Raw genomic sequence first — 109,187 nt, forward strand, 5'->3', positions numbered from 1 at the left:
ACAGTTGTGCTGGCGACCATAGCAAGAGTGAACCACCTGATCCCTTCCCGAACTCAGAAGTGAAACCTCTTAGCGCTGATGGTAGTGTGGGGTTACCCATGTGAGAGTAAGTCATCGCCAGCTCATTATTCCAAAACACCCCCGACCATAAGGCCAGGGGTGTTTTTTTTATGCGTGGGTTTTGGTCAAATAGCTCTTGGAATTGTTGAATATTGATTAAAAACTAGACTCATGGGTTTAGATTTTTAAGGAATAAGTAAGACTTTAGTCGGATATTGCATGAAAAGTAGCTGTGTTGAACTAAGTTGTTGCGAAGACATGGCGATAAGAATCATTAAAAATAATAAATAAGAGTTAGGGTCATGTGTCGTGCTGAAAACAACGAAAAAAACTCACAGGAGGTGAGTAAAAATGGCAGAAAACATGAAGCGAGTAGCAAACACTGTAAGTGTGAATGATGTGATTGATCAGGCAAAATTCACTAAATTTCACTTAAGCATTGTATTATGGTGTTTGTTTATTGTCCTATTTGACGGATATGATTTAGCAATTAACGGTGTCGTTCTGCCTCTACTTATGCAAGAGTGGGGCATGAGTGCTGTTCAAGCAGGCATGCTTGCAAGTACAGCACTCGCTGGCATGATGTTTGGTGCCATGCTGTTTGGGATGCTTGCAGACAAAATCGGTCGTAAAAAAGTGATTTTAATTTGTGTCACTTTATTTAGTGCTTTTACATTTTTGGGTGGATTTACCACCACTCCAACAGAGTTTGGTATTTTACGTTTTATTGCTGGTTTAGGGATTGGTGGTGTATTACCAAACTTAGTCGCTCTAACGTCTGAATATGCACCTAAACGTTTAAAAAGTACACTGGTAACCACCATGTTTAGTGGTTATGCCGTAGGTGGGATTATGGCTGCATTATGTGGTACATGGTTTACCCCAAGTTTTGGTTGGGAAATTATGTTCTTCATTGCAGGTATTCCCTTACTTTTTGTTCCATTGTTTTGGAAGTTCTTACCTGAGTCTTTAACTTTCCTCGTTAAAGAACAAAAAGTGAATGAAGCACGTCGTTTTATAAAGCAAGTCGAGCCAACTGCAGACATACAAGCAGATACTGAATTGGTTCTAGCTAGCGCTGATCAGACCCAAAGTGCATCAGTAAAAGCTTTATTTACAGAAAATCGTGCCACAGGAACATTCTTATTTTGGATTGCTTTCTTTATGTGCTTACTCATGCTTTACGCACTTGGAAGCTGGCTACCAAAACTGATGATGGCAGCGGGATATTCTTTAGGCAGCAGTTTAATATTCTTATTAGCACTGAATATTGGTGCCGTGATCGGAACCATTAGCGGTGGTATTTTGGCAGACCGTTTTGACTTTAAGCCTGTTCTTATGAGTATGTTAACTGTCGGTGTACTATCTTTGGTTGGTTTGGGCTTTAATTCTCCAACCCCTGTTATTTATTTACTTGTGAGTTTAGCAGGTGCCTCATCTATTGGTACCAGTATCTTGCTATATAGCTATGTTGCTCAATACTATCCTGTTGCAGTACGTTCTACTGGTATTGGTTGGGCTTCTGCTGTAGGGCGTACAGGTGCAATCGTTGGTCCAATCGTGATTGGTATGCTACTTGGTATGGAGTTACCACATAAATGGAACTTTATCGCGGTGGCAATGCCAGGTATTATTGGCATCATCGCTATTTCAATGATTCGTAAGCCACAACCGGGTCGCGTTATGGTGAAAAAATTAAAAACAGCCAAAATTTAAACTCTCGTAATTGACCTACTCAGTTAAAAAGCTCCTTACTTAAAGGGGCTTTTTCATATCTTTAGTATGAAATTAAATCAATATTCAATTGGTCAAAAGAATAAGCGGATTAAAAGAGCTTAAATATTGGACGAATTAAAAAATAAACATCAATTATTCAAAAGTTTATACTAATAATAGTGTGACATATCACGCAAATAAATGACATTTCCGAGAGCATAGCAGAATATCAATTAGTCTTATTGTGCCTTAAATCCCGCTTGCGTATATTGCCTGACATTGAAGATTGCCTTCAATCTTCAACAAAGATGTTATGGACAAGTACTCATGGGAGATGAGAACGATGACAACGGAAAAAATAGATGTAAATTCTGTAGTCGATAATGCGAAATTCACGCCTTTCCACTTCAATGTAGTTGCTTGGTGTTTACTCATTATCTTATTTGATGGCTACGATTTAGCAATCAATGGTGTGGTTTTACCCTTACTGATGCAAGACTGGGGCTTAAGTGCAGTGCAAGCGGGCATGCTTGCAAGTACCGCACTGGCTGGCATGATGTTTGGTGCGATGATCTTCGGTTCCCTCGCGGACAAGATCGGTCGTAAGAAAGTGATCATGATCTGTATTGTATTATTCAGTGGTTTAACTTTTGCGGGTGGCTTTGCCTCAAATCCAACCGAATTCGGTATTTTACGTTTTCTTGCCGGTCTGGGTATTGGTGGGGTCATGCCGAATCTGGTGGCATTGACTTCGGAATATGCTCCACAAAAAATGCGTAGTACGCTGGTGACCACCATGTTTAGTGGTTATGCAGTCGGTGGCGTAATGGCTGCATTATTGGGTTCATGGTTCACGCCAAGTTTTGGTTGGCAAATCATGTTCTTTATCGCGGGTATTCCACTGTTTTTATTACCAGTGATCTGGAAATTCCTGCCTGAGTCGCTCGCATTTATTGTGAAGCAGAACAAGCAGCCTGAAGCTCGTCGTATTGTACGTCGCTTGGCGCCAAATCTGACAGTTACCGAGAATACAACTTTCACTTTGCCACAGGAAAATGTGCCTGAAGCCGCTAACGTGGTGAGTTTGTTCCGTCGTGGTCGTGCGGTCAATACTTTACTGTTCTGGGTCGCGTTCTTTACTTGTCTGTTAACCATGTATGCACTGAGCAGCTGGTTACCGAAATTAATGATGGCAGCAGGCTACTCGATGGACAACAGCTTGATGTTCATGATGGTGATGAACGTTGGTGCGGTTGTGGGTATTGTCGGTGGTGGTATTCTCGCGGATCGTTTCCACCTGAAACCGGTACTGATGTTCCTCGGTATGATGGGTGCGATTGTGATGAGCTCAATGGGCTTTGCATCTAACCAATTCTTACTTTACATCCTGGTATTCCTGGCGGGTGCAGCGTCGATTGGTTCACAAATGTTGCTATATAGCTATGTTGCGCAGTTCTACCCACTTGCAGTACGTTCGACAGGTATTGGCTGGTCTTCTGCGATCGGTCGTATGGGCGCGATTGTAGGGCCGATCCTGATTGGTGGCTTACTGGGAATGAACCTGCCTGCTTACTTCAACTTTATGGCAGTCGGTTTGCCGGTTCTGATTACTGCAATTGCGGTTGCGTTGATCATGCATGACAATGAGTCTGAAAAAATTGGTTCAATTGAACCCGCAGTGTCTAAAGCTTAAAGCTAAGTTTTTAAATAAGAAGCCTCCGAAAGGGGGCTTTTATTTATATACTTAATTTAAGTATTTTCTAAGTTATTGATATATTAAAAAATAAATTATATATTTATAGAAAATTATTGTAAAAAAGAGATAAAAGTGGCTGATTACATTGATAAAAATATTTTGAGTCAAGCATATATACATGTTGAACCAAAAGGTTTGGATTCTAAGCAAGATTTATTAGTATTTAAAGAACATATTCAAAAATTTGTTGAAACTAGAACTGCATTCTATCTTCATCCAGATATGTCAATAAAAGTTGAATTTGAAGAAGGATCTTTAAAAGCTAGGATCACTGTTTTTGGTGCAATCGGTATACTATTACAGGCAGTTTCTAATTATCCAGATTTACGACAAGGTGTAGCCCTCATCTATAGTGATTCAAAAAGATTAGCAGAATATATTGTTTCTGAAGTTCAATTTTCTACAAAAGCAAAACATGAAGATGTGATTAGATTAGAGGCCAGAACCGGGATAATAGGCTCATTACATAAAATATTATCTCAATTAGAAAGTACTAAAAGAAGTGCTGAGTTAGGAGTGCCTGTAACTGAAATCACTCCAAAGATAGAGCAAGTACATGAGGAAATTGAAGAATTAATTAGAAATATAAATATAAATGATGCGAGTTTAATAAAAAATGGAATCCATGATTTATCTAAGAAAATACCCCTCACTCCAAAAGAACCTAAAGATAAAGTTAACTTACAACAAGATATTGCTTTATATAGAGATCGAAGAAGAAAATTGGTAGGATTATTTGAAAAAGCAAAATGAATATAAGATTCATTATTTAAGTGAGTAAACTATTTATGAAACTCAACTCATTCTCCCCAATCCCTGAAGATGATGACGAATTACATCTTCCTGAACTGGTGTACTGGGCATCTTTAGGCGATGTTGAACAGGTCGAAGAGGGCTTACAGGAAGGTCTGGACGTCAACTCAGCCGATGAAGAAGGCTATAGCGCCCTACAAGCCGCTGCTGAAAATGATCATCTGGACGTGGTCAAACTTCTGGTCAGCAAGGGTGCAGATATTGCACATCGCAGTCCACATACAGCTTTAGAGCTGGCTGAAATGGCAGGCAATAAAGAGGTGGTGGCTTATCTGAAAAGTCTGGCCGGAGGTGTCTGAATATAAAAAAAGAACCTCAATGCTGAGGTTCTTTTTTTAGTGTAGGAGCTTAGGCAGCTTCGCCTTCAAGCTCTTTTAAGATCGCTTCATTGAAAGCCGGTAAATCGTCCGGATTGCGTGAAGTAATCAGTACCCAGTCACCTGTATTGCAGCGGTGGACTTCTTCGTCGACCCATTTCCCGCCGGCATTTTCCAGATCTAGCTTGATGCTCTTATATGAGGTCAGATTCTTGTCTTTGATGCGCTGTGCATCAATCAGGGTCCATGGCCCATGACAGATTGCGGCAATCGGTTTGTGATTGTCGGCAAAATGCTGAATGATTTTTTGCGCATCCTGATTGATTCTCAAGGTATCCGCATTGACTGTACCGCCGGGAATCACCAAAAGATCATAATCATTCAGATCGACGTGTTCAAGACTGGTATCCGGCGTATATTGGGTGGCAGCTTTGGTATCACCTTTGACCGTCGCGACATCTTCATTTTTTTCTGCAGCATGAATGACTTCAAAACCTTTGGACTTTAGAAAATTTAAAGGCTCAGTGAGTTCATCATGTTCAATGCCTTGATTGGATGTAATAAAGAGGACCTTTTTTACCATGATTGCTGTTCCCAAAAAATGTGAGGATTTTTAGCTTAACAACAAGGCGATTCTTACAATGTTGGAGTTTTAGCTCGGAACTGTTAAGCAATGATAAATAAAATAATAGGCAGAAAAAAAGCCCCGACATCCTGTCGGGGCTTTTTCGTATCTTGTGATTTAGGTATAACTCCTGTCGTACCTCACGTCCTGGTGTTGCGATGTTATTCTTGTTTTTAGGTCTTCTGGAGCATCCTGCTCTCTATGTTTATAAAGTAATACACATCCCGGTGGCGCACTAGCAGCAGATTGCGGTTATTGCTGTACGCTTTGGCTTACATCAGCGCAGAGAAATTGAGCTGTGCAAGCTTAACCAGTTGTATTGCATTAAAAATGCACATCTAGACCGATATAAGGGCCTTTAAATTCCAGCTGTAAATCTGGACGTTGATCCTGTTCAAAATCCACTTGCATGATGCGATAACCGATTTTGGCACCGACATCGACCAGCAGATTATCAATGAAATCATATTGCAGTTCGGCTTGTACATCGGTCTTTCGGGTATCACTGCCGTGACTGTAAACCGCTTCTGCTTGGGCACTCAGTCCGGTAAAGGGTAATTTAACCCCGGCTGTTGCATAGAGCAGTGGGCTGTATTCATCCAGATCGTATTGAGTGAAAACTCCGGTCGTCAGGTTTTTCACAGTACCATCCAGATTGGTTAAACCTGCGCCTATATCCGCATGCACAATAGTATCTAGCAATTCATAATACAGAATATAGTCAATATTGTTCAGCTCAATTTCTGAGGCATTGATAAGAGAACTCTGTTCGCTATTGCTGTCCAGATTGACGTATTTAATCTTGGCATTTGGTAACAATGGCACAGGATGTTCTACAGCGACAGATAGCTGCGCTGTACCTTGTCGATCTAGCTCATGCTTGAAATTGTTATCCTGACTATAGCCGTCAAAATCCCAGTAACTGAGATCTGCTTTCACGCCGATTACATCTGCATGACTGAGCGCACTGAGTCCAAAACCGAAGAATAAGGTGGTGAGTATTTTTGCGCGCATGGCTCTATTCCCTAAAGCTTTATTAAAATTGGAGGTGTCTGGTTACTTAAAAACATCTTCTTAATATGGAGTAGCAAGTGCATGATATAGAGAATTTCAAAAATGTATATCCTTGGATTTTGCAGGACAATAAGATGGTAGCGAGAAGCACACAACAAACGAAAGAGTATGCATTATATGTCGCCGGTCAGGCCGTTCAGACGGGTGAATGGTTAGAGGTCAAACATAAATATAACCACGAACTGTATGCCCGTGTCGCCTTGGCTGATGCCAATACACTGGAACAGGCGATTCAGTCTGCCGTAGATGCTGAAGCCGAAATGGCTGCCTTGGAGCCGTTTCAGAAACAGAAAATTCTGCTGCATTGCGTACGCCGTTTTCGTGAGATTCATGAAGAACTGACTGAAATTCTGATTGCAGAAGGGGGCAAGCCGCGTAAAGCAGCCGAAGCCGAAGTTGAACGTCTGATTAATACTTTCCAGATTGCCGCAGATGCCGTGACCCAAGTTGATCAGGGACGTATGCTGCCTTTGGCCGTGACTGCGGCAGCATCCGGTTATCGGGGCATTGTAAAACAGGTGCCGATTGGTGCAGTGTCTTTGATTAGTCCGTTTAATTTTCCTTTAAACCTGACCGCGCATAAAATTGCTCCTGCGATTGCAGCCGGTTGTCCCTTTGTGCTGAAACCACCTAGCCTGACCCCGATTTCTGCCTTAAAAATTGCTGAAATTCTGGCGGAAACCGATTTACCGCGAGGTGCGTTTTCGGTATTGCCCTGTCCGCGAGAGCTGGCTGATCTACTGGTCACCGATGAGCGTTTTAAATTACTCAGTTTTACCGGTTCCGATGCTGTAGGCTGGGATATGAAAGCGCGTGCCGGTCGTAAAAAAGTGGTCTTGGAGCTGGGTGGCAATGCTGCTGTCATGATTGAGCCAGATACCGAAATTAACGATGCCTTGATTAACCGTCTAATTGGCGGGGCGTATAACCATGCCGGACAGGTGTGTATCAGTGTGCAACGCATTTTGGTGCATCAGCAGATTTATACTGAAGTGAAGGACAAACTGCTGGCGAAACTGAAAACGATTAAAGCCGCTGATCCGAATCTGAGCACAACCTTGGTTGGTCCGATGATCAAGGAAGATGAAGCCAAACGCCTGAAAAAATGGCTGGATAAAGCCGTGAAAAAAGACGCGAAAATCCTGATTGGAGGCGAATTGAATGGTGTGATGTTCGCACCGACCTTGCTGGAAAATGTAGACCACAGTCTGGAAATCTACCGTGATGAAGCCTTTGGCCCGGTGGCAATTCTGGAAGCGTATGCTGATTTCGAATCCGGTATTGCCTGTATCAACCGCAGCCGTTTTGGCTTGCAAGCTGGAGTGTATACTCAGAATCTGAACAAGATGCTGTATGCCTGGGATCATCTGCATGTCGGCGGTGTCATTATCAATGATATTCCGTCTTTCCGGGTCGATAACATGCCTTATGGCGGGGTCAAAGATTCAGGTCTGGGTCGTGAAGGAATTCAGTCAGCCATTCGCGACATGCGGGAAGAGCGCATGCTGGTGATTAAAGCCTAAGTTTAGAATACTCATCGCTTCGATATCACAGGCAGCTTGTTTTAAATCTGCTTGTGATATTTAAACCGGTTTTTAAAGAGGTCAAAATTCCATGAGAGAATTTGATTTCCCATATCACGGCTTGGTCATGTGCCTTAGTATGAGCCGTTTCATCTTCAAATAATGATCTAAAAACAGATGCTGGATCAGAGTCTTGGAATACATTTTTTGAAACAGCGACCCTGTAGTAAAACTTAAGAAAAATATATTCCAAAAAGTTTGTCAATATATAACTTGTTTAATCTGCCTTATTTTGCAGAATTATTGAACGCTTAATTCGAATAGATTATAAATAACGAATATTTTAAGCAGAATTTACAGAAAAAATTTAAAAAAGTCAGTATTGTTAAATCATCTACAAGGTCAGTTTTTCGATCAGACTTTAAGCAAGATGTAAGACCTGCTGACCTGTTTGTACATTAGAATTCGACGCCCACAAGGTGCCCTCTAATTCAAACACCCAAAATTATTGAAAATCCTTCTTTTTTTGCTTGCGCCATAACCATAACAAGCAGCATCTAAAGGGGTTAAAAGTTTAGGTGTTCTATGACAGAAACTCGTGAGAATTGGTCCGCACGATCAGGATTCATTATTGCAGCGATTGGTTCCGCCGTTGGCTTGGGGAATATCTGGCGTTTCCCTTATGTTGCCTATGAAAATGGTGGCGGGGCATTCCTGATCCCCTATCTGATTGCGATTTTCGCAGCAGGTTTACCTTTATTGTTTTTAGACTATGCGGTCGGACACAAGTTCCGTAAAGCACCGCCTATGGCCTATAAAAAACTCATGAATGCCGAATCCTTGGGTTGGTGGCAGGTCATGGTCACTCTGGTGATCGGGATTTACTATGCCAGCGTCTTGTCCTGGGCTGGCAGCTATATGTTCTATTCCTTTGGACAGCAGTGGGGCACAGATACCCAAGGCTTCTTCTTCAATACTTACCTGCAAAATGGTGAGGGTCTGACGCTCGGTTTTGTACCTGTGCTGTTCTTTGGTCTGGTGGTCGTTTGGGCAGCAGTCATGCTGATTCTTTACGGTGGAGTACGCCGTGGGGTGGAACTGGCGAATAAAATCTTTATGCCATTGCTGGTGATTTTATTCACGATCCTAGTGATTCAGGCAGTACGTTTACCTGGTGCAGTCGATGGCTTAAATGCTTTCTTCACGCCGAACTGGGAAGCGATGGCCAACTATAAAGTCTGGTTAGCCGCTTTTGGTCATATCTTTTTCTCACTATCAGTGGGCTTCGGGATCATGTTGACCTATGCATCTTACCTGAAACGCAAAACCAACCTGACTGGTTCCGGGATTGTGGTGGCACTGGCCAACTCGTCTTTTGAAATTCTGGCGGGTATTGGTGTCTTTGCCGCGCTTGGTTTTATGGCGTTCAGCTCAGGTGCGAAAGTTGAAGATGTGGTGTCTGGCGGTATCGGTCTGGCCTTTATTGCGTTTCCGAAAATCATTTCCAGTTTAGGCGCAGGCGGTGACCTGTTTGGCTTCCTGTTCTTCGCTTCATTGACGGTTGCCGGTATTACCTCGATGGTGAGCATCCTGCAAGTTCCGATTGCTGCGTTCCAAGACAAACTGGGCTGGTCAAAGAATAAGTCAGTAACGATTATTGCTGGTGGTTCAGCGGTGATTTCTACCCTGATGTTCTCGACACATAGTGCCATTACCTTTGTCGATATCATCGACTACTTTGCTAATAACATCGGTATTGTCGGTGGTGGTCTGTTATCGATTATTCTGTTGTCTTGGTTCCGTCGCCCATTAATGAAACAACTGGAAGGCCATGTGAATGAGTTTGCCAGCGTGAAACTGGGTGCGAGCTGGAACTTCATGCTAACGGTGATCACGCCTTTGTCATTATTGCTGGCATTGGGCCTGACCCTGAAATCGATCATGGCAGAAGGTTATGGTGGCTATGCTGCCAGTACCCTATGGATGGTAGGTGGAGGAGTGATGGCATTCTTTATTCTGGGTGCCATTCTGTTCAGCCTGATCAAAGACCGTCACAGCTAGGAGAGCGACTATGAATACATCTGCACTAATTATGATGATCATCTCTATCGTTTTATTATGGGGTGGTCTGGTACTGGCTGTGATTCATCTGGCAAAAAATCCGGAAGAACCAGAAGACTAAAAATCTTCACATAAACCTACTGTTACCAGAAATAGAAGTCATTATCATCCTTGATGATAATGACTTTTTTAATGGCTGATGCTTTGACATGATTTCCGTTTCAGATGGACAAGTCTATACAGCCTTTGCCGTGACTTTATTTGCCGGGCTAGCCACCGTAGTGGGTGGGGGACTGGTATTATTCTTAAAAAAACCTAATTTCCGTTTGCTGGCCTTTGGTCTGGCCTTTGCTGCCGGTGCCATGATTTATGTCTCTTTAACCGAAATTCTGAACAAATCGATCGCGTCCTTTAGCCTGGATTTTGATGAAAAAACCGGTTTTGCCTTTGGCACTTTTGCTTTTTTACTGGGCGTGGTTTTGGTGTTATTGCTGGATCGCTTTGTGCCGAATCCGCATGACACGATTGAAACCCATTCTGCCAAGGGCGTCAGTTCCCCCCAATTACTGCGTACCGGTATGCTGACCCTGTTTGCGATTAGCGCACATAACCTGCCAGAAGGACTGGCGACGTTTTTTGCCACACTAGAAAGCCCAGCTTTAGGTGCGCCGTTGGCGGTGGCAATTGCGATTCATAATGTGCCAGAAGGTGTGGCGATAGCCTTGCCGGTATATATGGCCACCGGCCGTAAAGATTATGCGCTCTGGGCCAGTCTGGTCTCGGGCCTGGCCGAACCATTGGGGGCAGCGCTCGGTTATTTTATTCTGGCACCTTATATGAGTGAAACCGTCTATGGTCTGATCTTTGGGGTGATTGGCGGCGTGATGGTTTATCTGGCACTGGATGAATTATTGCCGACGGCAAAACGCTATGCCAAAGGACATGAAACGGTATATGGGCTGGTCAGTGGCATGGCTGCATTGGCCAGCAGTCTGGTGATTTTTAAGTTTATTCAATAAACCTCATATTCACTAAATCACGAGATATAAAAAAGGCAGCTTAGGCTGCCTTTCATTTTAAACGCATGATTTATGCCGTTTTTTCAATACGGCAATAGAAGAAGCCGTCGCCTTGATCCGCTTTCGGTAACAATTGACGGCCATGAATCTGTTCGATGCCCCAATCGGCTTCGATTTTGATTTCTTTGGCATCGGCATGTTGAGCAAAGAACTCGACCATCTGTTGTTCATTTTCGGCTTTCAGAATTGAACAGGTGATGTACAGCAACGTACCACCAACTTTCAGTTGCTGCCACATATTTTCCAGAATCTGCTTTTGCAGATGTACCGTTTGCGGAATATCTGTAGAGTGACGTAGCAAGCGAATATCCGGATGACGACGGATCACACCAATTGCGGAACATGGTGCATCCAGCACGATACAATCCACCGACTCAGGTGCTGTCCAAGTGATCGCATCAGCCGCGATAATTTCAACTTCCGCATATTCAGTTAATAGTAAACGTTCCAGATTTTCTGCCACACGGACTAAACGTTTGGCATCCTGATCAATCGCATAAAGCTTTTTCGGGCTATATTTTTCCAGAATGTGCGCGGTCTTACCCCCTGGAGCGGCGCAGGCATCTACCACGACTTTGCCTTCAAGGTCAGGAACTAAGGTCGCACATAGCTGGGCATGTTCATCCTGAACCGAGAAACCACCGGCTTCATAGCCTGGCAGATTCGGAATATGGACATTCTGTTCCAGAACGATGCCAACTTCGGAAAGAGTGCAGGCACGCGCCTCATAACCTTCTTCTTCCAGAATTTCCAGATATTCATCGCGGCTGACCTGGTTGACATTGACACGCAAGGTGAGCGGCGCAATCTGTTTCAAGTCATGCGACAGTTCGGCAAGCTGTTCTGGCCAGTCTTTCTTTAAACGCTTGTAGAGCCAGCTTGGCAGACCATGCGCCTGATTTAAAGCCAGGTCAAATTCTTCTGTTTCACGTGAAACACGACGCAGAACGGCATTGACCAGACCGCTTAAAGGTTCAAAGCCCAGCTGTTTGGCTGCAGTCACGGTTTCTGAAATCGCAGCATGCGCCGGAATACGGGTACATAGAATCTGATACAAACCCAGATATAAGCAGCTTTCTAAAGCTTGGTTATCAAGAGGTTTGGTTAATAAAGGTAAAGTAATGGCTTTCAGGCCATGCCACTGACGTAAACAGCCCAAAGTTAACTCGTGATACAGACCACGGTCACGCTCAGACACGATGTTGATATGTTGATTGAGTACAGAAGCAAGTGATTGGCCGTTTTGTACAGCCAATAGGGTTTTTACAACTTGCGCGCGCAAATTCAAGTTTTTAGCTGATGATTGAATTTGGCTCATGCGAATTTATATCCTACCGATAGTTTTTGAGTTTGATTAATTTGAACAGCATTCAGGGCTTTGCCACCTGGCCATTGCAGATTGGTGATGCAAATAGCATGTTGATCACCACACATCACATGCACGCCATCTTTATCCAGGGCAATCACTTCACTAGGCAGGGCATTGCTTGCCTTTTGTGTGGAAAGTGATGAATTCCAGATGCGTAAATTGTTGCCGTCATCTAGCGGGGTGAATGCCACTGGCCAGGGATTAAAGGCACGAATATTACGGTCAATATCTGCTGCAGGCTGGGTCCAGTCAATTTGTGCTTCGGCTTTTGTCAGTTTATGCGCGTAGACAGTCAGATTTTCATCCTGAACTTCACGGGTCTCAAGATAGTGCTGTAAAGTCTGTTCCGATTCGAGCACGGCCACAATCGCCTCAGCACCTTGCAGCGCCAGTTTGTCATGCAGGCTGGCAGATGTATCTTCGGCGCTAATCGGGCACAGTGTTTTATACATCATGTCCCCGGTATCCAGACCGGCTGCCATTTTCATAATGGTCACACCTGTTTCGATATCGCCGGTAGCAATCGCGCGCTGAATCGGGGCTGCACCGCGCCAGCGTGGCAACAGCGAACCATGAATATTCAGGCAACCATATTTTGGCGTATCCAGAACCACTTGTGGCAGGATCAGGCCATAAGCTGCCACCACCATCACATCTGCATTTAAGGCTTTAAGTTCCGCTTGCGCCGCCAGACCTTCTTCAGTCGATGACTTGAAATGTAAAGGCTGATAGACCGAAAGATGATGTTCAAGCGCTAACTGCTTCACCGCAGATGCCGTGAGCTTTTGTCCACGTCCGGCCTTGCGGTCCGGTTGAGTATAGACCGCCACAATTTCATGTTCGGTTCTAAGCAACGCAGCCAATGCAGTCGCTGCAAATTCTGGTGTGCCTGCAAATATGATCTTCACACATGAAATTCCAAATAAACTTAAAAGCTATTATAAGCCAAAAGCCAAATTTCAGCCTAATCGTTGCAAAAACTTATCCGAGAAGCTTGGTGAGTGCTTGAATTTCAGTGGAATTTTTATATAAAAAAAACTCATGCAAATTGTAAAAATTATTCATGAAAGTTTTGTATTGTCCTGATGATGATGGCGGTATAGTAGATTTCATTAAGAAATTTTTATCGTCAGATCATCCAAATCTCTCTATAGACATTTTTGCCTGTATCTACACCCAAAAGGCCATCTTGTAAATCAAGGGCTTGTAGTATGATAGGTTTAAAATTCAACTGATTTAAGCTCCTTGTCAGTATGATTTAGCCAGAGTGGATCTGCCCGATTCATTGCAAGCTCAAACTTTGTTGGAAATATAAAATGCCTGACTATCGTTCAAAAACATCGACACACGGAAGAAATATGGCTGGCGCACGCGGTTTATGGCGTGCCACCGGCATGAAAGATGAAGATTTCGGTAAGCCGATTATTGCGGTGGTGAACTCGTTCACCCAGTTTGTACCGGGTCATGTGCATCTTAAAGACCTGGGTCAGCTGGTGGCACGTCAAATTGAAGCGTCAGGCGGCGTGGCCAAAGAATTCAATACTATTGCGGTCGATGACGGCATCGCGATGGGTCATGATGGCATGTTGTATTCATTGCCTTCGCGTGACCTGATTGCAGACTCGGTCGAGTACATGGTCAATGCCCATTGTGCCGATGCGATGGTATGTATCTCGAACTGTGACAAGATCACCCCAGGCATGTTAATGGCCGCGATGCGTCTGAACATTCCAGTAGTATTTGTCTCTGGCGGTCCAATGGAAGCGGGCAAGGTCAAAATCCGTGGCAATGAAAAAGCCATTGATCTGGTTGATGCCATGATTGTTGCAGCAGATGACAGCTTCACTGATGAAGAAGTTGCTGAATATGAACGTTCAGCTTGCCCAACCTGTGGTTCATGTTCAGGCATGTTTACCGCAAACTCGATGAACTGTTTGACTGAAGCACTTGGTTTATCGCTTCCGGGCAATGGTTCAACGCTGGCAACCCATGCCAACCGTAAAAAATTATTCGAGCGTGCGGGTCAATTGATTGTTGAAATCACTAAACGTCATTATGAGCAAAATGACTACAGCTTATTGCCACGTTCAATCGCGACCAAAGCAGCGTTTGAAAATGCGATGACTTTAGACATTTCCATGGGTGGTTCAACCAATACGGTTCTACATTTGTTGGCAGCAGCACACGAGGCAGAAGTCGACTTTACCATGACTGACATCGATCGTTTGTCACGTAATGTGCCAGTTCTTTGTAAGGTTGCGCCGGCGAAGCAGGACGTGCATATGGAAGATGTACACCGTGCCGGTGGCATCATGTCGATCCTGGGTGAACTGGATCGCGCGGGCTTGCTGGATACTTCTGTTCCAACCGTGCATGAAAAAACTTTAAAAGATGCCTTGGATAAATGGGACATCATCCGTACCGAAGATGAAGAGGTGTATCAATTCTTCAAATCGGCACCGGGCGGTGTTCCGACCCAGACCGCATTCTCGCAAGACCGTTACTATGCGCGCTTAGATGGTGACCGTGACAATGGCGTGATCCGTAATGCAGCCAATGCCTTCTCACAAGATGGTGGTCTAGCGGTACTTTACGGCAACATCGCGCTAGAAGGCTGTATCGTAAAAACTGCGGGTGTGGATGATTCAATCCTGAAATTCAACGGGACTGCACGTGTGTTTGAAAGTCAGGATGCTGCAGTTGAAGCCATTCTTGGCGGCAAAATCACTGCGGGTGATGTCGTCGTGATTCGCTATGAAGGTCCACGTGGTGGCCCGGGTATGCAGGAAATGCTGTATCCAACCAGTTACTTAAAATCGAAAGGTTTGGGTAAAGACTGCGCACTTTTAACGGATGGCCGTTTCTCGGGTGGTTCGTCTGGTCTGTCGATTGGTCACGTGTCGCCTGAAGCGGCTGAAGGCGGTGCAATTGGTCTGGTGGAAGATGGCGACCGTATCGAAATTGATATTCCAAACCGTACCATTCACCTGGCAGTGGATGATGCAACCATGGCAGCGCGCCGTGAAGCACAAGAAGCCAAAGGCTGGCAGCCTGCTGAACAGCGTCCGCGTAAAGTGTCTAAAGCACTGAAAGCGTATGCGATGCATACTACTAGTGCGTCGAAAGGTGCGGTACGTGATATCTAATTTGTAATTTTACAGATTTAAATAGCACTCCAGATGGGGTGCTTTTTTTATACAAGAAACTATCTTAAAATGAAAGAGGACTCCACCCGACAGTCAGGGTGGAGGTGAATTTCGTAAGTTTTTTAATTTAGCTTTAATTCGTTTTTATGTTAAAATAAAAGAAATATAACATTGTATTTAAATAAGTTTTAAAAAAAATGAAAATCAACAAGGCGTATAAATTTAGGCTTGAGCCTAATGAAGAGCAAGAGGTTATTTTAAACAATCTTGTTGGTTCTGCGCGTTTTGTTTGGAATCAAATTTTAGTTGTGTCATTTGAAATGTTTGCAAAGAATGAATTTATCAATGCAACCAATTTGGTGAATAAAATCACCAGTCTTAAAAAGAATCCTGAATATGCTTTTTTAGCAAATCATTCTAATGCTGTTTCCCTACAGCAAAAAATTCGTGATCTGGCTTCGGCTTGGACAAGGTTTTTCAATGCAAAAGAACATGCAAGATTAAAAGAAAATAAGCGTAAACCACGCAAGCCCAAATTCCTCAAACTCACTGATGGTTCTGAAATCCAGTTACGCCCACTGATGCCTAGATTTAAGAAAAAATCAGATGGTTACGATTCAATTAGATTGGTGCAATTTGATAAATATTGTCGAATTGAGGGTAATCGAGTTAAGCTGCCAAATGGCATAGGATTTGTGAAATTTAGAAAATCACAAGATATTCTAGGCACAATTAAGAATGTGACAATCAGTAAGAGATCAGGTCATTGGTATATTTCATTTGGCAGTGAAAAAGAGTTATTGGAAAATCCAGTACATCCATCCAAAACCGCAGTTGGTGCTGATTTAGGTGTCAAGAAATTAGTCACAACATCTGAGGGTGAGGTATTTAACCCAAAGAACAGTTTTAAAACCAACCAAATTAAATTAGCTAAACTTCAACGTAAGTTGAGCAAAAAAGTGAAGTTTAGTGAAAATTGGAAAAAGTTGAACACCACAATTAACAAGCTACATTATCATATTGCCAATATTCGGCATGACTACCTACATAAAGTCACGACAACTCTCAGCAAAAACCACGCAATGATCGTAGTTGAGGACTTAAAAGTAGCCAATATGTCGAAGTCAGCAAGTGGCACAATCGAGAAAAAAGGAAAGAATGTCAAAGCCAAGTCGGGCTTAAACAAGGCAATCCTAGATCAAGGTTGGTCAATGCTTGTTGATATGTTGGAGTACAAACAACAATGGCGAGGTGGTTTACTCGTTAAGATTGACCCGAAATACACAAGTCAAACGTGTAGCTCCTGCGGTCATGTTGCAAAAGAAAATAGGCTTACTCAGGCACATTTTGAATGTGTTGCGTGTGGCTTTAGCGAGAATGCGGATATTAACGCTTCTCGTAATATTTTGGCGGTGGGACACACCGTTTTGTCTGTGGAGGGTGGATGCGGTAAAGGTTGCCCGATGAAGCAGAAAGCAAGCGAAATCCGTGAGGAAGTCACCTAAGAGCTGATGCTTTTAGAATCCCCCACTTGAATAAAGTGAAAGTGGTGGGAGTATGTCAAACAATGGCCTTAAAATAAATTGTCCAAGACCGACACTTAAAATCGGTCATCGCCCAGGAAGAGAATAATGAGTAAAGATAATATCCGCGAGCATTCTGCCCCTGTTTATGAAGGTATTGAAAATGCACCGGCGCGTTCCATGATGCGTGCTACCGGTTTTAAAGATGCCGATTTTGAACGGCCATTTATTGGCATCGCTTCGACCTGGGCCAATGTCACGCCTTGTAATATGCATATTGATGGTCTGGCCAGAACCGTAGAGCAGGGCGTGAGTGCGGCGGGTGGCAAGGGCATTATCTTTAATACCATTACCATTTCAGATGGCATTTCCAATGGCACCGACGGCATGAAATATTCCCTGCTGTCACGGGAAGTGATCGCAGATTCGATTGAAACCGTGGTCGGCTGTCAGGCTTATGATGGTGTGATTGCCATTGGTGGCTGTGACAAAAATATGCCCGGCTGCATCATGGGATTGGCGCGCCTCAACCGTCCGGGGCTGTTTATTTATGGCGGAACCATCAAACCGGGTGAAGGTCATACCGACATGATTTCAGTGTTTGAAGCGGTGGGTCAATATGCCAAAGGTGAAATCAACGCGATTCAGGTCAAGCATATTGAAGAGGTTTCCTTGCCAGGTCCGGGTTCGTGTGGCGGTATGTACACGGCCAACTCGATGGCCTCTGCGATTGAAGCTTTAGGCATGAGCCTGCCGGGCTCTTCGGCACAGGAAGCGGTATCGGAAGACAAGCAAATTGACTGTGCCCGGGCCGGTGAAGCGGTGATGAACCTGTTGCGACTGGATATTAAGCCGCGCGACATCATGACCAAAGCCGCCTTTGAAAACTCGATTAAAGTCTTGATTGCGCTGGGTGGTTCGACCAATGGTGTACTGCATCTTTTAGCCATGGCACATACAGCAGGAGTGGAATTGAGTCTGGATGATTTCGTGCGGATTGGTAAAGATATTCCGGTGGTGGCCGACGTGCGTCCATCAGGTAAATATCTGATGTCAGAACTGATTGCGATTGGTGGAATTCAACCACTGATGAAGCGCATGCTGGATGCCGGCATGCTGGATGGCTCATGTCTGACGGTCACAGGTAAGACGCTGGCAGAAAATCTGGCCGATGTGCAGGACTATCCGGAAGGCCAGCAGATTATTCTGCCTTTTGATGCGCCAGTGAAAAAAGACTCACATCTGGTGATTCTAAAAGGCAATCTGTCACCGAAGGGCGCGGTCGCCAAAATTACCGGTAAGGAAGGACTGCATTTTGCTGGCCCGGCTCGCGTGTTTGAAGGTGAGCAGGGTGCCATGCGCGGTATTCTGGATGGCGAAGTCCAGCCGGGTGAAGTGGTGGTGATTCGTGGCGTTGGTCCCAAAGGTGGCCCGGGAATGCCAGAAATGCTGAAACCGACCTCTGCGATTATCGGGAAGGGCTTAGGCGCTTCAGTTGCCCTGATTACCGATGGACGCTTCTCGGGTGGCAGTCACGGTTTTGTGATTGGTCATGTCACCCCCGAAGCTTATGATGGCGGCCCGATTGGTCTGGTACAAAATGGCGACCAGATTTCAATTAATGCGGAAACCCGGGAAATGACCTGGCATGTGGATGAGCCGGAGATTGCAGCACGTCAAGCAGCCTGGATCAAACCAAAACCGAACTATACCCATGGAGCACTGGCCAAATTCGCCAAACTGACCTCAGGTGCAGAAACCGGGGCGGTCACTGACTTGAATCTTGACCTCTAATCCATTGTTAAACATTGAACATTTGTTTATCTTAATCGGGCGTAAGACCCTCACCGACAGTCAGGTGGGGGATACAAGCGAGTGGCGATAGCCATATTAAAGATAATGTTTTCTTGGTTTTATTGCTTATTTTTGCTATAATTCAAACACTACAATTCTTTTATAAACAATGATTTAATGAAGATTTTACAACACTACAAGTTTAGGCTTCTGCCTAACCAAGAACAGGAAATATTGCTTAATCAAGCAATAGGTTCTGCTCGTTTTGTGTGGAATCAAATTCTCGCTAAATCATTTGAAATGTTTGCTAAAGATGAATATATTCGTTACGAAAGCATTGAAAAAAAATTAGTACCCCTTAAAAAAACACCTGAATTTTCTTTTCTTGGTCAAACATATTCAGCTTGCTTACAGCAAAAAATACGTGATCTTGCTCAAGCATGGGGTAAGTTTTACAACAAAAAAGAACAAGCTCGTTTAAAGCAAAACAAGCGGAAACCACGTAAACCCAATTTTTTTAAATTGGCTGATGGTGGTGAGATTGAGCTTAGACCACTCATGCCAAGATTCAAGAAGAAATTAGATGGTGAGCAATCTTTTAGACTTCCATTTGCAGATTGTGAGGTTATTGGTGATCGAGTTTCTTTGCCTAAAAAAACAGGTTGGATAAGATTTAAAAAATCACAAGAAATTGTTGGTAAAATCACAAGTATTACAATTAAGAAAATTTGTGGGCTTTGGTATGTTTCATTTTTTACTAACCGTGAAATCGAACAACCAATTCATCCATCAAAATCTACAATTGGTGTTGATCTTGGTATTAAGAAATTAATTACAATATCAACAGGTCAGGTATTTGACCCAATCAATAGTTTTAAAGCCAATCAAGTAAAGTTGGCTAGGCTTCAACGCAAGTTGAGAAAGAAAACCGAATTTAGTCAAAATTGGAAAAAACTTAATTTAAGGATCAATAAATTACATCATCATATTGCCAATATTCGGCATGACTACTTGCACAAAGTCACGACAACTCTCAGCAAAAACCACGCAATGATCGTAGTTGAGGACTTAAAAGTAGCCAATATGTCGAAGTCAGCCAAAGGCTCAATCGAAGAAAAAGGAAAGAATGTTAAAGCTAAATCAGGCTTAAACAAATCAATCCTAGATCAAGGTTGGTCAATGCTTGTCAATATGTTGGAGTATAAGCAACAATGGCGAGGTGGTTTACTCGTTAAGATTGACCCTAGATATACAAGTCAGACTTGTAGTTCATGCGGTCATGTTGCAAAAGAAAATAGACCTACTCAGGCTAAGTTTGAGTGTGTTAGTTGTGGTTTTAGCGAGAATGCAGATATTAACGCTTCTCGTAACATTTTAGCGGTGGGACATACCGTTTTGTCTGTCGAGGGAAGATGCGGTAAAGATCGCCCTGTGAAGCAGAAAGCAAGTGAAATCCGTGAGGAAGTCACCTAAGAGCTTTTGCTTTTAGAATCCCCCACTTGAGCTAGTCGAAAGTGGCGGGAGTATGTCAAGACTTGATATAAGTTTTTACACCATGCAGGGCTTTGGCTCTGCGATCTTAAAAATAGATTATTCTGTACAGATTCAATTTTTTGAACTGCACACCGTCATCTTTGTCGAGGCCGAACTCATGTCCCTGTTACGCCGTTGGTTTGATCCAATCCGATCGAGTTGGTTTTACCAGAAACCAATCCGTCAAACGGTGTTATCTATTCAAGATGGGCTGAGTATCCATTTAAGACTGGATGATGTGTACAGCTATCTGGCGGTACAGCAGCTGCCCCAGCTCGAAGAAATTTTAAGTCCGCAGCTCAAGCCGCTGAAAGTAATTATTTCCAGTTCGCATGCAGCCCCCCCAAATCAGATGTCTTTTGATGAATGGCAGCACTACACCCTAAATGATGCCAAGATTCTGTCAAAACAGCATCGTTTCAGTTTTCATGATACGCCGGAATTACCGAGCGCTGAGGCCTTAAAACAGGCTGAACTGATTTTGCGGCATACACCTCTGCGTGGACAAGATTTCCTGTATTTGCTGGAAGATGTTTTCCATATGCTCTGGCAAAAACAGACCGGAAAATTACGAACCCTTTATGCCATGGCCAGTCGTCATCATCAGCCACAGGACTTTCCCGAACGTATTTTTGATCAGACCCCGATTCTGGCCAGCTATTTTAATTTAGGCGGTCGCCAGTATCAGGCAGTCGATGACCTGTTGCGTCTGACCCGGCGTCTGGAGCAGCAAAAACTGCTGACCGGTAATCCGATTTTTATGATCGATCACATTGAATGGCGTGAGCATCTGATCAGTGATGCTGAAGAGCTGAACGAGATCCAGTCGATGGATCCGGAACTGGACTTGTATCTCGCGCTGGAAGATCCGATTTCCTGGCTGCTCCTAGCTTACATCAAGGAAGAACTGGCGGATTATTATAATATCCAGCTGAATGTTTATCCCTTGTCCTATCGTGGACGAGATGACTTTGACTGGAGTCTGGCCACACGTTTATCCAAACGGACTGACGTAGAATTTACCCCGTTCTGCCGACCGACCGAGCAGGCGATCGCGCCAATGGCACAGTTATTTTATAGCTGTCCCGAGGAGCAGCGGATTGAGGCGATGTACCAGATCTTGCAGGCCGTCTGGACCCGTGGTGAAGACCTGTCTTATGCACCCCATTTCAAGCATTTGCAGCAACAGTTAAATATTGTAGATCTGACCCAGGACGATATTCTGGCCAAGCTGCAGGACAATGATATGCTGTGTGAAATGAAGTCGCAGCCGAATTTTCCGGTACTGGAACTGCGCATAGATGATCAAAGTTATACATTTAATAGCTTATATCGGGTCTGGATGATTGAAAGTATTTTCAGTAATGTGTTAGAAGAAAAGTATAAGAGTAATAATCAAACTGAAAGTGAACTGAAAAAACATGGAAAAGATCAAAGCTGAATCACTAGAACATGCACGTCAACAGATCGATGCCATTGATACAGCTTTAGTTGAGCTGATCGCTGCGCGTCAATTTTATGTTGATCAAACCACCCGTTTCAAAAAAACCGAAACCGATTTGCAGTCACCAGAACGTATGGAACAGATTGTAGAAAATGTTAGGGCATTGGCGCAAAAGCAGGGCCTCGATCAGGAGTTTATTGAACATCTATACCGTGAAATGTTCCAATACTTTATTCAACGTGAACTGAAAGAGTTTCGTCCTTAAACGGGCTCATTTCAGTTCAACTACGCCGGACGATCTTCAAGCTATGCAGGAGATCTTGCTGTAGCCATGGCGATTTTTAAGCACAACATCGCCTTTTTGCAAAAATAATTTATCCATAAAAAGCCCATTCAGCCAAGTGCCTAAAGCCTTGCCTGGACGGGCTTTGCACGGTTTTATAGAAATTATGGTAAAAAAAATAAATTGATTTTATTAAATATTTTTACAATGTAAGTTTGATTTAATTTAAAAAGTATATATATTGTATATACATCTTTTGCAAAGCAGTCTTTATTTTGGAGAGATAAGCAATGAGCGAGAAAATCAAAAAAATAAAGACAGGCAAGAAAGATGGACAACTTTTAATTCGTATTCAGAGTACGGAGCGTGATGAATTTATTCGTCTCTGCGAAGAACTGGATACTAGTGCTGCTCGTGAATTAAGAAAATTTATTCGTGGTTTTGTGAAACAACACAAGCCTAACGAATAGCCTTACTAGGGAGTAATACCATGGCTAAGCAAGTTAAATCTTTAAAGCAAGAAATCAAAGCACGTTTGAAAAAGATTTCAAAACATAAAGGCAAATTGAAGCAACTGAAGCAAGCGCTTAAAAAACAGAAATAAGCCAACGCGAATCAATTGCCAGTCACTTAAAACAGTTCATTCTAGACAGACTGTTTTAGGCTACAAAAAAGACCGAACATATATGTTCGGTCTTTTTGCTTGCAACAGGCTGTGCCCAGTCATCGCTGAATTTTATTTTTTATCGACCAGACTGAAGAACCAGTTTAAGAACAGGGCTGCAAACGTTGCCGTACCAATACCACCTAGATTGAAGCTACCAAAAGTCAGGGCAAAATCACCCGTACCTAAAATAATGGTCACCGCAGCCACCATCAGGTTCTTGTTCTGCGAAAAATCGACCTTGTTCTCAATCCAGATTTTGGCACCAGCAATAGTAATCAAACCAAAGACTATAATCGAAGCACCGGTCAGAATCGCCGTTGGAATAGTATGAATCACCGCACCAAACTTAGGCGATAAACCCAGGAACACAGCAAAGACACCCGCGACTGCAAAGATGATGGTCGAGTAAACCCGTGTCACGGCCATTACACCAATGTTTTCACCATAGGTGGTCATACCCGGCGCACCCACACCACCGGCTAAAGTGGTTGCAATACCATCTGCTACAAAGGCTTTACCAATATGCGGATCCAGGTTTTCACCGGTCATCGCGCCTACGGCTTTAATATGGCCCAGATTTTCTGCCACCAGAATCAAGGCAACTGGTGCGATGATCAGCATGGCATTGACTTCAAAGGTCGGTGCATGGAAGGTCGGTAAACCGAACCAGGCTGCTTGCTGGATTGGCAGGAAATTAATCGCAGTGCCATAACCCATGACATTGCTGAGCATGAAATAGATCAGATAGGCCAGTAACAGACCGACCAATAATAGCAGGCGTTGCAGCAGGCCTTTGGTAAAGACGGCAATCGAGCCCATGCACATCACGGTAACGAGAGACATCCACATATTAAAGGTGTTGCCCATGACGCTTTTAACCGTGACTGGAGCAAGGTTCAGGCCAATGATCATCACCACGGCACCGGTCACTACCGGTGGCATCAGCTTTTCGATCCAGCGGGTGCCCGTCGCCATGACCAGAAAGCCCATCAGCGCATAGAAGATGCCACATGCGATAATCCCGCCTGCTGCAACGCCAATATTCGGATTCAGTCCGCCACCACCCGCATAACCAGTTGCTGCGATGACCACACCAATAAAGGCAAAGCTTGAACCTAGATAACTTGGAACCCGGCCACCGGTGATTAAAAAGAACAGGATGGTACAGATCCCTGACATTAAAATTGCCAGGTTTGGATCAAAGCCCATTAAAAAAGGTGCCAGTACGGTTGCGCCAAACATGGCAAAGGCATGCTGTACACCCAAAACTACCGTTTGTGCGGGTGGCAAATACTCTGCGGTACCTACTGGTCGTGCATCGATACTGCCCTCATACGGGCGCCATTTGGGAAACCAACTGGACATAAAATGAGCACTCAAAAGATAAATTGTGCACATCATACTCCGGTTTTTTGGAAGTTTTAATCACTCCTTTCAACTTTTTGTTCAAGTTAATTCATTGACTTTTATTTATTTTTTATCAATTGGTAAATATTTTTAATATAAAAGTAGCGTTAAATCAGTGGATTAATCATATAGCTATGCTTAAAATTCACTCATAAAGATTTGTTATTTTAGTTATAAAAAATACGATGCAGTGAGTGGTTTTGGCCAATTCATGTACAAAAAAAGCACATCACCAGGATGTGCTTTGAATGCGAGGGCGAAAAATCAGCCGGTATTACGTAAACCGGCTGCAATGCCGGCAATGCTGACCATTAAGGCATGATCGACCGGGGTATTTTCAGCCTGCTGCTGTTCCAGATATAAACGGCGACGTTTCATCAGTTCAGCTTGCAGTAAGTGCAGCGGTAACAAATAGGGTTTACGTACTTTCATCGACTGATCCAGTACACCGTTACTGCTCAGGAGTTTCGATTCGCCTTTTAAGCTCAACAGGGTTTGTACAGCATCCTGCAAACGCTGACGCAGTTCTGTTCCCAGAACTTTAAGATCTTCATCCTGAGTCAAATGCGATTCATAATATAGCGCCACATTGGCATCGGCTTTGGACAGTACCATTTCCAGCATATCAATCAGGGTCTGAAAATACGGCCACTCTGCCAGCATCTCATCCAGTACCGTGCGTTGTCCCTGATCCAGTACCGCATTTAATGCAGCACCGGTACCGAGCCAGGCCGGTAACATCAGGCGAATCTGGGTCCAGGCAAAGACCCAGGGAATCGCTCGCAGTGATTCAATCCCACCACTGACTTTACGTTTCGCCGGCCGTGAACCCAGTGGCAGCATTTGCAGTTCAAGTTCTGGCGTGACGGTACGCAGGTATTTCACAAAATGCGGATTTTCCCGGACGGTCTGGCGATAGACCTGCACCGATAGCTCGGTCATTTGATGCATCAAGTCGCGCCATTCCTGTTTGGGTTCAGGTGGCGGGAGTAAGGTCGCTTCCAGTGTTGCAGCGGTATAAATTTCCAGATTCTGCAGGGCGATTTCTTCCAGACCGAATTTGAAACGGATCATTTCGCCCTGTTCAGTCACCCGGATCGCACCTGAAATCGACCCTGGCGGTTGAGAGAAGAGTGCCTGCTGGGTTGGCGCACCGCCACGGCTAATTGAACCGCCACGACCATGGAACAGGGTCAATTGCACGCCATGTTGCTGGGCGATCGCCGTCAATTCTTCTTGGGCACGATACTGTGCCCAGTTGGCCGACATAAAACCGGCATCCTTGGCAGAATCCGAATAACCAATCATCACTTCATGCTTGCCCTGAATATGCTGTTTGTACCAGTGCATATTGAACAGGGTCGACATGGTTGCGGCTGCGCCATCTAGATCTTTCAGGGTTTCAAAGAGAGGGACAACCCGTAGCGCCTGCTTGATGCCGGCTTCTTTCTGTAGCAATAAAACCGCCAGCACATCACTTGGATATTCCGCCATCGAGATGATATAAGCACCCAGAGATTCGCTCGGTTGCTCGGCTAGCGTACGCATGGTGGCAAACACTTCCTGTACATCCGGATGTTCAATCAGGCTGCCTGCTGGCTCATTCAGATGTTTTGGCAGCAACGGACGTTTGCTTTGCAGCTCTTGCAGTAAAAAGTTTTGCCGTGCCTGTTCAGTCCAGGTTTCAAAATTCCCCAGTCCTAAATATTCGGTAATCGCAGAAATCGCCTGACGGTGACGACCCGATTCCTGGCGGATATCTAGTTTTAGCAGTTCGATCCCAAAACTGTTGACCCGGTAAATAAAGTCCAGCAGGCTGCCATTGGCAATTTCGGCCAGATTGCAGTCCATCAGTGAACGGTAGCAGGTCAGGAGCGGTTGTAAAAGTTCATCTTTACTTTTAATCACCAGACTGTCATCGGCATCATTGCCTTTTAATTTTTCTGCCAGCCAGTGACGGGTGGCTTTCAGGCGGGTACGGGTATCACGTAAATATTCACGATAAGGTTCAGGATGGGGCTGGCCCAAGGCTTCAGAAATTTCCGGACTGCATTGCTGAATGGACAGTTCCCAGCGCAGGTTTTCAATATCGCGTACATAAAGGTCGGCTGCTTTCCAGCGCGACAGCCACAGTACTTCCTGAGTAACGGTGTGGGTGACATTCGGGTTGCCATCACGGTCACCACCCATCCATGAGGCAAAACGTACGGGTGCGACATCTAAGGGCAGGTTCTGGCCACATTGTGCTTGGACCATGCCATTGAGTTCGCGGATAAATTTCGGTACTGCATTCCATAAGGTCTGCTCAATAGTGGTAAAGCCCCATTTGGCTTCATCAATCGGAGTTGGGCGATGCTGACGGATTTCATCGGTTTGCCAGGCGGAGCTGATCAGCTGTTTCAGGTCGGCCAGGACTGCCTGACGTTCACGTGGAGTCAGTTTCTGCTGGTCAAATTTGGACAGGGCATTATTGATACCGTCATATTTTTGAATCAGGGTACGGCGGCTGACTTCTGTGGGATGCGCGGTCAGAACCAGTTCAATTTTCAGTTCACAGATTTGCTGATACAGCGTATCGGCAGAAATCTCCTGCTGTTTAAATTTTTCAAATAAAGGCACCAGAGGATTGGGCGATTCTGCAGTGTCATCAAACTCGCTCTGACGGCGACGACGTACCACATGATATTGTTCGGCAATATTGGCAAAGTTTAAAAAGTGGGTAAAGGCGCGGGTCAGCGGCAGGATTTCTGCATCTTCCAGACTCAAAAATAGTTGTTCCAGTTGTTTTTCTGCTTCGACCTGTCCATCGCGAGCGCCTTTGGATAGGGCACGGATCTGCTCGATCTGATTAAACAAATCCTGCCCGGCATGTAATTTTAAGGTTTCCCCAAGCAAATTACCCAGTAAGCGTACGTCTTCGCGTAGTGGTGCATCAATCTGTTGAATCATTTTTTATTCCCTCACATGCATGCTTTGACTATACCGCGACTGCATGACAATCCAAGTCCCCTAGAGACAAAAGTTGCAGAGCATTGGCTGCTTTTTTAGCAAATTTTAGGCCACATATGGTTATCGGTGCTCGATCCTGAGAGAAGGCTTTAATCAGGCAGAGCATATTTCAGCATAAACAGTTCAATGGCCTCGCTAATGATCTGTTGCTGTTCTGCGCTTGAAGGGGGAGGGCTGAGACCCAGCAGGATTTTCTGATGACGGGTTCCGGTCAGCAGGGACACGATCAGCTCGGTCTGTTTTTCTGGAAGATCGACCTGAATAAAGCTGTACTGTTGGGCCAGAGCAAAGAAATCATTCCAGACTGCATCCAGTTTGCTATGCAAGGCCTGATAAAACTGTTCTGCCAGAGGACTTTGCTGCGATGCCAGTTCCATCAGTAGCAGGTCCAGCTTGATCGCTTCTGGTAAATGAATAATATTTAAAGCGCGCTGACAGGCCTGATAAAACTCCTGCGCAAAGTCACTGCTCGGCTGCAAGAGCTGAGGATGTTCATGCAGAATGGCTTCACAGGTATCCTCAATCGCACAGCTAAACAGGGTCGCCTTGTCCTGAAAATGGTTATACACCGTCAGCTTGGTCACACCTGCCTCACGTGCAATCTGGTTCATGCTGGAGGCATGATAGCCATGCGCTAAAAACAGCGCTTTGGCCACACTCAGGATGCGCTGACGCTTTTCCAGATCCTTGGGTCGTCCTACAGGTATTTGCACAATTTTTTCCAAAAAAAGTCACCACGGTCATTGCTTTGAAGCTTGAGTTTTAATTAGTGTACCGGGTGGCATATTAATTAAAAAACAAGCAATTCAATATATCAGCATAGTTTGCCCTAAAAAAGACGATCAGATAAGAGCGAATAAGATGAGCAGGATTTACAGCGTATTGGCTGGCATGGTGGTGCTTTGCAGCGTGACCTTAAGCGGGTGCAGCAAAGATACTGCTGCAGCAGAACAGGAAGTTCCCTTTGTCATGGTGGCCACACCCACCTCTTCACGGCATGAATTAAAAAGTTATGCTGGTGATGTGCAGGCGCGCCAGCAAACGGCGCTGGCATTTCGGGTGGCTGGACAGGTGACCCAGCGCTTCGCCGATGTGGGTGACCAGGTCAAAGTCGGGCAAGTCCTGGCAACTCTGGATGTCAAAGATGCCCAGCTGCAGCTGAATGCAGCACGTGCCCAGCTGGAAAGTGCGCAGTCTGCCACTAAGATTGCTCAGGATGAATTACAACGTTTCAAGCAGTTATTGCCATCCAATGCCGTGAGCCGCTCACAATATGATGCGATCGAAAACCAGTACAAGACCGCCCTGTCAAATCTGAAGCAGGCACAATCCAATTATGATACCGCTAAAAACCAGACTGCTTATAACCAGCTGACTGCCACCAAAGACGGCGTGATCACTGCACGCAATATTGAAACAGGACAGGTGGTCGCAGCCGGGCAAGCGGTATATGAGTTAGCCATTTCCGGTGAGCGTGAAGTGGTGATTGGCGTGCCGGAACAGGCCATTTCAGAGGTCAAGGTCGGACAGCCTGCCACTGTGACTTTATGGTCCAAACCAGAAGAAAAATTTAGTGCCTTTGTCCGTGAAATATCACCAGCCGCAGACCAATCGAGAACATTTAGAGTAAAAGTCTCACTGCGCGAAGGCAATGCTCAGATCCAGCTCGGACAAAGTGCCCGGGTGTTTTTCCAGCACAGCCGGGACAATAGGCTCAGTGTACCGCTGTCCAGTGTCTCAGCCACAGATCAACAAGCCTATGTGATGCTGGTCAAGCCGGATCATACTGTACACAAAGTCCCGGTGACTTTAGGGGCTTATGGTCGCGATAGCGTACCGGTACTCAGTGGCCTGAAAGCGGAAGATTATGTGGTGATTGGCGGCGTACATTTGCTGCGTGACCAGCAAAAAATCAATCCGATTAATCGTGAAAACCGTCCTGTGACCGTTCAGGCAGGGAGTTAAATATGAACTTTAACCTGTCGGAATGGGCCTTAAAGAATAAGGGCCTAGTACTGTATTTTATGATCCTGCTCGGGCTGATTGGCATCGTGTCCTATTCCCAGCTGTCGCAAAGTGAAGATCCGCCGTTTACCTTTAAAGTGATGGTCATTCAGACCTACTGGCCGGGTGCCAGTGCCAAAGAAGTGTCCTTACAGGTCACGGATCGGATTGAAAAGGAACTGATGACCACGGGGCAATATGACCGCATCATGGCCTATTCGCGTCCGGGGGAATCCATGGTGACCTTTATTGCCAAGGATTCTCTGGCTTCGAAAGATGTGGCCGATGTCTGGTATAACGTGCGCAAGAAAGTCAGCGATATCCGGCATGAATTGCCGCAAGGAGTACAAGGCCCATTCTTTAATGATGAATTCGGCGATACCTTTGGCAATATCTATGTGCTCAAAGGCAAAGACTTCGATTATGCGACCCTCAAGGAATACGCCGACCGTTTGCAGCTACAACTGCAACGGGTCAAAGATGTCGCCAAAGTCGATTTAATCGGCCTGCAAGACCAGAAAATCTGGATTGAGATTTCCAATACCAAAGCTATCCAGCTCGGAGTTCCAGTCAGCGCCATTCAGCAGGCTTTGCAGCAGCAAAATGCCATGACCCATGCCGGTTTTTTTGAAACCGGTTCAGACCGGATTCAGGTTCGGGTCAGCGGTGCCTTAAACAGTATTGAAGAATTACAGCAACTGCCACTTTTGATAAATGGCAAAACCATTCAGCTGGGAGATGTCGCTGAGATCTATCGTGGCTTTAGTGATCCGGCCCAACCCCGGATGCGTTTTATGGCTGAAAATGGCATTGGGATTGCCGTGTCCATGCGCAAAGGCGGCGATATTCTGGCACTGGGCAAACATCTGGAACAGGAATTTGCCCGTCTGCAAAAAACCTTGCCCCTCGGCATGGAGTTGCAAAAAGTCTCCGATCAGCCAGTGGCAGTCAAACGCAGCATTAACGAATTTATGAAAGTGCTGGCAGAGGCAGTAATTATTGTGCTGCTGGTCAGTTTCTTCTCGCTGGGTTTTCGTACCGGACTGGTGGTGGCCTTTTCGATTCCGCTAGTATTGGCCATGACCTTTGCCGGCATGCATTTATTTGATGTCGGCCTGCATAAAATTTCCTTGGGTGCCCTGATTCTGGCACTCGGTCTTCTGGTCGATGATGCGATTATTGCCATTGAAATGATGGCGATTAAAATGGAGCAGGGCTATAGCCGGCTTGAAGCGGCAGGCTTTACCTGGAAAACCACTGCCTTTCCAATGCTGACCGGCACCCTGATTACCGCCGCCGGATTTTTACCGATTGCTACAGCAGCATCGAGTACCGGTGAATATACCCGTTCTATTTTTCAGGTGGTCACGATTGCACTGCTGATGTCCTGGATTGCCGCGGTGTTATTTGTGCCTTATCTGGGCGATAAATTGCTGCCCAATTTCAACAAAGACTTGATACAAAAAGCGCCGTGGTATCAGCGCCTTTGGGCGCGTTTGCGCAAGCAGCCCGAACCTCAGCCGGTCGTGCATCATGCCGGCGAACAGCATGACCCTTATCAAACCCGGTTTTATCAAGGTTTTCGCCGTTGGGTAAATACCTGCGTGACCTATCGTAAGACCGTGATTACAGCAACGGTAGGAATTTTTATTCTCTCCATTTTAATGTTTAAGCTGGTGCCACAGCAATTTTTCCCGCCCTCGAATCGGGCTGAAATTCTGGTGGATCTCAAACTCGAAGAAGGCGCCTCTCTGAAAGCCACCGAAGCTGCGGTGAAAAAAGTTGAAGCCTTTTTGTCGAAACAGCAGGGCATTGATAACTATGTGGCCTATGTCGGAATTGGTTCTCCGCGTTTCTATTTACCGCTGGATCAGCAGCTGCCGCAAACCAGTTTTGCCCAGTTTGTGGTGCTGGCATCCTCTTTGGAAGATCGTAACGAAATCCGTCAATCCTTGAGTGACCAGATTCGGCTGTTATTACCGGAAGTCCGTACCCGGGTGTCCCTGCTGGAAAATGGCCCTCCAGTCGGTTATCCATTGCAGTTCCGGGTCTCTGGTGAAGATCTGGGACTGGTTCGTGAATGGGCGCAGAAAGTCGCCGCAACCGTGGGCGAAAATCCGAATACCACCAATGTACATCTAGACTGGGGTGAGCCGAGCAAAGTCATCAAACTGGAGATCGATCAGGATCGTGCCCGTCAGTTGGGCGTGACTAGCAGCGAACTGGCCAATGTGCTGAACAGCTCGATTTTGGGGGCCGGCATTGATCAGTATCGGGAAAAGCGTGAACTGATTGAAATCCGTTTACGTGGTGCGCAGGCTGAACGCGTTGATGTCGCTTCTTTAAGCAGTCTGGCGATACCGACGTCACGTGGTACTTCGGTACCGTTGGCACAGCTTGCCAACATTGAATATAGCTTTGAAGAAGGCTTGATCTGGCATCGGAATCGTTTACCGACCATCACTGTGCGTGCCGATATTCGCACGGCCTTACAGCCGGCCACTGTGGTGAATGAATTACACGATTCACTGCACCAACTTCGAGCTGAGTTGCCGAATGGCTATCTGCTGGAAGTCGGCGGTACGGTCGAAGAATCCGCGCGTGGACAGAACTCGGTCAATGCTGGCATGCCTTTATTCCTGGCGGTAGTGATGACCCTGTTAATGATTCAGCTCAAGAGCATCTCACGGGCCTTTATTGTGTTCCTGACCGCGCCTTTAGGCATTATCGGAGTGGTGTTATTCCTGTTACTTTTCAATAAACCTTTCGGTTTTGTGGCCATGCTTGGGACGATTGCGCTTTCTGGAATGATCATGCGAAATTCCCTGATTCTGATTGACCAGATCGAGCAAGATATTCAGGCCGGAGAATCCCCATGGGATGCCATTATCAATGCCACAGTCCGCCGTTGTCGCCCGATTGTATTGACCGCATTGGCCGCAGTTTTAGCCATGATTCCCTTGTCCCGCAGTATTTTTTTCGGGCCGATGGCAGTGGCAATTATGGGTGGTTTAATTGTGGCGACACTTCTGACCCTGTTTTTCCTGCCTGCCTTATATGCACAATGGTTTAAAGTGAAAAAAAGTTTAAATTCTGTTTAAAATTGTCATAATTTCAGGTGCGAAATATTGAAATTTTCAATATAGTAGCAGCTGAGATTTTTATAATTTAAAAAAATAAGTAACTACTGCATTGGCCGAACTGCCAATCCGGTAATGAGGTTAAACCAACATGACTCAAACTACATTAACCAAGATGCGACGTTCCGTAGCGATGGCTTATGTCTTCATGTTTTTGGCCTTATTTACGCTATTTAGTGGACTTTTTGCCTACTGGTTGGCCCGTAAAGTGACACAAGTCGATTATGCCGAAGTCTGGTTACAGGCGCAGGCCTTGTGGATCATGCGAAATATCGTGATTTATACCATTTTGGCGCTCTTTGCTGCGCTGTGGTTTATTCCGCTGTTTTTCTTTGCCTGGGACAGCCAGTTATGGGTCAAAGCCTGTGTCGTGACCGGGGTGATTTTCAGCTTTATTGCCTTTATTTTCCTGCTCAATGCCTGGTTTAAAGGCCTGCATAAATTCTCTCAAAATAAAGCTGTGTTCTAAAGCATATAATTTTTTTCATATTTCCCCTTGTAAAATCAGGTTTGACCCCAATTTCAGACCTCAGTTGAATATTAAACAAAATTCCGTGAGGAGCATCGCCAGACATGGCTAAACGTGATTATTATGAGGTTTTGGGCGTCGCTAAAACCGCTAGTGATGATGAAATCAAAAAAGCCTACCGTAAGTTGGCGATGAAATATCATCCAGACCGTAACCCGGACAATGCTGAAGCTGAAGATAAATTTAAAGAAGCAGCAGAAGCCTATGAAGTGCTGTCTGATGGTGAAAAGCGCAGCATGTACGACCGTATGGGCCATCAGGCCTTTGAAGGGGGTATGGGCGGCGGTGGCGGCTTCGGCGGTGGTTTCAGCGCAGAAGATATTTTCAGCCAGTTCGGTGATATTTTCGGTGGTGCTTTCGGCGGCGGTGGTGGTCGTGGCCAGCAACGCGCGCGCCGTGGTTCTGACTTACGCTATGTGATGGAACTGACCCTGGAAGAAGCGGTCAAAGGCGTCAAGAAAACCATTACCTTTACTGCACCGGCACCGTGTGATGCCTGTGATGGTAAGGGTTCAAAAAATCCAAATGATGTGGAAACCTGCCGTACCTGTCATGGTGCCGGTCAAGTGCGTATGCAGCAAGGTTTCTTCTCGGTACAGCAAACCTGTAGCACCTGTCGTGGTCAGGGCAAGATCATCAAGAACCCATGTAATAAATGTCATGGTTCGGGTGTGTCGGATCGTCAGCAAACTCTGGAAGTCACTATTCCTGCAGGTGTCGACAATGGCGACCGCGTACGCTTGACTGGTAAGGGTGAAGCAATCCGTGACGGTCAGTCAGGTGACTTGTACGTAGAAGTGGTGGTGCGTGAGCACGAAATCTTCCAGCGTGATGGTGCTGACCTGTATATGGATGTGCCGGTTTCAATCGCCGATGCAGCCTTAGGTAAGGAAGTTCAGATTCCTACGCTGGATGGCCGTGTTAGTCTGAAAATTCCGGAAGGTACGCAAACAGGTAAACTGTTCCGCTTACGTGGTAAGGGTGTTAAACCGGTACGTACCAGCATGCAAGGTGACTTGCTGTGCCGTATTGTGGTGGAAACTCCAGTGAATTTAACTGCACGTCAACGTGAATTGTTGAAAGAACTGCAAGAAACCATGGATGGTGAAGACAGCAAATCCTCACCAAAGAAAAAATCATTCTTTGATCGCTTGTTTGATTAATTGAGTGAAAGTAAAAAAGGACGCTGAGGCGTCCTTTTTTATTATGTAGATAAGATACTCTAGATTAGAAGATGCTATTTATTGTTTGATAGGTATCGCTTAAACATAAAAACCGCCTAAAAAGCGGTTTCTGTTTTTATATTTGATTATCTAAATAGAAAGTATGAGTCCAAATTTGGAGGGTGATAGATATTTTGTAATTGAGAAAAAAGCATCATTCCCGAAATTAAAAAGGCCAATATTATTATTACAGAGCTATATAATCGCATTCATTACTTATCAAATTTACCAGTACAGCAGATTACTCTTATTTTGTTATCATGACAATGAAAGCTTAATCTTATTGAAATCACTATGAATTTTTAGAATTTTATTTTTCAATAAATAAAATAAATATATATATAAGAAAACTTGATTAATTAAATTTTTCGTGTATAGTTAACTTAACTAGAAAAAAGTCTTGTTTCGGTAAATCTTCTTTAAGTATCGTAGTTTTAGTCATAATCCTTCGTTTTTTTTCAGATTTTAAGTCTCATTCTTTATTATTTCAAAGTTATATTCAGTCAATAAATTGACTAAAAATTATTAAAAAATTAGTAGGATATATTATGTCAAACTCAAATGTTGTTAAAGGTACTGTAAAGTGGTTCAACGAAACTAAAGGTTTTGGTTTTATTCAACAAGAATCAGGTCCAGATGTTTTTGCTCATTTCAGCGAAATCGCCAGTTCAGGTTTTAAAACCTTAATGGAAGGCCAACTGGTTGAATTCAGTGTAGCTCAAGGTCAAAAAGGACCGAATGCTGTAAATATTGTTGCTATCTAAGCAAGAATAAACAGTAAAAAAAAGCACTTAATAAGTGCTTTTTTTATCGTTCAAAATTTAATTTTAAGTTATTTTCAAAATTGGAAAAATCTTTAGAAAAACAGGATTCAAGTTGTTAAAAATAAATGATTTAATTGCAAAATCTAAAAATGGTACTGAAATTATTGTTTCGTTAATTCCTCTCAATAAAATGCAAAATACACGTCAGGGTTTAAAAAGAATTGAAGTGGGTAAAAGAGTTCTTCTTTCCTCTGGAGTTGAGGTGGATTTAAACTTAGATGGTCGTAAATTCTATACTTCTCTAAATCAATTATTTAAGCTAAATCATAAAGTTATTTAAAGATAAAATTAACAAACATCAAATTTTTAGTGGATATTTTGCCACTTTAACTATTATTAAAGGTATAGATATGCTTAAACAAAGTATCAGTGTAAAGGATCAGTTTGGGGCTCAACAGGCTATTCAAGCAACAGTCGATCATCATTTTTCTAAAACACAATCTCATTCCAATATAAAACATATCACTGTAGATGGTGAAGATATTCGTCCCAGTTTTGAAATGTGCTTTCAAAGTACCTTAAGTGGAAAAATTTTCAAAATCGTATAGATCATTCCTAAGTGACTTAGGTTCATCGCTTCAGTGAGAGATAAGCTGAGCTGAATTGAAAGACAATAAAAACTCTAGACGATCCTAATCTGCCCCCGAAGCTTGAATGTTCTTCATCTGATTTGAAAGCTGCTTTTTGAAGAGGGTTAGGTTCATGCGTGCTATTGATCCATATCCGACGACCTGGATGAGATCTAGCCCATAATTCCAAAGACCGGATTGAAACTCTTATCAATATCAGTGATTTCGATCTTTGAGTATTTTCATTGATTTTTATGCAATGCATCTTAGTGTTATTCCACAGTTTTGCTATAGTAAGAGCAATTTTGGATCAACATCAGGACTATGTTATGTCAGCTACACCACGCATTGGGATCTTGGGTGCAGGCGGTCGTATGGGGCGTATCCTTATTCAGGCTGTGCATGAAGCAGGTTATCAATTGGCGGCTGCGGTAGAACGCCCTGAAAGTACACTATTAGGCGCAGATGCTGGCGAACTTGCCGGAATTGGCGCAACAGGTGTTAAGGTCGTGGGTAGCCTTACCGATGTAGTCAAAGACTGTGATGTCGTGATTGATTTCACTGCGCCAGCAGCGACCGTCAATCATCTGAAAATCTGCCGTGAAGCCGGTGTTGCCATCGTGATTGGTACGACGGGTATGAATGACGAGCAAAAAGCCTATCTCGATCAATCTGCGACAGAAACTCCTGTAGTTTATGCAGCAAACTATTCAGTGGGTGTGAACGTCTCGATCAAACTGCTTGAACTGGCCTCTAAAGTTTTTGGTGATACGGTTGATATCGAAGTGATTGAAGCACATCACCGTCATAAAGTAGATGCGCCATCGGGTACAGCTTTGATGTGGGGTGAGGCGATTGCGGAAACTTTGGGTCGTGACTTAAAAGAAGATGCAGTGTATTGCCGTGAAGGTCATACTGGTCCGCGTGAGCGTAAGAGTATTGGCTTCCAGACCATTCGCGGTGGCGATATTGTCGGTGAACATACTGCAATGTTTATTGCCGATGGGGAATGTGTGGAAATTACTCATAAAGCGACTAACCGCATGAACTTTGCTTCTGGTGCGGTACGTGCTGCAGCTTGGGTCGTCGGCCGTGAAGCGCGTAAATATGATATGAAGGACGTGCTTGGTTTTAACGATATTCAGGTTTAAAACCGAGTCAAAATCATTTATAAAAAAGTATAAAACTAAAATAAGACGAATAAAAAATGCAAAAAATGATTTTCCTGCTCTGTGCAGTGGCGCTTGGTGCCATTGCGCAGGCAAAACCTGTTGAGAAGCCTAAACTCAGTATTCATAAAAACAATATCAAGGTCTGGACCTACCAGAATGAGCAAAACTCGGTCTTTCTCTATAAAGCTGAAACCACCTATACCGCGCCCATTGAAAATGCTGTGTCCCTGATTCTGAATGTCACACATGCAGTGCAATGGGTTCCCTATATGGGTAGCATCAAGATCCTGTCCCGCGATGATAAAAAAGGTGACTTTACCCTGTATATGGTGCTGGATTTTCCATTTCCCTTAAAAGACCGTGACCTGATTGTACAGAGCAAGATGATCAAGGAAGCCAATGGCCAGATCACCATCAAGAATAAAGCCATCCAAAGTGGCTATCCTTTAAATCCGGATTATGTGCGTTTAACCGATTATCAGGGCGACTGGACTTTTCAGAAACTAGCCAATAACAAGGTCAAGGTTTCAACCTATGGTTATGCCAATCCGGAAGGTTCCATTCCTTTGACCTTCGTAAATATGTTCGTGCAACAACAACCTTATCAGATGCTGCAGAAAATGAAGACCGAGCTGGCCAAGCCTTCACCTATTGCGGTCTTGCCTGAAGCCCTGCATTGACATCCTCACATCCCTAAAACGGAGGTGATTCCTACTGCTAGACGCTTATGCCCAAGCGCAAGTATGTTCTTAGCAGAATTTAAATCACGTTGATTTAAACTACCGCATTCACATTCCCATACTCTTATTCGCAAATCTGCTCTACCTTTCGGACTGCTTGCGGTGATCTCACCACAGCACGAACAGATTTGGGTTGTGAACCTCTCACTCACTTCTTCAAACAATACCCCTGCGTTCTCGCATTTATACTTGAGCATTGTTTTAAGTGCTGAAAACCCTGTATCTAAAACCGATTTTGCCATTTTGGTTTTTACAAGTTTCTTGGCACTCAGATCACCAACAATAATCAATGCATTTTCTTTCACAAGCATGGTGCTTGCTTTGTGCAAATAGTCTTTTCGACAATTCGCAATCTTGGCGTGAAATGTACGTACACGTTTTTTATTTTTTGCTCTTTGAGCAATCCCTAATTTCTGCTCGTATTTTTGATAGAACTTGGGATTTGAAATGACCGTACCATCTGAACAGGTAGCAATGTCTTTTAGACCAAGATCAATACCAATCGCTTGAGTTACAGTTGGTTTGTCTTGCTTGGGTGAATCGACAACAAGGCACACGTACCAGCGCCCACGACTATCCTCAACGAATGAGCCTGTTCTAACACTGTATTTACTTATACCGTAGCTATCCCACAGTTTGAATTGATACTTGCCATATTGCACATATCCATCAGCATATTTAATCGCTACTTTTTTAAATGGTATCCAACCAAGTGAACGTCTTGCCGACTTCTTATTACTTACACGCCATTTCAGCTTTGCTTTCTTGTGCTGTCTTCTTTTATTAACATATTCTTCTGTTATCCCTTGTACTGTTTGACTATGCAAACCACACAGTTTTGAAGTTCCTTTTGTGTATTTAGTCATATCAAATGCTGAGAAAAAGTCACCTGTTCTTGTAAGGTGTTTGAAACTTAAATCATTCACATAATTCCAGACAAAGTTCACCTCGGATGCTAACTGATTTAGCACCTTGCAATGTTTGTCTTTTATGCGTAATTTAAGTGTTTTCATAGGCTTATATTAGCTCATGTTAAATTAAAATTATTGATTCTTAAAAATTAAACGACATTTCATGTCGTGTCTCTTATATCTCTGACCTGAAAGACAGCATTTTACGCTCCATTTGATAAAAAAGACCCAATTGCTGTAATGCTGATCAGTTAAGGAATTTAGAAATAGTTTCTTTAACTTTTCAGTCGTTCACGAGAAATTTTTAACTTTTTAAATCAAATATTTGCAATATCATTTGTTACTTTGGTTTCGCTCAAATGATAAGCGGAGCTTCGCCGGGAAGGCATCTTGCAGAGCAATAGTCCTCCCCACAAAACTCGTCAGCCAGCATCCATTAGTAAATTTGTCGTAGAAACAATCATTTTTTAATCTTGCGGTGCAATACACCTCATGTCTCAAACAGTTGCGGATGACTTTTCTACCTATCAAGTATGATCATGAATTTAAAAAAGAAAATGCCAGTCAATTTCTTAACTGACTGGCATTGCCCAATTGCTGGGTCTTTTTAACGGCTAAAAATAGGCAGGATTTAAGCTGTAAGATCCGCTTTAAGTACAATCCGGTAACGAGCTTTGCCAGAATGCAGATGTTCAATCGCCTGATTCAGCTGTGACATTGGGAAAACTTCAATTTGTGGGGCAATATTTTTACGTGCAGCAAATTGGAGTAACTGACGTAATGCCGCCGGTGACCCTGTCGGTGAACCGGTGACTGATTTAGCTCCGCCAATCAGCATGCCAGCCGGAATCTGCATCGGCTCAAGTGGTAAACCTAGCATATGCACAGTGCCATTCGGCGCCAAAGTTGCCAGATAAGCCTGCCAGTTCAAGGTGACATTGACAGTACTCAGTAATAAATCAAACTTGCCACGCTGGGCTTTTAATGCAGCGACATCACGACTGTTCACCACATGGTCAGCGCCCATGGCTTTCAGCTCATCGGTTTTATCCAGATTTGAAGTGAAAGCGGTAATCTCGCAGCCCCAAGCTTTGAGCAGTTTAATTGCGATATGACCCAGACCCCCAATCCCGATCACGCCAACATGATGAATAGCCTGAATCTGGTGTTTCAGAATCGGATCGAATACGGTAATCCCGCCACAGAGCAGAGGGCCGGCACTTTCAGGATCCAGATCTTCAGGCAGGGGAATGACCCATTGCCAGCCAGCACGGACCTTGTCGGCAAAACCACCGGCATGTCCGACAATAGTCGCCACTTGGCCGCCAGTACAGAGTACCTGCTGACCTGAAATACACGGATCGCAATACTGGCAGCTTTCCGCAGTCCAGCCAATGCCAACCCGTTGTCCCACTTTCAGGCCTTTGGCTTCGCCACCCAGTTGCGTGATGATGCCGATAATCTCGTGTCCAGCCACGACCGGATAAACGGATGAACCCCAGTCATTATTGAGGACTGAAATATCAGAATGACACAGGCCACAGTATTCTACTTTGACTTCGACCTGATGTGGCTGTAGTTCACCAGCATCGAATTGATAGGGTTCGAGTGCAGCACCTGCTGACATTGCAGCATAAGCGTGGATAATATTATTCGACATAAATTCAGCTCTTCTTTGAATGGGAATATATTGTTTTAAAGTGACAATGATTTTCGTGATCATCGACCATACCGACGGCCTGCATAAAGGCATAGCAAATGGTGGGTCCGACAAATTTAAAACCGGCCTTTTTTAAGGCTTTTGACATGATCTGGCTTTCGATAGTCTGTGCCGCTGCCTGACGATAATCCGCAACATCATTATTCAGTCGTGGTTGCTGGGCAAAAGACCATAGCCATTGCCCTACATTGATGTCTTGCTGTTGCAGCTTGAGCCATGCTTGGGCATTCTCGCGAATGGCATGCAGCTTGCCACGATGACGGATCAGGCGGGCATCCTTAAGCTTGAGTTCGAGTTGTTGATCTGTAAGTGCTGCAATCGACTGAATGGAATATTGAAAAAAATGTTCACGATACGCTTCACGTTTTCTGAGTACGGTAATCCAGGCTAGACCGGCCTGCTGTCCTTCCAGACACAGCATTTCAAACAGGCGATTTTCATCCAGCAGGGCTTGTCCCCATTCCTGATCATGATAGGTGATATACAGCGGATCATTGGAGCACCAGCCACAGCGTTGCAGAGTCATGCCATGCTCCTTGTTTTTATGGTTTTATAATTTAAACACAGCCCATTGATCCTGCTGATTGTCCCAGTACGACAGTTCAGCCTGATCCAGATCGCTAAATTGAATCCACATGTCTTTACCACTTTTGTCGGTATAACCGGTACTGATCAGCAGCGCATCTTCGGTAATTTCCATCACCCAGCCCTGGTAGCTTTGACCATTCAGCACGATTTTTTGTTGATTGCCTGATTCAGCAAATTCTACCAGACGGTTGATCAACGTTTCTGACATGTAAATATCCTAAAATTAACGTAAATAGGGGTAGGGGTTGACCACACCGCGCCCCTTGCCCTGTAAATAAATACCATAATGCAGATGTGGTGCAGTATGTCGGGCATTACCGCTATTGCCGACATAGCCGATGAGCTGGCCTTTTTTGACAGCATCACCTACTTTCAGGCCGCGTTTATGTCCATCCAGATGTGCATAATAATGCCAGGAGCCGCCCGGACCGAGAATCCAGACTACTTTACCACCCAAATTGTTATTGCGTAAATCTGCAATCAGACCTTCTGTGGCACTAAAGACTTTGGTTCCACGTGGAGCCATGATATCAATGCCCTCATGCAAACGTCCGCGACTGCGCGACGCCCCCCAGGTATCCTGTAATTCACGTGCCTGTACACGTGCCACCGGGATGGGCAGTGAAGAAGGCATTCGCTTATTTTGCAGTTTTTGTACCAGTAGCGGATTTAACTGTGCAGAAGAAGGTTGTTTCGGCGTACTGCTACAGGCGGTCAGTAATATGGCAATCAAAGCCACCCAGGTCAAAGCAAGGTATTGGCGCACGCTATTCATCCTTAAATATTGGCAATGCTCATTCTGAGCTGATCGATATGATGCTTTGTCCAGACTATGTCATAGGTTAACGGCAGAGATCAATTTTTTCATTGCTGTCGGCAGACCGCAATCAATGGCTGTCTCTGGACGCATCCAGTTGCCTTGCAGTTCAATCGCCAAATGTTCCTGCTGATCCTGATCCACTGCGAAAACGGTTGCTTCAAGCTGCCAGGTGAAGTGGGTGAAACTGTGGCTGATCTGGACTTTTTTGAGGATATTTTTCAGGCCAAGCTGCTGACATTGCTGTTCGAATTCATGGGCATTTTCAATAATTGGCAAACACCAGAGTCCGCCCCACAGGCCACTGTTGGGTCGTTGTTGCCACAGCCATTCATTAGAGGACTGAATCAATAATACTTGTGCTGAGCGCACTGGCACCGGTTTTTTGGCTTTCTTGAATGGTAATTCATTTTCCAGACCTTGCTGATGTGCTTTGCAATGTTGCTGCATCGGACAATATAGGCACAGTGGTTTTTTCGGAGTGCAGACCGTAGCACCGAGATCCATAATCGCCTGGGTATAATCATGATTACGTTCGACCGGACATAATTCTTCAGCCAGTTGCCATAAAGCACGTTCATGAATGGGTTTGGACAGATCATCTTCAATTGCGAAGAAACGCGACAACACCCGTTTGACATTGCCATCCATGATCACGCCGTATTGGCGTAAACCCAGTGACATTAAGGCACCAGCGGTGGAACGGCCGATCCCCGGCAAGGCAATCCATTGTTCCAGGGTTTGAGGAAACTGCTGCTGTGCTGTCACCATGCCGGCAGCTTTGTGCAGGTTACGGGCACGGGCATAATAGCCCAGTCCTGCCCAGTAAGGCGCGACCTCATCCCAAGACGCTTGACCTAAGTCCTGAACGGTCGGAAAACGCTGAATAAAGCGTTCATAATATTGCAGCACAGTTTTGACCTGGGTTTGTTGCAACATGATTTCAGAGACCCAGACTTTGTAGGGATCATCTGTCACCTGCCAGGGCAAGTCATGACGACCATGCACATCAAACCATTCTAACAGGGCATCTGAAAATACAAACATGGATAAATAGCAACTGAATAAGCAGCAGCCATTATAGCGGAATCGGCAGGCCTGAAATGTGAAAAGTAGATAAAAACTGCGGAGTAGTGTGTATGGATATCGGCTTAATAACACAAACAATAAATGCTCCGAAGAGCATTTATTTTAAAACAGCAAAGATTTAGTCGCTAATCCCCCAACGTTCATCCAGCTTCAATACTTTGTCTTTATAGCGCGGAATAATATGAATATGCAGATGTTCGCCCTTTTCCTGAAACACTTCGCCATCAATAAAACCGACATGGAAACCGGCGGGCTGGTAACGTAAATTGAGCTCATTACGTGCCTGTTCGAGCAAAGACATCAGGCTTTTACGTTCTTTGTCCGTCACTTCAAAAAATGAAGCCACATGCCGGAGTGGAATCACTACACAGTGACCTTCGGATAATGAATTCGGTTCAGGCAGCACCACACCATAATCATTTTTAGCAATGACATCATATTCGTCATAGTTACAGTAAAGGCAGTTGGTTTCAGCCATAGTCAGCATTCTCCTCTGGTAGGATTTATCGTTCTTTTCTTCAATGATTCTTTAAAGTGCTCAGCTTGATTTCAAGTCGAGCACTTATATCTATTTAAGCCAAATGACGTTCCAATAAGGCATACATCGCCGCCAAGCTTTTTTGTTCCGCTTCAGCATTGTAACCAAGATCCACGCCATTGGCTTTGGCCCGTTCGTCGGCGAGCGGGTTGCTAAAGCCATGTTTGGCATCTTCAAAGACAATCACCTCATGCTCGACGTTGGCCGCATGCATTTCTTCACGGAAACTGGCGACATCATCTAAGGTGACCATGCTGTCTAGCTCACCGTGCAAGACTAGAATTTCGGCCTGAACCTGACCTTCTTGAGCCGGTGCTTTGGCAGCAAGTGTCCCGTGGAAGGTGGTCACTGCTTTTAAAGGGGCATTGGCACGCGCCAGATCCAGCACTACTTTACCGCCGTAACAAAAACCGATGGCAGCAAGTTTCTCTGCATTGACTTCATCCTGTGCTGCCAAGGTATTTAAAGCTGCTGTCGCACGATCAACGATGGTGTCCGGATCTTCAAAGGTCTGCATCATCCACTGGTAGGCCTGATCAGAATGGGTGGTCACTTTTTTGTCACCATACATGTCAATTGCCAAGGCCGCATAGCCATGTTCTGCAAGTTCGCGAGCACGCTGTTCGGTATATTCATTACGACCCCACCATTCTGGTGCGACCAGCACACCTGCAAGGGGTGTATCTGTTTCTGGAGCGGCAAAATAGCCAATCAATGCGCTACCATCCGGCGCAGTATAATGAATTTCACGGGTCTTGATTGCTGCCATGCTGACGTCCTCTATTCTTGTTGAACCGTTTAATTAACATATAACATAGCAAAACTGATCTGAATGTGACATGAAAACATTCGATTAATTATGCTTCATCCATATAAAAAAGAGAGGCCGCTATCGCGCCTCTCTGATTGAATATTTAAAAAAACAGTATTGATTACTTCATAATTTCCAGTAATTCCACATCAAAAATTAAGGTACTGTTTGGCTCAATCACATCACCTGAACCAATTTGTCCATAGGCCAGTTCTGCAGGAATGAAGAAGCGGTATTTGGCACCTTCTTTCATCAGTTGCAGGCCTTCAGTCCAACCGGTAATCACTTGGGTGGTACGGAAGACCACAGGCTGATTACGGGCAATTGAACTGTCAAAAACCGTGCCATCAATCAAACGGCCTTCATAATGTACGCGGACATTGCTATCGGCTTTTGGCGATTTGCCTTTGCCTTCCTGAAGAATCTGATATTGCAGGCCAGATTTAGTCGTTTTTATCCCTGCTTTTTTGGCATTTTCTGTCAGAAAAGCCTGACCGATTTTGGTGTTTTCTTCAGCTTTTTGTTTTAATTCAATCAGCTCTTTGGCTTCACTTTGACGTTTAAACTGGGTCAGCACTCGAGCCATGTCTTCTTCAGTTAAAGTGGATTGTTTTCCGGCAGCAGCAGCTTTTAAACCTGCACTGAAAGCATCCAGATCAATCCCTTGCAAAGAGTCGGCATTACTTTTTCCCATCAGATAACCAAAGCTATAACCGACCTGTTCAGCTTCCGGGCTTTTATTGGTCACATCTTTGGCAAGCAGATTGCCAGAACTTAGCAGTAAAACCATCAAGCTTATTTGTATTTTCATATTTATTCTCAAAATAAAGGAGAGCGCATTGCTCTCCTTATTTATAGATTATTTGACTTCAATGAGTTCCACATCAAAAATCAAAGTACTGTGTGGAGGAATCGTCCCTGGCACGCCTTGTTCACCATAACCAAGTTGAGATGGGATATACAGGGTCGCTTTACCGCCTTCTTTCATCAGTTGCAGACCTTCAGTCCAGCCTGGAATCACTTGATTGAGTGGAAACTCAATCGGCTCGCCACGTTCAACCGAACTGTCAAATACAGTACCATCCACCAGTTTGCCGGTGTAATGGACTTTCACGATTGAAGAAGCAGCTGGCTGTTTGCCCGTGCCTTCTTTAGTCACTAGGTATTGCAAACCGGAAGCTGTGGTTTTTACCCCCGCTTTTTTGGCATTTTCTGTCAGGAAACTGTCACTCGATGCTTGTGCCTGTTTAGTGCTATCAAGTTGCTTTTGCTGCATTTCTTTCTGGAACTGTTCGTAAGCTGCCTGTAATTCTTCTTCAGTATACGCCGGTTCAGTACGCGCATGTCCTTCACGTACGCCTGTCACAAAGCTATTAATATCGAGTTCAGGTGGGGTTTGATGAGCCACTTCATAACCGAGAGCATAGCTGATTTTAGAAACAGCAGAGGCATCTTTAGATGCTTTAGTCGTTTGAGCAGCTGGGTTTTGAGTTGCATAGTAAACAGGTACTAGCGCGGCACCGCCTAGAAGAACAGCGACAGCAATCGGTAAGGCCTTGCTCATGTATTATTCCAATCTAATGTTATCGTTGAGGTTCATTCCATCTTAGCAGAAAATTTTGAGAAATCTTGCAGAATGGGTGGTTTTTTAGCAAGCAAATATCGCAGTTTGGTAGAGCTTTAAAAAAATAAAAAAACCAGCAATGGCTGGTTTTTTTATTCAAAAAGATCAACTGGTTTTTGTTTTGGTTTTATAGCTATAAGTATAATCATAGCTATAACTACCACCTGCTGAACGCTGGATATCATTCAGGATAAAGCCATTTACGGTACTTCCCGCTTGTTTAAAACGGTTCACTGTCAGTGCCAATTCCTTCATTTGTGTTTTTGCATAGCGGGCCACCACCAGATTGAGTCCGACATATCGGGACACGATGATCGCATCCGTGACCGCCAGGACAGGAGGCGTATCAATTATAATATGATCATAGTGTGGCGTCAGGTGTTGCAGTAATTCCTGAAACCGTACCGAATTGAGAAGTTCGGATGGATTGACTGGATTTTCACCACAGGTGATGACGCTGAGGTTTGCTACATTGGTGCTTTGCACCATCTGTTCCAAGGTAATTTGCTCATTCAGGTATTCAGTTAATCCATATTGATTATCCAAATCAAAATATTTGTGTATATGACCACGACGCAAGTCCGCATCAATGATCAATACGCGTTTATGTTTTTCTGCCATGATGACTGCCAGATTGCTGGAAACAAATGATTTTCCAACTCTAGGCGCTGGACCCGAGATCATAATAATATTATTTTTGGCCTGAGACAGAGCGAAATGGCTTGCTGTCCGGATGCTGCGCAAGCTTTCGATCGCCATATCATCACTATGTTTAAGGGCTAATAAGAAAGGCAGTTTTTTCTTTTTCAGCAGTTTCAGTCCCGGTTTCTGAACAGGGGAGTGTGCAATATTGGCATAGACGGGAAGATCCAGCTGGTATTCTATTTGGCTACTATCTTTCACTCCAGAACGGAACATATTGCGGAATAATGCCACCAGAATTCCCAAGAAAGTACCGAAGCAAAAAGTTAAGAACAGAATTAATGGCTGTTTCTGTTTAATCACGTCAATCGGTTCAAGCGCAGTATCAATAACATGTACATTGCCAATCTCGCCGGCTTTGGCAATTCGCAGTTGTTGGTAGGAATTGACCAAATTGGTATACAGTTGTTGTTTGACTTCGACTTCACGAGACAGTTGTAAATACTGGCGTTGTATTTCTGGAAGATTTTTAAGTGTCGTATTGAGCTCACGAATCTTGCCATTAATCACACGAAGTTGAGCAGTAACTTCTCGCATGGTCGGATGTGCTGCTGCATATTTGGCGCCTATTTCCGCCTGTCTCTGTTCGAGTAGAGCTCGTTGTGTTTCTAAAGTCACACTTTGATTTAAATATAATTCTGACTCCCGGGTGATGTCGACAGTATTATGCTGTTGACGGAATTGGTTAAAGACCCGCTCTGCATCATCCAGCTGTTTTCTTAAATCCGGTAATTGAGCATCCAAGAAAGCGAGGGTCTGAGCAGTTTCTGCCGAACGACGGGTAATATTATTTTGGCTATAAATTGCCAAAATAGTATTCAGAACTTTGGTAATGTGCTGTTTGTCATGACCTTGGTAGCGAAGCTGCAAAATCCCGCTAAGTTCGCCTTTTTCTACAATTGAATAATTGGCAAGAATAGAATCAATCGCTGAGGGTAAAGAGAGCTTTTGCACCTGATAACTGCTATCTAGCGGATCCTGAGTAAAGATCGCGATTTTCCAGTCGCCCTGCGCAGTCTTGAATTGTACTGGCTGGTTCAGTGCACCCTTGAAAATGGTTTCTTCTGTCACAGGATTGATTAGACTAAAGCCCTGTTGTTGAAATTGCAGTAGCAGATTTTTATCCAAATAGGCGGCAGGAACTTCAAACTGTCGAATGTCGAAGCTTTTTTGACCCTCTTTAAAGCGTACAGTTTCAGGCTGATATTCGGTTTGATAATTTATCCCTTGAAATAGTCGCTTAACAAAAGTGTCTTCAGTACTGGTAATCTGAAGATCTAAATTTAAGCGATTAATTACTGATTCCAGAATATTGCGTGATTTTAATACCTCAACTTCAGCATTAGATGAAGACATTTGCCCAATGACACTTGAAAGGTTACCCAATAAAGCAGCTGAGGCACCTCTACTTTCTTCGACCTGGACGATGGCATCGACCTTATAATTAATCGCTGCAGTGCGTAAATAGAGCAGGACAGCAAGCACGCTGAGCAAGGCACATACGAGGATAAGTTTCCATTGCGCAAACAAGGAAAATAACACCCCTTTTAGGTCAATCATATTTTCGGTATTGTTATTTTTGTTCATAATTTTGCTTTCTAAAAGTTTAAAAGTGATTTTTCCAGTCGATGACGTCGTGTTGAATTAAATTACAGAACTTCATCAAAGACCTGCTGCCCCTGCAAAAATGAATCCCAAATATGCTGGCTTTATTGTTCCCTCATAAAAAATCTAGTCTGGTAAAACCAGATATTTTTATGATGATCAGGATAAGATTATTTTTATTCAATCTGCTTCATATTTAGTGTTGAACTACATGGAGTTGCAGGCAGATCCCATGCTATTACGTAAAAAATGCTGTCTTGTGATCAGCGCTGAGCATTACTTCAGCCATCTATATTTATAGATTTAATCTACAAATACGGGCAGATCTCGTTAATAAACATTCAGTCATTAATCGATGGTTAATATTTTCAAAACAGCTCCCCAAAATCTTTTTAATATGCATAGCTGAACTACCTGCTAGCGTATAGCTGTACCAGCAACATTTGAAAATGGAAGAATCTGGCTAACCACTCGTTCCCAACGAGTCAGGCCTGTGGCATCTACATAGACAATATCATTGCTGTGCATTTTGAACTTTTTGGCCAAGCCAAAATCTCCAAGATTTTTTAAACTTAAATGATATATTTCAGTCATCTGATTATTTGAATTGTCACGTAAGACGTAAATTCGACTAGCACTGGCTGAATAGGGATTAATCCCTTCACTTTCACCGAGAACATCCGCGAGAGTCATCCCCTGGTCACGTATGGGTAAGGGGGTATTCGTGCCTGCTTCACCCATGACATAGATTTTCTGATTTTCACGAGGACTGATATACAGGGTGTCATTGGGTTGAATTAACAGCTTATGTAATGAATATCCTGCCTTTTCTAATGCAATTGTATTGAGGTCATAAGCCACACCCTGACGCACCAATTGAATAGAGCTAGAGTTACCTTGCTCGTTAATGCCGCCGGCCAGACCCAGTGCTGTATAAACGCTCACGGGCTGATCAGACAAATAAAACTGCCCAGCTGATTTCACATTACCCACCACTGAATAACGCTGTCCCTGATAAGAAAGTACTCTCACCACCACATCTGGATTGTTTAAATAAGGAATTAATAGTCGGCGTACTTCCCGATTAACCTCCGGAAGGGTTTTCCCTACTGTTTTATAGCGTCCAATTAATGGAAAATGGATATAACCATTTCGGTCAATTTGATAACCATTGGTATTATCAGTTGCTGTTGGAACTGCACTAATTTCCGGGTAGGCCCATAATTGAAAGGATAAAATATCACCTGGATTCAAACGATAATCCTGCATTTCATGCTGAAATAAAGGTGCGTAATGATTCAGGTTTTGAGTTTGGGCTGACTGCACTGCAGGTAGATTGTCCTGAGTCAATTTTACCAGATTAACTTGAGTTCCCAGTTCGGTTTGATAAATTCCTTCATCTGGTAAATCATAGGTTTGAAAGCCAGATGTTGCTGCACATCCGACTAATGATAGGCTTAAGGTTAAAACGCCTATAAGGTGTCTATTGTTCACTTGAAACCCCTTTATTTTTATATATTTAAAATTAGTATTTATTCGTAATTATTCGTAATTATTAATTTTTTTAACATGGTTTATGTGATTAACATCTAAAAGTTATAACAAATTATATAGCTTGTCTATACTTATTTTTAGTTCTAAGTATACGTTTGAATTAAAATAGATCAATAACATTTATTAAAAAAAGTATCTAAAACTTCCATTAAATTAAGGTGTAGAGATACAAGTATTACTTAGTTTATTCAGGTAAAACGTATTGTTTATAAATTTTATTGCTTGCAGATTAAGGTGATTATCACAGTATAACTATGCAAAACAAAAGCTTAGAAATAATGAAAGTATTTTCATATTATTTGTGTATACTTTAAAGGTTTTTTAGATTCTATTTTTATTAAATTTCACATATATTTATTCGGCATTAACTAGATTATATAAATGAAGTGTTAATTAATAATCTCTTATTAGTTGAAAGTAATATATCAGTAGTTGTAAAGCTTAAGCTGATTTTTATTGGTTGAAAAGTGTTTTAAAAAAACAATAATTATAAAGTATTGGGTAAGGGGTATAAGAAAAATAATTATCCATAAAATGTAACTATATTTGAGAATAATATTTTTATAGGTGGTGTGTTGAATAAAATTAATATATGTTATAAATAATCAAATAAGAATATCTATGCCAGAAGGCATCAATGAATTAAAAAAATATTTGAAAAGTAAAATAAAAATAAAAGGAATACTGGGAATGGTGAAAAAAATATTAGTGACTGGTGGAGCTGGTTTTATTGGATCTGCTACCGTCCGGCATATCATCAAAGCGACTGAACATCATGTTTTAAATGTTGATAAGTTAACTTATGCAGGCAACTTGGAGTCATTAATTTCTATATCAGCTCATCCCCGTTATCAATTTGCTCAAACTGATATTTGTGATCATGTATCTTTAACACGATTATTTTCAGAATTTCAGCCAGATATCGTCATGCATTTGGCAGCAGAGTCTCATGTGGATCGATCGATCGATGGTCCAGCTGAATTTATCAGCACCAATATTGTGGGTACATATACACTCTTGGAGGTCGCACGAAAATATTGGCAAAATTCGGGTGAAATCAAAAAGTCTAAATTTAAATTTCATCATATTTCAACAGATGAAGTCTATGGGGATTTAAAAGAAACAACCGACTTATTTACTGAAGCCACAGCTTATTTGCCAAGTTCACCTTACTCGGCAAGTAAAGCCAGCTCGGATCATTTAGTGCGTGCTTGGCATCGAACCTATGGTTTGCCGGTCGTGGTTACGAACTGTTCAAATAATTACGGGCCTTATCATTTTCCTGAAAAACTGATTCCTTTGATCATCTTAAATGCGCTGGATGGAAAATCTTTACCTGTTTATGGCAATGGTCAGCAGATTCGGGATTGGCTTTTTGTAGAAGATCATGCCCGTGCTTTATATCAGGTTGCGACCAAGGGCAGGGTAGGCGAAACCTACAATATTGGGGGGCATAATGAAAAACAGAATATTGATGTGGTTAAAACCATTTGCGCCATCTTGGATGAACTTAAGCCACGACTCAATGGCCAAATATATGAAAGCCTGATTAGCTTCGTCAGTGATCGGCCTGGTCATGATTTACGTTATGCCATTGATGCTTCAAAAATTGAGCGTGAACTTGGCTGGAAACCACAAGAGTCCTTCGAGACCGGTATTCGTAAAACTGTGCAGTGGTATCTGGATAATCTGCAATGGTGCCGTCGCGTTCAGGATGGTTCTTATCAGCGTGAACGTTTAGGGGAGGCAGTCTAATGTCAAGATCAACAAAGGGGATTATTTTAGCAGGTGGTTCGGGCACACGCTTGCATCCAATCACTAAAGGAATCTCGAAACAGTTACTTCCGATTTATGATAAACCCATGGTTTATTACCCATTATCTGTGTTGATGTTAGCCGGTATTCAGGAGGTTCTTGTCATCAGTACCCCGGAAGATATTGATGGGTTTAAGCGATTATTAGGTGATGGTTCACAATTTGGCATGCAGCTGAGTTATGCGATTCAGCCTCGACCTGATGGTTTGGCACAAGCCTTTATTCTGGGTGAAGAGTTTATTGGGCAAAGTAATGTATGCTTAGTGCTCGGCGATAATATCTTTTATGGGCAAGGTTTTACCCCCATGCTGCGTCAGGCTGCTGAACGTCAAAAAGGAGCCACTGTTTTTGGCTATCAGGTAAAAGATCCTGAACGCTTTGGGGTGGTGGAATTTGATCAACAGCAACGTGCTATTTCAATTGAAGAAAAACCGGAAAAACCTAAATCTAACTTTGCTGTAACGGGTCTGTATTTTTATGACAATGATGTGATTCAGATTGCCAAACAAGTACAACCTTCTGAGCGAGGTGAACTGGAAATTACCTCCATTAACCAGGCATATCTGGAACGTGGTGATTTAAATGTTGAATTGCTGGGACGTGGCTTTGCCTGGTTAGATACAGGTACACAGGGAAGTCTACTTGAGGCAGCTCAATTTGTGGAAACCCTTGAAAAGCGTCAAGGTTATAAAGTTGCCTGTCTAGAAGAAATTGCAATGAATAATAGCTGGTTAAGCAAAGAACAAGTGTTAGCCATTGGTCAAACGATGAGTAAAAATGGCTATGGTCAATATCTGATTTCTTTGGTGGGGTAATCATGATGAATCTTATTGAATGGATTGATTTACCTAATCTGGGAGATCATCGTGGCAGTTTGGTGGTCGCTGAAGCCAATCAGAATATTCCCTTTCATATACAGAGGCTCTACTATATTTTTGGCGCTCAGCCTGATGTTCCTCGCGGGTTTCATGCACATAAAGAGCTTCAACAAATTGGGTTTTGTATTCAAGGCAGCTGTAAAATATTAATGGATAACAGTAAAGAAAAACAAGAAGTGTGCGTAAGTCAGCCCAATAAAGGATTATTAATTCCGCCCATGGTTTGGCATGAAATGCATGATTTTTCTGAAGATTGCATATTGTTGGTATTGGCAAGCGATTATTATGATGAAAGTGACTATATCCGTAATTACGACCAGTTTTTAAAAGAAGCAGATAAAACTTTTATTGCATAGAAAATGAGACTATAAAATTAAGAAAAATAATTCACAAGTATGATGGCTTTGTTACTCAAGAGACTTCAGAAAATAGAATTTTAAATAATAATAAATATGAAGGAGATGTATGAGATGATTAAGCCGCTTACATCATTGCGTATGTTTTTTGCGCTATTTGTTTTTCTTAGTCATTTGGCCTTTTTAAAAAATGACACGCATTATGCAAATATTTTTAACAGTATTTTTGATGAAGGATTTTTAGGCGTCAGTTTTTTCTTTATATTAAGCGGATTTATTTTATCCTATAACTATAAAGAAAAATTTTTTAGAGGAAATGTTTCAAAAAAAGAATTTTATATTTCTCGTTTAGCAAGAGTATATCCAGTACATATAGCAACTACGGCAATTGTACTTCTGTTGACCTTTAGCCAGTCTGGACAAGGATGGGAATACTTAATTCAACACATTTTTCTAATACAAAGCTTTTTTTTAGAAGAAAATATTCATTTTTCATTAAACTCTCCATCCTGGAGCATTTCCGATGAATTGTTCTTCTATTTACTTTTTCCATTTGCATTTTTAATTTCTGAAAAAATAAGAAGCTATATATTTATTTTTTATCTTATAGCTATTTTGGTTTTGAATATGCAGCTTGATAAAAACCAGAATCACTATTGGCTGTACATTTCACCATGGGTACGTTTTTCAGATTTTTTACTTGGTATTATCCTGTTTGATCTTTATGAGAAAATAAAAGTTAATTATTCTAAAATGAAGATACCTACTTTTGTATTTGAATCAGGAGCGATTTTACTTTTTGTCTTATTCTTTGTATTTCATAGCAAGATAAATATCAGTTATAGATACTCAATTTATTATTGGTTACCTATGGCTACCATCATTCTTGTTTTTTCATTGTCTCATGTTGTTAATGAAAAAAGTATTATTACCAAGTTTCTATCAAATAAATATATGGTTTTGGCGGGAGAAATCAGTTTTTGTTTTTATTTGCTTCATGTTTTGGAAATACAAGTTTTAAATTATATAAAAAAGATGTTTTTATTTGATATAGATTTAATGTTGTTTTCATTGATTATATTTATTGTGACTTTAATAGCCAGCTTTATAATGTATAAATATATTGAAAAGCCTCTAAATAAAAAGATGAAGAAATTTTTATTAGAGCCAAGTTTTAAATCTAAGAATTATGAACTGAATAAATAATATTGGGGTTTTCACTTTAATTCATATCAATAGATTAGTTTTGATAAATGTGAAATTAAAAAATGAATAACAAATTTTTATACGAGATTGATAAGAATGATACCTTTTCTTGAGCTAAAAGCGATAAATGCTCAATACCGTGACAAACTTATAGCAGCTTGTACACAGGTCATTGATTCTGGTTGGTATATCTGTGGCAAAGAGTTAGAGGATTTTGAACGAAATTTTGCGAATTATTGTGGTACAGAGTATGCCATAGGGGTTGCCAATGGATTGGATGCTCTAATTCTGACCCTGCGTGCATGGAAAGAACTGGGTAAACTGAATGAAGGCGATGAAGTGATCGTACCTTCAAATACCTATATTGCAAGTATTTTGGCAATTTCACAGAATCATCTGAAACCGGTATTGGTCGAACCGGATATCCATACGTTCAATATTGATGTTAAAAAAATTGAAGCCGCGATTACCATCAAAACAAAGGCAATTTTGCCTGTTCATTTATATGGACAGCTTGCTGCCATGCCAGAAATTATGGCGATTGCCAAGAAACATAATTTACTGGTTTTAGAGGATTCGGCACAAGCCCATGGCGCTGAAATCGAGGGTAAAAAAGCAGGGAATTGGGGAGATGCTTCAGGCTTCAGTTTTTATCCAGGAAAAAACCTGGGTGCGCTGGGTGATGCCGGGGCAATTACCACCAATGATGCTGAATTGGCCCATATGCTTAAGGCTATACGTAATTATGGCTCACATGAAAAATATAAAAATCTGGTCATGGGAGTAAATAGTCGCCTTGATGAAATTCAGGCGGCTATCCTGAATGTAAAACTGCCATTTTTAGATCAGGAAAACCAGCATCGTCGTCAGATTGCAGATCTCTATTTAAAAGAAATTCAGAATCCAGCCATTGTGCTTCCACTTAAAAATATAAATACCGCAACTGATATGCAGCATGTTTGGCATTTATTTGTGATCCAGACCAGATATCGGGAGGAATTACAAAAATATTTGGCAGAGCATGGGGTACAGACATTGATTCATTATCCGATTCCGCCCCATAAGCAGCAAGCTTATAAAGCATGGAATAACTTAAACTTACCAATTTCAGAACAAATTCATGCGCAGGTCTTGAGCTTGCCGATAGGGCCTACTTTATCCATGGATGAAGCAAAGCAAGTTGTTCAGTTATGTAATGGTTTTCAAATATAGATGAATTTACTTAAGACCAGTGTACTGAATGGGGTGGCGGTCCTGATTAAGACCATAACCCTGTTTGTACTGAATAAAATTCTGGCTGTATATCTGGGGCCGACTGGATATGCAGCTTTAGGTCAATTCCAAAATTTTATTCAAATGGTGACTACTTTTGCGGGTAGTGCAATTAATACCGCAGTCATTAAATATACTGCTGAATATCATGAAGATGAAAGCAAACAACGTGCAATCTGGAAAACAGCAGGCAGTATTGTTTTTGTATTTAGTCTGATGTTCACATTTTTAATTTTAATTTTCCAAAGGCAGCTATCACTTTATATATTTCATACACTTGAATATCAAACAGTTTTTGTATGGTTTGCAGTATTTTTATTATTCTTTAATTTTAATACCCTGTTTTTAGCCATACTCAATGGCAAAAAAGAAATATTAAAGCTGGTACTTGCCAATATTGCGGGTAGTTTATTTGCGCTTATTGTTACGAGTATTTTAGCAATAAAATTACATTTATATGGTGCCTTGATTGCATTATCCATTTATCAATCTATTGCGTTTATAGTGACGTTATTTCTGTGTTATCGAGCGGATTGGTTTAAGTTTTCCTCTCTGTTTGGAAAAATAGACTTAGAAATTACTAAAAAACTTAGTTCTTTTATCTGGATGGCATTGGTCAGTGCGATCTGTGTGCCTTTATCGCAAATCTTAATTCGAGCCTATTTAAGTCAGGAATTTGGCCTGGCGTATGCCGGTTACTGGGAAGCCATGATCCGTCTAAGCACCGTATACCTGATGCTGGTCACAACAACATTGGGAGTCTATTACTTACCGCGCTTGTCAGAACTCAAGATGATTGATGAAATTAAGAAAGAAGTTTATTTAGGCTATAAATTTCTTTTTCCACTGGCTGTGGCAGGCGGAGTAGTCATTTTTGTGCTGCGTGACTGGATTATCAATGTCTTATTCAGTCCATCTTTCGCACCCATGCAAAGCCTGTTCTTTTGGCAAATGATGGGGGATGCACTAAAAATAGGAAGCTGGATACTGGCTTATTTGATGCTCAGTAAAGCAATGACCAAACTGTACATCTCTACAGAGATTATATTTACCTTATCTCTTATTGCTTTGACCTATGTATGTACCCAGCTTTTTGGATTTGAAGGTGTTTCAATAGCCCACCTCATAAACTATGGAATGTATTGGGTCGTCATCAGTTTTTTTATATTTAAATCATTAAGACAAAGAGAGATAATATGATAAATGGCCAAGCTTTAGTTTCTGTCATTATACCAAGTTATAATCATGAAAAATTTGTATGCGATAGTATTCAGAGTGTCATTAACCAGTCTTATCAGAATATTGAGTTAATTGTCATTGATGATGGATCTACAGATTCTTCAGTAGAAAAAATACAAGAACTGATTCCACGATGTGAAAAACGATTCACCCGGTTTGAATTTAGGCATCGACCGAATAAGGGCTTGAGTGCAACCTTGAATGAAGCCTTAGAATGGGCACAGGGAGAATATTTTTCTTCTCTCGCTTCTGATGATATAATCTTGGAAGATAAAATAAAAATACAATCCGAATTTTTAAAGCATAACAAAAATTGTATTGCAGTGTTTGGAGGAATATCAGTTATTGATCATGATTCTAATCAGGTGAAAAATAGAATTAAAAAAAGAAAAAACTATAGTTTTGAACAAATTTTATTATTAGAACATGATTTGCCAGCCACGACACAACTGATTCGCTCAAAAGCTTTGAAAAAAATCGGTGGTTATGATGCTGAGGTAAAAATTGAAGACTGGTATATGTGGTTGCTTTTAGCACAAGAAGGGGAGTTATGTTATCTTCCCGTCCTGTTTGCTAAATACAGGCTACATGATAATAATATGCATAAGCAAACCTCTCTCATGCATGATTCAAGAATGATGATTTTAAATGAGTACCAAAATCATATACTTTTTAATAAAGCAAAAAAAAGAGCGTTATGGATAAATGCGTTTGAATTAGGGTTAATATCCAAAAAGAAATCATTAGAAAAAATGCTAGGAATTTTGAGAGAATATCCATCTGAAATTTTGACATATGATTTTTTCAGATTTTTTTACTGGTTATTCATTAAAAAAGAATTTTAATAAAAATTAAGTTTAATCAATATTATTAATTTTAAAAAGGTATTAATATTTTTAAAAAATACTAAATCAAAAAAATAAAATTAATAATATGAAATATTAATCAGTTCTTTTGCTTTTTTAAAGCATCAGATAATATAAAAGGAATGGATAATGATTATTTTAAATGAAAGTAATTCAAAAAATAACATTATTTTTTTAAGTGATAGTAATATAAGAGATAAAGTGGTTGTATATCTTGTATTGTTTTCATTTTTTTTATCTCAGTTTTATTTTTGGTCAAGTGGGGTTCCGCAGTTTAGTCACATTTTTATTATAGGGGCTATTTTATTATTATTTAATAAAAGTTCTTCAATAAATATTGAATACTCTAATACAATTTTATTGTTTGTCGCATATGCAATTTGTGTGAATTTTTCCTGGTATTTAATCGTTCTAGATTCCAGTTATATGATGTCGACTGTTTACTGGATCTTTAATTTATTATTCTTTTTATTAATGATGAACCTGAATCAGGTTCAGATTAATTTTTTCCATGAAAAACTATTATTTCTTATTCCTTTCTCCTATGTCATTGAAATTATTATCTGGGCAAGTAACTTAGGTCGTTATGATTTTGACCCACGATACAATGGTCTTTTTAATGATCCTAATCAAATGGCATTTTGGGTGCTCAGTACCTGTGCAATTTATTTATATATTTCTGGAAGCAACTTTAAAAAAATAGTCGTTTATTTGTTAGCCTTATTTCTGATTTTATTGACCATGTCAAGATCTGCTTCTGTTGGCTTTTTAATGTTAACGCTAGGATTTATATTTAGCCAAAAAGGAGAACTCAATAAAAGAATATTTGTATTCTTTGGGACCTTGGTTTTTTTTGGTGTTTTAAGCTACTTTTTATATAACATGGGGGCTTTTGATAATATTGTATTACGATTTGTAGAAGGATTAGATCAAAGAGATAGCCAAGTAGAAGGACGCGGTCTTTTTAGTTTCTTTGATTATCCTCAATATTTGATTTTTGGGGCTGGGCAAGGTGCTCACTGGTTATATAACCCCACAGGCAATGAAATTCATTCAACTTGGTTAGGAATCTTGTTTTATTATGGAATTGTAGGCATATCCTTATTTTTAATATTTTTATATCAAATATTCAAGAAACTTTCACTTTCAAACAAAATAATATTATTAGGGCCAATGTTATATGGGTTTACCACTTATAGTGCAAGAACGCTTATTTTCTGGTTTTTATTGGCGGCTTTTTTACTATTTTCAAATAATAAGAAGGAAGAATAAATATGTATATTTCTATAGGAATTCCATTTTTTAATGCAGAAAAATACTTGGAAGATGCGATTAAGTCAGTACTGGCTCAAACTTTTAAAAACTGGGAGTTAATATTGGTAGATGATGGATCAACAGACCGGTCTTTAGAGATAGCCCAGTCATTTGTCGATCCTCGAATCCGTATCATTTCTGATGGGTACAATAGAAGATTGCCTTACCGCTTAAATCAGATTATTAATGAAGCAAAATATGACCTTATCGCACGTATGGATGCTGATGATTTAATGGCAGTAGACCGGCTGGAAAAACAGGTTAAAGTTTTGAATGAAAATCCAGAAATTGACTTAGTGGTAACCAGCTTATATTCCATTGGCAATAAAAATGAAATTTTAGGAAAAAGAATCTTTTCTAATCACCAAATGCAGCCCAAAGAAATTTTACAAGGTCTGACCAATTTATTACATCCTTCACTGCTTGCACGTAAGGCATGGTGTCAAAGAAATCTTTATCAAATCGATAACTGCTTAGCTGAAGATTATGAATTATGGCTCTCGGCAGCGATAAAAAATGATTTTAATTATCTGGTTATGCAAGAACCCTTGTATTTTTATAGAGAAGTAGAAAATGTAAAAAAAGAAAAAATGATTCGTGGTTATAATACCCAAATTAAAGTGATTAAAAAATATTATAAGAATACTATATCTGATATAGACAAAAATAAAATTATTTTAAAATTTCAAGTCAAAAAAATTGTAGTGAGAATATTAAATTTTCTGAATTTAATGCAAGTTCTACAAATACGTAGGATTACATCTGTCTCTGATCAGGATAAAGATTTTTATGCTTCACAATTAGAAATTATAGAGCGTATAAAGTAATGATCTCTAAAAAAATTATTATTATTGGTACAACAGCATCTAATCTTTATGGCTTTCGTAAAGATTTCATTTTGTCCTGTTTAGCCCAGAATTATCATGTTTATGCTTTCGTGTCTGAATATAGCAATGACTGGTTGGATAAAATAGAAAATTTAGGAGTTACTCTTGTAACCTATCAACTTAGTCGTGGAGGGTTAAATCCATTGGCTGATCTATATTCAACTTATCAGCTGACTCAGAAAATAAAGGAAATTCAACCTGATATTGTATTTTCATATTCAACAAAACCCGTTATTTATGCAACTTTGGCTGCTTATAAGAATAAAGTTCCTTATATCTATGGCATGATTGAAGGCTTAGGCTCTCCTTTTACCATTCATAAAAATGGTCAAAGTTTGAAGGCTAAATTCATACGCTTTGTACAAATCTCTTTATATCGGCTTGCATTTCCATACTTAGATAAAATTATTTTTCTAAATCGCGATGATCCTAAAGATCTCGTTCATCGTTATAATCTTCCGCATAAACAGAATGCAATTGAAGTTTTGGGACCTATTGGTCTTAATTTAAATGACTATTTTTATACGAAATGGGATGATCAAAAAAGATTATCTTTTATCTTTATTGCCAGGTTAATTGCTGAAAAGGGTATATTTGAATATTTAGAAGCTGCTAAAGTAATTAAAAAAAAATATCCTGACATAAAATTTAAAATTATAGGGGGACTAGATCCCGAAAACCCAACCGGCTTAAAGCAGACAGAATTAGATCAATTGATAGAAACAGGAATTATAGAATATGCGGGCTTCGTTAAAGATGTAGATCAACGAATACGTGAGAGTGCGGTTTTTGTATTACCCTCCTATTATAGAGAGGGGGTTCCTCGCAGTACACAAGAAGCGATGGCTATAGGTCGGCCAGTCATTACTACTAATGTACCAGGCTGCAATGAAACAGTAGTAGATGGAGTAACAGGTTTTTTGATTCCAAAATGGGATGTGGCTGCATTAGTAAAAAAGATGATTTATTTTATAGAGCATCCTGAACAAGTAAATAAGATGGGATATCAAGGATTTTTATATGCTAAAAAAAATTTTAATGCAGATTTGATCAATTATAGGTTATCCAAAATGCTAGGAATTGATAAGTCTTAAGGTTTTTTTAATAATTATTTTTAAAAAATATTATTTAGATTTTATACCTTATGAAAATTTATAATGATAAAGGAGATTACGGTGAAAGAAGCTGTAAGTTTTCAAATAAAAAAATATGAAGATGCTGATAAAGAAGTATGGAATGATTTTTTATTAAACTGTAAAAATTATCATTTCATGTTTAATCGGAATTTTATGGACTACCATTCTGATCGATTTGAAGACTTTTCTTTAATGTTTAAAAATGATAAAGATAAAATCGTGGCTTTATTGCCTGGAAATATTAAAGATAATATTTTTTATAGTCATCAAGGCTTAACATTTGGTGGTTTTTTGATTGATAGGGATTGTCGTGCTATTGATATGTTAAGTCTTTTTTCTCAGTTAAAAGGTTTTTTAAAAGAAAATTATATTAAAAAAATTATATATAAATGCATACCTAATATTTATCATCATTATCCTGCTCAAGAGGATTTATATGCTTTATTTCTAAATGAAGCAAGGCTCTATCGTAGGGATATTAGTACTTCTATTAACTTACAGGAAAAAATTTACTATTCAAAATCTAAAAAATGGGCAATCAATAAAGCAAAAAAATCTGGATTAACTTATGAAGAAGTCGAACAGCCAAGCATAGTCTGGGAAGTTATTCGTGAAGTCTTAGGTCAACATCATCATCAAAAGCCAGTTCATAATGAAACGGAAATAGATTTATTAAAAAGTAGATTCCCTAATAACATAAGGGCTTATAAATGTTGTTTTGAAAGTCAGATTGTTGCAGCAGCAGTGACTTTTGAAACTGAGAAAGTAGTCCATTTACAGTATTTAGCCAGTAATGATAAGGGAAGGGAAGAAAGAGCCTTAGATATTCTAATCGATTTTTTAATCAATAAAAATATGCAGTCTACTAAGATATTTGATTTCGGTATCTCAAATGAAAAAGAAGGAAAGTTTTTAAATACAGGACTGATTAATCAAAAAGAAAGTTTTGGTGCTCGTGCGATTGTACATGATTTTTATAGTATAGATATATAGTGACCTAACTCATATAGAAATACCTCCACCTTGAAGCATAAATCAATACTTTATAAGAGGTGAATTTTCTGCCTCTTTTTATTTTTTTCTTTAGTGTTTCATACTGATAATAAACGCCATCAACATTCTAAAAATAAAGTAGTTTACTTTTAAAGCTGTCCAATTTTTTTGGATTTATCTCGTAGAAATATCAATAAGATTTTTATATAAATCTTAGATGTCATCTTGAATAAGATTCCTTCTTTTTACTTATCTGGCTTAGACTTGCTTAAAATTAATTAATAAGGTGAATTAATTCACCTTATTTAAAACTATTTTACATTTTGTCACATATTTTTTAGTGTGAGGTGTGTTGTATTTAAAAAATAGATTTTTTTTCAATAAATAGTAACTTTCACAATTATTTATTAAATATATTAAAAGCTCATGAAAAGATATAATTTCTAAAGTGGTTTATTTAATTGAAATTTTCTTAAAGTCTTAATATCTCAATTAAGTGAAATATCATAGAACCTAGTTGTATGATTTTTTTAATAAAGAAAGATTAATCTATAATAAATTGTTAGTTGTTATTTTTTTGATAAACATATTTCTACTTTTAAAAAAATATAATTGTTATGATTGATAAATAGACATATTGAGGTGTTTATTAATGGATCTAAAAAAAGAAAAAAATAAGATCAAAAACGTTGAAGGAAGCAATATTGTAAGGCATAAGCCTTTATTTATTGAAAAAGATAATAGTTTATCAAATAAATATTCTAAAAATATACAGGGGCATAAGAATGGAATAATACAATTTTCCTCAAAGAAGAATGGAGTTAATGAAACAGATAAGAAAAGCTCTTGGCATTATATGGATAAAAAGAATTTTAGTTTAAAAAAATCTTTATTTCCTCATGTTCATTTTTATTCTTTTTCTAATATTTTTACTAAAGAAAAATTATCTAAAAGAATAGTAGATATAGTTATTGCACTAATAGCTTTATTAGTATTGTTTCCAGTTTTTATCATTATGAGCTATAAAGTGCGGAAAAATTTAGGCTCCCCCATTTTCTTTTACCAAGAACGCCCGGGTAAAAATGGTAAATTATTTAAAATGATTAAGTTCCGCTCTATGAGAAATGCAGTAGATAAAGATGGCAATCTTTTGCCTGATAAATTTCGTATCACATCATTTGGACAGAAGATACGTTCAACCAGCTTAGACGAAATGCCTCAACTGATTAATGTTTTAAAAGGAGATATGAGTATTGTTGGGCCTCGCCCTCAAATGAAAGAATTTCTAGAACATTATACAGATGAACAAATGCGACGCCATGAGGTAAAACCGGGTATGACAGGGCTTGCTCAGGTGAGTGGACGCAACAATTTATCTTGGGAAGAAAAATTTGAATTAGATGTGCAATATGTTGAACAGTATAATATTTGGTTTGATTTTAAAATTATGTTCAAAACTGCTAAGGTAATGCTAAGCCAAGAGGGAATTAATGCTCCTGATCAGGAAGTGGGTGCTGCGCGGTTTTCAAAAAAAAGTATTCATGACACTAGCTTATTTACAAAAGAGGTGAAATAACACCAAGCATGGATAAATAAGACTTTCACGAAAGCTAAATGCGGAGTACTGCAAGATTATATCTAAACTATTAATTTTGAGCATAAGCGAGTATTAGCATAATGTACCTATGCCTTCCAGCTACAGGTATCGAATGAGATACGAGTGAAAAACTGAATATTAGATTGACAGTTCCACAAAAAATACTAAGTGTATGACAAGTGGTTTGAGAGCAATGTGACATTCAGGTTAGAAAATTGATGCTGACGCAAGTGATTAAAAAAAGTATAGCCAGTCCTAAGCTACTGAGCCATATATGAGTTGATAAGTATGTTGATTATTGCTCCCTCTCTCATCAGTAGCTGATTTATCAGCGGGCTGGGGTCAATCACTTTTAAAGACTGGTTCAGTCGGTGTAGGGCAGTTCCAGCCATTATTGGATACTTAATAAAAAACCAGCAAGTGCTGGTTTTTTATTTTCAGTTTCATCAGTCTCAAATTTTGGGAGATATGGTAGAGTTGTGGCTATCACCAGCACTTGAGTGTTGAATTAGGTCTTAATAGGAAAATAAGCCCTTTTCTAAGGGGAATTCGATACCAATTGATACACCGCCATCGTTACCGTGTACATCAGAGTCACCCACCCACCCATTCAGTTTAAGTGGAATATCTGGGCGTAGATAATGTGTCCAGGTTAGATCTAGCGCTTTTAATTCATCCTGCGCTGGAAAAGCTAAATTAGTAATGCCTCTATCAGGTCGATTAGCTGCTTGATCAAATTTCGCAAATAGGATGCGTGTATTAACACGATTGAGATGATCCAAACGAATATCGCCACCTACAGACAGCATTTGACCATCACCACCTATGGCATGCGCCAAGGGATAACCATGCTGGTAAAAACCATCGGTGTAGTTGGTGTGATTATAGGAAATGCCTTGTGCTTTACCATTGGTACGGGTATCTGCCCATTCGGTATACAGTTGGAAAGGCATATTGTTATAACTTGATGAATAATCGATTCCAGCCAAATACATTTTTTTGGCCGGCAAGCCGCCTGCTTCATCTTCACCGACATATTGCGCATAGATACCCATCGGGACTTGCACGAGGGGATGTAGATTTAAGCGTGCATCAAAACCGGCAATTTGATTTGATGGATCAGGTTCACCTGTACCACCATTGTCTTTATTGCCAACAAAAGCATCCCAAAGTGAGCTCAGGCTTTCAGGTCGACCTTCACCACCCCATTGCATAGCACGCGATGCACCCAGTTCTAAATAAGGCAAGGGTTGTGCAGTGACACGTAAGCCAATCAGTTTGGCATCAGGCACAGCATCATAATCCTGCAACTGCCCTGCAAAAGCTTGATATTGCCAAGGTCCAATCCAAGCCAACCATTTGTTTGCAAAAGCATTCTGTTCGGCACGCTGCATCGTCACGCCATAGACAGGGCGGCTGGCATCACCACGAATTAAACTGCCATCATGTGCAGGACCCCAGTAGGTCGGGATCTGTCCAGCAATCAACCATTGATTCCATAATTTTCCAGCGATATATGAGCCTTCAAGATTCAAATCTTGATCATTGTCAATCTGTAGATCTTTTTCTGCATTCACACGAATTCTGGCATCCCAGTTCTCGTTACCCGCATTTAGCTCGATACCTGCCTGATATTGCGCTTTTTGCTGATCGCCAAAGGCTTGAGGAATATTTTTTTGATCAGTTTCTGCAAATAAGGATGCTTTGAGCGACTGGTTATTGGCATTCAAATGTGCTAATACAGTATCAATGACTTTTTGCTGAATATTATTGTTGATTTTAGCTTGGGCAAGAGCACGTTGAATTTCATCACCACTGATGGGCCAAGTGGAAGTACTGATTTGAATCACACCCTGCTGATTGAGCCAGTTTAAATCGGTACGTAAGTTTTGGTCATTTAAAACGATGCCTTGTGCAAAGGTGAGGGAAGAACTTAATGCCAAGGTAGCGAGCAGTGTTTTGGATAACATTCTTGTATATTCTCAGGACTTTTAAACTATAACCACGATAGGTTTTTTAGTTGATTTTTTCAACAACAATCATTTGCAATAAATGTAAGGAAGGATAATTTCACACCCTGCTCAGACAGAGTGTGAAATTCGAGTTTAGAATAGATTAGTCATTATCTTTATGTGCAGTATAGGCATAGGCATAATTATAACCATAACTACCCGCTGCACCTTTTTGTACATCATTCAGAATCACGCCATTGACTTTTACATTGGCCTGTTCAAAACGATTCACCGTAATTTCAAGCTCTTTGATTTGCGTCTGAGCATGACGGGCAATCAATAAATTGACCCCTGCATATTGCGCAATAATAATACCATCAGTCACAGCAAGTACTGGCGGAGTATCAATTAAGATGTGATCAAAATGAGCAGATGCCTGATCCAGGAAAGCCTTGAATTTATCGGTACTTAACAGTTCAGACGGATTGACTGGACTCTTGCCGCGAGTAACAAAGAACAGGTTTTCTACAGTCGAGTTTTGGACAATATCTTCATAGCTATTTTGAAGATTTAACAGTTCTGCTAAGCCAGGGCTTAGCTCTGCATTGAAATATTTATGCAAATAACCACGACGCATATCACCATCAATGACGAGTACCCGTTTTCCACCTTGCGCCAAAATGGTTGCAAGGTTAACAGTAATAAAAGATTTCCCAATCTCAGGGGCAGGGCCTGACAATGCAATCACATTATTGCTGGCATTCATTAAGGCAAAGTGAATTGCGGTGCGCATACTGCGCAGGCTTTCAATCGCAATATCACCGCTGTCTTTAACCGCAAGAATAGGAATATTCTTTTTCTTTTTCAGCAGGTTGATACGACTTTCTTGAATTAAAGAACGCGGTACGGTGGCATACACTGGCAGATCCAGCTCATTTTCAATCTGAGCAGCATCTTTAATGCCTGAACGCATCATATTACGTAACAGTGCTAATAATGTACCGAGGAATCCTCCCAGAAAAATCGATAAAATCAGAATTTGTAATTTTTTGGGTGCAATCGGTTTAATCGGCTCAACTGCTGTATCGACGATACGAACATTGCCAATTTCACCGGCTTTGGCAATACGAAGTTGCTGGTATGAATTGAGTAAACCTGTATATAGTTGCTGTTTCACTTCAACTTCACGGAACAATTGTAAGTACTGGCGCTGTAGTTCAGGTAAACGTTTTAATGTTCCATCTAGCTCTGCAATTTTTTTATTGATTGCAGCGAGTTGTGCATTCATTTGCTGCATCATCGGATGTTCATCCATATATTTGGATGAAGCTTCTGCAACCTGCTGCTCCAGCTGGATTTTTTGTGTCTCTAAAGTAATGCTTTGGGTTAAGTATAATTCCGATTCTTTGGTAACATCCACTGTATTTGCTTGTTGGCGGAAGCGGTTGAATTCACGCTCTGCAACATCAAGCTGTTGTTTTAGTTCCGGTAATTGATTTTCCAGGAATTTAAGTGTCTGCGCAGTTTCTGCAGATCGACGTTCAATATTCTGTTGGCTATAAGCAGCTAGAATGGCATTCAGGACTTGAGTAATGTGCTGCGTATCTTCGCCTTGATAGTTAAGACCTAATACACCGCTCATCTTGCCTTTCTCAGCCACTGAGTAGTTACTGGTCAAAGTCTGCATCGCAGCAGGCAAGCTTTGCTTTCGGATATTATAAGCGGCATCGAAACTGTCTTGACTAAAGACACCTACTTTCCAAAGACCGTATTCAGATGAGGATTGACTGATCTGGTTTAGAGGTGCAGAAAAAACCACCTGTTCAGTTTTCTCATCAGTCAGGCTATATTTACCTTCTTTAAAACTTAAAATTAAGTTTTTATCCTGGAAATATTGTGGAATATCAAACTGGCGAATATCGAAACTATTTCGATTGTCTTGAAACAATACTGATTTTTCTGAATACGTGGTGTCGTATTCATGTTTAGCCATTAACCGATTCCAGAAACTGTCTTCTGTACCAGATATACGAATATTTAAATTTAAATGGTTGATGACCTCACCGAGCACCAAACGCGATTTTAAAATTTCAATTTCAGCTTGAGCAGGGGATTTTTGCTCGATCATACTGGATAAATCACCCAATAATGCAGCCGAAGTCCCTTTACTGTCTTCGACTTGTACCATAGCATCTACTGAATAGGTATCTGGCGTGGTTCTTAAATACAGTAAGGCACAGATCAAACTTAAAGTAACGCACAGGGCAATCAGTTTCCATTGCGCAATCAAGGAAAAAAACAATTCCTTTAAGTCAATGGTGTCTTCGGTGTTGGCGGTTTGGCTCATAATTTAAATATCAAAAAGTGAAAATATTAAAAAAATTAAATATATTTTTTCCAGTCAGCAATACAGTCTTGAATTAATTGACAGGTGTCATCAAAAAATGTTTGATCATGCTGATAAGGATCGGCAATATTTTTACTTTGCCAATGCCCCAGTCTAAAGGTTTTACCTTTGGCAAATGGCCAGGTCTGTTCGATATGTTTTTGCTGATTCTGACTCATCACAAGAACTAGGTCAGCTTTTTTAATCAGCTCAGCATTGAGTTTTTTTGCAATATGCGCACTCATATCAATCTCAAAGCGTTGCATGCATAGACTGGCTTTTTCATCGGCTGCATGTCCAACCACGCCCGCAATACCCGCAGACTCAATCTGTAAATGCGGATATTGCTGTTTTAAAAAGTATTCTGCCATGGGGCTACGACAAATATTGCCAATACAAACCACTAAAATATGATTGATTTTCATTAATTCCCCAAACGGTCTAAATTATACAAAGCATTTGAGAATGGGATAATCTGGTTGACGACACGCTGCCAGCGCGCCAAGCCAGATGCATCGATATACACAATATCATTGCTGCGCATCTTAAACTGATTGGCCAGACCAAAATCAGCAATGCTGGTCAAGTCCATCTGGTAGACTTCAGTGTGAGTAGTCGTGGGCTGACTACGCACAACATAAACTTTACTGCGACTGGCAGAAAGTGGATTAAGACCGAGACTTTCACCTAAAACATCACTTAAGCTCATGCCTTGATCACGCAATGCTAAAGATTGGTTTTTACCCGACTCACCCATTACGTAAATTTTTTGATTTTCACGGTTGTTGACATATAGCGTGTCATTTGGCTGGATCAACAAGTGATGCAGTGAAAGCCCTGCTTTTTCTAGCTCTACGGTATTTAAACTATATGAACGTCCCTGGCGTACTAATGTAATAGAGGCATTATCACCTTGTTGTGCATTCACACCACCTGCCATACCTAAAGCAGTATAAACACTCACAGGTTGGTCACTTAAGTAAAATTGACCGCCCTTCATCACATTACCTTGTACTGAGTAACGCTGGCCTTGATAAGACAATACTCGTGCAATCACATCTGGGTTTTTCAGGTAACGTGATAATTGGCTGCGTAATTCACGATTGACTTGTGTCAGTGATTTCCCGGCAGCCTTATAACGGCCAATAATGGGAAACTGAATATAACCTTCTGAGTCGATTTGGAAGCCACTGGCTTGAGCAGCTTGATCATTATTAATACTATTGCTAGGAGAGGTGAGTTCAGGATAAGCCCATAAGTAAATTGATAGAATGTCACCTGGACTCAGATTGTAGTTACGATGCTGTGTATTAAACAGATGGGCATATTGTTGTTGAATATTCTGTACAGCAGGCTGAACAGCCATCATAGAATCTTGAGTGAGTTTTATGACATTGACTGTCGTACCAAGGTCGGTTTGAAAAACGCCTTCGCTAGGTAAGTCCGATGTTTGTAAACCAGAGGTGACTGCACACCCTGTAGTAGCAAGGCCACATGCCAATAAAGCAGCTAGTTGAAAGTGTCGCACACGTTTTCCCAAAGATTATTTTTAAATTTTAAAATTGAAGCTATTCTACCCAAGTTATTGACTATATACATAGCAATTTGTAACTATCTTTCTGAGTTTATGGTAAGAACTGAATGATAGTAGAAGTGTAAATTATTTAAATTTTTACAAAAAATACACACAATGCTGTTTTTGGGTTGGTTTGAGCACAAATCATAATAGAAATTTCATAGTTTTCTGCTAGTATGCCTGCCGAAAGATTTAATCCTCATAAGTACAGTACATAAATAAGGCGCTGAAATGCTATCTATTGCAGATTTAAAAATTGCGGTCATTGGGTTAGGCTATGTAGGCTTACCACTTGCGGTTGAATTTGGGAAAAAAGTACCTGTAATTGGTTTTGATATCTATCAGAAAAGAATTGATGAACTTAAAAGTGGCGAAGACCATACTCTTGAAGTTTCCCCAGAAGAACTCAAACAGGCAAACCAGCTGAGTTATTCAGCAAATTTAGAAGATTTAAAAAGCTGTAACTTTTTTATTGTGACTGTGCCTACACCTATTGATGAATTTAAACAGCCAGATTTAACTCCCCTTGTTAAGGCTTCGACCAGTATTGGACAGGTGCTTAAAAAAGGCGATGTGGTGGTGTATGAGTCTACGGTATATCCGGGTGCGACTGAAGAAACCTGTATTCCGGTTCTGGAACAAGTGTCAGGCCTGAAGTTTAATCAGGACTTCTTTGCCGGCTATAGTCCGGAGCGGATTAATCCAGGCGATAAATTGCACCGCGTGACCAATATTCTGAAAATCACCTCAGGTTCTACCCCGGAAGTCGCTGAGTTTGTCGATCAAGTTTATAATTTAGTTATTGAAGCAGGTACACATAAAGCCTCTAGCATTAAAGTCGCTGAAGCGGCAAAAGTGATTGAAAACACCCAGCGTGATGTGAATATTGCTTTAATTAATGAATTAGCAGTTATTTTTAATAAGTTGGGTATTGATACTGAAGCCGTTTTACAGGCTGCGGGAACCAAATGGAACTTTTTACCTTTCCGCCCAGGTTTGGTCGGTGGGCATTGTATTGGAGTAGACCCATATTATTTAACCCATAAAGCACAGTCTATTGGTTATCATCCTGAAATTATTTTAGCGGGTCGTCGTTTAAATGATGGTATGGGTGCTTATGTGGTGACTCAGCTAGTCAAAGGCATGATTAAAAAGAAAATTCAGGTAGAGGGTGCTAAAGTTTTGGTTTTAGGTCTAAGTTTTAAAGAAAACTGCCCAGATATTCGCAACACCAAAATTATTGATATTGTGAATGAACTGACAGAATACAATATTACTGCCGATGTGTATGACCCATGGGTGGATGCAAGCGAAGCTCAACATGAATATAGGATTGCTACGGTCACAAATCTGGAACAGGGGCAGTATGACGCGGTGATTTTAGCCGTTGCGCATGATCAGTTTAAAGCCATGGGCGCTGAAGCATTACGTGCCCTAGGTAAATCAGCACATATTTTATATGATCTGAAATATGTACTGGATCAATCTGAATCTGATCTTCGATTGTAATTTAGTAGACTTCTTGCGTTAATCAAAATTTAAACAACCGCAAGCTATATTTTATAAGGTTTTAGCTGATTAAAAAATTAGGTAAAAGCATACTTTCGCAAGAGGTCTATTATACGAGGTTTTATTTGGATTGGATTTTCTTTAAAATGAAAAACCCTCATCATTATGAAATGATTTTTTTTCTAAATTTAATTTTTTAAAATAAACGGTCATTTATAGCAATATAGGAAACCTAATCTTTGAAACTATTAATATTGATATCTTAGTGTCTTGTTAAGATTTAATAAAATATTAAATAGTGTTGAGAGTCTATTATATGGAAATGAAAATTCAGAAATTTTAGAGTTTAGTGTTGATAAGCTGATTAATATGAGTAATTTTTTGAATATGGGAAATATTCTAAATTTTCTAAGAAGTAATAAATTTAAGTTTGGGTTTTTTGCAAAACGTGGAAAAATTTATGAACAAGAGTTATAGTTTAAGATTTTTTGGAGGTATATGGGCTTTTATATTAGCTTTAATTGTGGTTAATATTCCTTGGTTGATCAACCTGTCTTATTATCATGACTTAGATCCTTTTGCCTATGTGAGAATGCTGGATATTGGTGGATATGAAAATAGCCTCAAGTTCGACTTTTCAAATATTTTTAGCTATGTTTCTAATGAATGGCTATGGCGAAAAATAATAATTTTTCTGGAAAATTTTGGCTTTGGAAGTGAAACGATTTTTTTTATAGCTCTTCCACTTATTATTTATTTTTTAAACTTTTATATTTTATTTGAGAAGAAAAAATTAATTTATGCTTGGATATTAGTGCATCCATTGGGCTTAATGTTTTATTTTAATCAGTTAAGAATGGCTTTGGCAATATCATTAGTTGCTTTATTGATGATAATTCCTAGAAATAAATATTATTATTTGTTATTTTTACCATTATGTTTAATTCATTCATCTATTTTGATTTTTTTAATAGTTTTTTTTACTATTGATTTAATTTTAGAAAAAGTAAATAATAATAATGTTATTATATTCCTTCTAATTTTCATGGGAATTCTACTTGCCTATATTACAGGTCCAATGATTGAACATATCTTGACTTCTTTAGGGGATAGGAGGGCTGAGCACTATGGCACAAATGAGTGGAATTCTTCATTACTTTCTTCTTTATATTGGGGGCTAATATTAGCAATATTTGTTTTTTGTAGTGTTTTTTATGAAAAAAAAATAACTTTTGAAGTAGCAATAACGATTGTTTTTACTAGCTTAGTAGTTATTAGCCCTTTTTTTGTTGGTGGATATCCTTATAGGTTTTTAACGGCTATTTTTTTATTTTTTATTGTCTCTATAGAACAACTTCCTAAAATATCAAGATATGCTGTTATATTTTTATTAGCTTTTAGTTTTGTTTATCAGGGTATTAATGAATTAAATTGGATGAAATCTCTTATGGAGATATTTTAAAGTCGATTGCTTGGATTTTGATATTTAAACTTTTATGTGAGTAAAATAAGTCTCAACCTTGAGAGTTAAATTTGTAATGTATCTGGTTAATTTTAATTAACCATAAGAATTGATTAATAGATTACACTTTATAAGTGTAAGTGATCTTTATTGAAGAAGGTAAAAGTGTCTAAATTTAAAAATGTATCTATAAAATTAATTGATGAGCCAAAAAAATGGTTAATTACTGGTGTAGCAGGTTTTATTGGTTCAAATTTATTAGAAACCTTATTGAAATTAGACCAAAATGTGGTCGGTTTAGATAACTTTGCTACAGGTCATTATTACAACCTAGATGAGGTACAAAGTCTAGTAACTCCTGAACAATGGGGGAGATTTCAATTTTATGAAGGTGATATCTGTAATTTGGAAGATTGTCAAAAAGCCTGTTCGGGTGTGGACTATGTATTGCACCAAGCTGCTTTGGGTTCTGTACCTCGTTCTATTGCAGATCCAATCACCACTAATGCGGCTAATATCACCGGTTTTTTAAATATGTTGACCGCAGCACGTGACGCTAAAGTAAAAAGCTTTACTTACGCTGCCAGCAGTTCAACTTATGGCGACCATCCGGCACTGCCTAAAGTTGAAGAAAATATTGGCAAGCCACTTTCGCCTTATGCAGTCACCAAATATGTAAATGAGCTGTATGCTGAAGTCTTTGCCCGAACCTATGGCTTTAAAACCATCGGTTTGCGTTACTTCAATGTCTTCGGCAAGCGCCAAGACCCTAATGGGGCTTATGCCGCAGTTATTCCAAAATGGACCGCCGCCATGATTGCTGGGGATGAGGTCTTTATTAATGGTGATGGTGAAACCAGTCGTGATTTTTGTTTTATTGAGAACACGGTGCAAGCTAATATTCTGGCAGCAACTACACAAAATGATGAAGCTAAAAATCAGGTTTATAATGTGGCAGTAGGTGATCGTACTACACTCAATGATTTGTTTAATGCCATTAAAGCTGCGTTAAATGAAAATGGTGTGACTTATACGAAAGAGCCTGTATATCGTGATTTCCGTGCAGGGGATGTAAGACATTCACAAGCAAGTGTGGAAAAAATTGAAAAATTACTAAGTTATCAATCTACTCATAAAATTAATGAGGGGATTAATTTAGCTATAGTTTGGTATGTACGTAACCATTAAAAGTTGATTTTAAATTATGTCTAAGAATCAGCTTATTTTAAATAATACGTTTGCTTTGTATATTAGGCTTCTGTTTACCTTACTTATTGGTCTATATTCCATAAGAATATTACTGGAAAACCTAGGTGTGGTTGATTTTGGTTTGTATGGTACGGTTGCTGGAGTCATTGCATTAATTTCTTTCTTACAGACTGCTTTGTCTAGTGCAACTAATCGCTTTTTAAATATTGAAATGGTAAGAGGGACTGTTTCTTATATTCAAAATATATTTTCAACATCTGTTTTTTTGCATATTATAATTGCAGTATTTATTTGTATATTGATTGAGATTTTTGGTGGCTGGGCATTGCATTCATATATCAGCTTGCCAGTTGATAAAATAGATGTTGCCACTCAAGTTTTTCATTTGTCAGTGATATCACTATTTGTTTTAGTTGCAACTATTCCATTTGAAGCCATGTTAATGGCTAAGGAAAAATTTGGAATATATGCTTTAATTTCAATATTTGATGTGTTTTTAAAGTTGATATTAGCTTATGTTTTAGTCTTTTTTAATGATGATAAATTGCTATATTATGCTATCGGTGTTTTTTGTATTGTTTTTTTGATGCGATTGGTTTTTGTACTATATGTTGGATTGAATTTTATTGAGACAAGAATTAAATTTTATATAGAAAAAGAATTTTTAAAAAAAATAATAAGCTTTATTAGTTGGGATCTATATGGGAACTTTTCTGTGGTTTTAAGGCTACATGGAACAACCTTGCTCATGAATAATTTTTTTGGTTTGGTTATGGTTGCAAGCATACAGGTAAGTAATCAAATTACAGCTGCTTTGAATAGTCTTTCTAGTAATATTTTTCTTGCAGTAAAACCTCAATTAATGAAAAGTTATGCAGAAAATGATTTAAATCGAACCAATGAATTAATAGCATTTTCATCAAAATATGCTTACTATCTGATGTTGATATTTTGTGTGCCAATTATTATTAATATGGAATACATTCTAGGTATATGGCTAGTTAATCCTCCTGAATATACTAAAGTAATTTCTATTTTTATGTTAATTACTAGTTTAATTGGTGTTATTTTTAATCCTATTATTATTTTAATTCATGCAACTGGTAATGTTAAAAAAATAAGCTTTTTAACAGGAACGCTAATTTTATTATCAGTTCCAGTGGTTTATTTTTTGTTTAAATTTGGTTTTGAATATTATTATGCTTATATATTTTTTGTTTTAAATAGTATATTGACAGGATTTTTGAATCTGTGGATAGCGAAAAACCTTATATGTGATTTCAATGTATCTAAATTTTTAAAAGTTGTTTTGGGGAATATAATTATAACTACTAGTGTAATTGTTTTGGTTTTTAAAATATTGGATGGGTGGTTGATTGTAAATAATTTTTTAGGATTTTTGATGGTTACTATATTAGAAATTCTAATAGTAGTTTTTTTAATTTATAATTTGGGTATTGAAAAGCAGCATAAAGCATTAATAAAAAAATATATAAAATCAAGAATAAAATATAGTTGTGGGAGTAATTAATGATAAGCAATATTGAATTTTTGCTAGTTTCTCCTTTGTATAATAAAGACTTAAATTATTATATTTATCCTCCTGTAGAAAATTGGATAAAGTATTTTACGGAAGTTGACTTTATTTTGACTGACTCATTTCATAGCACAGTATTCTCAGTTGATTTTAATAAGCCATTTATTTCAATCATAAATAAAGAAAGAGGTACTTCCAGATTTGAATAAATTCTTAGTCAGTGTAATTTAGCTCATAGAATGGTGAATAATTTTTCTGAAGTAACAGGTGAGCTATTATTTGATAAAATTAATTATGATATAGTAGGTAAGAAATTACTAAATCTAAGGCTTGAGTTTATATTGAGTTTTTAAAAACATCATTGCTCTAAAGTATTCAAGGTTTGAAGTTCTATGTGTAAAATATTAAGTCTTATTATTCCTGTTTACAATGTTGAAGCATATATTAAAGAATGCATTAACAGTATAATCTTGCAATTAGATAATCGTGTTGAAGTTATTGTTGTTAATGATGGTACTCCTGATAACTCTATGAAAATTATAGAGCAATGTTTAGAGGGTTTGCCTAAAAAGTTACAGGATTGTTTTATTATATTAAATCAAGAAAATCAAGGTCAAAGTGTTGCTCGTAATAATGCTTTAAATATTTGTACAGGTAAATATATCGCTTTTTTAGATTCAGATGACTTAATTTCAGATAATTATTTTTCAAGTATTTTTAAGATTATTGATTTATATGAACCAGATATTATTCGGTTTAAGGCTTCTAGAATTGAGAATCGTACCCAAAAAATAATAGATTTCAATGTTGAAGTATTGAGAGAGGGTTATTGTGAATTAAATTACAATCTTTTGCGAGATATATTTAATTTGAGTAGTTGGTTTCCATGGTTAAATATTTATAAGGCTGAAAATTTTAAGAATATTTTTTTTCCAGAAGGTGTTTATTTTGAAGATGCTAATACTATTCCTGAGGTTTTTCTAATTTCAAAAAATATTTATTTTTTTAATGATGTCTTATATTTTTATAGAATAAATGAGTCTAGTAGTCTATTAAATTTAAGCTCTAAAAATGTTAATAAAATAAAAATGAGTTTTGAAAAAATTTTAGAAGTATATGAGAAGAGAGTTAGATCGAATAAGCTATATTCAGCTTCTCTAGTTTCTTTAAGTCAAGGTTATATTTGTTTTATTCTAAAAAATTTTGGATGGTATGATGCATTTCTAAAACAAAATAAAATAAAAAAGTATATGAAAAATATTGATAAAAAATATTTAATGAAAAGAGGAAATAGACTGTATTATAGTTTTGGATTATTTTTTATACTTATTTTAAGTGTCGGTGGCAAGCTGAAATGAAAAAGATTTGTTTTCTTATTGGGAACTTGAGCAGTTCTGGTGGTACAGAGCGTGTAACAACTTTGATTGCTAATAATTTAGTTGAATATTCTAAATACGAAATTTCCATACTAAGTTTAGTAGATGGAAAAATTCCTTTTTTTGATTTAGATCCAAAAATATCTATACATTCACTTCATGATAAAAAGGTTTCTTTTAAATCTAACTATCTAAGTACTGTTTGGAATATAAGAAAATTTGTACAGGTACAAAAAATTGATACTTTAATCGTAGTTGACAGTATTGCCTGTATTTTTACTATACCAGCTTTATTAGGTTTGAAAGTTAAACATATTTCTTGGGAGCATTTTAATTTTAATAATAATAATGGAGTCAAACTTAGAGATCTATCCCGAAAACTCGCAGCAAAATATTGTGATTATGTGATAACTCTAACTGAAAAAGATAAAATTTTATGGGAAAATAATTTAAAAAATATCAATGCACAAGTTATTGCTATATCAAATCCTTGCCCGTTTCCGATTATTCAAAGTTACACAAAAGAAAAAAATACAAAAATTGTATTAGCTGTTGGCCGTCTTACTCACGTTAAGGGGTTTGATATGTTGCTTCAAGCTTGGACTCATGTTCATCAATTCTTACCAGAATGGCATTTGAAAATTGTAGGTGAAGGGGAAGATAGAGAAAAGCTATCAAATTTTATTTTAAATAATAATCTGACTAGTAGTGTTGAGTTAGTAGGTAATACCAATAATATAAAAGATTACTATGAGCAAGCTGAAATTTTATGTTTGAGCTCCCATTTTGAAGGATTCCCTATGGTTCTTTTAGAAGCCCAAGCCTTTGGCTTGCCTATAGTCGCATTTGATTGTGAAACTGGCCCTGCGGAAATATTAGCTGATACCGATTCTATTCTAGTTCCTCAAAATAATATTAATCTCTTTGCATCTTCATTAATTGACTTGATGAAAAATGAAGAAAAAAGAAAGTTAATTAATTTCAAAAGTAAGGAGAAGGCCAAACTTTATCAACCACAATCTATAATCAAGCATTGGACAAAGCTACTAGATAGCTTTTAATATTTACTCTTTAGCCTCATATAAATTATTCTAGGTAAACACATGAATATTCTTCATATTATATCTTCACCAGCATCTGGTGGTGCTGAGGTGTATGTTAAGGACTTGGCCATAAACCTATCTAATCAAGGTCATAATTTACATATTGCTTTTTTAAGTAATGCATCTGATATAGGCAGAGATATTATATATGAAGAGAGGTTTTTGAATGATTTAAAGTCATCAGGAATTAATATCTTTATTATTGGTAATGAAACCCGTAAAAAACCATGGTTAGGTATGCTACGCATAAAACAGTATATCTCTGAGCATAATATAGATATTTGTCATACTCATTTAGCTTTTGGGATATTATTTACAGCTTTAAGCTCAGTTCCTATTATTTATACTCATCACTCTATGGAACCACGATGGGGAAAATTTTTATATCAAGTTTTCAATAGACTTGTGGATGAATATGTAGGTATTTCTACAAAATGTGCTGAAGCTTTAAAAAGCTATACAGGGCGTAATATTAATATAATTCCGAATGCAGTTTCAGAAGAAAAATTTATTGGATATAAAAAATTAAGAAAATCAAACGATTTTATTAACATTGTTATGGTTGGACGTATCACAGAACAAAAAGATTATATGAATATGTTGATAGCACTTACTCTAATTGATAAAAAATTAAAAAATAAATTTAGAGTAAGAATTGCGGGTGAAGGAGATGCTATTTATAAATCTCAACTTCTTACTTTTATTCATGATAAAAATTTAGAAGGAATAGTTGATTTTGTTGGTGTTAAAACAAATATTCCAGAGTTTTTGTATCAAGCAGATATATTTCTCATGAGTTCTGCTTGGGAAGGTTTGCCTATAGCACTAACTGAAGCAGCTGTATCCGGTTTACCTTGTATTGTGACGGATGTTGGTGGGTGCACAGAAGTTATTGAAAACAGTAAAAATGGTATAGTTGTTTCTCCCAAAAAGCCACAAGATTTGGCTGATGCTATAATGAGCTTCATTAATCAGCCTGAACTTATTGAAGAGTACTCTAAAAATGCTATTCAGAATTCTGCTCAGTATTCAATTGCTAAAGCGGCACAGCTTCATTTAGACTTATATAGTGGTATCTTAAGATAGAAGTAAATATAGTGTACTTGCGTTGTTTAATTTATACAAATATCGAGCTTAAAAATGTCACTTAAAGAAAGCCTAGTTCGTTTTAGCCCTCACTTTATTCAAAATGTAGCGGTTACATTATTTAATGTATATCAGTATAAAATTCGACATGGGGGGAGTTATTTTGATTTTAGAGAATATTATAAAAAAGTAGATCGTTTCTCAAAAGATGAGCTAGAGCAGGAAGTCAATATCAAAAAAAGTGACTTTTTGACTTATGTGATAAATAATTCAGAATGGTATAAAGAAGAAAAATTAGACAATTTAGATAAAGTTAAAGTGCTTGAAAAAGAAGATATTATTAATAATTTAGATAAAATAAAAACAATAAATGAGTCAGAAGGTATCGTGAGTTTAACAGGAGGCACAACAGGAGCTTCTATGAAAGTGATTTATACTAAAAAAGATATGCAAGAACGTTTTGCTATTTTAGATCATTTTCGTGCACAGCATGGTTATGAGCTAGGCAAAAAAACAGCATGGTTTTCTGGTAAGAATTTAATTACTCAAAAGGATATATCGAAGGGTATTTGCTCACACTATGATTTCATAAATAAAATTAGATTCTATTCTACTTTCCTAATCAATGAAAAAAATTTTGATGTGTATTGGAAGTCTTTGAATGAATTCCAACCTGAGTTTTTAGTCGGCTTTCCATCTAGTGTTTTTGAAATTTGCCAAATTGCGAAGGCCAGAGGTTTAAAATATACGGGTAAGGCTAAAGTTTTTTTCCCAACAGCAGAAACTGTCTTGGCAGAACACAGACGAGTTATTTCTGAAGTTCTAGGATGTAAGTTAGTAGATCAATATGCCTCTTCAGAAGGAGCACCATTTATTTTGGAATGTGGTGCTGGACATTTACATATTCACCCTTTAACAGGCATTTTTGAAGTTGTGGATGATAGCTTAGAAGAAACTCAATCTGGTCAAATATTAGTTACTTCTTTTACAACACATGGTACACCACTGATACGTTATCGGATCGGGGACTCGATTACCTTAGCAGATTCTACAAAACAGTGTAAGTGTGGCTCTATTTTCCCATTAGTTGAACGTATTGAGGGGCGTACAAATGATTATATTCTTTCTCCTATGAATGGTAAGGTAAATTTGGGTAACATTAGTAATTCTACTAAAGATACTAAGGGTATTGTGTGTTTTCAACTTATTCAGGATAGGTTAGATCTGCTTGAAGTGAAGATGGTAGTGAATAAAGAGTTTGATAATACACAAGAATTAAACTTTATTAAGGCACTTCGTGAAAGAGTCGGTGATAGCATTCAATTTAGTATTAATTATGTAGAAGAGATTCCCAAAGAGAAAAGTGGGAAATTTCGAATCGTTAAAAATAACTTAAAAATTCAAGGCTGATATGAAATTTTTAATAATCAGTAGCTTTATCCCTTCCGTCTTAAACTTTCGTGGAAAGTTACTCGAAGCGATTCATCAGCAAGGTTTTGAGATTCATATTATTGCACCTGATCTTGCTTCTTTTTCTGCCGAGCATAAAAAGCTACTAGATTTAGGTTATTTCGTACATGAAGTTTCTATGCAGCGTACAGGTACCAACCCGGTAGTAGACTTAAAAACCTTAGGAAGCATGTATACGCTTATAAAAAAAATCAAACCTGATTATGTTCTATCTTATACGATCAAGCCGGTGATCTATGGAACACTCGCCGCGTGGCTGGCAAGAGTACCGAGTCGGTATGCCTTGATTACAGGTTTAGGCTATGCATTTCAAAATGTAGAAACTCAGACTAAGCGTAGTATTTTCCAGAAACTGGTTCATAGTTTATACCATCAGGCATTGTCGCGCAGTCATAAGGCATTTTTCCAAAATCCGGATGACTTAAAACTTTTTCAGGATTTAAAGCTTTTAAATGCTCTAACGTCTACAGTGGTAGTGAATGGTTCCGGGGTTAATGTAGCTGATTTCAATCTATTACCTTTACCTGTAATGGCTGATCAAGAAATTAAAATATCCTTCTTGCTGATTGCACGTTTACTGGTAGATAAAGGTGTCCGTGAATATGCCGAAGCAGCAAAAATTATCAAACATAAATATCCGCATGTAGAATTTAATCTGGTGGGATGGATTGATGAGAATCCTTCAGCTATTGACCAGCAAGAATTAGATCAATGGGTAGCCAGTAATACATTAAAATACTGGGGAAAATTATCCGATGTTCGTCCTGCAATTGCAGAAAGCTCGGTGTATGTGTTGCCGTCGTATCGTGAAGGCACACCCCGTACTGTCTTAGAAGCCATGGCTATGGGGCGGGCAATTATTACTACAGATGCACCTGGTTGTCGTGAAACTGTTACCGATGGCGATAACGGCTTTCTGGTTGAAGTAAAATCCGTGGAAAGTTTAGTAAAAGCAATGGAGAAACTGATTGTTCAACCAGAGCTTATCGCTAAAATGGGAAGTCGCTCCCGAGAAATCGCACTTCATAAATACGATGTACATCAGGTAAACGCACATATGATGCAAGAAATGGGTCTGATCTAAATGCTAAAACGCCTTCTCGATATTATTATTGCGTCCATCGCCCTGATCCTGCTTTCTCCACTTTATGCATTTGTTGCCTACAAAGTGAAAAAAAATCTGGGTTCTCCGGTGTTGTTTCGCCAGGTACGTCCCGGTTTACATGGCAAGCCTTTTGAGATGATCAAGTTTCGGACCATGAAAGATGCTGTGGATGAACAGGGTAAACCGTTGCCGGACAGTGAACGTCTAACGCCTTTTGGTCAAATGCTGCGCTCCACCAGTCTGGATGAAATGCCAGAACTCTGGAACGTGATTAAAGGCGATATGAGTATTGTTGGCCCACGCCCCCTGCTAATGGAATACCTGCCGCTTTACAGCCCTGAACAGGCCAAACGCCATGATGTACGTCCGGGCATGACAGGTTATGCGCAGGTCAACGGCCGGAATGCGATTGGCTGGGAAGAAAAATTCAAGCTGGATACTTGGTATGTCGAAAATCAGTCGATTTGGCTCGATTTCAAAATCATGTTTAAAACGGTACATAAAGTTTTAGCAAAAGATGATATCAGTGCCGAGGGTGAAGCCACCATGACCAAGTTTACTGGCACAAAAACGGACAATCTCCATGACTGAAATCTATGCAGTGTATGGTGCTTCAGGTTGTGGTCGGAGCTTGATGCCAGTCGCCCGCCAGCAATTACAGCGTCAGAATATAAATGCCGAAATCTATTTTATAGATGACAGTCTGATCGAAGAAACGACGGTTAATGGGCATAGAGTATTAAATTATGCAGCATTTAAAAATCTAAAGGCTGATAGAAAGTCAGTTCTCATTGCGATTGCCAATAGTCAGATCCGTGAAAAAATAGCGATAAAACTTGAACAAGATGCAATTGAGCTATGGACGGTTCAGGCAGATAATGTCGTACGTATGGATGCAATAGAAATTGCCCCCGGTGCTGCTTTAAGTCCGTTTGTGACTCTCACTTCTAATATCAAGATTGGCAAATGCTTTCATGCCAATTTATATAGTTATGTTGAGCATGACTGTGTGATTGGAGATTACGTTACCTTTGCTCCCGGCGTGAAATGTAATGGCAATATTCATATTGAAGACCATGCCTATATTGGTACGGGTGCTGTGATCAAACAGGGCACACCAGACCAGCCTTTAGTGATTGGCAAAGGGGCAGTGGTGGGCATGGGCGCTGTCGTCACCAAAAGTGTGCCACCGAGGGTTACGGTCGTTGGTAATCCGGCACGGATTTTAGAGAAAAAATAAGTTTTTAAATTTTAAAAATTCAGGAAACATCATGTTAAATACTGCATTTGAACCATGGCCAAGTTTTACCCAGAAAGAAGCGGATGCGGTTTCCCGGATTTTATTGTCGAATAAAGTCAACTACTGGACAGGGCAAGAATGCCGTGAGTTTGAAAAAGAATTTGCCCAGTTTGCAGAAACCCAATATGCAGTGGCTTTAGCCAATGGAACCGTGGCACTCGATGTTGCTTTGAAAGCCTTAGGGATTGGAGCAGGGGATGATGTAATTGTCACCTCACGCACCTTTCTGGCATCGGCCAGTTCGATTGTGACCGCTGGAGCAAATCCTATTTTTGCTGATGTTGAGCTAGATTCACAGAATATTTCTGCTGAAACCATCCAAGCAGTACTGACCCCAAATACCAAAGCGATTATTTGTGTGCATCTGGCAGGCTGGATGTGTGATATGGATCCGATCATGCAATTGGCACAGGAAAAAGGCCTGTATGTGATTGAAGACTGTGCACAGGCACATGGCGCAAAATACAAAGGCAAGTCAGCTGGTTCCATCGGTCATATCGCAGCCTGGTCGTTTTGTCAGGACAAGATTATGACCACAGGTGGTGAAGGCGGTATGGTCACCACCAATGATGAAACCCTGTGGAAAAAAATGTGGTCTTATAAAGACCATGGCAAGAACTTTGACAGCATCTATAACAAACAGCATCCACCGGGATTCCGCTGGTTACATGATTCATTTGGTACCAACTGGCGCATGATGGAAATGCAGGCGGTGATTGGACGTATTCAGCTTAAAATGATGCCGGAGTGGACTGCAAAACGCATGGCCAATATGGAAAAAATTTATGCTGCATTTGCAGACAGTCCATATTTTAGCGTGCATCGCCCATCCGATGAGTATGTCCATGCCGCATATAAATGTTATGTACAGGTAAATACAGATCAGTTGCCTGAAGGCTGGTCACGTGACCGGATTATGACAGAGATGAATGCCTTGGGTGTGCCATGTTTTAGTGGATCTTGTTCCGAGGTGTATTTGGAGCATGCTTTTGATGGTACAGCATGGCGACCGACACAGCGTTTGCAAAATGCGCAAAAACTCGGTGAAACCAGTTTGATGTTCTTGGTCCATCCGACATTAACAGAAAATAATATTCAAACAACTGAATCTGCCATCCAGCAGATCATTAGTCGCATATAATCTAATCATGATTCAATCACGTAGAATGCACCAACAGGTGCATTTGATAAATTTACCCAAGTTTCAATTTAGTCATTCTAATACCTAAATTGGATTGAAACTTATAAGTACTATTGAGAAGACATATCACGTGAAGTCCATCATCCTACCTTTAGTCGAATCTCCACGTTCAGCAAAACTCGCATTTTTAGTCATTTTAGACTTTTGTATTTTCCTTGTTCTAATCTGGCTGTGTTATGCCATCCGCCAGTTTGACCTCGGCGCAGAAGTTGTACCCAATATTCCTTTTGGTACAGTTTGGGTCAGTGCTATTGCTGTATTGGCTCTATTTCTCTGCGGTGTATATCGCTTTATTGTCCGTACCTTCAATGAATTTTTTATTGTTAAACTGGGTTTGGCAACGATCTTATCCGTGATTGGCCTGTATTTATTGGCTTATAGTACACATGCCTTTATTCCGACATCCATCCCGTTGATGTTTGGCTTTATGATGTTTGCCTGGGTCTGGTTTAGCCGAGGTTTTATCCGTTTTATCGTGCGTTCTTATTTACAGGCCGGAGTGCCTAAAAAACGTATTGCGATTTATGGGGCTGGTTATGCAGGGCAGCAGGTGGCAGCCACCTTAAATCGCTCCAATGAGCATGTGCCGATTATATTTATTGACGATAATCCGTCTTTAAATGGCCAAAATATTGGGGGTATTCAAGTTTTTTTACCACATACTGCTTTGAAATGTTTTACAAAACTCAAAATTGACGAAATTCTGATTGCACTACCCTCAGTCGGGCGGATACGTAAAAGTGAAATCGTTAAATCTTTAGAACCGGCGCATCTTAAAATTACCGAGATTCCCGGCCTGACTAAACTGGTCGATGGTGAAATTCGAATTTCCGATATTCAGGAAGTGGATATTATTGACCTGCTGGGCCGCGATCCGGTACCTCCGGTTGCAGAACTTTTAGCTAAAAATATTAAAAATAAAGTAGTGATGGTCACAGGCGCAGGTGGCTCAATTGGTTCTGAGCTTTGTCGCCAGATTATTAAAAACCAGCCGGCCAAAATTATTATTTATGAACTGACAGAATTTGCTTTATATAGTATTGATAAAGAATTACGTCTCACAGCATCATGTGACATTATTCCAATCTTGGGCTCAGTACTGGATGAACGCAAGCTGGAGCGGGTGATTGAACAATATGAGATCCAAACAGTTTATCATGCAGCGGCTTATAAACATGTACCTCTGGTGGAGTGTAACCCATTAGCAGGCCTGAAAAATAACGCGGTAGGAACGGCATTTAGTGTCAATGCTGCGGTGAAAAAAGGCGTCGAAACCTTTGTACTGATTTCAACCGATAAAGCAGTACGTCCGACCAACGTGATGGGTGCGACCAAGCGGATGGCAGAGCTTTATTGTCAGGCCATGGCAGAAGCTCAGGACCAGACCCAGATCAGTATTGTCCGCTTTGGTAATGTACTGGGTTCTTCGGGCTCGGTGGTACCGCTGTTTAAACAGCAGATTGCCAAGGGTGGGCCAATCACGGTGACCGATCCCGAAGTGACCCGTTTCTTTATGACCATTCCGGAAGCCTCGCAGTTGGTGATTCAGGCTGGTGCCCTCGGTACCGGTGGAGATGTGTTCTTGCTGGATATGGGCGAACCGGTACGGATTCAGGATCTGGCACGACAAATGATTTCACTCAGTGGACTCAAAGTCCGTGAAGAAAAAAATCCAAATGGTGATATTGAAATTCAATATACCGGCTTACGTCCGGGCGAAAAGCTGTATGAAGAACTGCTGATTGATGAAGAAAATACAGAAATCACCTCGCATAAGCGTATTTTGAGATCAGTCGAGAAGCATTATCCATTGGCAGAAATCCTGGAGGTCTTTAACCGGATGCATGAACTTTCAGCGACACAAGCCGATATTGAATGGGCATTGGCGCAGCTGGAATACTATGTCGATGGTTATGTCCGTGGCAACGAAATTCAAGTGAACTAGGTTATTTATAGATATGATTAAGAAAGCAATTCTTCCTGTGGCCGGCCTCGGTACGCGTTTTTTACCGGCCAGCAAATCGATTCCCAAAGAAATGGTGACTGTGGTCGATCGTCCGGCGATTGAATATGTGGTCCGTGAAGCGGTAGCCGCCGGAATTGAACAAATTATTTTGGTGACTCATTCTTCAAAAGCATCGATTGAAAATTACTTCGATCGTAATTTTGAACTTGAAACCACGCTTGAGCAAAAAAACAAAACCGATTTACTCAAAGAAATTACTGAAATTCTGCCTAGCGGTGTAAGTATTATTAGTGTACGTCAACCGCAGCCTTTGGGCTTAGGTCATGCAGTACTCTGTGCCAAAGCCGTGATTGGCGATGAAGATTTTGCGGTATTATTACCAGATGTGCTGGTCAAGGATCAGGATCCGGAAAATGATTTGTCTCGCATGATTCAGCGTTATGACGCGTCTCAAGCAGCACAAATCATGGTTGAAGCGGTGCCTGAACATCTGGTGGATCAATATGGGATTGTCGATGTGGCCGCATCTCCGGCCGAAGGCGAAAGCATTGTCATGCAAGGGATTGTTGAAAAACCGGCAGTCGGCACCGCACCATCGAATCTGTCTGTGGTCGGGCGTTATATCCTGCCGGCAAAAATCATGCAGCTTCTGGAACAGACACCACGCGGGGCAGGCAATGAAATTCAGCTCACCGATGCGATTGCCATGTTACAGCAGACTGAAGCAGTGGAAGCTTATCGCATGAAAGGTCAAACTTTTGACTGTGGCAACAAGCTCGGCTATCTTAAAGCTGTATTACATTATGGGGTTGATCATCCCAAGCTCGGTCGCGAGTTTAAAGCGTTGATCCAAGAACTCGCTTTATAATAAAAAATAATAACCAAGGAATACTATGAAAGTCGCAGTACTGGGAAAAACCTTATTTTCTGGGGTCATTTCGGCCCTTTTGTCTGAATGTGGTCATCAGGTGGTGTGGTGTAACAGCTTCAGTGCAGATGAGCCGGCCAGGACTTATTTTCAGGATGAATCCTTGCAGTCATTGCTGCAAAAACAGGAAAAATCCGGTTTTTTAAACTGTTGTGATTTTCAGCATCTGGATTTTAATCAGGATGTTTTTTTCTTTAGTTTTAATGCCACCGAAGAGCAGCAGGCATTTCAGATGCTGGATACCCTTCGGCATGCCTGTTTTGCTCATCCCAAGCTGATTATTAATGCTTCGACGTTCGGCTTGCATGGCACTCAACGCTTCCAGCAACTGCTGCCGAATGATGACTGGATTTATCTGCCCGATATTATTCAGGAAGGTAATGCCCTGCGTAGTTTTGTTCAGGCCACCCAGCTGATCGTGGGCTGTGATCATGCAGATGCACAGGCTAAAATCAGAGAGCTGTTACGCCCCTTGTTTCCGCGTGCGCAGCAGTATCTGTTTATGCCGGTACTGGATGCCGAATTTACCAAACTCAGTATTTCCGGCATGCTGGCCACCCGGATCAGTTATATGAATGATCTGGCCAGTGTGGCAGAAAAACTTGGGATTGATATTGAACAGGTGCGTCAGGGCATGGCTGCGGATAACCGGATTGGTTCCGCCTATTTGTTTCCAGGAGTCGGTTTTGGTGGAGAGAACTTCTCGCATGATATCCGCACCTTAACGCATGCGGTAGCAGATTCGGGGGTGAAAAACCAGTTACTGGAACAGGTCTGGGAGATTAACGAACAACAAAAAGAATTACTGTTCCGCAAACTATGGAATTATTTCCGTGGCGATTTACAGGGAAAAGTGGTGGCGATTTGGGGCGCAGCCTTTAAAGAAAATACCCCGAGCATCCAGCAATCTCCAGTGCATGCCATGCTCACTGCATTATGGGCGCAAGGGGTGACGGTCAAACTGCATGATCCGCAAGCATTGGCCAATATTAAAAAAGTCTATGGGATACGGCAGGATCTAATCCTGTGTGAAGATCAATATCAGGCAGTTGAGGGGGCAGATGCCTTATGTTTGATGACTGCCTGGAAGCAGTATGGTAGTCCAGATTATCCACACCTCATTAAACTGATGCAGCATCCCCTGATTTTGGATGGGCGTAATCTGTATGATCCGGCCTATATCAAGGCGCGTGGTTTTAATTATATTGGGGTGGGACGTTAATGTTAAGTCAGCTTAAACCAGATCTAAATACTGAAACTGTGTGTCAAAAACTCGCCTCGAGCAAAGAACAACTTGATGCGGTGCATCTACGAGAACTGTTTGCCGCAGACCCCCAGCGTTTTAACAAATATTCAATTCAGTTTGAACAGCTGGTCTTCGATTATAGTAAACACAGAATTGATAACACGGTGATGGAGGACCTGATTGAATGGGCAGATGCACAAAACCTAAGATCCTGGATTGGGTCTTTATTTTCAAATCAGGATATTAATTATACCGAGCAACGTGCTGCCATGCATTGGGCATTACGCTTGCCAGCACAGGATCAGCAGCATGCGGATCTGGCCGCTGATGTGCATGCTCAACTTGAGCGCATGTATGCCTTGGTCGAGCAAATCCATGCCGGGCAGCGTCGTGGTGCCACCGGGGAAGTGATTCAGGATGTGGTCAATATTGGGGTCGGTGGTTCAGATCTTGGCCCTCTAATGGTCACCCATGCCTTATCTGATTTTAAATATCAGTCTGCCCAGCCACTCAACGTACATTTTGTTTCGACCATGGATGGCAGTCAGTTGTCCGAGTTGTTGCATCAGTTGCGTCCGGAAACCACTCTGTTTATCATTTCATCCAAATCATTTGGTACGATTGATACCCTCACTAATGCCCAGACCGTGCGTTTGTGGCTGGAAAAAGCATTGGGTCAGCATCCTTATATTCTCAAGCATCATTTTATCGGGGTATCGACCAAACCGGAGAAAATGACCGCTTGGGGGATTGCTCCAGAAAATCAGCTGTTGTTATGGGACTGGGTCGGAGGGCGTTATTCGCTGTGGTCCTGTATCGGATTGCCGATTGCCTTGAGTATTGGAATAGAGGGCTTTAAGCAGCTGCTGGCGGGTGCACATGCAGTAGATCAGCATTTTCAGTATCAGCCTTTTGAACAGAATATTCCGGTCTTGATGGGCCTGTTGGGGGCCTGGAATAACAATTTCCTGGATATTCAGACCCATGCCATCCTGCCTTATGATGGCCGGCTAAAATACTTTGCTTCCTACTTGCAGCAGCTGGAAATGGAATCGAATGGCAAGTCGATCCAGCGCAATGGTGAAAAAGTGCAGCTGGATACCTGTCCAATTATTTGGGGAGAGGTTGGCCCGAATGCGCAACATGCTTTCTATCAACTCCTGCATCAGGGCACCCAGTCAGTCAGTTGTGACTTTATTGCACCGGTAAAGCGCTATAACAGTCAGCAATATACCTATGCCGATAGTGCTGAGGCATTAATCGAGCAGCATCATTTGGCATTGTCGAATTGTCTGGCGCAATCGCGTTTACTGGCTTTTGGTAATGAAGCGCTGGATCAAAACGAATTGGCTAGCTTGCCGGCTTATAAGCAGTATGAAGGCAATCAGCCGAGCAGTACCTTGTTACTGCAAGAGCTGAATCCCTATAGTCTGGGGATGCTGATTGCATTGTATGAGCATAAGGTGTTTGTTCAGTCGGTGCTGTGGAACATCAACCCATTTGATCAATGGGGCGTAGAAAAAGGCAAGGAAATTGCCAACCAGTTGCTGCCTATTTTGAATGGTGAACAGTCTGAGCTAGGTGGTCTGGATGGTTCAACTCAAGGTTTAATTAACATTTTATTAGGGAAGCAGCATGGCTAAAATTCTGGTAACGGGCGGGGCAGGCTATATTGGTTCGCATACTTGTGTTGAGTTATTAAATGCCGGCCATGAGGTGGTGGTTTTAGATAATCTCTGCAATAGCGCTGCTGAGTCTTTAAATCGGGTGCAACAGTTGACCCTGAAAAGCCTGACCTTTGTTGAAGGGGATATCCGGGATGTCCAGTTACTGGATCAAGTCTTTCAGCAAAATAGTATTGATGCGGTAATTCATTTTGCCGGGCTTAAAGCAGTTGGAGAAAGCCAGCAGATTCCACTGGCATATTTTGATAATAATATTGCCGGTTCCATCAGCCTGGTGCAGGCCATGCAGCGCGCCCAGGTTTTTAAACTGGTATTTAGTTCGTCGGCTACTGTGTATGGTGATAATAATCCTTCACCTTTAAACGAAGAAATGCCGACTGGCATGCCAACCAATAACTATGGTTATACCAAGCTGATTGTGGAGCAGCTCTTGGAAAAAATGGCTGTGGCAGATCAGCGCTGGTCGATTGCCTTATTACGTTATTTCAATCCGGTCGGTGCACATAAAAGCGGGCAGATCGGTGAAGATCCACAAGGTATTCCGAATAATTTAATGCCTTATGTAACTCAGGTGGCAGTAGGGCGACGTGAAAAACTGTCGATCTTTGGTCATGATTATGACACTGTCGATGGCACGGGTGTACGGGATTATATTCATGTGGTAGATCTGGCCAATGCACATTTATGTGCCCTCAATAATCGTTTAACTGCACAAGGGTGTCGGGCCTGGAATATTGGTACTGGCAATGGCATTTCAGTGCTACAAGTTAAAGATACTTTTGAACGGGTCAATGGTGTTGCAATTCCATTTGAATTAGCACCACGTCGTGAAGGTGATGTGGCGACCTGTTTTGCAAATAATAGCCGTGCAGTACAAGAGTTGGACTGGGCAGCACAATATGGTTTGGAGGATATGCTGGCAGATAGCTGGAACTGGCAGAAGCAGAATCCGAATGGTTATCGCTAAAATCTTTATAGCGATATAAATAAAAATGGGAGCTTTTGATGAACAGCTCCCATTTTTATTGTACTGTATGCGTGAAGATTAACTCTGAATCAGCTGAGTCAATTCATCGACATAGTCCTGCATTGGTCGTGGATTATGATCACGACGGCTTTCAATATTCAGACGCAATAAAGGTTCAGTATTGGATGCACGCACATTAAAACGCCAGGTGCCAAAGTCCAGACTGACACCATCGGTCTGATCAATTGCAGGATTTTGATCGGCATAGTGATCAAAGAGTTTTTGAATCGTGGTTTGGGTATCGGCGACTTTAAAGTTGATCTCACCACTACACGGGAACTTGGCAATCATCTCTTCCACTAGCGAAGATAGAGATTGCTGTGTTTCAGACAGTACTGCAATCGCTAGTAACCATGGAATCATGCCACTATCACAGTAGGCAAAGTCACGGAAATAGTGATGGGCACTCATTTCTCCGCCATAAGCCGCATTATGTTCACGCATCACATCTTTAATAAAGGCATGCCCTGATTTCGACTGCACCGTAATCCCTTGGTATTGTTCCACGATATCCAGGGTATTCCAGACCAGACGCGGGTCATGCACAATTTTCTCACCCGATTGTTTTAGCAAGAAGGCTTGAGCCAAAAGACCAACAATATAATAGCCTTCAATAAACTGGCCTTTTTCATCGAACAGGAAGCATCGGTCAAAGTCACCATCCCAGGCAATGCCCATGTCGGCAGCATGCTCAATCACAGCATCGCGAGTACTAGCACGGTTTTCAACCAGAATCGGGTTGGGAATCCCATTCGGGAAGTTGCCATCGGCTTCATGATGAATTTTGATAAATTCAACCGGAATATTGAGTTCTTTAAATTTTACTTCGATTGCATCAATGACATGACCTGCTGCACCATTACCCGCATTCACCACCAGTTTCATCGGGCGGATTTTTGCTGGATCAATATAGGTCATCAGGTGCTCGATAAACTCGGGCAGGATATTGTATTTTTCGGTACGGCCTTTATTGCTGACTTTAATAAATTCACCTGATTCTGCCAAAGCCTGAATCTCTTTAAGACCGGTATCCGCACTGATAGGACGGGCATTTTCACGTACAAGCTTCATCCCGTTATAGTCCATCGGATTATGACTGGCTGTGACTTCAATCCCTCCTTGAACATCGAGATGAAATGCGCCGAAATAAACTTCTTCAGTGCCGGTCATCCCCAGATCCAGTACATTGACACCGGCATCATTCAAACCACGAATCGTGGCCTGTTTTAGGCCTTCACTGCTGAGACGTATATCACAGCCAATCACTACAGTCTTCGGTTGATAAATCTGTCCGTAGGCACGGCCAATTTTATAGGCGATGTCTTCATTCAGCTCGCTACCAAGTTTGCCGCGAATGTCATAGGCTTTAAAGCAAGTCATTTTGGTCATGTAAGCCCTCAAGATCCTTGAAAATAAGAAAAAGGTATAATATATACCAGTAGTATAGAACCAAAATTATGTAATCTAGTTTCTTTCATCCGTGATTTTTGACTCAGTATTTCTATAATATTTGGGCCAGCAATTGCAGGCTTCCAAGATCATTGCCTTTATTCTGAAATAACTTTTGATCAGGGTTATAATGAGTTATGCATAGATTTCCATTTTTCCAGGATCCTATCTGCCCAGTCTTCATGATAGGAACTTGAAAGTAAATGATCTTTTTTTGAAAGGTGGTTGATCATCATATATGACTGGATATTACAGACTTTGTTGATAAAGTCTTTGGGCCAACTTAAAGACTGCGATAAAATTGCTATTTTGAAAGACTTTAGATTTTCGTCTATAAACATTTTGTCTGCTTTAATCTCTGATGGTAGCAATAGCGTGGAAATATTTTTTTTCCCATCAGATGTGTCGATTTCGCATAGATAAAATAACTCATTATCCTCGCTGTCGAATATGAGATTTACATAAAATAGGCGATCTTGACCATTAGTCAATTTATGTCCTCTGAATCGACCATATTTTATGAAAGACTGATTATGGATTTGTTGGACTTTATAACCTTTGTCTTCTATTTTTCTTAGCATTTTGCTGAGGTCTTGATAAGTAGAGCTTTCAAAATAAGTTTCTGATTCTATAGTAAATCCTGGTCGGGTGCCTTCGTCGTCACCTTCTCCACCAGCAAATGATTGGTCCTCATGATGAGCTTCCCCATTTGTATTCCGTCTTTGTATATTAATTTCTGAGCATGAAGTATTTAGTGAGATTTGTAGGTCTTCTATAGTATAAATTTCCCCCGTAATATTTTTTAGTTGTGCAATTTGCTGATCAATATCAGCGTTAGCTTCATCATCAAATCGAGACTTATCTGAGCTTGGCTGTTTTTTGATATCCTGTTTTTTATCCAGAATATTTTTAACCTTCCCAAAATTTTTTTTAGATATAAAATGAAATTGAACAGGTTTATCTATTCCTGTCTCCAAATTTCTAAATGAATTGATGCGTTCAATTCGAAATATTTTTTTCTCTGGATGAATACATCCATCAACATTAAGTTCAATGTTTTTCAGGATAGGGGCATCTATATCAAAATCATAGGCCTTGGATTGAGCCTGATTTCTAATAGTTTTTTCATAAATACTTAAAAAAGATTGATTTAATTCAGGGTGTAATAAAATTAATGCTAGTTTTTTTAGAAAAACAGGGTCGTTCAGATCTTTGGCTGTTATTTTTCTGTTTGGTGCAACAAAAATATGAAAGGCTTCAGTATCGTCACGATCAACCAAGATATCAGTTGTATATCTTTCAGAAAATAATGCAGCGCGTAATAAATATGGATGAGAGAAAAAAAGATCTCGTGCGAGTACCAGTTTAGGTAATTGGATGGTCCAACCATCATTAAACTCATCTGTATTGCTATATGGGAAACTAAAGCATAGACGATTTCTATAGTTGTCATGAGAATTTATAGCTGGATCTTTAGCATTAGTACTATTCAACATTCCTAAATCAATCTGGGTGAGTTTATGGTTGACTAAAGGGACAGGTTCAACACTGCTCAGTGGTGTTTTATAGTGATATAAGAGAATACTTTCTATTGGTCTTTTTGAAAGAAAAAAGTTGTTTTCCTCAGGATTGTACATCGTGGTCTTGATATCAAAACGAGTTTCACCACGATGAGTTATCTGCGTTGCGCTGTAGTATTTGGTTGCTTTAGGCAAACATTCTAATGGAATATTACGCACTATTTATCTCCCTATAATATTATCAAAAAATCGATGTGCTTCTGGTGTTAAGCGTTCTCGACTTAATCCTGCAAGACGTAAAAAAACACTTGGTGGATAGTCTTTATTTTCAGTTTGTTGACGAATATACGTTCGAGTCAGACGACGTATTTGATAACAATCCACAGACTCAGCGTAACGATCCAAAAAGGCTGCAGTCAATGGGAAAAAATTCCAGTTTTTTTCAATCATACTCACTGAACCCAGTTGTCTAATAAAAAACTTTTTTGTCCATTGAGGTGATTCGAGATCTCCTAATAATTCATTCCGTATTTTGATGAGTTGTTTAACAAACTTTCGATCTCGAGCTCTCCAGTCAATACGTGGTTTAGGATCAGAGGGAGGGAGAGTTAAAGCTGATTTATTGATAAATAATAGCCAATCTTTATGATTGCGATATAAGCGAGCATACAGTGAGCCGTTTTGTTGGCGAGCCTGTTTGACTGACCGTTCTAGGATTAATTTTGTCCATTGTTTTTGGTCTTCAGATAACGTTCGATCTACTTTATTATCAATACATATTGTTGCCGTTGCGGTGGCTTCTTCTAGATCCATTAATGCTAGATGAATATATTGCTTATATGTTTCAATCGGATTCTTCTCTGGAATAAGAGCTTTTAATACGATGAGATGCTCAAGATAAGAAAATGCTTTACGATGCTTTCTTAATATATTTTTCAGCCAGCAGTTTTCACTATCTAAATCTGCTAATTGATAATATGCAAGTAAACTTTCGCCCCAGTAATCTATGACCAACTGACGAGCTTTTTTGTAGTGGATGTTTTTACGACTTGATAGTAAGTCTCTATCTTTTAAAATCAGAAAATAAGCATCTGATATAGTCGAAAAATCTGGAATACTAATGGATGTTGAATGAGCAAGTAGCTCTTCGATTAGTTCCGCAAGCTCGATATGGTGACGTGAGTCCTGAGGATTAAATGCAAGTTGTGAAGAGTCTTTCAGCGCATTCAAATGAGCAAAATAGAATTTTCGGTCTATCCCATTGCAAGGGATAGAACTCATAAAGAGCGGTTGCTTATGCTTTGTACAATACTCGTATCCAGTAATCTGCCAGCTACGTTTCCAGTAAACTTCTCCATATTGCTGCATCTGTTCTTGCCAGCAATGAGGGCAGAACCGGAAAAAACTCACAGCTTTGATCCGCGATGCATTTTTTCCTAATTTGGTATGCAGGGATTGATACTGCTCACCTCGCAATGCCTGCACAGCATAATGCATTACTGTATCAGGTTGAAATGGTTGGTAAATTGGTAACAGGGTGTGTTGGTTGATTAAAATAAGCGCATCATAGTGATCTGGTAAGTAACTGGCCACCCTGTCTAGATGAGAAGGTAAATCGTAAGTTGGTGTCAAGTTCCTATTATTGAATAATTCTTCAGTGAGATATTTTGGACTCAGAATCCCATTGTGAACAGCATAACGAGCAATCATACTGTAAATCAATTCATTTGGATATGGTGCTGGAAAATTTGAAATCATGGTACCTTACCCTCCATTTTTTCTGCTTAATGCAAAATGGGACGGGTAGGATCAAACAAATAGTGAGATGATTTTAATAACTCATAAACATCTACGTCCTGTTCTTGTGCTTGACTGAAAAAGTTTCGTAAGTCATTCGTTTCAGTACTCTTCCATTCCTCCACTTTCATGACTTTACGAGAGGTCCTTGGCTTCCTTGCCGGAGTTGTGGTCTGAGGCTGGTCCAATTTATCTTTTACTACAGAGCTGTCTAATACTTCCAGAATATGCTGGAGGAGTACCTGTAAGTTCTCGTTTGGATATTTTTTTAATGCAGAAGTGACATGCGGTTCTATTGCAGCAGCGGGATGACCTAATGCTGTTAGCATACCTATTAAAGTAGAATAATGCGGTCCTAGATCTTTATGCTGTTTTTCTGTTTTTAATGCGGCTTTAAAACGGTGTTGTTCAACATACTCCTCAATTTGAACTTGAGGGATAGTGAGGTCAGAGTACCGTGCAATACGTGCAGGATTACCTGAACGCAGCGCATCTAGAATATCGTGAACTGGCTGTAATTGTTCTTCATAGACTTTTTTAAAAAGTTCAGATGTAATTTTTTCCAGACCAATGGTGATTGCATGAATCTGCACCAAGCAGAACAGTTTAACCACTAAATCTGGAATGCCCTGCGTATAATAATACCAAGTGTTTCTTAATTCATCGGTCAGTTCAGCTGGTTGTTGAACCCATTGATATTGCCACAGCTTGTTGGTGAAAGCATACCATTCAGAAATGATCATTTGATCAGGGGTGCTAGGATCGGGAGTGGGTGCTTCATTGCGCATAGGTTCCCAGATTAAAGAGCCTAATCCCGCACTGCGTCTAGCTGATCTTAAGTCTTCTTGCAGAATTTCATTGGCTTTGGGTGTCCCAATCATCACAATTGGAATGGATGCCACATTCACAAGTGTGACAAAGAAATTAAGAATGATTTCAGCCCCGCCAGATTTTTTTGTATTCAAATGCTGGATTTCATCAATGATTAAAAGTCCAATAGAATAATTATTTGCGATAATTTTCATCTGCTGCAGCATAGCATTCACATTTAAGCGACTTCTGGTGAAACGATGCTCGAAGTTTGTATCTCCTAATGCTAAATCTACTGCTCTAAAAAAGTTTGAGCATAAGTTTTTTAAAGAGCTGTCATGCGGACAATCAATTTTAAGGTAAACAATTTGTTTTAATCCCAACTCTCTATGTTCAATCACTTGCGGGTAATAACGCAAAATTTTGTTAATTGTTGTTGTTTTGCCGCTTCCCGAACATCCTATAATTGACATGCTAGTTGCAGTCGACTCTGGAGGTGCATAGCGGTAAGAGCTTTCATTTGATGGTTCTAGTTGCTGAAAAGCAGCGTGTAAATGTCGATGTCTATCCCCATTAGTGATGTTTCTGCTCACGTAACCTTGCCGGATCATGATAGAAATTTTTTGTTCAAGGGATAGATGTTTAGTCAGTGGTTGAAAAAAATCATGAGGCAACTGAGCAATCAGATGGATTCTTTCTGGTTGGGGTAAGAAACGCTGTTCTGGAATAAATTTCAGTTTCCCTCGTAGGTGTTTAATAACCGATTTCGTGTCAAGGATAGGCGGTAATTGAGTAATGAGAGGATTATCCCCATAGATATCTTCTATCGATGTGTTGACCGCGAGTTCATTATTATTCATTCTTCATCGTCCTCTTCAAATAATTGTCTCATTAAGTCTGGTTGACTGGTCAAATCCAGATTGCTGTTGTGAGATGGGGGTGTTGGAGGATTGTCTTGGTTGGGATGGATAGTCCGGATAGAATTGACGGACCTATTTTGGAGATGTTCCTCACGTTCCACCTGAATTGCTTCTTGTTTGTTCTGACGAATATCCCGAGTACGTTGTGCTTTAGAAAGTTGGTGAACTCCTGCTTGAGCCTGCCGGCTCTGTGCTGTGTGGATGATTTTGTCAGTAAAATCCTGCAATTCACTGATGGCTACGGACTTTAGTTGTGAATGCTGTTTTTCAACAGTTTTGATTGCTTTTTGAATTTGTTCAGCTTCCCACCAGGTCAGATGCTGATATTGACGTGAGGCATCACTTAAGTGCGCTTCCCAGTATTCCAACTTATTTTCATCAAAGAAAACATAAATGGTATTTACTGAGTATGGGTCAAAACCAATCCGCAACTTTTTCGGGCGGGATTTGGTCGTGTTACGAATAAACCAGCCTTGTTGATGCATTTCCAGACATTGATAGAGTAAGCCTTTGACTTTAAGTCCCTTGTCACTTAAGGAGGCGTCGGTCCTAGGTAACAAGCCAACATATAGTGATTTGTTATCCACTTGTCTTAACATCCCAGTACGGTGCTGTAGGCCCCACTGCCAGAGCTTAAGGGGGATAGATGGCAGGTCAGTCGGCATATCGGCACTACGATCATATTTCGTCAAAATATCAAAATTATTGCGTAAAAAGACGCAGCTTAAGATGATTTTTCTGAACTCTTCCAGAGTTAGACAAGCTTCTAGTCGATAATCATGTCCGCCTTTCTTTTTTTCCTTGAATCCAGAAACAACACCAATATTCTCGTAGGATTTAAAGCGTGACTGAATGATTCCAAAAGCCCTCTCCACAATACCTTTGGCATCGCTTCGATACGGTGGCGCATTTTCAATACGAACAGAAAAGTTTTTTTCAAGAAGTTCAATTTGATAGCCAATTAGTTCACCGCGGTCTGCAAGTATGGCACCAGGTAAACCATAAATAGGCCAGTCTTCTGGTTGTATTTGCAAGCCATAACTCTGACAGAATGTCACTTTATCTTGGATTGCAACGCTGAGGCATTGTATGGCTGTATTAAAGGAACTGTTTTCCATGCCGACATAAAGCCCAGTAATCATCCGGCTGAATACATCGATAACAATATATACGGTAGGTCGGCCAATAATCTGTGATGGATCTCGTGATGATACAAGGTAGATGTCAGCGATTGTTGAATCTATCTCATAACGTGCACCAGGACCATTTGCGTGCTTGGTCGCTGTTGAAGTCAGAGGTTTGTGATCTTTCAGAGTTTTCTGATTCTTCAGAATTTCCTTGGAATTATTCTTATTTCTATATCGCTTATTATAAAAATAATAGAATTGGGCATAGGTTGGAATATCTGCGGCTTGCACTTGATGAAAGTGCTTAGAAAATAAATTTTTAAACCGAAGATAAGTTTCGTTAATGGATTGTTTTTTGACAGGAACTAAATACTCTTCGATGGCTTGCTTAAAATATAATTCAACCTGTTCAGTGACATTCTTACCTTCATTCGATTCATAAATGCGTGGTCTGCCAATTTTTTTATCACCTATAGCTCTTTTTTGGCCTTTTCCACCTGAGTTTTCATAGTCCGGTACCAAAGCATTTATAGTTTGACCACGTTGCCAGTAGCGTCTTAGGAGTCGTAGGATTTTATTAATTGATACTTCTTTTTCTAGATGTATAGTTTTAATTTTTGCAGTCCTGATTTTTGCATTGATAAGAACTTGTTCATCATTAATTAAATCTTGAATAATAAAAAAGTTTTCATCTCTTTTTTTGAGTTGAATAGAATCCTCACTCAAGTTTAATCGTTTTAAGTGTTCATAAGGATCTTGTGCTGGTATTAGGCTTTGATCATCTGAGAGAGTTTGAAGTTCCTTAGACAAAATGAGTTCAGGAAAAGCATTTTTATTATCAATCGCAATCCATACCGTATACTGCGGTAAGAATTTGAGTATTCGGTATTGTGTTGAATTCAAGATGTAAACTGAATTAATTAGTTGCATGGACTGTATTCTCATTCTGGAGCAAATTACTTGCATGAATATCAGAGAGTTTAAGCTCCAAGTACGAAATTTCTAGATTAAATTGAAGTATTCGCAGTGCGAATAATTTTCTAAACAATGCGAGCGTCGCTCCGATACCCATTTTTTGAGTTTGGTCAGAATGCTTACAAAATTGGATTAATGAGCTTTGAGGGTACTGGCTAATTTCTTCCATAAAATAAACTGCTTGATCAATCATGTGATTTGTTATTTCAAGGTCATTTTTTTCTACATACAGCCATTTAATGTTCTCTAGTACCGTAGCAGGAATGTCTTTTTCAGTAATCAGTTTGAACGGCGTATTGTGCTCTTCTTCCCAGTAACGACGTTTAATTTCTAATGACTCAATAACATGAGCTTTATTCAGATCCTTGCTGTAAAGAGTGTCAAGGGCTATAGAAAACTTACCAAAATCAACTAAAAAATCTGAAGATAGGGTAAAAGGTATATAGTCAACCGATACTTTTTTCATTCGGAAACGAGAACAGATGGAGTTAAGATCATAGATATCCAAAGGATAATGTTCGCGAATATCTGTAACGTTCTGATTCCAGTCAAGCAGTAAAAAGGTAGATAGCTCTAGATCAGAAAATAAGTGATGAAGACGTTTACTGACACGGCCTTGTACTCTGTGAGAGCGACCAATTGAACTGAAGTTTTGAACAGTTTTACAAGGTTTATAATCGCGTCCATGGCCCTGGCCATACCCTTCTGTTACTAGTTCTTCATAGTTTTTTATAATTTTTGCCATACAGAAGACCTGTGGATTTTGGTGGATAATTAATCATATCTGAAGGGGGGTAATTTTGTATTTGGCAAAAACATACAAACTTAAATATATTTATATACAAACAAAATTTTATAATTTTTATTTAATTATTTATTTAATTCAGTGACTTAATAATTAATCCAGTATTTTAATGCTCAATTGATGAGTTTAAAAAACGTTGATGATAGGCAAAAGTATTCAAATTACATCTTAGTAAACATCGTTGCATATTCTTATGTAAACCAACTGCATATTCAGACTCAAACCCGACCATTCATTCTGGTTCATAGTAAAATGCTTATTTTCTATTCCAAATATTTTAGAACAAAATATGTAAATTTGGATCTTAAAGTACTACCTTAATCTGCTATAATTTGTACATCATTATGATGTACAAATTAGTGGAAAATATGGCTAACTTAGCAACAGAACGAATCAGTGTTCGTTCAACCGTAGATGCAAAGAATGTAATTGAGCAAGCTGCGAATTTATTGGGTCTTAGTGTGAGTTCCTTTATGATCCAATCCTCATTTGAACGAGCAAAAGAATTACTTAAATCTAATCACGAGTTAAAAGTAAATAATGCTGATCGTGATATGTTAATGAATTTGCTTGAAAATCCGCGCCCTGCAAATGATGAGATGAAAAATTTAATGAGTTTATTGGATGAAAATTGAGGTTTTACAAGCCCATCATCAGAAAAAATCATTTAATTGTGGGCAAGATGATTTAAATAAGTTCATAAAACAATACGCATCCCAACATCAGAAATCAGGAACAAGTAAAACCTATGTTGCTATTGATGATGATGCACAGGTGAGGGGGTTTTATTGTCTATCAAGTACCTCTATAGGATTTGATGGGGTTGATGCTGTTCTCACTAAACGATTACCTCGTTATCCCTTACCTTGTGTGGTTGTGGGGCGCTTTGCCGTTGATCAAGCAGCACAGGGGCAAGGAGTTGGAAATGTACTTTTAGCACATGCTCTTAAACAAATTTCAAAAGTTGCTCAAATTATTGGTGTTAATTTTGTTGTAATACATGCTAAGGATCAAAAAGCTATAGAGTTTTATCAGCGGTTTGGCTTTATCTCGTTAACATCAAATCCATTAACATTAATATATCCAGTGAATGAAATACCTCATTTTAAATAAGGTGGGCTGCTAGCTAGTAACAGGAATAGCTAATAGTATTCAGAGTTTGCACATAGTTCCTTATCCCTTATTTTGCTTTATGACCAAATATTGCGTCTAATTATGGTAATTTAATTAAGTTTGTTTTATTTTTTATTATAAGTTGTTGATATATATTATTCATTGTTTTTAAATTTTAGAATTAAGTTTGTATTAAAATTTGGTATCCTGAATTTTAGGTGAAATTAAGTTTGTATTAAGTATTGGATTCTTCCACTTTAAAATACGAATTCTTGCTCAGAAAGGCGAAGCATACTTTAAATAAAAATGAAATGTTTTCAAGGTGAGGTCAAAAAGGGATGCTTTTTGAATCTAGGTTCAGATTTTTATATATCTATATCTTTGAATATATTAGTAATAATTTTATATTTCTAGTGTGATTCTAATTTGAATTTAATTATATTAAGAACCCTGTAGACTTGGTGAAGAATCACTGGGTCTACAGGGTAGGGTTTTGTTCGTTTACTTCATTAATATCCAAACTTAAATAATTAAATCTAAACTTAATTATTTGGTACAAACTTAATTATACGAACATAGCCGGTTCCCCAGCCTTGATTCAATTTTAATTATTCTACGGTGACCGATTTTGCCAGGTTGCGTGGCTGATCCACATCCGTACCACGTAGAACTGCAACATGATAGGACAGCAGCTGCACAGGAATACTGTAGACAATCGGTGCCAGCACTGCATTGACTGACGGAATATGTACCACATGCTGGCGTTCTTTGGCTTTAATGCCGCTGTTTTCATCAGCAAACACAAATAGCTCGCCACCACGTGCCTGAACTTCTTCCATATTGGATTTAAGCTTGTCCAGCATGTCATCCTGTGGCGCCAGAATCACCACCGGCATGTCATTGTCGACCAGTGCCAATGGCCCGTGTTTCAGCTCACCTGCAGCATAACCTTCAGCATGAATATATGAAATTTCTTTCAGTTTGAGTGCACCTTCCAGAGCGATCGGGAAATGCGTACCACGGCCCAAAAACAGGCAATGCTGCTTCTCAACAAACAGTTCAGAGAGACGTAAAATTTCATCGTCATGACGCAAGGTATCCAGAATCACTTTAGGCGTATGCCAAAGTTCTGTGGTGATCTCCGTCATTTGTTCTGTGGAAATAGTATTTTTTACAAAACCGATTTTCAGTACCAACAGCATCAATGCAGCAAGCTGGGTAGTAAAAGCTTTGGTTGAAGCCACACCAATTTCAGGGCCTGCTAGTGTCAACAGACTATGCTGAGTTTCACGCACCATCGAAGAGGTCGCCACGTTACAGATGGTCATCGTGGTAATGTCCAGGCCTTTGGCAGTTGCACGTTTCTGTGTATCACGTAAGGCAGCTAAGGTGTCGGCAGTTTCACCAGATTGGGAAATACACACATACAGCGTGTGATTCACAATCACCGGAGTGCGATAACGGAACTCACTGGCAATCTCGACCTGGCAAGGCAGGTCAATCAGTTGTTCAAACCAGTATTTGGCAATCATGCCGGCATGATAACTGGTACCACAGGCAATAATCTGAATTTGCTGGATTTTTGAGAAGTCTTGTTCTGCACTGGCAAGGAAGTCTTCGCGCAGGTCATTGCCATTTAAGGCTTGAGAAATGGTCTGTTTGATCGCTTCCGGCTGCTCATAAATTTCCTTGAGCATGTAGTGCTTGTATTCACCTTTAGACGCATTGCTGACCGCTGCATCCAGTTCTTTGACCGGACGATCGACCAGTTGACCATCGACAAAGACTTCAATCGTGGTACGGGTCAAACGGGCAATATCACCTTCTTCAAGATAAATAAAACGGTTGGTAATTGGAAGCAATGCCAACTGATCGGAACTAATGAAATTTTCACCAATACCGACACCAATCACCAGGGGCGAACCTTCACGCACGGTAATCAGCTCATCCGGGTGGTCAGTATGTACGATACCCAGTGCATAGGCACCTTTCAGTTGCGGAACCACTTGGCGTACAGCTTCTAACAGGCTCGGGGTAGATTTCAGCGCATCATTGATCAGATGGGCAACCACTTCAGTATCAGTCTGTGAGGTAAAAACATAGCCCAAAGCTTCAAGATCATCTTTGAGTTCTTGGTAGTTTTCGATAATTCCGTTATGCACCACTGCCACATTTTCAGAAATATGCGGATGGGCATTTTCTTCAGTCGGTTTGCCATGGGTTGCCCAGCGTGTATGCGCGATACCGAGTGAACCACTAATCTGTGATTCATTCACAGCCTGTTCAAGGTTTGCGACCTTACCCACACGGCGTTCACGCAGGACCTGGCTATTATTAATCAGTGCCAAACCTGCTGAATCATAACCACGGTATTCCAGGCGTTTTAAGCCTTCGATCAAAATATTGGTAATGCTACGTTCTGCAATGCCACCAACGATACCACACATATTTGTTCCCCTTATTTCTTGATTTTTTGCGGACGTGGATAGTTTTCTTTGGCAAATTGCTTAGAGCGCTCTACTGCCAAACTGTTGTCTTCCACATCACGGGTAATCGTTGAGCCTGCACCGACTGTGGCACCGTTGCCAATTCTCACAGGTGCCACCAATGAACTGTTCGAGCCAATAAAGGCCTGATCACCAATAATCGTTTTAAATTTATTCGCACCATCATAATTACAGGTAATGGTCCCTGCACCGATGTTTGAACCACTACCAACTTCTGCATCACCCAGGTAGGTAAAGTGGTTGGCTTTAGAGCCTAGACCAATCATGGTATTTTTAACTTCAACAAAGTTACCGATATGCACTTCATTGGCCAGTTGTGCACCCGGACGGAGTCGTGCAAAAGGTCCAATTTGGGTATCTTCCCCAACGATGGCGCTATCGAAAATGCTATATGGCTGAACCTTGGTGCCAGCTGCAATCTTGGTATTCTTGATAATACAGCCGGCGCCAATTTCAACGTTGTCGCTCAGCTCGCAATCACCTTCGATAATCACATTGATATCAATGCGGACATCCTGGCCGACAGTTAAATTGCCACGCAAGTCAAAGCGGCTTGGATCAAGCAGATGTACGCCTTGCTGCATTAGCTGTTTGGCTTGATAAGACTGGAACTGACGCTCTAAAGCAGCGAGCTGCACACGGTCATTGACCCCTTCAACTTCAAAAGCCTGCTCAGGTTCTACAGATGCAACTTGCATACCATCTGCCAAAGCCATCGCCACAATATCGGTCAGGTAATATTCACCTTGCGCATTGTCATTGCTTAAGTTTGGCAGCCATTGATGCAGTTTGGCATTGCTAACTGCATAGATACCGGTATTGATTTCCTTGATCTGACGCTGCTCTTCGGAAGCGTCCTTGTGCTCCACAATGGCCTGGATTTCACCATTTTCACGGACAATACGGCCATAACCAGCAGCATCTGGCAGGGTAAGGGTTACCAGACCAATACCGGTTTCTGCAGTGGCATCGAGTAATTTTTGCAAGGTCACAGGATTAATGCACGGCACATCACCGGAAAGAATCAGAGATATGCCGTCGTGAGGCAGGACAGGTAAGGTCATTTGCACTGCATGGCCGGTACCCAGCTGTTCTGCCTGTTCTACCCATTTAATACCGTGTTGTGTAAATGCTGTCTGAACCCGGTCACCACCATGACCATAAATCGTAATAATATTATCTGCGTTTAATTTTTTTGCCGTTTCAATGACATGACCCAGTAAAGGACGTCCTGCAAGCGGTTGTAATACTTTCGGTAAGCTTGAACGCATGCGCGTGCCTTTACCTGCAGCAAGAATAATAACAGTCGTTGACATGTTCTAATCCTAAATATGGCTTATGCCACGGTGAAGTAAAAATAAAGCAAAATACAAAGAGCCGCCCAAAGACCGGCAATAATGTCATCCAGCATGATGCCGAAGCCACCGTCGACCTGACGGTCAATCACCCGGATCGGCCAAGGTTTCCAGATATCAAATAATCTGAATAGCGCAAAACCGACGAGCAACCATAACCAGTTCATCTGACCTAAGTAGATCAGTGGCAAAAATGTGATGGATTGTCCTGCAAACTCATCCCAGACGATGCGCCCATCATCATGTACGCCCATAATTTTTGCTGTTTTGTCACAAATATAAATACCAATCAGGGACATGATCATAATCGCCAAGATGGTGTTTGTGAAGCCGATTGCAAGCCAAACTGGTACAAATAATAGTGCAAAAGCGGAACCAGTGGTACCAGGTGCTTTAGGACTTAAACCAGAACCAAAGCCCACACCACAGAACACAATAAAACGTTCTGGCCAAGTCATAGTTTTAAAAAGAATTGGAGGCTTATGCAAAATGTTGATACCCATTAAATTGAAGTAAATGATCTACGCCATTTTTTTCAAAAGTTAAGCCGTGCTGCGGCTGAATTTTTCCGATTATACTAATCGGAACATCAAGTTGTTTTTGCAATAATTTTTGGTAATTTTGCGGGCTTATTGTAAAGCATAACTCGTAATCATCGCCACCAGCGAGGGCATATTGCCATTTTTGCGCATCGTTTAAGGCATGCAGGGCAGGACTGATCGGTAAGTTTTCGAGTTGCAGCTTTGCACCGACTTGAGAGGCTTTGAGAATATGTCCAAGATCTTGTGCCAAGCCATCCGAGACGTCAATCATGCTATGTACCAAACCTTTTAAGGCAGCACCGAGCTGACAGCGTGGCGTTGGATAGTCCAGACGTTTTTGCAGTGGATGACCAAGATGCTGTAGTGCAAAAGCTGCATCACCGACAGTTCCACTGACACAGATCAGATCACCCGGTTTTGCACCTGAGCGTGGAATGGCTTGACCAATATCCACCCAGCCCAATGCTGTAACAGACAGGGTTAAATGAGGACTTTGAGTGGTATCACCACCGATTAAACTTACGCCAAATTGATCGCAGCAATCGTACAGACCCTGACTAAAAGCTTTTAGCCAGTCATGATCAATTTGGGGTAGGCTCAATGCGAGTAAAATACTGTACGGGGTTGCGCCCATCGCGGCAATATCAGATAAATTAACCGCCACAGATTTCCAGCCAATCGCATGCGGATCGGTGTCTATTGGAAAATGGCGTCCAGCAACTAGAGTGTCGGCACAGATGACCAGTTGTTGCTGAGGAGGGGGGGTGAGCAAGGCTGAATCGTCACCGACGCCCAGATCGACAGAATTGGCATTCTTGCGATTGAAATAGGTGTCGATAATCGAAAATTCAGCCATACAACGAATCTACGCTATTAGTTAGACTGCTGTTTTTCTGCTGCACGCAAAGTTGTCGCTAAACGATCCAATACACCATTGATGTATTTATGGCTATCGGCACCGCCAAAATGTTTAGCCAGTTCGATTGCTTCATCTAGAACGACGCGATATGGAATCTCAAAATGTTCTTTGAGTTCATATGCACCAAGACGAAGGGTCGCAAGCTCAACACCGTCAAGTGCTGAAAGTTCGCGATCGAGTACCGGGATTAAGAGCGCATCCAATGCTTCATGATTGGCAACCACTTGAGTCAACAATTCATGATAATAGCTCAGATCCACTTTGTGCATGGCATTTTCCACACGAGTACGTGCTTCAATCTCATGCACCGGATTGTGGCTCATTTGCCATTCATAAATTCCTTGTACAGCAAAGCGACGTGCTTTACGTTTTGCTGCATAAGTTGCTTGAAGTGTTTGCGACATAGCGTTAAATAGCCTTTAACAAGTTAACCATTTCAATCGCAGTCAGGGCAGCTTCGCTACCTTTATTGCCTGCTTTTGTTCCAGAGCGTTCAATCGCTTGTTCAATACTGTCCGTAGTGAGTACACCGTTAATGACAGGTAAGCCAGTGTCCAGGCCAACCACGCCTAAACCTTTGGCACATTCGCCTGCAACGAAATCGAAGTGAGGCGTGCTACCACGAATCACGGCGCCAAGCGCGATGATGGCATCGAAACGATCTGAAGCTGCCAGTTTTTTCGCAACTACAGGAAGTTCCCAGGCACCAGGTGCATGAACAACAGTGATATTATCCTCTGATACACCATGACGTTTCAATGTATCAATGGCACCTTCTAACAGATGTTCAACCACAAAGCTGTTAAAACGACCAACTAAAATCGCATAACGGTCTTCGTTCGCGAGATGTAACATACCTTCAATACGGCGAACTGCCATAACAACCTCGATGATTTCTTAAGATGTTTGTTGTGCGGTGATGTATTCCACCACTTCTAAGTTAAAGCCTGATAGTGCATTGAAACGCAATGGAGAGCTGAGCAGCTTCATTTTTTCAACGCCTAAATCACGCAAAATTTGTGCACCCACACCAATGGTCTGATATTGCTGAGACAGTGCAGAATTTGATTTTACATTTTTTGGTGCTTTAAGGGTATCTAATACGGGGCCCAAATCTTGTAAATGACGTTGGCCAATCCAGACCAGTACACCACGATCACTATTGGAAATTTCTTTCAGGGCACGATCCAGGTTCCAGGCCGGTTCGCCATCCTGTTTCTTCAGTTTGAGCAAGTCGCGGGTCGGGTTAAAACCATGTACACGTACTGTGGTCACACCCTCTTTAGGCTCACCTTTGACCAAGGCCAAATGGATATCCGGATTGCCCAGTTCACGATAGCGATACAAGTCAAAGCTGCCGTATTCAGTATCAATACTTTGCTGATCGATACGCTCAACCGTCTGTTCATTGGTCATGCGGTAATGAATCAGATCGGCAATCGTTCCGATTTTCAGGCCATGCTTTTCAGCAAACACTTCAAGATCCGGACGGCGCGCCATGGTGCCATCTTCATTGATGATTTCACAAATCACAGAAGCCGGTTCCAGTCCTGCTAAACGGGAAAGGTCACAACCTGCCTCAGTATGTCCGGCACGGTGCAAGACACCGCCTGGCTGCGCCATCAGCGGGAAGATATGTCCTGGCTGTACAATATCTGCCGGTTTGGCATGAGCAGCCACAGCAGTTTGAATCGTGTGCGCACGTTCAGCCGGAGAAATACCGGTAGAAATACCTTCAGCCGCTTCAATCGACAAGGTGAAATTGGTCCCATGCTGGGCGCCGTTGGCATCTACCATTAACGGCAGATTCAACTGCTGGCAACGCTCTTTACTCAAAGTCAGGCAGACCAGACCACGTGCATGGGTGATCATGAAGTTGATGTCTTCAGGACGTACGTGTGTGGCAGCAATCACTAAATCGCCTTCATTTTCACGGTCTTCATCATCCATCAGGATGACCATTTTTCCTGCACGGATATCTGCTACAAGCTCTTCAACAGTATTGAGCGGCATCAACCTTCACCTTCTTTTTTGATCTTGATCAGACCGAATCATGACATTATTGGGTACATAGTCTAACGCTTTTTGCGCAATTTTGCCTATGCTTATTGCTTTCCCTCTAGTGGTTCATTGTTATACACAGTCTTGATAAACATGAAAAGCCGACTTTAAATGAAAGCCTGGGCTTTATGCAGGTTTTTTGAGCAATTAAAAAGCATAAAAAATGAGAAACTTAGGTGAAATCAACATAAGCTCAGACATTAAGGGGTTTTTAGAAAGTATTTTTATTCATTGTCAGTCATTCAATGGAATTCTGGACGAACAATGTTGGGAAATTTTACCTAGTATTAAAAATTTTTAAAAAATAGGGGATTAAAAGCGGACCGAAGCCCGCTTTTAATCATCAGGTTGTTTAGAAAAAACCTGCCGGTTTGGTTGAATAGCTCACCAGCAAGTTTTTGGTTTGCTGATAATGATCTAGCATCATTCTGTGATTCTCACGACCAATGCCTGATTTTTTATAGCCACCGAAAGCCGCATGAGCAGGGTAGATATGATAACAGTTGGTCCAGACCCGACCGGCCTGAATAGCACGGCCTGCACGGTAAGAGGTATGTGCTGAGCGTGACCAGACACCGGCACCTAAACCATAAATCGTATCATTGGCAATCTTGATCGCGTCATCAAAGTCTTTAAAGGTGGTCACAGCCAGTACAGGCCCGAAGATTTCTTCCTGGAAGGTCTTCATGTCATTGGTGCCTTTAAAGATGGTCGGTTCAATATAGAAACCTTGACCCACTTCCTGACGTGCTTCACCACCGGTGAGAATCTGTGCGCCCTCTTCACGGCCAGTGGCAATACAGCCCAGAATCTTGTCCTGCTGTTCCTGTGAGGCTTGCGCGCCAATCATGGTGTCAGTATCCAGTGGATGTCCAGTTTTAATGCGTTGCACCCGTTCTACCGCACGCGCCAGAAATTCATCGGCAATGCTTTCCTGGATCAGCGCACGCGATGGGCAGGTACAGATTTCACCCTGGTTCAGGGCAAACATGGCAAAACCTTCCAGCGCTTTGTCCAGATAATCGTCTTCCTGATCCATGATGTCGGCAAAGAACAGATTCGGTGATTTACCCCCCAGTTCCAGGGTCACCGGAATAATATTTTCGGTGGCATATTGCATGATCATCTGACCGACGGCGGTGGAACCGGTAAAGGCAATCTTGGCAATGCGTGGGTTGGTGGCTAGCGGGCGACCGACTTCAACCCCATAACCATTGACGATATTCAGGACACCCGGTGGCAAAA

The 109,187-nt window shown here is 40.6% G+C and carries 93 protein-coding genes and 1 rRNA gene; 57 read left to right on the forward strand and 37 right to left on the reverse strand.

What is annotated here, in order from left to right; genetic code table 11:
* Positions 1 to 8: 8 nt before the first annotated feature.
* The 5 genes from rrf (at position 9) to NI468_RS06280 (ending at position 4,644) form a co-directional block, all read left to right on the forward strand.
* Positions 9 to 123 (forward strand): 5S ribosomal RNA (rrf, locus tag NI468_RS06260).
* 288 nt (positions 124 to 411) lie between these two features.
* Positions 412 to 1,776, forward strand: coding sequence for an MFS transporter (locus tag NI468_RS06265; RefSeq protein WP_253100711.1), 1,365 nt, complete (start codon positions 412 to 414; stop codon positions 1,774 to 1,776).
* Positions 1,777 to 2,119: 343 nt separating this feature from the next.
* Positions 2,120 to 3,469 (forward strand): aromatic acid/H+ symport family MFS transporter, encoded by a 1,350-nt coding sequence (locus NI468_RS06270; protein WP_004647700.1) that lies wholly within the window; start codon positions 2,120 to 2,122, stop codon positions 3,467 to 3,469.
* A 135-nt stretch (positions 3,470 to 3,604) separates the two neighbouring features.
* The gene (locus tag NI468_RS06275; protein WP_253100713.1) at positions 3,605 to 4,285 is read left to right on the forward strand and encodes a hypothetical protein; all 681 of its coding nucleotides are present in this window, start codon (positions 3,605 to 3,607) and stop codon (positions 4,283 to 4,285) included.
* Positions 4,286 to 4,320: 35 nt separating this feature from the next.
* Complete coding sequence (locus NI468_RS06280; RefSeq protein WP_253100715.1) at positions 4,321 to 4,644, forward strand: ankyrin repeat domain-containing protein; 324 nt, start codon at positions 4,321 to 4,323, stop codon at positions 4,642 to 4,644.
* A gap of 49 nt (positions 4,645 to 4,693) precedes the next feature.
* Here NI468_RS06280 and NI468_RS06285 read toward each other — a convergent pair whose 3' ends face one another.
* Together NI468_RS06285 and NI468_RS06290 are read right to left on the reverse strand one after the other, a co-directional pair.
* The gene (locus NI468_RS06285; RefSeq protein WP_005245514.1) at positions 4,694 to 5,245 is read right to left on the reverse strand and encodes a type 1 glutamine amidotransferase domain-containing protein; all 552 of its coding nucleotides are present in this window, start codon (positions 5,243 to 5,245) and stop codon (positions 4,694 to 4,696) included.
* A gap of 366 nt (positions 5,246 to 5,611) precedes the next feature.
* Positions 5,612 to 6,301 (reverse strand): TIGR04219 family outer membrane beta-barrel protein, encoded by a 690-nt coding sequence (locus tag NI468_RS06290; protein ID WP_253100718.1) that lies wholly within the window; start codon positions 6,299 to 6,301, stop codon positions 5,612 to 5,614.
* Positions 6,302 to 6,435: 134 nt separating this feature from the next.
* On the opposite strand from NI468_RS06290, the gene NI468_RS06295 reads away from it, so the two are divergent.
* The 4 genes from NI468_RS06295 (at position 6,436) to zupT (ending at position 10,964) form a co-directional block, all read left to right on the forward strand.
* Entirely contained in the window at positions 6,436 to 7,884 is a 1,449-nt protein-coding gene (locus NI468_RS06295) for an aldehyde dehydrogenase family protein (protein WP_253100721.1), read from the forward strand.
* Positions 7,885 to 8,469: 585 nt separating this feature from the next.
* Entirely contained in the window at positions 8,470 to 9,945 is a 1,476-nt protein-coding gene (locus NI468_RS06300; RefSeq protein WP_180075603.1) for a sodium-dependent transporter, read from the forward strand.
* A gap of 10 nt (positions 9,946 to 9,955) precedes the next feature.
* Complete coding sequence (locus tag NI468_RS06305; protein WP_004647694.1) at positions 9,956 to 10,066, forward strand: methionine/alanine import family NSS transporter small subunit; 111 nt, start codon at positions 9,956 to 9,958, stop codon at positions 10,064 to 10,066.
* Positions 10,067 to 10,154: 88 nt separating this feature from the next.
* Entirely contained in the window at positions 10,155 to 10,964 is an 810-nt protein-coding gene (gene zupT, locus NI468_RS06310; protein ID WP_005268208.1) for a zinc transporter ZupT, read from the forward strand.
* 70 nt (positions 10,965 to 11,034) lie between these two features.
* Here zupT and rsmB read toward each other — a convergent pair whose 3' ends face one another.
* Positions 11,035 to 12,342: a 16S rRNA (cytosine(967)-C(5))-methyltransferase RsmB gene (gene rsmB, locus NI468_RS06315; protein WP_004647692.1), complete on the reverse strand. Its 1,308-nt coding sequence runs from the start codon at positions 12,340 to 12,342 to the stop codon at positions 11,035 to 11,037.
* Positions 12,339 to 13,301, reverse strand: a complete 963-nt coding sequence (gene fmt, locus NI468_RS06320) for a methionyl-tRNA formyltransferase (protein WP_004647691.1) — start codon at positions 13,299 to 13,301, stop codon at positions 12,339 to 12,341. Before fmt ends, rsmB begins: the two co-directional genes overlap by 4 nt.
* Positions 13,302 to 13,709: 408 nt before the next feature.
* On the opposite strand from fmt, the gene ilvD (NI468_RS06325) reads away from it, so the two are divergent.
* The 7 genes from ilvD (NI468_RS06325) (at position 13,710) to NI468_RS06355 (ending at position 22,586) form a co-directional block, all read left to right on the forward strand.
* On the forward strand, positions 13,710 to 15,539 hold the full coding sequence (gene ilvD / locus NI468_RS06325; protein ID WP_026055737.1) for a dihydroxy-acid dehydratase: 1,830 nt from the start codon (positions 13,710 to 13,712) through the stop codon (positions 15,537 to 15,539).
* 197 nt (positions 15,540 to 15,736) lie between these two features.
* Entirely contained in the window at positions 15,737 to 17,044 is a 1,308-nt protein-coding gene (locus NI468_RS06330) for an RNA-guided endonuclease InsQ/TnpB family protein (protein ID WP_253100724.1), read from the forward strand.
* A 126-nt stretch (positions 17,045 to 17,170) separates the two neighbouring features.
* The gene (gene ilvD / locus NI468_RS06335) at positions 17,171 to 18,856 is read left to right on the forward strand and encodes a dihydroxy-acid dehydratase (RefSeq protein ID WP_004647688.1); all 1,686 of its coding nucleotides are present in this window, start codon (positions 17,171 to 17,173) and stop codon (positions 18,854 to 18,856) included.
* 177 nt (positions 18,857 to 19,033) lie between these two features.
* Positions 19,034 to 20,329 (forward strand): RNA-guided endonuclease InsQ/TnpB family protein, encoded by a 1,296-nt coding sequence (locus tag NI468_RS06340; protein ID WP_004647687.1) that lies wholly within the window; start codon positions 19,034 to 19,036, stop codon positions 20,327 to 20,329.
* A gap of 178 nt (positions 20,330 to 20,507) precedes the next feature.
* A complete protein-coding gene (locus NI468_RS06345; protein WP_253100863.1) occupies positions 20,508 to 21,830 on the forward strand; it encodes a hypothetical protein in 1,323 nt (440 codons plus the stop codon).
* A complete protein-coding gene (locus NI468_RS06350) occupies positions 21,811 to 22,098 on the forward strand; it encodes a chorismate mutase (RefSeq protein WP_004647685.1) in 288 nt (95 codons plus the stop codon). The genes NI468_RS06345 and NI468_RS06350 overlap by 20 nt, the downstream gene beginning before the upstream one ends.
* Positions 22,099 to 22,406: 308 nt before the next feature.
* Positions 22,407 to 22,586 carry a hypothetical protein gene (locus NI468_RS06355; protein WP_004647684.1) on the forward strand — a complete coding sequence of 60 codons (180 nt, stop codon included), beginning with the start codon at positions 22,407 to 22,409 and terminating at the stop codon, positions 22,584 to 22,586.
* Positions 22,587 to 22,852: 266 nt separating this feature from the next.
* Here NI468_RS06355 and NI468_RS06360 read toward each other — a convergent pair whose 3' ends face one another.
* The 3 genes from NI468_RS06360 to NI468_RS06370 form a co-directional block, all read right to left on the reverse strand.
* Entirely contained in the window at positions 22,853 to 24,148 is a 1,296-nt protein-coding gene (locus NI468_RS06360) for a solute carrier family 23 protein (RefSeq protein WP_004647682.1), read from the reverse strand.
* A gap of 306 nt (positions 24,149 to 24,454) precedes the next feature.
* Entirely contained in the window at positions 24,455 to 27,139 is a 2,685-nt protein-coding gene (ppc, locus tag NI468_RS06365) for a phosphoenolpyruvate carboxylase (protein ID WP_253100727.1), read from the reverse strand.
* Positions 27,140 to 27,288: 149 nt separating this feature from the next.
* On the reverse strand, positions 27,289 to 27,912 hold the full coding sequence (locus tag NI468_RS06370) for a TetR/AcrR family transcriptional regulator (protein ID WP_253100730.1): 624 nt from the start codon (positions 27,910 to 27,912) through the stop codon (positions 27,289 to 27,291).
* 148 nt (positions 27,913 to 28,060) lie between these two features.
* On the opposite strand from NI468_RS06370, the gene NI468_RS06375 reads away from it, so the two are divergent.
* From NI468_RS06375 to NI468_RS06415, 9 genes are all read left to right on the forward strand, one after another.
* Entirely contained in the window at positions 28,061 to 29,164 is a 1,104-nt protein-coding gene (locus tag NI468_RS06375) for an efflux RND transporter periplasmic adaptor subunit (protein WP_253100734.1), read from the forward strand.
* Between the two features lie 2 nt (positions 29,165 to 29,166).
* Positions 29,167 to 32,304, forward strand: a complete 3,138-nt coding sequence (locus tag NI468_RS06380) for an efflux RND transporter permease subunit (protein ID WP_253100737.1) — start codon at positions 29,167 to 29,169, stop codon at positions 32,302 to 32,304.
* 130 nt (positions 32,305 to 32,434) lie between these two features.
* The gene (locus NI468_RS06385) at positions 32,435 to 32,812 is read left to right on the forward strand and encodes a hypothetical protein (RefSeq protein ID WP_004280853.1); all 378 of its coding nucleotides are present in this window, start codon (positions 32,435 to 32,437) and stop codon (positions 32,810 to 32,812) included.
* Between the two features lie 104 nt (positions 32,813 to 32,916).
* On the forward strand, positions 32,917 to 34,035 hold the full coding sequence (dnaJ, locus tag NI468_RS06390; RefSeq protein WP_071850141.1) for a molecular chaperone DnaJ: 1,119 nt from the start codon (positions 32,917 to 32,919) through the stop codon (positions 34,033 to 34,035).
* A gap of 608 nt (positions 34,036 to 34,643) precedes the next feature.
* Complete coding sequence (locus NI468_RS06395; protein WP_004280856.1) at positions 34,644 to 34,859, forward strand: cold-shock protein; 216 nt, start codon at positions 34,644 to 34,646, stop codon at positions 34,857 to 34,859.
* A gap of 112 nt (positions 34,860 to 34,971) precedes the next feature.
* Positions 34,972 to 35,199: a hypothetical protein gene (locus NI468_RS06400; protein WP_253100740.1), complete on the forward strand. Its 228-nt coding sequence runs from the start codon at positions 34,972 to 34,974 to the stop codon at positions 35,197 to 35,199.
* A gap of 70 nt (positions 35,200 to 35,269) precedes the next feature.
* On the forward strand, positions 35,270 to 35,467 hold the full coding sequence (locus NI468_RS06405) for a hypothetical protein (RefSeq protein ID WP_004728908.1): 198 nt from the start codon (positions 35,270 to 35,272) through the stop codon (positions 35,465 to 35,467).
* A gap of 350 nt (positions 35,468 to 35,817) precedes the next feature.
* Entirely contained in the window at positions 35,818 to 36,639 is an 822-nt protein-coding gene (gene dapB / locus NI468_RS06410; protein ID WP_253100743.1) for a 4-hydroxy-tetrahydrodipicolinate reductase, read from the forward strand.
* A gap of 56 nt (positions 36,640 to 36,695) precedes the next feature.
* Complete coding sequence (locus NI468_RS06415; RefSeq protein WP_253100746.1) at positions 36,696 to 37,340, forward strand: START domain-containing protein; 645 nt, start codon at positions 36,696 to 36,698, stop codon at positions 37,338 to 37,340.
* 5 nt (positions 37,341 to 37,345) lie between these two features.
* On the opposite strand, the gene NI468_RS06420 is transcribed toward NI468_RS06415, so the two are convergent.
* The 12 genes from NI468_RS06420 to NI468_RS06475 form a co-directional block, all read right to left on the reverse strand.
* On the reverse strand, positions 37,346 to 38,413 hold the full coding sequence (locus tag NI468_RS06420; RefSeq protein WP_253100749.1) for an RNA-guided endonuclease InsQ/TnpB family protein: 1,068 nt from the start codon (positions 38,411 to 38,413) through the stop codon (positions 37,346 to 37,348).
* A gap of 529 nt (positions 38,414 to 38,942) precedes the next feature.
* The gene (ahr, locus tag NI468_RS06425; protein WP_253100752.1) at positions 38,943 to 39,971 is read right to left on the reverse strand and encodes an NADPH-dependent aldehyde reductase Ahr; all 1,029 of its coding nucleotides are present in this window, start codon (positions 39,969 to 39,971) and stop codon (positions 38,943 to 38,945) included.
* A gap of 4 nt (positions 39,972 to 39,975) precedes the next feature.
* Positions 39,976 to 40,557 carry a DNA-3-methyladenine glycosylase I gene (locus NI468_RS06430; RefSeq protein WP_004728898.1) on the reverse strand — a complete coding sequence of 194 codons (582 nt, stop codon included), beginning with the start codon at positions 40,555 to 40,557 and terminating at the stop codon, positions 39,976 to 39,978.
* A 24-nt stretch (positions 40,558 to 40,581) separates the two neighbouring features.
* The gene (locus tag NI468_RS06435) at positions 40,582 to 40,827 is read right to left on the reverse strand and encodes a hypothetical protein (RefSeq protein ID WP_004728896.1); all 246 of its coding nucleotides are present in this window, start codon (positions 40,825 to 40,827) and stop codon (positions 40,582 to 40,584) included.
* 15 nt (positions 40,828 to 40,842) lie between these two features.
* Positions 40,843 to 41,385 (reverse strand): M23 family metallopeptidase, encoded by a 543-nt coding sequence (locus tag NI468_RS06440; protein WP_005173640.1) that lies wholly within the window; start codon positions 41,383 to 41,385, stop codon positions 40,843 to 40,845.
* Positions 41,386 to 41,454: 69 nt separating this feature from the next.
* The gene (gene mutY, locus NI468_RS06445; protein WP_253100755.1) at positions 41,455 to 42,483 is read right to left on the reverse strand and encodes an A/G-specific adenine glycosylase; all 1,029 of its coding nucleotides are present in this window, start codon (positions 42,481 to 42,483) and stop codon (positions 41,455 to 41,457) included.
* A 160-nt stretch (positions 42,484 to 42,643) separates the two neighbouring features.
* Positions 42,644 to 43,003: an HIT family protein gene (locus NI468_RS06450; RefSeq protein ID WP_100535474.1), complete on the reverse strand. Its 360-nt coding sequence runs from the start codon at positions 43,001 to 43,003 to the stop codon at positions 42,644 to 42,646.
* 94 nt (positions 43,004 to 43,097) lie between these two features.
* On the reverse strand, positions 43,098 to 43,832 hold the full coding sequence (locus NI468_RS06455; protein WP_180000602.1) for a dienelactone hydrolase family protein: 735 nt from the start codon (positions 43,830 to 43,832) through the stop codon (positions 43,098 to 43,100).
* A 163-nt stretch (positions 43,833 to 43,995) separates the two neighbouring features.
* The gene (locus NI468_RS06460) at positions 43,996 to 44,685 is read right to left on the reverse strand and encodes a BamJ family beta-barrel-assembly machinery protein (protein WP_005173644.1); all 690 of its coding nucleotides are present in this window, start codon (positions 44,683 to 44,685) and stop codon (positions 43,996 to 43,998) included.
* A 48-nt stretch (positions 44,686 to 44,733) separates the two neighbouring features.
* Entirely contained in the window at positions 44,734 to 45,438 is a 705-nt protein-coding gene (locus NI468_RS06465) for a BamJ family beta-barrel-assembly machinery protein (RefSeq protein WP_005094756.1), read from the reverse strand.
* Positions 45,439 to 45,603: 165 nt separating this feature from the next.
* Positions 45,604 to 47,787: a polysaccharide biosynthesis tyrosine autokinase gene (locus NI468_RS06470; protein ID WP_253100758.1), complete on the reverse strand. Its 2,184-nt coding sequence runs from the start codon at positions 47,785 to 47,787 to the stop codon at positions 45,604 to 45,606.
* A 435-nt stretch (positions 47,788 to 48,222) separates the two neighbouring features.
* Entirely contained in the window at positions 48,223 to 49,299 is a 1,077-nt protein-coding gene (locus NI468_RS06475; RefSeq protein WP_005173647.1) for a polysaccharide biosynthesis/export family protein, read from the reverse strand.
* Between the two features lie 750 nt (positions 49,300 to 50,049).
* On the opposite strand from NI468_RS06475, the gene rfbB reads away from it, so the two are divergent.
* The 12 genes from rfbB (at position 50,050) to NI468_RS06535 (ending at position 62,897) form a co-directional block, all read left to right on the forward strand.
* Positions 50,050 to 51,114: a dTDP-glucose 4,6-dehydratase gene (gene rfbB / locus NI468_RS06480; protein WP_253100761.1), complete on the forward strand. Its 1,065-nt coding sequence runs from the start codon at positions 50,050 to 50,052 to the stop codon at positions 51,112 to 51,114.
* A complete protein-coding gene (gene rfbA, locus NI468_RS06485) occupies positions 51,114 to 51,989 on the forward strand; it encodes a glucose-1-phosphate thymidylyltransferase RfbA (RefSeq protein ID WP_100355445.1) in 876 nt (291 codons plus the stop codon). The genes rfbB and rfbA overlap by 1 nt, the downstream gene beginning before the upstream one ends.
* A gap of 5 nt (positions 51,990 to 51,994) precedes the next feature.
* A complete protein-coding gene (locus tag NI468_RS06490; protein WP_253100867.1) occupies positions 51,995 to 52,408 on the forward strand; it encodes a sugar 3,4-ketoisomerase in 414 nt (137 codons plus the stop codon).
* 114 nt (positions 52,409 to 52,522) lie between these two features.
* Positions 52,523 to 53,614 carry an acyltransferase family protein gene (locus NI468_RS06495; protein ID WP_253100764.1) on the forward strand — a complete coding sequence of 364 codons (1,092 nt, stop codon included), beginning with the start codon at positions 52,523 to 52,525 and terminating at the stop codon, positions 53,612 to 53,614.
* A 96-nt stretch (positions 53,615 to 53,710) separates the two neighbouring features.
* The gene (locus NI468_RS06500) at positions 53,711 to 54,826 is read left to right on the forward strand and encodes a DegT/DnrJ/EryC1/StrS family aminotransferase (protein WP_005173664.1); all 1,116 of its coding nucleotides are present in this window, start codon (positions 53,711 to 53,713) and stop codon (positions 54,824 to 54,826) included.
* Positions 54,827 to 56,086, forward strand: a complete 1,260-nt coding sequence (locus NI468_RS06505) for an O-antigen translocase (protein ID WP_253100767.1) — start codon at positions 54,827 to 54,829, stop codon at positions 56,084 to 56,086. It abuts the gene before it with no gap.
* Positions 56,083 to 56,970 carry a glycosyltransferase family 2 protein gene (locus tag NI468_RS06510; protein WP_253100770.1) on the forward strand — a complete coding sequence of 296 codons (888 nt, stop codon included), beginning with the start codon at positions 56,083 to 56,085 and terminating at the stop codon, positions 56,968 to 56,970. The genes NI468_RS06505 and NI468_RS06510 overlap by 4 nt, the downstream gene beginning before the upstream one ends.
* A 150-nt stretch (positions 56,971 to 57,120) precedes the next feature.
* Positions 57,121 to 58,263 carry a hypothetical protein gene (locus tag NI468_RS06515; protein WP_253100773.1) on the forward strand — a complete coding sequence of 381 codons (1,143 nt, stop codon included), beginning with the start codon at positions 57,121 to 57,123 and terminating at the stop codon, positions 58,261 to 58,263.
* 2 nt (positions 58,264 to 58,265) lie between these two features.
* Positions 58,266 to 59,132 (forward strand): glycosyltransferase family 2 protein, encoded by an 867-nt coding sequence (locus tag NI468_RS06520; protein WP_253100777.1) that lies wholly within the window; start codon positions 58,266 to 58,268, stop codon positions 59,130 to 59,132.
* Complete coding sequence (locus NI468_RS06525; protein ID WP_253100780.1) at positions 59,132 to 60,286, forward strand: glycosyltransferase family 4 protein; 1,155 nt, start codon at positions 59,132 to 59,134, stop codon at positions 60,284 to 60,286. Before NI468_RS06520 ends, NI468_RS06525 begins: the two co-directional genes overlap by 1 nt.
* A gap of 81 nt (positions 60,287 to 60,367) precedes the next feature.
* Complete coding sequence (locus NI468_RS06530) at positions 60,368 to 61,321, forward strand: GNAT family N-acetyltransferase (protein WP_244783294.1); 954 nt, start codon at positions 60,368 to 60,370, stop codon at positions 61,319 to 61,321.
* A gap of 925 nt (positions 61,322 to 62,246) precedes the next feature.
* On the forward strand, positions 62,247 to 62,897 hold the full coding sequence (locus NI468_RS06535) for a sugar transferase (protein ID WP_034609171.1): 651 nt from the start codon (positions 62,247 to 62,249) through the stop codon (positions 62,895 to 62,897).
* 536 nt (positions 62,898 to 63,433) lie between these two features.
* On the opposite strand, the gene NI468_RS06540 is transcribed toward NI468_RS06535, so the two are convergent.
* The 4 genes from NI468_RS06540 to NI468_RS06555 form a co-directional block, all read right to left on the reverse strand.
* On the reverse strand, positions 63,434 to 64,888 hold the full coding sequence (locus NI468_RS06540; protein WP_253100782.1) for a capsule assembly Wzi family protein: 1,455 nt from the start codon (positions 64,886 to 64,888) through the stop codon (positions 63,434 to 63,436).
* 145 nt (positions 64,889 to 65,033) lie between these two features.
* Positions 65,034 to 67,217 (reverse strand): polysaccharide biosynthesis tyrosine autokinase, encoded by a 2,184-nt coding sequence (locus NI468_RS06545; RefSeq protein ID WP_253100785.1) that lies wholly within the window; start codon positions 67,215 to 67,217, stop codon positions 65,034 to 65,036.
* A gap of 35 nt (positions 67,218 to 67,252) precedes the next feature.
* Positions 67,253 to 67,681, reverse strand: coding sequence for a low molecular weight protein-tyrosine-phosphatase (locus tag NI468_RS06550; RefSeq protein ID WP_005094751.1), 429 nt, complete (start codon positions 67,679 to 67,681; stop codon positions 67,253 to 67,255).
* Entirely contained in the window at positions 67,681 to 68,784 is a 1,104-nt protein-coding gene (locus tag NI468_RS06555; protein WP_005105023.1) for a polysaccharide biosynthesis/export family protein, read from the reverse strand. The genes NI468_RS06550 and NI468_RS06555 overlap by 1 nt, the downstream gene beginning before the upstream one ends.
* Positions 68,785 to 69,063: 279 nt before the next feature.
* Between NI468_RS06555 and tviB the strand changes: the two genes are divergently transcribed.
* From tviB to galE, 18 genes are all read left to right on the forward strand, one after another.
* Positions 69,064 to 70,341, forward strand: a complete 1,278-nt coding sequence (gene tviB, locus NI468_RS06560) for a Vi polysaccharide biosynthesis UDP-N-acetylglucosamine C-6 dehydrogenase TviB (protein ID WP_005105024.1) — start codon at positions 69,064 to 69,066, stop codon at positions 70,339 to 70,341.
* A gap of 460 nt (positions 70,342 to 70,801) precedes the next feature.
* Positions 70,802 to 71,803 carry an EpsG family protein gene (locus tag NI468_RS06565; RefSeq protein ID WP_253100788.1) on the forward strand — a complete coding sequence of 334 codons (1,002 nt, stop codon included), beginning with the start codon at positions 70,802 to 70,804 and terminating at the stop codon, positions 71,801 to 71,803.
* Positions 71,804 to 71,968: 165 nt separating this feature from the next.
* The gene (locus NI468_RS06570) at positions 71,969 to 72,991 is read left to right on the forward strand and encodes an NAD-dependent epimerase/dehydratase family protein (RefSeq protein WP_253100790.1); all 1,023 of its coding nucleotides are present in this window, start codon (positions 71,969 to 71,971) and stop codon (positions 72,989 to 72,991) included.
* Positions 72,992 to 73,007: 16 nt separating this feature from the next.
* Positions 73,008 to 74,543, forward strand: coding sequence for a lipopolysaccharide biosynthesis protein (locus tag NI468_RS06575; protein WP_253100792.1), 1,536 nt, complete (start codon positions 73,008 to 73,010; stop codon positions 74,541 to 74,543).
* Positions 74,543 to 74,758: a polysaccharide pyruvyl transferase family protein gene (locus NI468_RS16385; protein WP_420909025.1), complete on the forward strand. Its 216-nt coding sequence runs from the start codon at positions 74,543 to 74,545 to the stop codon at positions 74,756 to 74,758. The genes NI468_RS06575 and NI468_RS16385 overlap by 1 nt, the downstream gene beginning before the upstream one ends.
* Before the next feature lie 183 nt (positions 74,759 to 74,941).
* Positions 74,942 to 75,907, forward strand: coding sequence for a glycosyltransferase family 2 protein (locus NI468_RS06580; RefSeq protein ID WP_253100796.1), 966 nt, complete (start codon positions 74,942 to 74,944; stop codon positions 75,905 to 75,907).
* Complete coding sequence (locus NI468_RS06585; protein ID WP_253100798.1) at positions 75,904 to 76,986, forward strand: glycosyltransferase family 4 protein; 1,083 nt, start codon at positions 75,904 to 75,906, stop codon at positions 76,984 to 76,986. The genes NI468_RS06580 and NI468_RS06585 overlap by 4 nt, the downstream gene beginning before the upstream one ends.
* Positions 76,987 to 77,028: 42 nt before the next feature.
* Positions 77,029 to 78,114, forward strand: coding sequence for a glycosyltransferase family 4 protein (locus NI468_RS06590; RefSeq protein WP_253100800.1), 1,086 nt, complete (start codon positions 77,029 to 77,031; stop codon positions 78,112 to 78,114).
* A gap of 54 nt (positions 78,115 to 78,168) precedes the next feature.
* Positions 78,169 to 79,524, forward strand: a complete 1,356-nt coding sequence (locus NI468_RS06595; RefSeq protein ID WP_253100802.1) for a phenylacetate--CoA ligase family protein — start codon at positions 78,169 to 78,171, stop codon at positions 79,522 to 79,524.
* Position 79,525: 1 nt separating this feature from the next.
* Positions 79,526 to 80,668, forward strand: a complete 1,143-nt coding sequence (locus NI468_RS06600) for a glycosyltransferase family 4 protein (RefSeq protein ID WP_253100805.1) — start codon at positions 79,526 to 79,528, stop codon at positions 80,666 to 80,668.
* On the forward strand, positions 80,669 to 81,280 hold the full coding sequence (locus NI468_RS06605) for a sugar transferase (RefSeq protein ID WP_253100807.1): 612 nt from the start codon (positions 80,669 to 80,671) through the stop codon (positions 81,278 to 81,280).
* Positions 81,273 to 81,929: a NeuD/PglB/VioB family sugar acetyltransferase gene (locus tag NI468_RS06610; RefSeq protein WP_253100810.1), complete on the forward strand. Its 657-nt coding sequence runs from the start codon at positions 81,273 to 81,275 to the stop codon at positions 81,927 to 81,929. Before NI468_RS06605 ends, NI468_RS06610 begins: the two co-directional genes overlap by 8 nt.
* A 31-nt stretch (positions 81,930 to 81,960) precedes the next feature.
* Positions 81,961 to 83,130, forward strand: a complete 1,170-nt coding sequence (locus NI468_RS06615; protein ID WP_253100813.1) for a DegT/DnrJ/EryC1/StrS family aminotransferase — start codon at positions 81,961 to 81,963, stop codon at positions 83,128 to 83,130.
* Positions 83,131 to 83,260: 130 nt separating this feature from the next.
* A complete protein-coding gene (locus NI468_RS06620; protein WP_253100816.1) occupies positions 83,261 to 85,135 on the forward strand; it encodes a polysaccharide biosynthesis protein in 1,875 nt (624 codons plus the stop codon).
* Between the two features lie 13 nt (positions 85,136 to 85,148).
* On the forward strand, positions 85,149 to 86,024 hold the full coding sequence (galU, locus tag NI468_RS06625) for a UTP--glucose-1-phosphate uridylyltransferase GalU (protein ID WP_253100818.1): 876 nt from the start codon (positions 85,149 to 85,151) through the stop codon (positions 86,022 to 86,024).
* A 25-nt stretch (positions 86,025 to 86,049) separates the two neighbouring features.
* Positions 86,050 to 87,306 carry a nucleotide sugar dehydrogenase gene (locus NI468_RS06630; RefSeq protein WP_253100821.1) on the forward strand — a complete coding sequence of 419 codons (1,257 nt, stop codon included), beginning with the start codon at positions 86,050 to 86,052 and terminating at the stop codon, positions 87,304 to 87,306.
* Positions 87,306 to 88,973, forward strand: coding sequence for a glucose-6-phosphate isomerase (gene pgi, locus NI468_RS06635; protein WP_253100824.1), 1,668 nt, complete (start codon positions 87,306 to 87,308; stop codon positions 88,971 to 88,973). The genes NI468_RS06630 and pgi overlap by 1 nt, the downstream gene beginning before the upstream one ends.
* Positions 88,966 to 89,982: a UDP-glucose 4-epimerase GalE gene (gene galE / locus NI468_RS06640; protein WP_253100828.1), complete on the forward strand. Its 1,017-nt coding sequence runs from the start codon at positions 88,966 to 88,968 to the stop codon at positions 89,980 to 89,982. The genes pgi and galE overlap by 8 nt, the downstream gene beginning before the upstream one ends.
* A 78-nt stretch (positions 89,983 to 90,060) precedes the next feature.
* Here galE and NI468_RS06645 read toward each other — a convergent pair whose 3' ends face one another.
* The 6 genes from NI468_RS06645 to NI468_RS06670 form a co-directional block, all read right to left on the reverse strand.
* A complete protein-coding gene (locus tag NI468_RS06645; RefSeq protein WP_253100830.1) occupies positions 90,061 to 91,431 on the reverse strand; it encodes a phosphohexomutase domain-containing protein in 1,371 nt (456 codons plus the stop codon).
* Between the two features lie 185 nt (positions 91,432 to 91,616).
* Positions 91,617 to 93,230, reverse strand: a complete 1,614-nt coding sequence (locus NI468_RS06650; protein ID WP_253100833.1) for a Tn7-like element transposition protein TnsE — start codon at positions 93,228 to 93,230, stop codon at positions 91,617 to 91,619.
* A 3-nt stretch (positions 93,231 to 93,233) separates the two neighbouring features.
* The gene (locus NI468_RS06655; protein WP_253100836.1) at positions 93,234 to 94,769 is read right to left on the reverse strand and encodes a TnsD family Tn7-like transposition protein; all 1,536 of its coding nucleotides are present in this window, start codon (positions 94,767 to 94,769) and stop codon (positions 93,234 to 93,236) included.
* Positions 94,770 to 94,795: 26 nt separating this feature from the next.
* Complete coding sequence (locus NI468_RS06660) at positions 94,796 to 96,478, reverse strand: AAA family ATPase (protein WP_253100838.1); 1,683 nt, start codon at positions 96,476 to 96,478, stop codon at positions 94,796 to 94,798.
* On the reverse strand, positions 96,475 to 98,595 hold the full coding sequence (locus NI468_RS06665) for a Mu transposase C-terminal domain-containing protein (protein ID WP_253100842.1): 2,121 nt from the start codon (positions 98,593 to 98,595) through the stop codon (positions 96,475 to 96,477). Before NI468_RS06665 ends, NI468_RS06660 begins: the two co-directional genes overlap by 4 nt.
* On the reverse strand, positions 98,582 to 99,385 hold the full coding sequence (locus tag NI468_RS06670; RefSeq protein WP_060513852.1) for a heteromeric transposase endonuclease subunit TnsA: 804 nt from the start codon (positions 99,383 to 99,385) through the stop codon (positions 98,582 to 98,584). The genes NI468_RS06665 and NI468_RS06670 overlap by 14 nt, the downstream gene beginning before the upstream one ends.
* Positions 99,386 to 99,813: 428 nt before the next feature.
* Between NI468_RS06670 and NI468_RS06675 the strand changes: the two genes are divergently transcribed.
* Positions 99,814 to 100,080 carry a type II toxin-antitoxin system TacA family antitoxin gene (locus tag NI468_RS06675; RefSeq protein WP_180038363.1) on the forward strand — a complete coding sequence of 89 codons (267 nt, stop codon included), beginning with the start codon at positions 99,814 to 99,816 and terminating at the stop codon, positions 100,078 to 100,080.
* Positions 100,070 to 100,558: a GNAT family N-acetyltransferase gene (locus NI468_RS06680; RefSeq protein ID WP_253100844.1), complete on the forward strand. Its 489-nt coding sequence runs from the start codon at positions 100,070 to 100,072 to the stop codon at positions 100,556 to 100,558. Before NI468_RS06675 ends, NI468_RS06680 begins: the two co-directional genes overlap by 11 nt.
* Before the next feature lie 608 nt (positions 100,559 to 101,166).
* Here NI468_RS06680 and glmS read toward each other — a convergent pair.
* The 8 genes from glmS to NI468_RS06720 all read right to left on the reverse strand — a co-directional run.
* The gene (glmS, locus tag NI468_RS06685; protein WP_253100847.1) at positions 101,167 to 103,005 is read right to left on the reverse strand and encodes a glutamine--fructose-6-phosphate transaminase (isomerizing); all 1,839 of its coding nucleotides are present in this window, start codon (positions 103,003 to 103,005) and stop codon (positions 101,167 to 101,169) included.
* Between the two features lie 11 nt (positions 103,006 to 103,016).
* Positions 103,017 to 104,381, reverse strand: a complete 1,365-nt coding sequence (glmU, locus tag NI468_RS06690) for a bifunctional UDP-N-acetylglucosamine diphosphorylase/glucosamine-1-phosphate N-acetyltransferase GlmU (protein ID WP_253100851.1) — start codon at positions 104,379 to 104,381, stop codon at positions 103,017 to 103,019.
* A 20-nt stretch (positions 104,382 to 104,401) separates the two neighbouring features.
* Entirely contained in the window at positions 104,402 to 104,923 is a 522-nt protein-coding gene (locus NI468_RS06695) for a phosphatidylglycerophosphatase A family protein (protein WP_114542080.1), read from the reverse strand.
* Positions 104,901 to 105,818 (reverse strand): thiamine-phosphate kinase, encoded by a 918-nt coding sequence (gene thiL, locus NI468_RS06700; RefSeq protein ID WP_253100854.1) that lies wholly within the window; start codon positions 105,816 to 105,818, stop codon positions 104,901 to 104,903. The genes NI468_RS06695 and thiL overlap by 23 nt, the downstream gene beginning before the upstream one ends.
* A 17-nt stretch (positions 105,819 to 105,835) precedes the next feature.
* Positions 105,836 to 106,285: a transcription antitermination factor NusB gene (gene nusB / locus NI468_RS06705; RefSeq protein WP_005249568.1), complete on the reverse strand. Its 450-nt coding sequence runs from the start codon at positions 106,283 to 106,285 to the stop codon at positions 105,836 to 105,838.
* Between the two features lie 4 nt (positions 106,286 to 106,289).
* Positions 106,290 to 106,760, reverse strand: coding sequence for a 6,7-dimethyl-8-ribityllumazine synthase (gene ribH, locus NI468_RS06710; protein WP_004280926.1), 471 nt, complete (start codon positions 106,758 to 106,760; stop codon positions 106,290 to 106,292).
* Between the two features lie 18 nt (positions 106,761 to 106,778).
* Positions 106,779 to 107,894 (reverse strand): bifunctional 3,4-dihydroxy-2-butanone-4-phosphate synthase/GTP cyclohydrolase II, encoded by a 1,116-nt coding sequence (gene ribBA, locus NI468_RS06715; protein ID WP_253100857.1) that lies wholly within the window; start codon positions 107,892 to 107,894, stop codon positions 106,779 to 106,781.
* A 400-nt stretch (positions 107,895 to 108,294) separates the two neighbouring features.
* Positions 108,295 to 109,187, reverse strand: an 893-nt coding sequence (locus tag NI468_RS06720) for an aldehyde dehydrogenase family protein (protein WP_253100859.1), incomplete at its 5' end; no start/stop codon positions are given.

The organism is Acinetobacter lwoffii (assembly GCF_024129355.1).
Taxonomy (GTDB): Bacteria; Pseudomonadota; Gammaproteobacteria; order Pseudomonadales; family Moraxellaceae; genus Acinetobacter; species Acinetobacter lwoffii_I.

Excerpts from the sequence above, each read along its gene's own strand:
- ahr (WP_253100752.1), bottom strand. The coding sequence starts at position 39,971 with ATGTCGAATAATATTATCCACGCTTATGCTGCAATGTCAGCAGGTGCT.
- nusB (WP_005249568.1), bottom strand. The coding sequence starts at position 106,285 with ATGTCGCAAACACTTCAAGCAACTTATGCAGCAAAACGTAAAGCACGT.
- NI468_RS06565 (WP_253100788.1), top strand. The coding sequence starts at position 70,802 with ATGAACAAGAGTTATAGTTTAAGATTTTTTGGAGGTATATGGGCTTTT.
- NI468_RS06595 (WP_253100802.1), top strand. The coding sequence starts at position 78,169 with ATGTCACTTAAAGAAAGCCTAGTTCGTTTTAGCCCTCACTTTATTCAA.
- NI468_RS06305 (WP_004647694.1), top strand. The coding sequence starts at position 9,956 with ATGAATACATCTGCACTAATTATGATGATCATCTCTATCGTTTTATTA.
- NI468_RS06500 (WP_005173664.1), top strand. The coding sequence starts at position 53,711 with ATGATACCTTTTCTTGAGCTAAAAGCGATAAATGCTCAATACCGTGAC.
- glmU (WP_253100851.1), bottom strand. The coding sequence starts at position 104,381 with ATGTCAACGACTGTTATTATTCTTGCTGCAGGTAAAGGCACGCGCATG.
- NI468_RS06380 (WP_253100737.1), top strand. The coding sequence starts at position 29,167 with ATGAACTTTAACCTGTCGGAATGGGCCTTAAAGAATAAGGGCCTAGTA.
- NI468_RS06490 (WP_253100867.1), top strand. The coding sequence starts at position 51,995 with ATGAATCTTATTGAATGGATTGATTTACCTAATCTGGGAGATCATCGT.
- NI468_RS06610 (WP_253100810.1), top strand. The coding sequence starts at position 81,273 with ATGACTGAAATCTATGCAGTGTATGGTGCTTCAGGTTGTGGTCGGAGC.
- rsmB (WP_004647692.1), bottom strand. The coding sequence starts at position 12,342 with ATGAGCCAAATTCAATCATCAGCTAAAAACTTGAATTTGCGCGCGCAA.
- NI468_RS06415 (WP_253100746.1), top strand. The coding sequence starts at position 36,696 with ATGCAAAAAATGATTTTCCTGCTCTGTGCAGTGGCGCTTGGTGCCATT.
- NI468_RS06545 (WP_253100785.1), bottom strand. The coding sequence starts at position 67,217 with ATGAGCCAAACCGCCAACACCGAAGACACCATTGACTTAAAGGAATTG.
- NI468_RS06355 (WP_004647684.1), top strand. The coding sequence starts at position 22,407 with ATGAGCGAGAAAATCAAAAAAATAAAGACAGGCAAGAAAGATGGACAA.
- NI468_RS06655 (WP_253100836.1), bottom strand. The coding sequence starts at position 94,769 with ATGATTTCAAATTTTCCAGCACCATATCCAAATGAATTGATTTACAGT.
- ribBA (WP_253100857.1), bottom strand. The coding sequence starts at position 107,894 with ATGCCGCTCAATACTGTTGAAGAGCTTGTAGCAGATATCCGTGCAGGA.
- rfbB (WP_253100761.1), top strand. The coding sequence starts at position 50,050 with ATGGTGAAAAAAATATTAGTGACTGGTGGAGCTGGTTTTATTGGATCT.
- NI468_RS06605 (WP_253100807.1), top strand. The coding sequence starts at position 80,669 with ATGCTAAAACGCCTTCTCGATATTATTATTGCGTCCATCGCCCTGATC.
- NI468_RS06465 (WP_005094756.1), bottom strand. The coding sequence starts at position 45,438 with ATGAGCAAGGCCTTACCGATTGCTGTCGCTGTTCTTCTAGGCGGTGCC.
- dapB (WP_253100743.1), top strand. The coding sequence starts at position 35,818 with ATGTCAGCTACACCACGCATTGGGATCTTGGGTGCAGGCGGTCGTATG.
- NI468_RS06350 (WP_004647685.1), top strand. The coding sequence starts at position 21,811 with ATGGAAAAGATCAAAGCTGAATCACTAGAACATGCACGTCAACAGATC.
- NI468_RS06680 (WP_253100844.1), top strand. The coding sequence starts at position 100,070 with ATGAAAATTGAGGTTTTACAAGCCCATCATCAGAAAAAATCATTTAAT.
- NI468_RS06405 (WP_004728908.1), top strand. The coding sequence starts at position 35,270 with ATGCTTAAACAAAGTATCAGTGTAAAGGATCAGTTTGGGGCTCAACAG.
- NI468_RS06295 (WP_253100721.1), top strand. The coding sequence starts at position 6,436 with ATGGTAGCGAGAAGCACACAACAAACGAAAGAGTATGCATTATATGTC.
- galE (WP_253100828.1), top strand. The coding sequence starts at position 88,966 with ATGGCTAAAATTCTGGTAACGGGCGGGGCAGGCTATATTGGTTCGCAT.
- NI468_RS06375 (WP_253100734.1), top strand. The coding sequence starts at position 28,061 with ATGAGCAGGATTTACAGCGTATTGGCTGGCATGGTGGTGCTTTGCAGC.
- pgi (WP_253100824.1), top strand. The coding sequence starts at position 87,306 with ATGTTAAGTCAGCTTAAACCAGATCTAAATACTGAAACTGTGTGTCAA.
- NI468_RS06575 (WP_253100792.1), top strand. The coding sequence starts at position 73,008 with ATGTCTAAGAATCAGCTTATTTTAAATAATACGTTTGCTTTGTATATT.
- dnaJ (WP_071850141.1), top strand. The coding sequence starts at position 32,917 with ATGGCTAAACGTGATTATTATGAGGTTTTGGGCGTCGCTAAAACCGCT.
- NI468_RS06495 (WP_253100764.1), top strand. The coding sequence starts at position 52,523 with ATGATTAAGCCGCTTACATCATTGCGTATGTTTTTTGCGCTATTTGTT.
- NI468_RS06615 (WP_253100813.1), top strand. The coding sequence starts at position 81,961 with ATGTTAAATACTGCATTTGAACCATGGCCAAGTTTTACCCAGAAAGAA.
- NI468_RS06430 (WP_004728898.1), bottom strand. The coding sequence starts at position 40,557 with ATGACTCTGCAACGCTGTGGCTGGTGCTCCAATGATCCGCTGTATATC.
- NI468_RS06510 (WP_253100770.1), top strand. The coding sequence starts at position 56,083 with ATGATAAATGGCCAAGCTTTAGTTTCTGTCATTATACCAAGTTATAAT.
- NI468_RS06265 (WP_253100711.1), top strand. The coding sequence starts at position 412 with ATGGCAGAAAACATGAAGCGAGTAGCAAACACTGTAAGTGTGAATGAT.
- NI468_RS06460 (WP_005173644.1), bottom strand. The coding sequence starts at position 44,685 with ATGAAAATACAAATAAGCTTGATGGTTTTACTGCTAAGTTCTGGCAAT.
- NI468_RS06360 (WP_004647682.1), bottom strand. The coding sequence starts at position 24,148 with ATGTCCAGTTGGTTTCCCAAATGGCGCCCGTATGAGGGCAGTATCGAT.
- NI468_RS06580 (WP_253100796.1), top strand. The coding sequence starts at position 74,942 with ATGTGTAAAATATTAAGTCTTATTATTCCTGTTTACAATGTTGAAGCA.
- NI468_RS06675 (WP_180038363.1), top strand. The coding sequence starts at position 99,814 with ATGGCTAACTTAGCAACAGAACGAATCAGTGTTCGTTCAACCGTAGAT.
- NI468_RS06670 (WP_060513852.1), bottom strand. The coding sequence starts at position 99,385 with ATGGCAAAAATTATAAAAAACTATGAAGAACTAGTAACAGAAGGGTAT.
- NI468_RS06470 (WP_253100758.1), bottom strand. The coding sequence starts at position 47,787 with ATGAACAAAAATAACAATACCGAAAATATGATTGACCTAAAAGGGGTG.
- NI468_RS06540 (WP_253100782.1), bottom strand. The coding sequence starts at position 64,888 with ATGTTATCCAAAACACTGCTCGCTACCTTGGCATTAAGTTCTTCCCTC.
- NI468_RS06645 (WP_253100830.1), bottom strand. The coding sequence starts at position 91,431 with ATGACCAAAATGACTTGCTTTAAAGCCTATGACATTCGCGGCAAACTT.
- NI468_RS06660 (WP_253100838.1), bottom strand. The coding sequence starts at position 96,478 with ATGAATAATAATGAACTCGCGGTCAACACATCGATAGAAGATATCTAT.
- NI468_RS06525 (WP_253100780.1), top strand. The coding sequence starts at position 59,132 with ATGATCTCTAAAAAAATTATTATTATTGGTACAACAGCATCTAATCTT.
- NI468_RS06300 (WP_180075603.1), top strand. The coding sequence starts at position 8,470 with ATGACAGAAACTCGTGAGAATTGGTCCGCACGATCAGGATTCATTATT.
- tviB (WP_005105024.1), top strand. The coding sequence starts at position 69,064 with ATGCTATCTATTGCAGATTTAAAAATTGCGGTCATTGGGTTAGGCTAT.
- NI468_RS06505 (WP_253100767.1), top strand. The coding sequence starts at position 54,827 with ATGAATTTACTTAAGACCAGTGTACTGAATGGGGTGGCGGTCCTGATT.
- NI468_RS06395 (WP_004280856.1), top strand. The coding sequence starts at position 34,644 with ATGTCAAACTCAAATGTTGTTAAAGGTACTGTAAAGTGGTTCAACGAA.
- ppc (WP_253100727.1), bottom strand. The coding sequence starts at position 27,139 with ATGATTCAACAGATTGATGCACCACTACGCGAAGACGTACGCTTACTG.
- NI468_RS06345 (WP_253100863.1), top strand. The coding sequence starts at position 20,508 with ATGTCCCTGTTACGCCGTTGGTTTGATCCAATCCGATCGAGTTGGTTT.
- NI468_RS06550 (WP_005094751.1), bottom strand. The coding sequence starts at position 67,681 with ATGAAAATCAATCATATTTTAGTGGTTTGTATTGGCAATATTTGTCGT.
- NI468_RS06585 (WP_253100798.1), top strand. The coding sequence starts at position 75,904 with ATGAAAAAGATTTGTTTTCTTATTGGGAACTTGAGCAGTTCTGGTGGT.
- NI468_RS06600 (WP_253100805.1), top strand. The coding sequence starts at position 79,526 with ATGAAATTTTTAATAATCAGTAGCTTTATCCCTTCCGTCTTAAACTTT.
- NI468_RS06590 (WP_253100800.1), top strand. The coding sequence starts at position 77,029 with ATGAATATTCTTCATATTATATCTTCACCAGCATCTGGTGGTGCTGAG.
- zupT (WP_005268208.1), top strand. The coding sequence starts at position 10,155 with ATGATTTCCGTTTCAGATGGACAAGTCTATACAGCCTTTGCCGTGACT.
- NI468_RS06280 (WP_253100715.1), top strand. The coding sequence starts at position 4,321 with ATGAAACTCAACTCATTCTCCCCAATCCCTGAAGATGATGACGAATTA.
- NI468_RS06385 (WP_004280853.1), top strand. The coding sequence starts at position 32,435 with ATGACTCAAACTACATTAACCAAGATGCGACGTTCCGTAGCGATGGCT.
- NI468_RS06270 (WP_004647700.1), top strand. The coding sequence starts at position 2,120 with ATGACAACGGAAAAAATAGATGTAAATTCTGTAGTCGATAATGCGAAA.
- NI468_RS06695 (WP_114542080.1), bottom strand. The coding sequence starts at position 104,923 with ATGGGTATCAACATTTTGCATAAGCCTCCAATTCTTTTTAAAACTATG.
- NI468_RS06285 (WP_005245514.1), bottom strand. The coding sequence starts at position 5,245 with ATGGTAAAAAAGGTCCTCTTTATTACATCCAATCAAGGCATTGAACAT.
- NI468_RS06330 (WP_253100724.1), top strand. The coding sequence starts at position 15,737 with ATGAAAATCAACAAGGCGTATAAATTTAGGCTTGAGCCTAATGAAGAG.
- NI468_RS06515 (WP_253100773.1), top strand. The coding sequence starts at position 57,121 with ATGATTATTTTAAATGAAAGTAATTCAAAAAATAACATTATTTTTTTA.
- thiL (WP_253100854.1), bottom strand. The coding sequence starts at position 105,818 with ATGGCTGAATTTTCGATTATCGACACCTATTTCAATCGCAAGAATGCC.
- NI468_RS06520 (WP_253100777.1), top strand. The coding sequence starts at position 58,266 with ATGTATATTTCTATAGGAATTCCATTTTTTAATGCAGAAAAATACTTG.
- galU (WP_253100818.1), top strand. The coding sequence starts at position 85,149 with ATGATTAAGAAAGCAATTCTTCCTGTGGCCGGCCTCGGTACGCGTTTT.
- NI468_RS06290 (WP_253100718.1), bottom strand. The coding sequence starts at position 6,301 with ATGCGCGCAAAAATACTCACCACCTTATTCTTCGGTTTTGGACTCAGT.
- NI468_RS16385 (WP_420909025.1), top strand. The coding sequence starts at position 74,543 with ATGATAAGCAATATTGAATTTTTGCTAGTTTCTCCTTTGTATAATAAA.
- glmS (WP_253100847.1), bottom strand. The coding sequence starts at position 103,005 with ATGTGTGGTATCGTTGGTGGCATTGCAGAACGTAGCATTACCAATATT.
- NI468_RS06665 (WP_253100842.1), bottom strand. The coding sequence starts at position 98,595 with ATGCAACTAATTAATTCAGTTTACATCTTGAATTCAACACAATACCGA.
- rfbA (WP_100355445.1), top strand. The coding sequence starts at position 51,114 with ATGTCAAGATCAACAAAGGGGATTATTTTAGCAGGTGGTTCGGGCACA.
- NI468_RS06630 (WP_253100821.1), top strand. The coding sequence starts at position 86,050 with ATGAAAGTCGCAGTACTGGGAAAAACCTTATTTTCTGGGGTCATTTCG.
- ribH (WP_004280926.1), bottom strand. The coding sequence starts at position 106,760 with ATGGCAGTTCGCCGTATTGAAGGTATGTTACATCTCGCGAACGAAGAC.
- NI468_RS06455 (WP_180000602.1), bottom strand. The coding sequence starts at position 43,832 with ATGGCAGCAATCAAGACCCGTGAAATTCATTATACTGCGCCGGATGGT.
- NI468_RS06450 (WP_100535474.1), bottom strand. The coding sequence starts at position 43,003 with ATGGCTGAAACCAACTGCCTTTACTGTAACTATGACGAATATGATGTC.
- NI468_RS06420 (WP_253100749.1), bottom strand. The coding sequence starts at position 38,413 with ATGAAAACACTTAAATTACGCATAAAAGACAAACATTGCAAGGTGCTA.
- ilvD (WP_004647688.1), top strand. The coding sequence starts at position 17,171 with ATGAGTAAAGATAATATCCGCGAGCATTCTGCCCCTGTTTATGAAGGT.
- ilvD (WP_026055737.1), top strand. The coding sequence starts at position 13,710 with ATGCCTGACTATCGTTCAAAAACATCGACACACGGAAGAAATATGGCT.
- NI468_RS06340 (WP_004647687.1), top strand. The coding sequence starts at position 19,034 with ATGAAGATTTTACAACACTACAAGTTTAGGCTTCTGCCTAACCAAGAA.
- mutY (WP_253100755.1), bottom strand. The coding sequence starts at position 42,483 with ATGTTTGTATTTTCAGATGCCCTGTTAGAATGGTTTGATGTGCATGGT.
- NI468_RS06435 (WP_004728896.1), bottom strand. The coding sequence starts at position 40,827 with ATGTCAGAAACGTTGATCAACCGTCTGGTAGAATTTGCTGAATCAGGC.